Raw genomic sequence first — 104,316 nt, forward strand, 5'->3', positions numbered from 1 at the left:
AATAAAAGGGCGGCATGACAAAAAAAAGAAGGCATCCTTTTTAGACACCTTCTTGCCCGGTTTGTATGGTATAGATTTTATACTTTCCGGATAATTTCCATTCCTTTCAAAATAGCTTGTTCGTTCATCGGAATCAATTTATGATGCCGTTCGGGTAAAGACTTCTTCAACCCTTTCAGCACATTTTCAAGAGTTACCATCGGTTTTACTTTCAACAATCCGCCGAGCACGATCATATTGAATGCTTTCGAATTTTCCATTTCGATTGCAGTGTCCATGGCATCTATACGATATATATCGATATCTTTTCGAGTAGGAGCGTGGTGTATTCCGTAACCGTCGTATATTAGGATTCCGCCTGGCTTTACTTTGTTTTCAAATTTCTCTAAAGACGGCTGATTCAGAATAATAGCGACGTCGAAAGTATTCAATACGGGAGAACTGATACGTTCATCACTTAAAATAACAGTTACATTGGCTGTTCCGCCACGTTGTTCCGGTCCGTAAGAGGGCATCCAACTTACCTCTTTATCTTCCATAAGACCCGAATAAGCCAGAATTTTACCCATCGAAAGGACACCTTGCCCACCGAAACCGGCGATAATTATTTCTTCTTTCATTGTGATCGGTTTTTACAAATTATTCATTTTTCAAATCTCCTAACGGGTATTTGGCAAACATGTTTTGTTCCATCCATTTATTTGCTTGATCCGGAGTCATTTTCCATCCGGAGTTACAAGTCGAAACAAATTCGACCAATGAAGTCCCTTTGCGTGCCATAGAGTTCTCAAAAGCCTGACGTAATGCTTTCTTCGCTTTTTTTACGGCAGCAGCCGTGTGCACGCTTTGACGTGTAACATAACATGTCCCGTCTAATTGTGCTACGAGATTTGATATTTTTAGCGGATAACCATTTAATTCTACATTTCTTCCGTAAGGGCAAGTTGCCGTTACCATTCCTTCTAATGTCGTAGGCGCCATCTGTCCGCCGGTCATACCGTAGATTGCGTTATTAATGAATATGATAACGATGTTTTCCCCTCGGTTGCAAGCATGAATAGTTTCTGCCGTACCGATAGCGGCTAAGTCTCCGTCACCTTGATATGTAAATACCATTTTTGACGGATTCAGACGTTTTACGGCGGTCGCTATTGCCGGTGCACGTCCGTGTGCCGCTTCGAGCCAGTCGATGTCGATATAATTGTAGGCAAACACAGCACAACCTACCGGAGCGATACCGATGGCTTGTTCTTCCATTCCCATTTCATCGATAACTTCGGCGACAAGTTTGTGGACAACTCCGTGGCTGCATCCCGGACAATAGTGCATGGGATTATCGTTCATCAGCCTCGGTTTGTCATATACGAGGTTTTCGGGTTTTATGATTTCGTTTACATCCATAATCTTGAGTTTTTAATCGTCTGTAAGAATACTTTCGTACTCTTTTGTAAAAAGGTTTCGATTTTATCCTTTGTAAAAAGGAAATGCCGGATTACATCAATTTCTGTTTAAGAGCATTGAGCACTTCATCCGGAGTAGGAACGATTCCTCCTAAGCGGCCGAAATGTTCGACTTTAACTTTTCCGTTGACGGCCAAGCGTATATCTTCGACCATTTGCCCGGCATTTAATTCTACCGAAATCATACCTTTTACCTTATTTGCATATTCGGCAATGATTTTCGATGGGAAGGGCCATAATGTGATCGGACGCAATACCCCTACTTTTATGCCTTCTGCGAGGGCCATTTCTTGTGTTTTCAGACAAATACGGGCCATTGAACCGAATGCTATCATTAAATAATCGGCATTTTCGCAACCGATCTCTTCATAGCGCACTTCCGCTTCTTCTATTTTGCGGTATTTGGCTTGAAAACGAATATTGTTTTCTTCCATGATAGCCGGGTCGAGTTCCAAAGATGTGATAACGTTCCGTTTGTGTCCGGCTAGTTTACCTTGAGTTGCCCAAGGCATTTGTTTACGTATCTCTTCTTCGGTGCGACGTGGCCGGAAAGGCGGCAAAACCACTTTTTCCATCATTTGACCGATAATACCGTCTGCAAGAATTATAGCGGGATTATTATATTTAAAAGCCAGATCGAAGCCTAAAGCGACGAAGTCTGCCATCTCTTGTACTGAGGCCGGTGCTAAAGTAATAAGACGATAATCTCCGTGTCCTCCTCCTTTTACTGTTTGGAAATAGTCTGCCTGACTCGGTTGTATAGTTCCTAAGCCGGGACCTCCTCGCATGACGTTAACGATAAGGCAGGGAAGTTCGGCTCCTGCAATATATGAAATACCTTCTTGTTTCAGACTGACTCCCGGACTTGAGGATGATGTCATCACGGCTTTTCCGCATCCGGCACCACCATAAACCATGTTGATTGCAGCAACTTCACTTTCTGCTTGAAGTACCACCATGCCGGTAGTCTCCCAAGGTTTCAATTCCATTAATGTCTCCATAATCTCAGATTGCGGAGTGATAGGGTAACCGAAATATCCGTCTGCTCCATAGCGTATGGCAGCATGGGCTATTGCCTCGTTTCCCTTCATTAATTTTACATCTTCTGTCATATCTTGTTCTTATTTTAGAGTGAAGAGAGTGGGAGACTCTCGTTTATAGTTTTACTTTATATACGGTAATACATCCGTCGGGACAAACATAACCGCAACTGGCACATCCGATACAATCATCCGGATTTTTCATGTATGCATAATGATACCCTTTATCATTTACCTCTTTCGGCTGGAGAGCCAACACGTCAGCAGGACATGCCACAACGCAAAGATCGCACCCTTTGCAACGCTCGTTGTTCACTACAACAGCACCTTTTATCTTAGCCATACTTAAAAAGATTTGTTTTATTCACGCAAATGTAGCCTTTTATTTTGAAAATAGTTCCGAAAACAACGATTTTTCTATATAAACAAAATTCAATATTCGGTTAATCGCGTTAATTTGTAACAGCTTAGAACTTATTTAAATTTTACTCAGGTAGAATTTGAAAAAAATTTCCATGAATAGTCGATTTCCCTCTGGAGAGATTATACCGATATCGCTAACAACGTTATAGATCAAAAAAAATTAAAAATCACCTGATAATATTTTTTATCGGAAAATTTAGATGACAGGTTTTATATCGTAATTTAAGTTTTATAAAAAATGCCGGTATTCCTTATTTGAAAGTACCGGCATTTTATAATGGTTGTTATTAATGTTTCCCGTCTCGCTCTACTTCGTAAGTCTTTCCGGGTTCTGTCATTATATCATATTCATACACTTTGTATAATAATGGATATTGGGGATTGATTTTTGGCGAAATTAGGGGCGTTTTTATGTTTGCCGTTTGGTAAAGGGGGTTAGGGTTATTACCTTCGGCCGGCTTTATTCCATCTCCTTTTAAAGGAACGTAAGAGCGAATTCGCAGGTTTCCTCCGAGCTTTGATAATATACGGGCTTTATTGAGTTGTACTCCGTCCCAGTCCATACTGACTTCAAAACCTCCGCGTGCCATAAGGCCGTTTACACTTCCTCTGCGCCACACATCGGGTAAAGCCGGCAACAAATGTACAGCCCCGTCGTGACTTTGTAGTAACATTTCGGCTACACCGGCCGTATATCCGAAGTTCCCGTCTATTTGGAAAGGTGGATGTGCATCAAAGAGATTCGGGTATGTTCTTCCGTCATTATTACCCTTCTCTACCAGCATCAACATGTTTTGTATGATTTTGTAGGCGTGGTTACCGTCTAACAAACGTGCCCATAAATTAATTTTCCATCCGATAGACCAGCCTGTCGCTTTATCGCCTCTGTAAACTAAAGAGTTGCGGGCAGCTTGGAAAAGTTCGGGATGATTGTACGGTGAAATTTGATTGCTGGGATATAGACCGTATAGATGTGAAACGTGACGGTGGTCATTGTTGGGATCGTCTACATCTTGAAGCCATTCTTGCAATTGGTTATACTGGCCGATTTGCATAGGAGCAAGGCGATCTATCATATTTTGCAATTTATTGCAGTAATCCGTATCACCATTTAATATTTTAGTTGCTTGCAAAGCATTTGAGAGAGCATCGAATGCGATCTGATTGTCCATCGTGCAACCGGCAACGATAGAGTTACCGTTACCTCTTGGTCCGTGTTCCGGTGAACTTGACGGTACGGTTACCATCCATTTATATGTCGGGTGTTCTGTCAAAAAATCGAGGAAGAAATCGGCAACGCCTTTTAGTGCCGGGTAAACATCTTGCAGATATTCCTTATCTCCGGTGTAAAGATAATGTTGCCAGACGTGTTGAGAGAGCCAAGCTCCACCATTGGGCCATACATAATCTGCGCCATCGACAGGGCCGCAGCTGCGCCATAAGTCTGTATTGTGGTGTGTTACCCATCCGTTGCAACCGTACATCTCTTTTGCAGTCTCTTGTCCGCTTACCGAAAGCTCTTTAACCATTTGGATCAGAGGTTCATGTGTTTCACTGAGATTGGTTACTTCTGCAGGCCAGTAATTCATCTCCGTATTGATGTTTATCGTGTATTTACCGTCCCACGGAGCTTGTAATTTTTCGTTCCAGATTCCTTGAAGATTTGCCGGTTGACCTCCGGGCTGGGATGAAGATATGAGTAAATAACGTCCGAATTGGAACATTAATACGGCGAGGGAGATATCATTCCCGTTTTTAAAGTTTTTTACTCGTAAATGGGTCTCTTCTTGTGCTTCTTTAGAAGTCCCGAGATCTAATGTTACTCGATCGAATTGCTTTTTGTAGTAAGCAATGTGATCGGCCAAAGCTTTTTCATAAGGTTTCTTTAGTGCTGCTTTCATATAAGCGTCTGCACGTTTATGCTCATTTGCACTTACATCATTGTAATTGACAAAGTTTGTAGCGGCTGAAATATAGATAGTAGCGGTCGTTGCATCGGAAACTGAAATTTTATTGTCCGAAGTTTTTACTTTGCCGTCTGTCGTTTTTATGAATGTCTGGTTTTCAAGTCGGATAACACCGGGTACACCTTCATGATCAGCACCTTTTCCTGATAGAATTAATTTCCCTTTTTTGGTGGAAACGGTGTGTTTTAACGGTGATACATAGTCGGCTGTAAAATTCAAAGCTCCTTGTTTATCACTAGTGATTTGCATGATTACTACATTATCGGCAAATGACGTAAATAACTCTCGTGTATAGGTTACACCGTTTACTTTATAACGAGTGGTAGCAACAGCTCTTGTTAAATCTAAGTCTCGGTAGTAATCTGTGTAATTTTCATGTCCGTCAAAATGTAACTTTAAACTTCCTATGGTTTGGTAAGGCATTCCGTTGCGGGGAGTCCTGAATTTTTTTTCCATGATCGGTTTGGCCTCTTTTGATTTACCTTCGAAAATGAGACGTCGTACTTCTGGCAGAATGTCTTTTGCTTCCGGATTGTCATTGCGGTGTGGGCCGCCTCCCCATACAGTCTCTTCATTTAGTTGAATTTCTTCGTTATCTGGAATTCCGTAGACCATTGCTCCCAGTCGGGAATTTCCTAAGGGTAAAGCTTCGACCCATTGTGTCGCAGGCTGTTTGTACCATAGCTTTAGATTTTCAGCTTTTACCAGAAGAGCGCACATGATTAGAAAAGTGCTTGATAGAAAAATCTTTTTCATGATAGTGTGTGTTATGTAAATATTATGTGTTTTTATAAATTCGACGAGAATAGATTGTCCGGAGGCGAATTTAAGAATAAAAAATGGAATATAAGAACGCCATGCCTCAGAAAAACAAGGCATGGCGCTTTTGTAATAGTTGTTATTTTATGAGGTGTTAGAAACTTATTCTTGTACACCTTTCATCGAAACTTCAATAAATGCGGCTTTTGAAAATAACTTTTTCATTAATTTTTGGATACTTTCCGGAGTCTGTTTTTTTACAATATCTTCGAATCCCGACATATTATCAATACCGTACCGGTTATATGTATTGATTACTCCTAACCAGTATTTATTTTCATGCAAATTTTCCGTATGACTTTTCAGCATGTATTCTTTTACTTTATTGAAATCTTTTTCCGAAGGTCCTTCATTTATGGTCTTTTCCAATTCAGAAATAGCTCGTTTCTGGAGTTTTTTCTGCATTTCGGGATTTGTGTCGAACCCGAAAAGGAACATCCACGTGTCTGTTTCTTTAGAAAGGACAGATTGAGTCCCGACTCCGTATGTTCCGCCTTCTTCCTCTCGAATGGTCGCTGTGTAAACAATATCCATAATTTGGTCGAACATATTCAGTTTTATGTTGTTTTCCAAAGAGTATTTACATTTGCCTACATACGCTGCATATACTGTTGAAGTCAGAGTCTGCATAGGTTTTTCAAAATGGTTAGTATAATTTTCCATGCGGATTCCTACTTTATCCGTACCCGGTTTTTCTTTACTGTATGTAGATGGGAGAGAAGCAATATATTTTTCTACCAACGGTTTCAGTTCTTTTTCATCAATATTTCCGACAAAAGTAAATGTGAAATCAGAAGCGTCTCCAAACCGTTCTTTCCATATTTGCAATATCCTGTCATAGTCGGTCTGGTCTATTTCTTCAGGTTTCAGACTCATTTTTCTCGGGTTCTCTTTATATAAAGCGACATTGAGAGAATCTTTGAAAGCTGCACGAGGATTGGCGCTGGCATTTTTCAACATGTCCTTTATTTTGCTTTTCCATGCTTCTACAGCTTCTGGATCTTTATGCTGATCTGTAAATGAGAGATAAAGCAACTGCATTAATGTAACCAAATCTTTAGGAGTAGAACTTCCGTTAACGATTTCAGAGCGGTCGTCCAGTCCTATGCTCAGAGATACGTTTTTCCCGGCCAATACTTTTTTTAGATCTATGTTATTAAAGTTTCCTAATCCTCCCAAATCGATGATATTATTGAATATTTTAAGGTTGGGAATATCTTTGTCTTCGTATAACAGATTTCCGCCTTTGCTGATGCCGGTCATTAAAATTTCGTCATCTTTAAACGTCGTTGGTTTAATAACGACTTTAGCACCGTTTGATAGAGTCCATATCGTTGTACCGAATTTTTTGTCGGTAGTCGTTTTTATTATGCTTCCGGCTTTAGGTTCGTGGCTGATTAACGGTTCGTTCGAAACTTTATCGGTATAGGGTTGAAGTTCCTCATTTTTAATCTCTTTTAAAAGAGTCAGTATTTCTGCTTCCGATGGATATGAAACTCCGTCTTTTTCTGGTCCGGTAATAGTAACTACGATATTTTCTTCTCCGATAAGGTCTTGTATGTATTTGTTTACTTGTTCGATACCGGTAGAAGCAGCGACTTTATTTAAAAGCATATAGTCGGTTTCGATACCGCATATTGATCCTCCATCTGTAAAATGGCTGACATATTCTTCAACATAAGAATTATTCTTTTGCTTTTCCCGTTCTTTATACATACTTTCGATCATACTCAACAGATTAGCCTTTGCCCGTTCATATTCCGATTCGGTGAACCCAAATCGGTTTACACGTTCGGTTTCTTGGAGAAGAGCCTTAAGTGCTTTTTGAGTTTCTCCCTCTTTACTGACAGCCATAGTCGTAAATGCATCCATTGTTTTGGAAACAATAAAATTTGCGTCATAGCTGTATGCAGACATGAAAGGGGCATTCGGCTTTTCTGATATTTCTTTTAGACGATCGTTCAGCATCATTGAAGTGACCGATTTAAGGTAAATACCGGCAATACCTGCAATAGTAGCTTTCAGCTCTTTGGTCATAGGTTTGTGTTTGTAATATACGGTCACTTGACTACCTGTAGCTTCTTTATCTTTTGCAATGGCGATAATCGGTTCTTTATTGTCGGGGACAGTATAGTAGATTCGTTCGGCAGCATTTTCCGGTTTGGGAATGGTATTGAAAATTTCCTTTAGTTTTTTTTCTGTTTTATCTGCATCTATATCTCCTACAATAATAATTCCTTGTAAGTCGGGACGATACCATTTGTGATAATAATCTTTTAATGTTTGGTAAGGAAAGTTCATAACTATATCCATTGTTCCGATAGGCATACGGTTGGCATATTGGCTACCTGCGAATACCTGTGGAATAAGTTTTGCGAGAATACGCATGTTGGCGTTGGTTCGGGTTCTCCATTCTTCTCTAATTACCCCCCGTTCTTCATCGATTTCTTTGTCTTCCAAGGCAATGGCATTAGACCAGTCGTGTAAGATGAGCAGACATGAATCAACGATACCTTCACGGTTTACAGGAACATTTGATATGTTATAAACCGTCTCATCGAATGATGTATATGCATTTACATCTGTTCCGAATTTTACTCCATTCGATTCTAAATAATTCAGCATCGATTTGCCCGGAAAATTTTTACTTCCGTTAAAAGCCATGTGTTCCAGAAAATGAGCAAGACCTCTTTGGCTGTCGTTTTCTAATATCGAACCGACGTTTTGTGCGATATAAAATTCGGCTCTATTTTTAGGAAATGCGTTATGACGAATATAATAGGTCAGCCCGTTTTCCAGTTTTCCATATTTAACTTGCGGGTCGATAGGCAGAGGGGCCATTTGTTGGGCATATGTTATCAACCCGAATACAGACAATAAAATAATTGTTGTTACACTGCGTAATTTCATTACTTTCTTATTTTAATTAATAATTTTCATTTATTCAATTTCTGCAGAAGAAACATATCCGTTCATCATCGCATAAAAACTGAGTCCGGACACACTTTTTATTCCCAATTTGGCTGTGATGTTTTTTCTGTGACTCAAAACCGTATTGATACTGATATTGAGTCGGTCTGCAATCTCTTTGTTAAGAAATCCTTGTGCTATAAGTTGTAGTACTTCTATTTCTCTGGGAGACAGTTCTTCCTGACTTTCGTTCGAAAATTTTTGACATGTGCGTTCGATCAGGTTTTGTAATTGTTCGATCAAAGAGTTTTGTTCCGAGCGTATGCAAAGCTGGTATTCTATATTTGAAAAGTCCGTTTGCGGATAACTACAGTCTGTCAGCAGAATGGTTTTCCCTTTACGCGGAAGGAAAAAATCATAATGGAGCAGAAATGTATCCGGAAATGTGAAGTATAAATCATATTTCTCCGGAGATTCTGATAAGAAATATTCGGTATCGGTATATACCGTGATATTCCCGGCAGAAAAATAATCGGTTAGAATTTGTTTCAATCCGATATTGATCAATGTAACAGGAGAGATAATCGCAATATCTTTATTATGTAACATTAAGCCTGATTCGTTTTAATTGTCGTTTTTTCCTCGTTTCATAGCTTCATTCATCGGTAACAAAATTCTGTTGCGAATGCGGTTATGTTGTTTTATATCTTTTTCAAGCGTATAAATCGCGAAAATTACCCCATAGCAGAGGTTCGGATCTATCGTCCCGGACAAATGCATAACGAACAAACTGGTGAGATCATGAAGCTTTTCTTCTAAAGAGTTTTGCTCATCATACGATCCTTTTGTCGGAAGTTTTATTCCATCGGGACGTTGGTTGCCTATTTTTTCAGACAGTAGTTTTATTTCGGGAAACCATACAGCCCGGTCATGCTCGATACGGCTCAATAACTCATTTTTCACTTTTAGAAAAAATTGATGTATCAATTCGAGATTGTTTCCCGAAGTCCCACTGTGCTGAATGAGCGAATTGAAATGTCGCTCAATATTAGGTAACTGAAAGCACTCATAATAAATGTTGGTTTTTGTCAGATAGTCCACTATTTGAGTCGCACAAAACGTTTTTAGCCTGTTTTCCGGAAAAAACTCTTCATTGATGAATGTGTTTAGTATTGTGAGAAAGAAATCCGTATCGAGAGAATTTTCTTCACAAACCGAGCGGATACTCTTGTCTCCTATACCTAATGTGATCCCGAACCGGTTTAATACGGGTATCAATGTCGGTTCATGCAATATGATGTCGCAGAGCTTCATATCTGCATATACTAAAGGCATATTCTTTAATTATTAGAAAGTTTAAATATTCACACAGTTATATGATTCCCGATTCCGTGATTATGTAGTCCATCGGAATATCATGTTTCTCTACAGGCAAAAAGTCTGTAATCTGACAATCGTAACAGATTCCTATTTTGCATGTTTCAACTTGTGATAGTAACCTGTCGTAATATCCTTTGCCTCGTCCCAGCCGATTACGTTTTTTGTCGAAAGCGACTCCCGGAATAATGATCATATCTATAACCGAAAGATCGGTAATTCTGTCTCCTTGAGACTCGATGATTCCGTAACGTCCTGTTTTGAGTTTTTCCGGATGATAATTTCTGATTATCAGATTGTCCCCTTTTACGGCTGGAAGTAAGAGGCGTTTATCTTCTTTCCATAATCTCAAAAAAGAAGAAGTATCTACTTCATCCGGTAAAGAATGATATAAAAGAATCGTTTTTGCCTGTTTAAATTCCGGCAACTGTTCTATACGACATCTGATCTGTTCCGAGAATCGGGTTCGCTCTTCTGCCGTTATATTTTTTTTTAGGTCTTTTATGCTCATTCTGATGTCAGACTTCTTGCACATGACTTTATTTTTTATTTATCAGGTATTTCCGGAAAACCTTTATTTTCATCAAGAATATCTACTGCTTTCAGAAATGTTTTATCTTCCAGCATCAATATCGGATAAAATGCTTCATCTCCCAATAAATTCCGGGCTATATAAGCATGTAATTGGTTATTTATTATTTTTCGGGAAATATTAATATATACCGGACGGGGTTTTACTCCTTTTGATGCGGCATATATAACAAACTCATCAAGTAAAGGTTTCCGTTTCAAATATTGCAATAGACTTCCGTAATCTTTAAATTGAGATAGTTCTTTTCTGTGTTTATTCGTATATTCCAGAGCGAACTGATAAATAATACCGTTATTTACGACATTGTTCAGGTAGGACGTGATACCGATTGTATCTCGGGGTACGAATATGTCCGGCATAATACCGCCTCCACCATATACAATGCGTCCGTTTCGAGTTTCGTAGCTTAAGGAATCGTTTAGCTTGATGCTGTCTTTTGTATCGAATTCTCCATGCAAGAAACGGTTCATCAGATCTTGATTGTAATCTTCTATATCCCCCATCTTATACTCTTTTTGTATCGATCTTCCGGAAGGGGTATAATATCTGGCGATAGTCAGGCGTATGGCCGATCCATCGGAAAAAGGAATCTGCTGTTGTACCAGTCCTTTCCCGAATGAACGTCTTCCTACTATCGTACCGCGGTCATTATCTTGAATTGCTCCTGCAAAAATCTCGCTTGCAGATGCAGACCATTCATCCATAAGTACGACCATTTGATTATTTTGAAAAGCCCCTGTCCCGTCCGAGTAGGCTTCGTTTCCTTCACTGCGGGGAAAAGCCTTTCCTTCGGTATATACGATCAATTGGTCTTTGGGAAGAAACTCATTAACCATTTTAATTGCGGCATCCATGTATCCTCCTGTATTGCCCCGTAAATCGATAATATATCGGTCAGCACCTTCCTTTCGCAATTTAGCCAAAGCATTCATAAATTCATTGTAAGTATTACGCCCGAATTTACTGATCTTCAGATATCCTGTTTTGTCATTTATTTTGAATGATACATCTACGCTATTGACAGGAATGTCGCCTCGAGTGATGGTAAAATTAAGCAGTTTCTTTGCCGATGAACGTTTTATACCTAAATCAACTTTAGAGTCTTTTAGACCTCTCAACTTCTTCATTACTTTATCCATAGGTTCTACGCTTTTACCCACAAAAACCGTATCGTTGATCGTAACAATTCGGTCTCCCGGGAGAATCCCTGCTTTTTCTGATGGTCCGCCGGGTATAACACTGACTACCGTAATCGTATCGTTCAATATACTGAATTGTATGCCGATACCGCTGAAGCTTCCCTCCAGTTCTTCATTTACGCTGAGCAGATCTTTGGCTGGAATATATGCAGAATGGGGATCTAATTCTCCGATAATTTTAGGCATTGCGTTTTCTACCAGCTTGTTGATATTTACTGTATCGACATATTGACTTTGGATGATGCTCAATAGAGTTTCTATTTTATTCTGTTTTGCAAAAATACGAGAACCTATTGTACTGGCTTGATGGTAAAAACGTCCTATACAAATTCCCAAAACGATACTTATTGCAATGATAAAAGGAAGCCAGATTGCGGTTTTTTTCTTCATAATCGATATTACCTGTAAAACTTCTATATATTAATTTAAGAGTCTGCTTTTAATGTTGGTTTCACTATTTGACCTCAACAAAATCAACTTCTATTCCGGCTTTTTTTAAGAGGTCTATTCCATCATTCAGTCTATAATATTCTGAAAAAACGACTCGGCGTATTCCGGATTGAATGATCAGTTTGGCACATTCTATGCATGGTGAAGATGTGACATATAGGGTTGCTCCATCACTGCTATTATTCGATCGTGCGACTTTCGTGATTGCGTTTGCTTCGGCATGTAAAACGTATGGGTATGTACGGTCGTTTTCGTCTTCGCAAACATTTTCAAATCCTGCAGGAGTTCCGTTATATCCGTCCGATATTATCATTTTTTCTTTAACGATAAGCGCTCCGACTTTTCTGCGTTTACAATATGAATTTTCCGCCCAAATAAGAGCCATACGTATATAACGTTTGTCCAATGTTAATTGTTTATCTTCCGAGTTCATCTTTTCTATATTAAAATTCGGATATATTTCCATCAATTTTATGCAAATGTACGTCTTTTCAGCTATATATCATTTTTTTTCTCCTAAATAAACCCAAATTTTATATCTGTTCTTTTAGCCATTGAATTTCTTCTGCCCAGATCGATTCATCAGGAGTTTCAAGAATCAGCGGAATATTATCCATTCGAGGGTCTTGCATGATGCGGCGGAACAATTCTTTTCCGAGAATGCCTTTCCCTAAACTGTCATGTCTGTCTACATGAGATCCTAAACCTTTTTTAGAATCGTTAAGATGCATTCCTCGTAAATATTTGAATCCGATGATTTCATCAAATTTTCGGAAAGTCGCTTCATAACTTTCTTCGGTCGTGAGGTCATATCCTCCGGCTATGGTATGGCACGTATCTATGCATACGCCGACACGGCTTTTGTCTTCTACTTTATCTATAATATAGGCGAGATGCTCGAATGCATAACCGACATTAGATCCTTGTCCTGCTGTATTTTCTATTACGGCCGTTACATCGTGTGTCGCATCCAATGTCATATTGATAGAGTCAGCAATGCGGTCGAGACATGTTTCGAGCGATATTTCTTTCAAATGGCTTCCCGGATGGAAGTTCAATAGTCGCAGGCCTAACTGTTCGCAACGTTGCATTTCGTCAAGGAAAGCTTCTCTTGATTTTTCGATTCCTTCGTTCGTAGGGTGTCCGAGATTAATCAAATAACTGTCATGCGGTAATATTTGTGCTGCTGTATAATTATATTTTTCGCATCGTTCATGAAATAAATCGATGCTTTCTCTGGAAAGCGGTGAAGATTTCCATTGCCTTTGATTTTTTGTAAATAAGGCAAATGCCGTAGCTCCTATCTTAAATGCGTTTTCCGGTGCATTTTCTACACCTCCCGAAGCGCTTACGTGTGCTCCTATATATTTCATAAATATCGAATTTTAAGTTTGATAATAAATACAAATTTACACTTTTCTATTGGATATTGAAGCCTTCTATGCTATTTTCATTCAGAAATGGAAAAAGATTCTTTATCTTTGAAACGGTAAATAACATGAATGTATTTTTAGAACCTGTTTGAATTTCGTTCGGGTTGTTAAAAAGTGATTGAAAATCGCTTATTTGTATGTATCTGATATATGTTGAGTAAAAATAAAATAAAATTTATCCATTCTCTTGAGCAGAAAAAAGCTCGACGGGAAACAGCATGTTTCGTTGCCGAAGGAAATAAATTGGTAAATGATACGATAAGAAGTTTTGATTGCAGATTATTGGTTGCAACGGCTTCTTGGCTTGAGGAGCATCCGGGATTAAGGGCTGAAGAAATTATAGAAGTGTCTTCGGAAGAGATCAAAAAGGTGTCATTGCAGAAGACCCCGCAAGACGTAATTGCCGTTTATCGTATTCCTGATTATTCTATAAATTTCGAGAGTTTGGACGGATGTCTCTCTATTGCTTTAGATATGGTACAAGATCCGGGAAATATGGGGACAATTATCCGTTTGGCAGATTGGTATGGTATTGAGAATATTTTTTGTTCTTTGGGTTGTGCAGATATATATAATCCTAAGACCGTACAGGCGACAATGGGGGCCTTGGCGAGAGTGAAGGTTTGTTACGTAGATTTAAGGGATCTTTTTGAAACGGTAAAGATTCCGGTTTATGGAACGTTCTTGAATGGTGAAGATATATATAAGTCTGAGTTGACTTCACATGGAATTATTGTGATGGGAAATGAAGGGAAAGGCATATCTGAAAATTTAGAACGTTGTATTTCAAAACGTCTTTTTATTCCTAATTATCCGCAGGGAAGGGAAACGACGGAATCCCTTAATGTCGCGATTGCAACTGCCATTGTTTGTGCAGAATTCCGTCGTCGTATGCGATAAATTATAAGCCTTTTTTCTTCGCTTCATCCCAAATCGCATCCATTTCGGACAAAGTCATGTCTTTTAAGTTGCGTCCTTGTTGAATTGTGTGCTGTTCGAGATAGTTAAAACGACGTATGAATTTTTGATTCGTACGTTCCAACGCATTTTCCGGATTGATTTTATATAGACGTCCGGCGTTGATGATGCTGAATAATAGATCTCCGAATTCAGCCTCCATCTTGTCTGTTTCCATATTTTCGATTTCGGTCTGTAACTCTTGAAATTCTTCTTTTACTTTTTCCCACACTTGACTGCGTTCTTCCCAGTCGAACCCGACATTTCTTGCTTTGTCTTGAATGCGGTGAGCCTTGACCATTGCCGGAAGAGCCGAAGGTACTCCTTCAAGAACAGTCTTATTTCCGCCTTTCTCTTTTAGCTTTAACTGTTCCCAGTTTTGTTCTACTTGATTAGAGGTTGCAGCATCGGTGTCTCCGAATACATGAGGGTGTCTGTAAATCAGTTTATCACATAATGAATGACATACGTCAGCTATATCGAATTGATCTTTTTCTTCAGCTATTTTCGCATAAAATGCAATATGTAATAAAACATCTCCCAATTCTTTACGAATGCCGTCGATATCGTTTTTTATGATTGCATCGCATAATTCATAAGTTTCTTCTATTGTATTTGTTCGTAAGCTTTCATTAGTCTGCTTCTTGTCCCACGGACATTTTTCTCTTAATTCATCCAGAATGTCCAGAAAGCGGCCGAATGCCTCCATCTTTTCCTCTTTACTATGTTTCGTCATTTTAATTGTTGTTTAAAACGGTTCAGACCGTTATTTAAGAAATTTATATATTGTTTTATATCGATACTATAGCCGTATGCAGAACTTAAAGGGTCGCCTTTGGGAGTAAGAATTACCTGGTAAGGTTGGGATTCGCTTCCGAATTTTATTTGTTGCAAAGCTTGCCATTTTTCTCCGAAAGTCGTAATTTTCGTCGGTTTCCCGTCGATAGAAATGATTTCTGCTTTTGGGAGTTTGGTTTTGTCATCTACCATTAGTCGTATGACGACGAATTCTTGATCGAGCAAGTGTTTAATGCGTGGATAAGTCCACACCGAAGCTTCCATTTTCCGGCTTTCTGCACAGCCATATCCGGAAAATTCGAGTAATACGGGTTTCTCGGAATTTTTGGCGTATTCCATACCTTCATTATAGTTGTCGAAATGATTGCCGAAATCTTTTGTGTAAAGATTGAAGTCTTGTGCATAGAGAGGAGGAACTAAAGCCCCTATTTCTTTTAATGGAGCACCCAAAAGACCCGGTACCATGTACAGTGTAAAGCTAAAAGTCAATATGGCAAGAAAAAATCTTCCGACGCTTATCGACGGAGTCTCTTTGTCGTGAGTAAATTTTAGTTTCCCGATCAGATATATTCCTAAAAATGAGAAAATGATTATCCATAAAACAAGGAAAATTTCCCGATTTAGTAAATGTTTGCCGTATATAAGATCTGCTATGGATAAAAAAGTCAGGGAATAAGCCAAAATGAAAAAACCTGTGATTCGGTTAAGTAGCAGTAGCCGGTGAGCTTGCTTGGGTGTTGCAGGATTCCATGTTATAAAAATAAGGATGATTGCAACCGGAAGAACAAAAGCCGAGACAAATCCCGTGAGAGTTAGATAAGGTCCTAAAATCGAATGCAGTGATGCAGCCTGCGTAAGATATGATCCGATATAAGATCCTGTGCAGGAGAGTGATAGTAAAACTGTTAGAATCGATAATCCGATAAAATTACCGACAGCCTTTTTTTTGCTGATGATCGAGGAATGAAATGCTCCGAGTAAAAATGCTGCCAGTATGACGAACAGAATAAACAAGAATAAATTAGATATTAGGTTTGTTGTAAACTGATAAAAGATCTGTATCCCGAATGCTGATGTGAGCAGGATTCCACAGAGCGGAAATACAATTAATAATGTAACGCTGTATAATAATGTGCGAAAAATAGACTGTTTGCGTGATGACCTTTGCTGTTGAAAACTATATATGCTCATCAATATCATCGGCCACAAACAGGGCGTCAACAAAGATAAAAGTCCTCCTTTAAATCCGTTTACGTAAGCTTTGCGATAGCTGATTTCTGTACCGGCATGATTTTCTCCGAATGCCTCCATTTGTTGTTTTACAGGTTTCCAAGTATTTAGATAAGCTTTATTTGAGTGTCCATGTTGGGTAGAAATGGTAGATGAGATAGAAGGTTCTGCATTCGGAATGATTTTATTGATAGTTTCTTCTAATACAAAATTATGACGGGTAGGAGGCAGGCAAGTGACATTGTTACATGCCTGATATTCGATATGTCCTTCGATTAGGACTTTTTCACTTTCGGGTATTATTTCGATTCCTTGTATAAATCGGGCAGAATGATTGTACCATTTGAGATTCATTTCGAATAGAGAATTATATTCTTCTATCGGACGATCGATTTCCCGTATATTTCCTAATAAAACCGCCCCTTCGATTTTATCGAATACAAAGGCTGTAGAATGAGGACCGCCTTCGGGAAGCTGTGTTCCGAAGAGATGCCATTCTCCCAATATGTGGGCTGAAAATACAATTTCTTTGAAATTTTCTTTTTCTGTATTGTTGATTTGGGTATTCCATTTGACCGGTTCTGTTTTTTGTGACTGGGCATTAATACAGGCTATTAAACAGAAAGCTAACAGAACAATAATCTTTTTCATATTTGTGTATATTGAAACTAAAATACAAAGATACTTCATAAAAACATATAGTAATAGTCTATTTTTCGTTTTAATCGGTATAAAAGTGATAAAAATGAAAGAGATTTACAACTTGTTGTTCAAAACCGCTTTTGGTTAGGGATTTTTTTCTAATTTTGTTTCTTAAATTTATGAATATATGATGTCGAAAATAATACCTGAGTCGCAAATTGCTCAGGTAAACAAGTTGATAGACGAGGCTGATCATATCGTAATAGTGTGTCATGTTTCTCCAGATGGTGATGCTGTCGGTTCTACTTTGGGTTTATATCATTTTTTATCTGCAATAGATAAAGAAGCTACGGTGATTGTTCCGGATGCTTTGCCGGATAATTTATTATTTTTGCCGGGAGCTAAAGATATTTTGATATATAGTCGTTATACTGACTTTGCAAATGAACTGATACAAAAAGCCGACCTGATTTTTTGTCTCGATTTTAATGCTTTGAAGCGTATAGATATGATGGAGCTGGCGATTAAGAATGCCGGTGCGAAAAAAATCATGGTCGATCATCATCTTGATCCCGAACAGTTTTGCAATGTAACGATTTCTCATCCCGAAATATCATCTACATGCGAACTGGTATTTCGTCTGATTTGTCGTATGGGAATGTTTGATGACTTGAATGTTCAATGTGCAACAGCGATTTATACGGGAATGATGACCGACACGGGAAATTTTACTTATAATTCCAATAAGTCCGATATCTATTTCATTATAGAGGAATTAGTAAAAAAAGGCATAGATAAAGATAAAATATATGCGAAAGTCTGCAATACAAATTCAGTCGATAAACTTCGATTGAACGGATATGCTGTGAGTCAGAAAATGGAGATTTTCCCGGAATATCGTGCTGCGATGATTTCTTTGACACGAGAAGAACTGAATCGTTATCATTATCGGAAAGGAGATAGTGAAGGATTGGTGAATGTTCCTTTAAGTATAGAAAATATTGTATGTTCGGTATTTTTGAGAGAAGAGACAGGTTTTATTAAAGTTTCGTTGCGCTCCAAAGGAACTTTCCCTGTAAATAAAATCGCAGCCGAACACTTTAACGGCGGTGGTCATCTGAATGCTTCCGGTGGAGAGTTTTTCGGAACGATGGAGGAGGCGCAGGAGTGTTTTCGCAAACTATTACCTCTTTATGTCCGATATTTGAAAGATTAAATTTTTTTATTGTCTTATATAGATTGCTTATTCTACGAATTCGTTATTTTTGAACCGATTAATATATCAGGTATATATTGTAACAAGAGAATTCTTACTAAATAAAAATAGATTAAATGAAACAAAAGCTTATATTGATTATGCTTCTTTGCGGATTCCTGGTTATAGGAACTTCCTGTAAAGATGATAAAACTTACGCTGAGTTATTGCAAGAAGAGCAAGATTCTATCGATAAATATTTAAAAGGGTATAGAGTGGCCGATATTCCGGCAAATCTCGATGACTTAGAAACTACGAATGGAGACAGGGAAAGTGCTGATGCTCCGTATTACAGGCTTGAAGACGGTGTTTATATGCAGATTATCTCTAAGGGGAATGGTACTCCTATACAAAAAGGCGATAAAGTTTATTTCCGTTTTTTACGGCAAAATTTAAATACTCTTGCTTCTACGGGAAGTGCTGATGCTGTAGGTAATTTCTATTATGAAAATATCGACGATTATTATTTCAATTATAATACGGTTACGACATCCTCTTCTACAACCTATGGTCTTGGCATAGAGTACCCGTTGCAATATGTCGGAAATAAAGCTGTTGTAAAGGTTATCGTTCCTTCGAAAATGGGATTTACCGAATCTATTTCGTCTGTTATTCCATATTTATATCTTATTGAGTATTCATTGAGTGAACAATAATAACCCTAACTATAAAAATTTCAATTATGTCATTAATTAAATCGATTTCAGGTATTCGAGGTACTATCGGCGGTAAGGCCGGAGAAGGTCTGAATCCCCTCGATATCGTTAAATTTACGGCGGCCTATGCGACATTGATCCGCAAGACGACATCGGTAAATACAAATAAAATAGTAGTAGGTCGTGATGCCCGTATTTCGGGAGAAATGGTTAACTATTGCGTGGTCGGTACTTTGATGGGTATGGGCTTTGATGTTGTGAACATCGGTCTGGCAACAACCCCGACAACCGAATTGGCTGTAACGATGGAGAATGCTTGCGGCGGAATTATTTTAACGGCGAGCCATAATCCTAAACAGTGGAATGCATTGAAGTTGTTGAATGAGAAAGGTGAATTTCTGAATGCGGCAGAAGGCAATCAGGTTCTTGAAATCGCAGCGAGAGAGGATTTTTTGTTTGCCGATGTAGATCATTTAGGTAAAGTTACCGAAAATTTCATATATACACAGAAACATATAGAGAGTGTCCTTGCTTTGGATCTGGTGGATGTCGATGCCATTAAAGCTGCAGGTTTTACTGTCGCTGTAGATTGTGTCAACTCTGTCGGAGGAATTGCTATTCCGGCTTTGTTGGAAGCTTTAGGGGTAAAAAAAATCGAAAAGTTATATTGTGACCCGAACGGACAATTTCCACATAATCCCGAACCACTGCCTGCGCATCTTACCGAAATTTCTTCTTTGATGAAAAAAGGGGGAGCAGATGTCGGTTTTGTTGTCGATCCGGATGTCGATCGTCTGGCTATTATTTGTGAAAACGGGGATATGTTCGGCGAAGAATATACTTTGGTTGCGGTTGCCGACTACATTTTAAAGCATACACCTGGCAATACGGTATCGAATCTGAGTTCTTCCAGAGCTTTACGGGACGTGACTCGTTCCTATGGTCAACAATATAATGCAGCTGCTGTAGGAGAGGTGAATGTCGTAACCAAAATGAAAGAAACCGGTGCAGTAATCGGTGGAGAAGGGAACGGTGGAGTTATTTATCCGGCAAGTCACTACGGTCGGGATGCTTTGGTGGGTATCGCGTTATTTTTGACTCATCTGGCAAAAGAGAAGAAATCGGTTAGTGCTTTGCGTGCTACTTATCCGCCTTATAGCATTGCTAAGCAAAAAGTGCAGTTGACACCGGATATTGATGTGGATGCCCTGTTAAAGGCCGTGAAAGAGAAATATGCACAATATGAAGTAACGGATATCGATGGTGTGAAGATAGATTTCCCTGATAAATGGGTACATTTGCGTAAATCGAATACTGAACCTATTATCCGGGTTTATGCCGAAGCTAAAACTCCTGAACTGGCGGAGGAAACAGCCGCAGAAGTTATGGCGGTAATTGAAGAAATGGCGAAAAAATAAGTTTTGAAATTTAGATAAAGTATCGAGAATAGGCCGTCTCAGAATTCTATTTTGAGACGGCCTATTCTCGATACTTTATTAGTTAGTTTCCGTCTTGCTGGATATTGCCACTTTAATAACTCCGTCTTCCCGATTTTCAAAAATGTGGTAGGCCTTTTCTATTTCAGTCAAAGGAAATCGGTGGGTAATAAGTGGGGTTGTATCTATTTTCCCTTTTTCTATCAAAGTAAGAATCTCGGCACAGTCGCATCCGTCCACTCCTCCTGTCTTAAAAGTTAGATTTTTTCCGTACATATAAGGTAAGGGTAGTATTTGCGGTTTATCATAAAGGGCTACGACCGTGACGGTAGCATTGGGGCGGGCACATTCCCATGCCAGGCGAAAAGTATCTTCACCACCTGCTACCTCTAATACGACGTCTGCTCCCCCGTGATCACTGTTTTGGAGAACGAATTCCTTACAATTTTCAGGTTCTGTTATCAGTATATCAGGGTAATGTTCACGGACAAAATGAATCCTGTCAGGGGATTTTTCACAAACAATGATATGCTGCGGTTTTTTTAGCATTGTGCAGAGCAGCGTACAAATTCCCGTAGGACCTGCTCCAATGATGAGTACCGTATCTTCTTCAGAAATTTCTGAAATACGGGTTGCCCAAAAGCCTGTGGCAAGAATATCCCCGACGAATAATGCCTGTTCGTCACTGACTGCATCGGGAATACGATTCAATCCTTGATCGGCAAACGGTACTCTGATATATTCGGCCTGACCTCCGTCGATGCGACATCCCAAAGCCCAACCCCCATTGGGATCGGTACAGTTGTTGACATATCCGTGACGACAGAAGAAACATTCACCGCAGAAGGTTTCAACATTTACCGTGACTCTGTCACCGGGTTTGACTGATAATACGTCAGCGCCTATTTGTTCAACAACGCCTACCATTTCATGGCCGACAGTTATGCCGGGAATTGCACGTGGTACACTTCCGTGTTTGATATGTAGATCACTGGTGCAAATACTGCTAAGAGTCACACGGATGATTGCATCGCGGGAGTCTCTTATTTCTGGTCTTGGCTTTTCTAACAATCTGAATTTTCCGTGTTCAATATAGGTATATGCAAGCATGATGTTCTTTTTAAAGAGTTCTTTTTGTTACAAAAGTAACTATTTTATCCGCAAATCATTCTGCGTCTTCATCCAAAGTTTCGATTAAGAAACTTACCGGGCGAAATCCGTCATTACATGAGATCATGGCCGATTTTTTATTCTTCATCCATCCGTTATAAAAATTGCTCCCGCCATGAGCTAAAGTCATCACAAAAGGCGACATGCTTTGCCAAGCACTCTCGCACATGCCATCAGGTTTTTCCCAACCGTTAGCGATAAATATTTGTCCTTCTTTCATATCGCATGCATGTTCGATATAGTTTTCATATTTTGCCATTAAATCTCGATAGCAGGCCATTCGCATAACGGTAATCTTACATTTTTTCATGAAAGTATTTCTATATTTTGTGCCATAAAGTTAATGAAATCAAATGAGAGATTATATAATATAGTTTCTATTAATTATCTTTGTAACTCAGCAAATGTATAAATAACAAGAATATGTCATTGGGTAGAGTACTTCTTTCTATTATCTTTCCACCGCTTGCAGTATTGGATAAAGGCTGTGGATCTATTCTTATCGTATTTATTCTTACAATAGTAGGATGGGTTCCCGGAGTAATAGCTGCATTAGTTATTTTAAATAAATCGGAAGTATAATACAGGTGTATAAATGATTGTTCGTATTACCGAAAATAAAAAACGATTTCTTAATTTGTTGCTGCTTGCCGATGAGCAGGAATCTATGATAGACCGCTATTTGGAAAGAGGAGAGATGTTTGTCCTTTATAAAAAAGAGATTCCGGTAGCGGCATGTGTTATTACCGATGAAGGAGATAATGTTTGTGAAATAAAGAATATAGCTGTCTTACCTCAATATCAACGACAGGGATATGGCAGACGTTTGATAGATTTCTTATTTGAGCGTTATAAAAAATCTTATCGGGTTATGCTTGTTGGGACGGGAGATACTTTTTCAACCATATCTTTTTATGAACATTGCGGCTTTGTGCGTTCTCATTATCTTCCAGGATTTTTTACAGATCATTATGACCATCCGATATTTGAAGAAGGGAAGCAATTGGTAGATATGGTTTATTTAAAAAAAGAATTATGATTTTTTCTCGGAATATTATTTGTTGTTTATTCCGTATCCGAAGAGTGCAAAGTCCCCGAGACAGGGATCTTCAGGAAAAATTTGTTTCATAAAGTCTGTTATTTCCATAGCTGTTTTGATGTCCGGTGTCGATCTTTGGGTTATACCGCATTTTTTTGCGATTTGATGTACGTGTGTGTCGAGAGGAACTATCAGCTCTGATGGAGAAAAACTTTCCCAGATTCCGAAATCTACGGTTTTATCTTGCCGGATCATCCAACGCAAAAACATACAAATTCGTTTGCAAGCCGAGTTCCCTTCCGGTTTCGGAATCCCGTTTATATTGATAAAAAGATTTTGTATTCGTTGAACAAGAGTCTGTCCGGGGGTCGATTTTAATGCAGACTCTAAAGATCCGAATTTTTGGTAACAATAATGCATTCGTTCACAAATTTCATACAGATCGTGATATTTGAAAAAGCGATAGAAACTATTATAATTATTTTGATAGTTAGAATATTTATTGTTCAGGATAAAGTGTAGGGGTGAGCCTCCGAACATACGATCCAATTCTTCGGCCTTGGTTATGATACATTTTCGATTACCGTAAGAAATCCATGCTGTGAGAAAAGCGCTTATCTCTATATCTTTTGCTTCTGAATATCTGTGCGGAAATTGTACCGGATCGGAATGTATGAATTTGTCCCGGTTATATTCGGCTGCCCAGTCTCTTAATTGTTGTATGTCTATTTGGCCCATGAATTTTTAGATATTCGAGTTATTTCTTTTTATAAAAACGGTCTTTAATAAGTTTAATAAATAGCCCGGTAATCTTTGAATAGACTATCGGGCTATTTTATATATCGGAATGTTCTTTTACCGGTCGTTTCTTTTTTCGAGTGTAATGATTATTTTCCCTTCCGAATCACAAAGACCTGCATACTTTTTTCCATTCTTTTCCGGTAACAATTTAAATGCCTTTACATTTTCTAAAGCTTTTAGAAATGTAGGTTCTGTGTTTCCCGGACATGCCATACGGGTGGTCGCAATCTGTCCTAAAGATAGGAAATATTCATTGGCATTGTCTGTCGTTATTTGTCCGTTCATACGGTTACAGCCTGCGTTTCCTGTAATTTTCCGATCTTTTGTATTGAATGTAATAAAAGGCTTTTGATCATCGGTGAGAGGTTTTTCGTTTATCAAGGTGACGTCCCATGTCCCTTCAAGCTCAGAGAATGGTTGCCTTTTTAGAGTGATCACTTCTTTTTTATTTGCATTATACAGTTTGAGAAATTTTCCAGATTCGATTTTAAAAGAAGTCGTATTATTAAGAGCTTCCATAATTTGGCGTTCAGGATTTTCTCCCATACAAGCCCTCATTGTACTGATAACTTTATCTAAGCGGAAAGAACCATCGTCCCCGACTATCAATTCCCCGTTGATGATATTGCATCCATTATTCCCATGTATTCTTTTTTCTTTGAGATCGAATGCGAGGAATGTCGGTTCTTCGCTGACGATTTTTTTTCCATCGACAGAAATAATATTCCAGCTTCCTTGCAGAACTTCGGTCGAAGTTGTATAAGATTGTGTCGATTTACTTTCTTTTTTTGAACTGCATGAGATTGTTCCGCAAAGAACAACAGCAGTTGCTACATACATCCATTTTTTCATTTTTCGTTAAGTTTTATGTTATTGAATATAACTGCGCGTGAAAACAAACTATTGCACGGCATATTGATATCAAAACAATTTATTGTCTACAAAAGTACATAAATCTTTTAAAACTTTCTTGCAAGAAACATTAAATGTGTATAGTAAAAGAGTCGGCATCCTGTAATACAGGAAATTTTTGTCTAAATGCGATTAACTTTTCTGCCGATAAAGTTGTAGTAATATGTGTTTCCTTTTCTTCGGGTGTCGATAAAATAATTTTTCCTTTCGGATCTATAACGGTAGTGTGTCCGGAATAATATATTCCCGTAAGATCATGCCCTATGCGATTTACACCGCAAACGTATGCTTGATTTTCTATTGCTCGTGCTTGCAATAATATATCCCATACCGAGATGCGAGAGTGAGGCCAACATGCCGGTATGATTAATAGATCGTACCGGATATTATTGTTGCGTAACCATACCGGAAAACGCAGATCATAACATATCGATAAGCAAATATTCCACCCTTTGTAAGAAATTATTGTTTGTTGTTGACCTTCGGAAAAACTTAGGTTTTCTTTTCCTACACGGAATAAATGCCGTTTGTCATAAAATCTAATTTGGTTACCCGGTGCTATAAAGAATCCTCGATTATAAAACTTGTCATTTTGATTACAGATAAAACTTCCGGCAAGAGCAAATTCATAAGTATTTGCCCAATACTTTAATCTCGAAATTGTTTCTCCGTTTTCAGTTTCAGCAAGATTTCGACTGTTCATTGAAAATCCGGTAGTGAACATTTCCGGAAAAATAACAATATCGGTTGTCCCTTTTAGCTTTTGGAGTGTTATTTGTTGTTTGTTTAGGTTTACTTCTTTATTTTCCCAGATAATATCTGTTTGTATTGGCGTTATGCGGAGGTCATTCATGAGTTTGGAACTTTAGGGGAAGAAGTAGCAAAAAAGTTTTTATTCTATAGCAAACAAATCGGGGTATTTAGCATGATAATTTTTATAGAATTGTTTGATCTTGATCATATCTTTTTCAAAGTCTCCGGTAGGGATGAATGTTTTTTTCAACCCGATAGATTTTTCTTTATAATCAATATATGCCAGTACGATAGGTACATTTGCTTTTAGAGCGATAAAATAAAATCCTTTTTTCCAATCCGGATTTCTTTTTCTTGTTGCTTCTGGGGTAATGGCGATGTTGAAATGTTCGTGTTTGTTGAATTTGTCGACGATCTGATCGATCAGATCAGAATGTTTACTCCGATCTACGGGAATGCCCCCCATAGACCGGAATATAATATTCAAAGGGAAAAAGAACCAGTCTTTTTTTATTAAAAATCCAGCATGTCTTCCGATCGAAAGATATGCCAGTTTCCCGAGAAAAAAATCGGTATTGCTGGTATGCGGAGCTACGCAAATTACACATTTAGGATAATCGGGAACTGAAACTTCTACTTTCCAACCCAATAGGTGTAAAATGAAACGGCATACCTTTTTTCTCATCTTTTTTATTTGTTCAGTTCACCTAATTCTTTTAATATTTCACCGATTTTATTGTCAAAAGACTGTATCAGACTCTTGTAATATTTTTTTACCAGTTTGGGGTTTTCCTTACCATCAGGAGTATTTACACGACGCAAGAAGTCGTCTTGGCAGTTGATAATTCTTGATAGTAGTTCGTCTATTTTTTGAGGATCACTGTTTTTTATGTATAATTTGTTGAACAGACATTCAGCAATAAGTTCATTCGAGATGAAATTGATCTCTTTTTTTAGTTCTCTTTTATTTGCCATAGCTTTTTATTTTAGAGGTTATACCGACAAATATAGCTATTTTTTTATAAGGTCGTATAAAAAAAGAAAGCATTTTCTTTTTATGGGAGTTTGTCTGTGAATATATTTTGTACGTTGAATTTGAAAATGTTTTTATTCTAAAAAAGAGAGACTTATTTTCGTTAGAAGAGATAATTGTTGTACATTTGCATTTTATTTTTACACATTAAAAACGTGTTGAATATTGATTAATATGGAAAAGAACCCCCTGAACTTGGACTATCTTTTTGAAGTGAGTTGGGAAGTTTGTAATTTGGTGGGTGGTATTTATACTGTGCTTTCTACTAAAGCAAAAACTTTACAACAGATAAATAAGGATAGAAATGTGTTTATTGGTCCTGATTTGTGGAAAGAAAAAGAATCACCTTATTTTATTGAAGTTCCTTCTCTTTTCAAAGATTGGAAAAAGATAGCTGCAAAAGAAGGATTGCAGGTCAGAACCGGACGTTGGGATATTCCGGGCAGACCGATTGTTATCCTTATTGATTACAATAATATGTACCCTTGTCGTAATGAATTGTTTACCGATATGTGGAATTGGTTCGGTGTAGATTCGTTACCGGCTTATGGTGATTATGACGAGTCGTGTATTTTTGCGTATGCTTCGGCACTCGTGATAGAGAGTTTCTATAAATATATTCGAGGAGAAAATTTAAAAGTGATAGCTCATTTTGATGAGTGGATTACCGGTATGGGGTTGCTGTATATCAGGCATAAATTACCGGCTGTCGCTACTGTTTTTACGACTCATGCGACTTCAATAGGGCGTTCTATTGCCGGGAATAATAAGCCTCTTTATGATTATTTGCCGGGATATAATGGTGATCAGATGGCAAGAGAGTTGAATATGGTATCGAAACATTCGTTAGAAAAACATGCGGCACATCAGGCACATTGTTTTACAACAGTGAGTGATATAACGGCGCGAGAATGTGCTCAGTTGCTCGAGCGCTGTCCGGATATTGTAACGCCTAATGGATTTGAAGAGAATTTTGTACCTAAGGGAGCTTTATATGAGGAAAAACGCAATATTGCTCGTGAGCGGTTATTGAAGCTTGCCGGTTCATTAGTTGGATATGAACCGGATGAGTGTTCGTTTTTAATAGCCACTTCGGGACGTTACGAATATAAAAATAAGGGTATTGACCTTTTTATAGAAGCAGTACGGCGGCTGAAAGAAACCTATACGGGAGAAAAGGAAATAATTGCTTTCGTGATGGTTCCGGCATGGTCAGGAAATGCGCGAGAAGATTTGGCTTTGCGGATGAATGCAGTCGAAAATTTTAAAACAGCATTGCCCGATCCTTTTATAACACATGCACTTTACAATTATAACGAAGACCGTGTTATGTCGCAAATTCATAATGGTGGGTTCTCGAACAGACCGGAAGATAAAGTCAAAATTATTTTTATTCCCTCATATTTAAAAGGTGATGACGGTATATTGAATCTTTCGTATTACGATGTGCTGATCGGTCTGGATGCAACAGCGTTTCCTTCATATTATGAACCGTGGGGATATACTCCGTTGGAGAGTATCGCTTTCGGAGTTCCTACTGTTACGACCGATTTATCAGGATTCGGACTTTGGAGTTGTCCTTCGGGAGCTTGTCCTGTGAACGAAAAGGGTGTTGCCGTATTACATCGGACAGATTCTAATTATGATGAAGTGGCAAGTCAATTAGTGGAGACAATAAGAGATTTGTCCGGTAAAACAGTAACGGAAATCGAAAATATACGCAAGCTTGCAATGAAAACATCGAAGCAGGCATTGTGGAAATATTTTATTTCTTATTATGAACAAGCTTATAATTGGGCTTTGAAAAGTGTAAATAAAACTGACAATTAGAACATTATAATAAAGAGGCTGTTTTAATTAAGCAGAGACAGATAAAATATAAAGACTATTAACTAACAACCAAGTTATATGAAAGTACAAGTAAGTAATACAAACGCACCGTGTTGGCGTGACATTACGGTAAAATCAAGAGTTCCTGCACAATTGGATATCTTGCAGGAGATGGCTCGTAACATTAGTTGGGTGTGGCATAGTGAGGCGATCGAAATGTTCCGGTCTATTGATCCGGTATTGTGGAAATCGACAAACGGGAATCCTGTATTGATGCTTCAGCAGATTAATTATGAACGCTTGGAAGAAATTGCGGCAGATAAGGCGATAATGCGTCGTATTAATGACTTATACGATGAATTTAAAAAATATATGGATGTAGAAAAGAGAACCGATCTTCCTTCTGTAGCTTATTTCAGCATGGAATACGGTTTGGCTAACATCCTGAAAATATATTCGGGAGGATTGGGAATTCTTGCCGGAGATTATTTAAAAGAGGCCAGTGACTGTAACGTCGATATGGTCGCAGTGGGTTTTTTATATCGATATGGATATTTTACCCAGACACTTTCTATGGATGGACAGCAGTTGGCTAATTATGAACCTCAAAATTTCAACCAGCTTCCGGTAGAGCAAGTTACTGACGAAAACGGGCATCCGATAGTTTTAGAAGTGCCTTATCCGGGACGCATTATTTACGCCAATATCTGGAAAGTAAGCGTCGGGCGGGTTCCTTTATACCTCATGGATACCGATCTCGATTTGAATAGCGAGTTTGACAGACCTATTACATATCAGTTGTATGGGGGAGATTGGGAACATCGTATGAAACAAGAATATATGCTTGGTATAGGTGGTATTCTTATGTTGAAGCGTTTAGGTATCAAGAAGGATATTTATCATTGTAATGAAGGACATGCTGCGCTTATTAATGTGCAGAGGTTGGTAGAGTATGTTCAGAATGAAAAACTTTCATTCGAAGAAGCTCTTGAGGTCGTTCGTGCTTCGTCGCTTTATACGGTGCATACACCTGTTCCGGCCGGTCATGATAGTTTTGATGAAGGATTATTCGGAAAATATATGGGTGAGTTCCCTGCAAAACTGGGAATTTCATGGCAAGACTTGATGGATTTGGGAAGAGAAAATCCAGGGACGAACGAAAAATTCTCGATGAGTGTGTTTGCATGTAATACCTGTCAGGAAGTAAACGGTGTGAGCTGGTTACACGGAAAAGTTTCACAACACATGTTCCAGCCTATTTGGAAAGGATATGCAGCCGAAGAACTTCATGTGGGATATGTGACTAATGGTGTGCATTTTCCTACTTGGGCGGCGACCGAATGGAAAGAGTTCTATGTCGAGAAATTGGGACGGGATTTTTTAACGCATCAAGATGACCGTAAGATGTGGGAAAAAATATACGACGTACCCGATGAGGAGATTTGGAAGCTTCGCCAGACAATGAAAAATAAATTGGTGAATTTTGTGAAAGACGATTTCCGTGAAAACTGGTTGAAAAATCAGGGAGATCCCTCTCGAATTGTTTCTGTTCTTGAGCGTATCGACCCAAATGCACTACTTATCGGGTTTGCTCGTCGTTTTGCAACTTACAAACGGGCACACTTGCTTTTCACCGATCTTGAAAGATTATCCAAGATCGTGAATAATCCTCAATATCCGGTACAATTCCTGTTCTCTGGAAAAGCACATCCTGCGGATGGTGCTGGACAAGATCTCATAAAACGAATTGTCGAAATTTCACGTCGTCCTGAATTTTTAGGAAAGATTATTTTCTTGGAAAATTATGACATGAAAGTAGCCAAACGTCTGATATCCGGTGTAGATATTTGGCTAAATACTCCGACACGCCCTTTAGAGGCATCCGGAACATCTGGAGAAAAAGCCGAAATGAATGGAGTTCTCAATTTCTCCGTGCTTGACGGCTGGTGGTATGAAGGTTATAAAGAAGGTGCAGGCTGGGCATTAACAGATAAACGGACATTCCAAGATCAAGGTCATCAAGATCAATTGGATGCTGCAACGATTTATTCTATGCTTGAAAATCAAATCGTACCTCTTTATTTTGCTAAGAATAGCAAAGGGTATTCACCTGAATGGATTCAGTATATTAAGAATTCCATTGCACAGATTGCCCCAGAGTTTACGATGAACCGTATGCTTAAAGATTATATTGATCGTTTTTATAGCAAAGAGGCCAAACGTTCTAAACTTTTGGTTGCTGACAACTATAAAAAAGCCAAAGAAATAGCCGCTTGGAAGCAAGAAGTCGTAGCTAAATGGGATTCGATCGAAATTAAGTCGGTTAACTTGCCCGAAGCGATACTTTACAGTCCGCATGTAGGCGAAGAATATCCGATTGAGGTAGCTATTGATCCTAAAGGACTTGGAAACTGCATTGGTGTTGAATTAGTCGTTACTCCTGTTGAGGACGGTCAAATGAAACCTTATCAGGTGTATGAACTTAATGTAGTAAAAACGACAGATGATTCTACTGTCTTCCACATCGATTACCAGTTACGGGCAGCAGGAACATACAAATATTCGTTCCGCATGTATCCTAAAAATCCTGATCTTCCTCATCGCCAAGATTTTGCTTACGTGCGTTGGTTTTGATCGATAATAAATGTTATCATAAAAGTCCGGGATTTTAACGATTCCGGATTTTTTGTTTTTTGGTCTACCTGCAAATGTTTAAGAAATGATGGAATGTAAGGATATATTTTAAGAATTTGTATCTTTGTTCAGAAAGATTCTATATCGATGAAATTTCAAGATTTACAGCAAATAAATGCACGTTATGCTGATGAACTGAAAAAAGTTGCGTCAGAAGTGATAGATTCCGGTTGGTATCTGCAAGGAAAAAGAGTTGCCGCATTCGAAAATCAATTAAGTGATTATCTGGGGTGTCGTTATACCGTGTCTGTAGGAAATGGCTTGGACGCATTGAGATTGATATTTAAGGCTTATATCGTGAGGGGTTTGATGCAACCGGGAGACGAAATTATAGTACCGGCTAATACTTTTATCGCTACGATATTGGCAATAACCGATAATGGGTTGAAACCGGTGTTTGTAGATCCTGATATACAGACATTCAATCTCGATATAGAAAAAGTAGAGATGAAAATAACCGAACGTACTCGGGCGATTGTTGTAGTACATCTTTATGGCCGCTGTTGTTGGAATGAAGAGTTAAAATATTTGGCGGAAAAATACAGACTGAGAGTTATAGAAGATAATGCTCAAGCGATAGGAGCGGTCAGTCGGGTAGAAGGGTTTAACGGAACATACAAAACTGGAGCGTTGGGTGATGCTGCGGCGATTAGTTTTTATCCCGCAAAAAATTTAGGAGCGTTGGGTGATGCCGGAGCTATAACTACGAATGATACGGAATTGACCGATGTGATTCGTGCATTAGCCAATTATGGTTCTATTGAAAAATATATAAATGTTTACCAAGGGGTAAATAGCCGTATGGATGAATTACAGGCTGCATTTTTATCTGTAAAGTTAAAGTACCTCGATAAGGAAAACCGAGCTCGTCGCCAAGTTGCTATTTGGTATGATAAGTATTTGAACCATCAGGACATTATAAAGCCCAGTATAGAATCTCCTGAGGGACATGTGTGGCATCAATATGTGATTCGGACCGTACGGCGGGAAGAACTTCGCTCTTATCTTGAAAAACAAGGTATTCCGACAATGATTCATTATCCTATCCCTCCTCATAAACAGTTTTGTTATCATCAATATAATGATTTAAACCTCCCTGTCTCCGTATTGCTTAGCCGTGAAGTGTTAAGTCTTCCGGTTTCTCCGGTAATCACAGAGTCCGATGTTATTGAAATATCTTCTTGTATAGCGGATTTTTAGACCGATTCTAAGATTTTATGGATATAAGGTTTTGTTTGAAGTTTTGATTTCTGATGGCTATTTAAATTAATTAGGGTCGGAAAATTTCGTTAATTTCGATAGAAAAGGATTCTGGTCTCTCGTTTTCCCAACATATTTCCGGGATATTACATAATAAACAACGCCCACCCATATTAGGCATATTGTTTTTATACACGGGATTTTTTAAAATGGCGAGGGATAATCGGGTTTTAGGATTTTCTATCTGTTTTTTTATCGTAGCGATGAAGTCTTTTAAATGAATATGGAATGAGGGAGATGCGACAATCAAAATACCATCGATAAAGGTAGTATTTGACGTTTCATTGGAAAAAGGAGTTATTTCGATTATTTCATCTTTTTCATTTAGAAAAAGAATATGTTTATGATATATTTGCTCTCTATAACAAATGCAGTGTGCAAAAAATCCCCGTTTCATGGTTTTTATTTTGTTGCGGTAGAATCATTCTCTGCCGTTATTTCCGGTCGTGTTATTTCCGACTTTCTATAACGGATACGGGTGAGAGAAATGCTGTCGGCGTAAGTTTTTATCCAATCGGGACGTGATGGAACAATAATGTTTCCGTATATTTTATTGATAGCAGACGAATCGGATTCGACTCGGAATGTTGCCCACCCGTTATTGCGGATATTAGAACTGATGAAGCGAATCGAGTCATTTTTATGCTTTACAGCTAATGTTACATGAGGATATTGCTTATGTATCTGAGGTAACATGCTGAATTTCAATTTTAAAATAAAAATATCTTTTTCTTGGTAATTATCGTCTGCAGGAATATCGAAAGTCAATATACTTCGTCCGATATGAGGTTCGAAAACATAGAAGCGTTCTTTCGGCCATATATTCACAGAATCTCCGGGACGGGAGAGTGGTTGGGAGTTGTTCTCGGCAATCAATACTTTTACGGCTTCATCTTCTTCTTTGAGACGAGCTATGACATTATCGTATATTTTGATATATTTGGGTAAATGATGCCCATACCACATTAGAGAAGAGTCGAATAAAGCTTTATCTACTCCATGCTTTTTTAGCACAGCGTTGCGCAGTTCTTCTTTTTGTTCTATGGAACCGTATTTCTGATAATTTTTTTCTATAATCGCTTCTGATTTATGAATATCGACTAAGAGATCTTCCATTGCCTTAGGCTTGATAATGTGATCGGGAGTTCGGTCACAAGCCGGGAATAAGCAAAGAATTACACTGCATAAAGCTATATAAAACAATGATCTCATAAAAGACTATTTAGTTCTTCGACACAGATGCTAAGTATTTTCGATAAAAAAGCAGCAATACGATTACCCCTATAGTAATAGCCGAATCGGCTATATTAAAAACCGGTCGAAAAAATTCGAAAGAATCTCCTCCGATAAAAGGAATCCAATCAGGCCAATAGAACCGGAATAGAGGAAAATAGAGCATATCTACGACTTTCCCGTGAAATAACGACTGGTAACCGCCGCCTTCGGGGAATAAGGTTGCCACAAACGGAGGTGTCGGGTTGTCAAATATAACACCATAAAAAACACTATCTATTATATTACCGAATGCACCGGCAAGGATAAGAGCGATGCAAACGACATATCCTCTTTTAAAGGGACGGTGTACTATTTTATACAAGTAGTATCCGATAAAAATAACGGCTGCAATACGAAACAAACTAAGAAACAGTTTGCTGATGATTTCTATACCGAAAGCCATTCCGTTGTTTTCTATAAATAGAATATAAAACCATTTTGTGATTTCGATATCTTGACCCAGATACATGTGAGTTTTAACCCATATTTTAGTAAACTGGTCGATAAATAATACTAAAAATATTACCAGTATAGCTATTTTTCCGTTTGTCAGTTTCATCCTCTTTTTAAACTGTGTGATGTTATTTATCCGTATTACGGATGTCCGATAAAGACAATTCGACGCCTGTTCCGTATGTTTTGTATATACGTCAAGTGTCGAATTGTTATTTTATATCGGATTCAAAGTGATCCGATTTTATTTCTGGTCTTTTTTGGCATTGATACTAAGTGTAGCATGAGGTACGGCCCGTAATCTTTCTTTAGGAATCAATTCTCCGGTTTCCCGGCAGATCCCGTATGTCTTGTTCTCGATTCTTACCATGGCAGCCTGCAGATGTTGTATGAACTTCATCTGTCGTTGAGCTAACTGACCGGCTTCTTCTTTCGATAGTGTCGTCGCACCTTCTTCCAGTACTTTGAACGTAGGAGAAGTATCACTTGTATCATTACCGTCAGCGTTCATAACTGCCGACTTCAGCAGATCATAATCCCGGTAAGCCTTGTCGAGCTTTTCTTGTATGATCGCGCGGAATTCTTCCAATTCTGCATCCGAATATCGTGTTTTTGTACTCATAGGTTTACGGTTTTTAAGTGAATAACCTTTTTTTCTTATTTACTACATAACATAGTAGATGTTATATAGTTTACAATATGATGCGAAAATAAAGAAATTACCCCAATATACAAAATTACCGGGGTAATAATACCGAATTTATGCTTTTGTTACGGATACTTGTAATTTAAATGAATCGAAATCCAGCTCTGTACAATTCTCATCGGATACGGTATCGACTATTTCTATCGAGTCTGCAAGCACTTGTTTTGCTATGTAATCTTCATATTTGTTTATTGCAGAATCTGTTTCAGAATGACTGGTCAGTTTTACGGTTATTTTATCCGTAATATCGAAACCGCTCGCTTTTCTGATATTCTGTATCCGATTGACCAATTCTCGGGCTATTCCTTCAAGGCGAAGTTCCTCTGTGACTGTAATATCAAGAGCCACAGTCAATCGTCCTTCATTGGCAACTAACCATCCGGGAATATCCTCAGAAATAATATCCACGTCATTCAATTCTATCGTAGCCTGTTGAGATTCGATATCGAACGTAAATTGTCCTTCAGTTTCGAAACGTGCTATTTCTTCTTGTTCCATTGATGCGATAGCTGCGGCTAATTGCTTCATGATTTTTCCATAGCGCGGTCCGAGCTTCTTAAAATCGGGTTTGATCCGTTTTACGAGTATTCCGGCCGTATTGTCTACGAAATTCAGTTCCTTTACATTTACTTCATTTAATATCAAATCTTTAACCGCTTCGATTTCCTCTTTCTGTTTTTCGTCTAAAACAGGAACCATTAATGCTGTTAGAGGTTGACGTACTTTAATATTTACTTTTCTTCGCAAGGCAAGTACCATAGATGTAATATCCTGAGCTATTTGCATACGTTCTTCTAAGGTCTTGTCTATATATTCCGGATGTAAAGTCGGAAAATCGCATAAATGTACCGATTTGTCAGAACGTCCGGTTGCGGATGTCAGGTCTCTGAACAACCGGTCTGCAAAGAACGGTGCTATGGGAGACATAAGTGCAGCGACAGTTTCCAGACATGTGTATAAAGTCTGATAAGCAGACAGTTTATCTGCATCCATCGTTCCTCCCCAGAACCGTTTCCGGTTAAGACGCACATACCAGTTGCTTAGATTATCGTTAACAAAGTCGGAAATAGCACGCCCTGCACGGGTCGGTTCGAAATTATTATAATGTTCGTCAACCTCTTTTACAAGAGTATTCAACAAAGAAATGATCCAGCGATCTATTTCAGGACGTTCTGCTACGGGGATTTCCGGCTCGGAGAATGTAAATCCGTCCACATTCGCATATAAAGCAAAAAACGAATAGGTATTGTAAAGTGTCCCGAAAAATTTTCGGCGAACTTCTTCTATACCGTCTATATCGAATTTCAGATTATCCCATGGAGATGAGTTGGTGATCATGTACCAACGCAGTGGGTCTGAACCGTATTTCTCAATCGTAGAGAACGGATCGACGGCATTGCCTAACCGTTTGGACATTTTATTCCCGTTTTTGTCAAGCACAAGACCGTTTGAGATAACGGCTTTATAGGCGACGCTGCCGAAAACCATTGTGGCAATGGCATGGAGGGTAAAGAACCATCCGCGGGTTTGATCTACCCCTTCGGCAATGAAGTCTGCCGGGTATATTTCGTGACTGTCGAGCAACTCTTTATTTTCAAATGGATAATGTATTTGAGCATAAGGCATTGCACCCGAGTCGAACCACACATCGATTAAGTCGCTTTCTCGTTTCATCGGCTTCCCGCTTTCCGATACTAACACGATATCATCGACGTATGGCCTGTGTAAATCGATTTTGTCGTAATTTTCTTTTTTATATTCGCCCGGTACAAACCCCTTTTCTTTGTACGGATTCGATTTCATGAATCCTGCAGCGATGGATTTTTCTATTTCGTTATATAATTCTTCTACCGATCCGATACATTTTTCTTCTCCTTCTTCTGAACGCCAAATAGGGAGAGGTGTACCCCAGTAGCGCGAACGACTCAAGTTCCAGTCATTCAAGTTCTCCAGCCATTTTCCGAAACGTCCTGTTCCGGTAGATTCCGGTTTCCAGTTGATGGTCTTGTTCAGTTCTATCATCTGATCTTTACAAGCCGTTGATTTGATAAACCAACTGTCCAACGGATAATATAATACCGGTTTGTCGGTACGCCAGCAATGCGGATAATTATGTACATGTTTTTCTATCTTGAATGCCTGATTATTGGCTTTCATCATCATACAGATAGAAATATCGAGAGTTTCGTCTTTATCGGTAAGATTCGGGTCGTACGCATTTTTCACGAAACGTCCGGCATATTCTTGGTATAAATCTACATTTACACACTCTTTTACAAATGTGTCGTCCAGCTCATCGAGTAAATAGAATTTTCCGGTAAGATCTACCATCGGACGCAGTTCTCCCTTTTTATTGACCATTTGTAACGGAGGTATTCCTGCAGCCTTAGCGACTTGGGCGTCATCAGCACCGAAGGTCGGTGCAATATGTACGATACCTGTACCGTCTTCTGTTGTTACATAATCTCCCGAAATGACACGGAATGCTCCTTCTCCCGGATTGACCCACGGAATAAGTTGTTCATATTCCATTCCGACTAAGTCCGGACCTTTATATTCAGCAATCACTTTATAGGGAATCAATTTGTCTCCGGGTTTATAATCTTCTAAAGCTAAGTCTGCCGCTTTCGGATTGAAATGAGTATTCAATAAAGCCTTTGCCAAAACTACTGTGATAGGCTTTCCGCTATAAGGGTTATAAGACTGCACCGCAACATAATCGATTTTCGGCCCTACGCATAGCGCAGTATTTGACGGTAGTGTCCAAGGAGTCGTCGTCCATGCAAGGAAATAAGGAGTTCCCCATTCTGCCATTTCCGGTTTCGGATTTTTCATTTTGAACTGGGCGACTACAGTCGTGTCTTTTACATCTCTGTAACACCCCGGCTGATTTAGTTCATGAGAACTCAATCCTGTCCCTGCGGCCGGAGAGTAAGGCTGAATCGTATATCCTTTGTAGAGCAGTCCTTTATTATAAAGTTGCTTTAATAACCACCATAGAGTTTCGATATAACGGTTGTCGTATGTGATATAAGGATCGTTCATATCTACCCAATATCCCATTTTATGAGTAAGGTCTTCCCATTCACGGGTATATTTCATCACGTCTTTACGGCATGCGGCATTATAATCAGCTACCGAGATCGTCTTTCCGATATCTTCCTTGGTAATTCCGAGTGCTTTTTCTACGCCTAATTCTACGGGTAATCCGTGAGTATCCCAACCGGCTTTACGTTTAACATGAAACCCTTTCATCGTTTTGTAACGGCAAAAAATATCTTTGATCGATCGTGCCATTACGTGATGAATACCCGGCATTCCGTTTGCAGAAGGCGGTCCTTCATAAAATACGAAAGACGGGCAACCTTCACGAACTTCCAGACTCTTGTGGAATACATTTTCTTCATCCCATTTTTTCAGTACCTCTTTGTTTATCTCGGATAAATCGAAGTGAGAATATTCGGTAAACTTTTTACTCATATCTGATAAAATATTACTGCTTTCAAAAATCGCCCCGAAGGTACGAAAAATCAACGAAAAACAGCTTTGTTATAATGATAAAAAGTATGTAGATATTATTTTATTATTGTTTTATCGGTTTTTCTGCTAAAAGCAGGATATTTCCCTATATTTGTATGTTTATGTATAATTAACGGTTGAAGAATGTGTAATTGGGTAAATAAGTCGGGTGTTGTCACGATTGTCCTGTTTGTTTTCTGCGTAGTGTTCTTTTCGTGTGAAGAAATCAGTTTCGGAAAAGATCAGGATACTGCTGAGATGTTATGTAATAGAGTCTGGGTAGATTTTTATGACGAAGACGATTATACGGAATGCCGTAGGGAACTCTCCTTTTATTTAGACGGAGGAGGGATAATACGATACGATTATTATAATATATATACAGGGGATCTATTGGATACGTTTTCTGAATATTTCTATTGGGATTGGAATATTTACGGACATTCTATTGATATGGAATTTTCTGATGGTTACAGTTATTTCGATGATATTATAGTTAGCGGAAATTATCTTTCCGGCATTTTGGATGGTTATAAGGTAACATTTACCGATGGCTATTTGCTTGATTAAATAAAGCACAACATTGGAAAAGTATTTATATAAAAATCGAACAGACTTTTCGGTTTTGTGAAAATACTTTTGTTTATATTTTGATTGTTTGGAGTATTTTATATAAATTGCCGCAGGGTGTCGGTATATTGGAGAGAAGATGATCTGTGAATCTTTTCTTGTATGATGAGGTGGCAATATTTATTGATCGTAAAGAGGACAAGCCGATGACCGGATTAAACCAAATCCGTTTTTAATCAGGAAACTTTTAATATATAAATGAAAAGAAATGAGAGAGAGAAAAAAAATTATCCGGAGCGTATTCCTATGCGCTTTCGTATCGGCTTTTGTCGCTTGTAGCAATAAAGCCGATTACAAAGATTCGTCATTACCTGTCGAAACTCGAGTACAGGATTTATTGGGGCGTATGACAGTAGAAGAAAAAGCTGCTCAACTGGATATGTTGTCGGCAAAAGAAATTGTCATAGACGAAAATACTTTATCCGATGAACAGTTGAAGCATTTTGTAGATAGCATGTGTATCGGGGCTGTCCATGATTTATATCCTGCTCATGCTGCAGTAGCTAATCTTATACAAAAACATGCGGTGGAAAACTCGCGTTTGGGTATTCCTTTGCTTTTTATAGAGGAAGGATTGCACGGCTATCAAGGTGTAAAAGGTACAGCTTTCCCTATTCCTATCGGTAATTCTTCGAGCTGGGATACAACCATGCTCTATTCTATCGGAAGGGTTATTGCCACAGAAGCCCGTGCTCATGGCGTGCATTTCATATTGGGCCCGAATTTGGATCTTGCTCATGAAATAAGATGGGGGCGTGTTGAGGAAACTTTCGGTGAAGATCCGTATTTGACTTCTCGATTAGGGGTTAATCTTGTAAAAGGTATGCAAGGCAATGACTTGAGAGATAATAATACCGTGGCATCAGAGCCTAAACATTTCGGTATTCATGGTATTCCGGAATCGGGGACGAATGCCTCATCGGTTAATATCGGCGAACGAGAAGCCCGTTCATTCCATTTATATACTTTCGAAAAAGCGGTGAAAGAGGGACACGCTCAAGGAGTAATGGCCGCTTATCATGATATTGACGGGATTCCTTGCGTTGCGAATGAATGGCTGTTGTCTAAGATCTTACGTGAAGAGTGGGGTTTTGACGGTATTGTAGTATCGGATTTAGGAGCTATAAGAAGACAGGTAAACGATCATCATACGGCTGTGGATACTGAAGAAGCTGTCGTTAAATCTCTTAAGGCCGGGTTGAATATGCAGTTTTACGATTTCCCTTACGATGATTTTCAGAAAGCTGTTGTCGAGGCCGTTAAAAACGGAACGCTGGATGAAGCAGTTCTCGATAGTAGGGTTGCCGATGTATTAAGGCTGAAATTCCGTTTGGGATTATTTGAGAATCCTTATACTGAGGACTCTCTGGCTGTTCAAGCCGAAAATAATGCAGAACATAAGGCTTTAGCTTTGAAAGCTGCACAAGAGTCTTTGATCTTGTTGAAAAATGAAAACAATACGTTGCCGTTTAAACAAAATGTAAAACGTATTACTCTGGTGGGAGAACTGGCAAATCAGTCATTGTTGGGCGGTTATTCTCCGGCTCAGGCAAGAGGTATTACGGTATATGAGGCATTAAAGGATAAATTCGGTAAAAATGTCCGTATCGATTTTATAGAAAGTCAGATAGAAGATTCTTTCAAATCTATTCCCAATTCGGTGCTGTATACAGAAACCGGTGGGGAAAATGGTGTTTATGTGGAATTTTTTAACGGAATAGACCTGAAAGGAACTCCGGCGTATAAGAGTGTAGATCCTGAGATTTCACATTATTGGCATAATTTAAGCCCTGTTCCGGGTGTGAACAGAGATATGTTTTCGGCTCGTTGGAAAGGGGTCATAAAAGCTCCTGTAACCGGAGAGTATGAGTTCAAGATGTCTGCAGATAATTGGAGTAAACTGTATTTAGGCGGAAAGCTGGTCATCGATCAGTGGGATAATGGTAAAAACAATGGTACATACCGTATTCGTTTACAAGCCGGACAGATACTCCCGATACAGGTGGAATATGCGGAAATCGATGATAATGCATGGACTTCTATCGAATGGAGGCTTGTCGGTCGTACTATGTCTGCCGATGCTTTATATAATCGGGTTATTGCTTCGGCACGCACGTCGGATATTACTATTGTTGTTGTAGGAGAATCGATGAATCTCGTCGGAGAGGGGAAAGACCGGCAGAATTTGAATATGAATGAGCGAGATGTCAAGCTGTTGCAAGCTGTGCATGCATCCGGATGTCCGGCAGCTACGGTATTGATGCATGGCCGCCCGTTCGTAATGACTCCGGCAGATGAATATTCCGATGCCATATTAGATGCTTGGTATCCGGGAGAATTTGGAGGAAAAGCCATTGTGGAGGCTCTTTTCGGAGATATCAATCCTTCGGGTAAACTGACAGTCAGTGTCCCTCGTTCCCAAGGGCAATTGCCGGTTACTTATCTAAAAAAACGTTCTTTTAAACATTGGTACGTAGATGGAAATACGACTCCATTATACGCATTTGGTCATGGACTTAGTTATACGACATTTAAGTATGGAGATATGCAATTGTCTGCTAAGGAAATAAATAAGAATGAGAATCTTACGGTTTCTTTTACTGTTGAGAATACAGGTAAAATGCGAGGTACGGAAATATGCCAGTTGTATTTGACCGATAAGGTTAGTAGCGTATCGCTTCCCGGAAAAGCCTTAAAAGGATTTTCTCGTGTAGAGTTAGCTCCGGGAGAAAAGAAAACCGTAGAGATTGTTTTAACTCCCGAACATTTTTCATTGATCAATGCCGATATGCAGCGAGTTGTAGAACCCGGATTGTTCGAAATATCTGTAGGCCCTTCTTCTGCAACGATCGAACTGAAAGGGGAAGTGACTGTTAAATGACGGTTGGTGAAAACCGGAAATTTTAAAAGCCTGTCTGTTAAAAAAAAGTCAGACAGGCTTTTATATGATTAGTTCACAGTGAATTATAGTATCTGTTTATTGTACGTTTTTCAGTTTCGGTAATTTGAGAAAGAAATAGATTCCGGAAATGATGGCCATGCCGATTCCGATACTTACGGATAAATTATATGAAAGATTGATTCCGATAGGATCATACAGTATATAGGTGATTGTAACTGTTGTCATAAAAAGGGCCGGAATAAGAGTAACCCAATATAATTTCTTTTTTTGTGCGAGATATACGGTAATAGCCCATAGCGTGAATACGGCAAGAGTTTGGTTACACCATGCAAAATATCTCCAGATCATTTCAAAACCGTCTTTATCGGCAAGACTGTAGATAAGAATTCCGATTGCGAGTATAAATAAAGGAATGCAAATTACTAACCGTTTGGTAATCGACTTTTGTTCTATCTTCATAAAATCCGCAATAATAAGGCGAGCAGAGCGGAATGCGGTATCTCCTGACGTTATGGGGGCTGCGATTACTCCGAGTATGGCTAAGAATCCACCGATAACCCCTAACCAGCCTTCAGAAATTTTTTGCACGATGATAGCAGCACTTCCGTTTACATTATCTGCATTTTCGGTTATCCCGAATGCCGATTGGCCTTCAGGGCTGAAAAAGTAAGTAGCTGCTGCTGCCCATATCAGAGCGACAATACCTTCGGTAACCATAGAACCATAAAATATCGAACGTCCTTGATTTTCATTGGTCATGCATCGAGCCATTAATGGAGATTGAGTTGCGTGAAATCCTGAAATTGCCCCGCAGGCAATGCTAATGAACATCATTGGAAAGATTGGGGAATTTACCGCATTCGGATGTTTGTTTTGTAGTCCGTCGGTGATTTCGGGTATGGCAGGAAACTGAATGAGTAATACGGCAAGTATTCCAATCGCCATAAAGAGCAATGCGGCAGCAAAAAAGGGATATACCCGTCCGATTATTTTATCGATAGGGAATAGTGTAGCGATGATGTAATAGATAAATACTACATAAATCCAGAATGTAGAATCAAGAGATTCGGGAGTCAACATTGCGAGTAATTCTGCCGGACCTGCAACAAAAACGGCACCGACCAGTATCATTAAAATTACTGTAAAGCCCCGCATGATCTGTTTGGTGGTGACGCCTAAATAACGTCCGATAGTTTCCGGAAGGCTCTCTCCGTTATGCCGTAAAGAGATCATCCCGGAAAGATAGTCATGTACTGCTCCGGCGAATATAGTACCGAATACGATCCATAAAAAAGAAGAAGTCCCGAATTTTGCTCCCATAATAGCTCCGAAAATAGGACCGAGTCCGGCGATGTTCAGAAATTGGATCATAAATATTTTCCAACGGGGAAGAGGTACAAAATCTACTCCGTCGGGGTTCTTGATTGCCGGAGTCTTACGGTCGGGTTCGATTCCGAAAACCCTTTCAATGAATTTTCCGTAAATAAAATAACCTCCGATAAGCACTAATAAAGCAATACAGAATGTGATCATGATATGTGGTTTTTGTAAAAGTTTTACATATATTGTGCTGCTGCTTCGGCGCAACGTTCACCATCGATAGCCGCCGAAACAATACCTCCTGCATATCCGGCGCCTTCACCGCAAGGGTATAATCCTTTAATGCGAACATGTTGCATGTTTTCTTTATATCGAGGAATTCTTACCGGAGAGGATGTCCTTGTTTCTACTCCGATCATTAGTGCTTCTCTTGTGAGAAAGCCCTTCGATATTTTGCCGAAATAAGAAAATCCTTCTCTAAGGCGCGAAGTAATGAATTCCGGCATCCAAAAGTGGAGAGGAGAGGAGATGACTCCCGGTGTGTATGACGATTTAGGCAGATCGAACGATACTTTTTTATTGACGAAATCTGTCATTCGTTGGGCTGGGGCTGTTTGTTTGCAATTTCCATTCACATAGCACTGATATTCGAGTTCTTCCTGAAATTTTATTCCAGACAATACTCCATACCGTGAATATTGGTCAATATCTTCCGGTCTTATTTCTACGACCATCCCCGAATTAGCCCATACTGATCCTCGATTTGAGGGAGACATTCCGTTTACAACGATTTGATTAGGTCCGCTGGCTGCCGGAACGACAAAACCTCCCGGACACATGCAGAATGAATAAACACCACGCCCGTTTACTTGAGCGACAAAACTATATTCGGCTGCCGGAAGATATTCTCCTCTACCTTTAGGATTGTGGTACTGCAATTGATTTATCAGATGCTGCGGATGTTCCAGACGCACACCTACGGCGAAGCCTTTGCTCTCCAATTCTATCCCTGATTCGTATAAATGATAATATACATCTCTGGCAGAATGTCCGGTTGCCAGAATAACGGGTGCGTGAAACTCTTTTCCGTTTTGGGTTTCTACCCCTATGATTTCATCGTTTTTTATTAAAAGTCTGTCCATTCGGGTTTCAAAATGTATCTCGCCGCCCGATTTTTCTATTTGCTTCCGGATGTTTTCGATAACGACCGGTAATTTATCTGTACCTATATGAGGGTGGGCGTCTGCTAAAATAGATGTGTCTGCACCATGTTGACAGAAGATATTTAAAATGCGATCTACCGATCCTCTTTTTTTGCTTCGAGTATATAGTTTTCCATCCGAAAAAGCTCCGGCTCCTCCTTCTCCGAAACTGTAATTCGATTCGCTGTTTACGATCTGTTCCCGGCTTATACGGGCAATATCTTTACGTCGTTCATGAACATTTTTTCCTCGTTCTATGATAATGGGGCGGCGTCCGAGTTCGATCAGGCGTAAAGCCGCGAACAAACCTGCAGGACCTGCTCCTACGATAATGACAGGAGACTTGTCTGATACATCGCCATAGTAAGTATGTATATATTCATCGTCAGTAGGTATTTCATTGATATATACTTTTAATTGCATGTTGATCATAACCTGTCTTTGACGGGCGTCTATCGAGCGTTTCAATACTCGGATCGCTTTGATCGAAGATAAGTCAATGGCGTATTCTTGTGATACGGCTTGAGTTATATTATATTCCGATGAAGCCTGTTTTGGTAGTACTCTTATTTTTAATTCTTTGATCATATTGCTTTTTTTTTACCCGAATAGTTGTCGGAAAGCTTCTTCGACTTTACGGACGGGAACAATTTCTATATTCAGTTTTTTATCGTCAAACCCTTTTAGATTGTTGTACGGAATCAAAATGCGTTTGAATCCTAATTTTTCTGCTTCCGATATTCTCTGTTCGATTCGGTTGACGGGCCGTATTTCTCCGGACAGTCCGACTTCTCCGGCCATACAGGTGTGGTTCTCGATGGCCATGTCCATATTGGACGAAAGAATAGCGCTGATAATAGATAAGTCCATAGCCGGATCGTTAACTTTCAATCCTCCGGCGATATTTAGGAACACATCTTTTTGTGCAAGTTTAAATCCGACACGTTTCTCGAGAACAGCCAAAAGCATATTCATTCTTCTTAAATCGAATCCTGTTGCCGACCGTTGTGGTGTACCGTATGCGGCAGTGCTTACTAAAGATTGCGTTTCGATCAGAAATGGACGTATTCCTTCTATGGCCGCAGCTATGGCGACCCCGCTTAATCCCTCATGATTCTGAGATAGTAATAGCTCGGAGGGGTTACTGACTTCACGAAGTCCGTTTTGTCTCATTTCATATATTCCCAATTCGGCAGTGCTTCCGAATCGGTTTTTTATAGACCTGAGAATTCGGTACATATAGTGTTGATCTCCCTCGAATTGCAGTACGGTATCAACGATGTGCTCCAAAACCTTAGGTCCGGCGATACTACCTTCTTTATTAATATGTCCGATCAATAGGACGGGAGTTCCGGTTTCTTTTGCAAATTTGAGAATTGATGCAGAGCATTCCCGCACTTGAGATACGCTTCCCGGAGAAGATTCGATCGTCTCGGTTGATATGGTTTGAATAGAATCTATGATAACTAAATCGGGTTGTACGTTTTTAATATGCACGAATATTTCTTCTAAAGAAGTTTCACAAACGATATAGCAATCAGGATTTTCACTTTTTTGTATTCGGTCTGCTCGTAATTTCAGTTGGCGGGCACTTTCTTCTCCGGAGACATACAATGTTTTTTTTCCATGTAAACCTAAAACCGTCTGTAAAATCAGAGTCGATTTCCCTATTCCGGGTTCGCCGCCGATCAAAACTAATGAGCCGGGAACCAGACCTCCTCCGAGAACTCTGTTCAATTCACTGTTTCGCACATCTATACGAGGCTCTTCTGCAATATTTATTTCATTCAGTTTAAGAGGTTTCGATTTGCTGTTTTCGGTCGAGTGATATGAACTTTTAGTTGCTGAAGGTTTAGTATTGATGATTTCCTCTACATAACTGTTCCATTCTCCGCAAATAGGGCATTTCCCTATCCATTTCGGAGAATCAGCTCCGCAATTGGTGCATATATATACCGATTTTGTTTTTGCCATATATATAGTTACATATTAATAGTTACAAATATATCGTTTTTTTCTGTATGAACAGTTAAAAATATAATGAAGATATGGCAATATATTATGATCTTATAATGATTGATTCTTATTTGATAAAATACGCCGGACAAAAAAGTTATCGTCCGGCGTATTGAAATTTGATTGTTACTTTTGTGGAAGGTTCTTCTGTGGATGTAGGCGTTTATTCAGATTCTTTTTTCTCATCTCTTTTTTCTGTTCCTGTTTCCATTGATCATAAGCAGCTTTTTGAGAAGGGGTAAGGATCGAAATAAACTCGGCTTCTTGTGCTTTTCGTTGTTCCATACGTTTTTGGCGTTCGATTTTCTCTTTTTCCTTTTGTGCTATTTGTTCTTTTATCTGTTGCAGATTCCAAGTATAAATCTTTGCCGTTTGTTCATCGTTTAATTGTAACCGGATTTTCATTATATCCGTACGTTTCTGTGCTATTTGTTCCGGTGTAAAATTTTTCTTTACTCTTGTTTGCTCAACAGGTTTCTGGGCAAAAGCTATTGCAGACATACACATTGCTATTAAAAGCATTCCGATTTTTGTTTTCATACTTCTTTTCTTTTTAATAATTACTTAAATAAATGGTAGAAACATTTTCTTATTGGATGCAGATACAATATAAAAGTTAAATCTCATAATTGTTTTTTGTTCATTATTAGATTATTATCTGCAATATATTTAGGTTTGTCTGTAATAACCAAACAGGAATATTTACGTTTTATCTCGGCTGATGAGACTAAGTTGTTATTTTATGAACAGTTTATATTATTCTTTTATGTTTGAAATATATATTTTTAACCAAAAATAATGTTACCTTAGATTTGCATCCGAGGATTACAGATAAAATAGAAAGGATAAATTTGTGAAGCAAAGAAAGGGTGCAGGAAGTGAACCTGATAATGTTAAGGAGATATAAGCTCCATTTTCATAAGCGGACTTCCTGCTTGTTTGAACCTAGGCCCAGATAGTAGGTTAACATCCATTGTTAAGGTAGTTAGGTTAAGTTCAATCCTTTTCTTTACAAAAACATTAAAGACAAAAGTATGGAAAATTTTTATTTTATCGGTGTGGACGTATCGAAAAAGAAGTTGGACTTCTGTGTGATGTTTGAAGGAAAGGTTGTGCATGAAGAAGAAACAGCCAACCATCAAAATGCAATCATGGCATTGCTGCATCAATTTGAAGAAGACTATGGCATAGCGGGTGGTCAAATGCTTGTTTGCGCGGAACATACCGGACAATACACCTTCCCTTTGGCGTGTGCCTGCAAAGCCGTAGAATGCAAACTTTGGCTTGAGAACCCTGCTGAAATCAAATACTCATCCGGTGTTCAGCGAGGAAAGAATGACAAGGTAGATGCCAAACGTATTGCCATCTATGCCAAACGCTTTCAGGACAGGGTGCAGTATTATGAACGTCCTACGGAAGATATTGAAAGATTAAAGCAGCTTGAATCTGAACGTACATTGTATGTGACGGATTTGGCCAAATATAAAGGACAGATGAAAGACCAGAAGGACTATATGCCGAGAAAACCGTATGAACGCAAAATGAAGCGTTTGCAGACGTTGATGGATGACTTGGAGAAAGCTATACAAGCCATTACATACGAAATGGATGAAGTGATAGCTTCCTGTCCTGTACTGTGCAGGCAGAGGGAGCTGCTGATGTCCATAGACGGTGTGGGGCGTGTAGTAGCGACCAACATGATAATCACTACAGAGGCCTTTACTCGTTTTGATGATCCGAGGAAATTCAACTGTTATGCCGGGGTAGCTCCATTCTCTTATTCTTCCGGAAGTTCCCAGCACTCGAAAGCGAGAGTGTCACATAGGGCGGACAAAGTGATGAAAAGACTTCTTCACTTGGCTGCCGTGGCAGTAACACATCGGATTGACGGTGAACTGAAGAAATATTACGAAAGGAAAGTTGCCGAAGGCAAGAACAAGATGTCCGTAATCAATGCGCTGCGAGCTAAAATTGTGGCAAGGATGTTTGCGGTCATCAAAAGAAATGAGAAATATAAACCTATTTTATCGTAAATAATTTGCAAAAATCATAGTAGTATGAAAAATTCTGTTCAGGTACTGCTTTTTTTAATACTTTTCTTTTCATGTAAAAAGTCCGATATTGAACGCTCTTTAACTTTGGCAGGGGATAATGCTGTTGAATTAAGAAAAGTTTTAGATCATTATAGTAAAAATATCGATGATAGTCTTAAATATAAAGCTGCAGTTTTTTTAATAGAAAATATGCCTGGCCATTATTCTTTTGGAGGGAAATCAGTTGATAATTTTTATAGAGCTGTTGATTCTGTGTTATTGGTGGAGAAAAATAAAGAAGTTCTGAAGCAAAAAATAGATAGTATAGCTAAAATGAATAATCTCCCGAAGAGTGCAGAAAGATTTGAAGATATTAAATGTGTAACGGCAGAGTTTCTTATTAATAATATAGAACGGGCTTTTGAAGTTTGGCCTTCGGGAGGGTATGCCCATCACTTGAATTTCGATCAGTTTTGTGAATATATATTACCGTACAGGGTACGGAATGAACCAATAGAATTTTGGCGAGACTCTTTAGCGGCTATGTATAATGATATTCGTTTACATGGTTATAATGAAGGATGGCGATATTCTGCTTTTCATGCATGTTGTGAACTAAATAACCGTTTAAGGGAAGAAACTGGAGTGTATCTTTTACCTGTTTCAACTTTTCCGATAGAAAAATATTCTGTTTTAAGAAATATGTCTATTGGAACGTGTAGTGATTATTGTGCCCGGGCTATTTTTGCAATGAGAGCAAAAGGAATTCCGGTAGTGGAGGATTTTACACCGCAATGGCCATATAGAGCATTGGGACATACGTGGAATGTCGTATTTTCTAGTAATGGGAAAGAGTATTCTTTTGGTGGTGTGGATACGAATCCGGATGTTATTCATAAGCCGGATTCAAAGCTGTCTAAAGTGTACAGAAGAACCTATGCTTTGAATAAAAATTCTTTAGCAGCTCTTTGTCATAATGAGCCTATCCCTAGTAATTTGAATAATTTATTTATGAGAGATGTAACAGATAATTATACAAAAACTTTTGATGTGAAAGTTGAGACGCTTGTTTCTCCTTTACAAAAGAGGAAATTTGTCTATTTGTGTGTATTTGATAATAGGCGATGGGTTCCTGTTGCGCATGCTGGAAATAAAAGGGGGGGCATAACATTTGAGAATATGGGATATGATGTTATGTATTTACCCGGATATTTTATCAATGAAGGAATACGACCCGCAAATTATCCGTTTTTGTTAGATTTTAAGGGTAGGATACATTATTATAAACCAGATACATTGGATACTTATAATTTACGTTTCAAGCGTAAATATCCTTCTACTTTCAGAGTTATAGGTGTTACCAGACATATGATAGGTGGAGAAATACAGGCTGCAGATAATCCGGAGTTTGATAATCCGCAAATAATTCATCGTATAGAAAAAAATCCGAATGGCTTTTATGTTACAATTTCTCTCGATACTTTATCTCAATGTTATAAGTATTGGAGGCATGTGTCTCCTGTTGCAGGATATGGGAATATCGCAGAATTACAGTTTTTCGGTTCGAATGGAGAATTGTTAAATAATAAGGGGAAGATAATAGGAACAGATAAAACTTGGGGTAATGATCCGAAACGATCTCGGGAGTCTGCATTTGATGGGGATCCTTTGACGTTTTTTGATTCTTCATTACCTGATTCGGCATGGGTAGGTCTAGAATTTCCAGAACCTGTTTCAGTAAAAAAGATTGTTTATTTACCTCGTAATGACGGAAATAATGTAACAATAGGTGATGAGTATGAATTATTTTATTGTTCGCTTTATGGGTGGAGAAGCCTTGGTCGGAAAATAGCAAAAGATTATTTTGTTGAATTTGCAAATGTCCCGAAAAATGCTGTTTTGTGGTTGCATAACCATACACGGGGTAATGAAGAGAGAATATTTACTTTTGATGGGCGACATACATTTTGGTGGTGATTATTGACTATGATAATTTAGTATATTATTATGAGAATATCTTTTGCTTGTATCATATTATTGTTTTTGATAGCATGTCATTCCGCATCTAATAAAAAAGAGATATCACAGATTGTTGAATGGATAGGAAAAGAACTCGTTATTCCTACTGACATTCCTGCTTTTTATAGTACGACAGATTCTTTGGACCATGAAAATTTGGACATGTTATATAAGGTATTGTTATATTGTGGTTCTGAGAGTGAAGAGGATATTAAATTGGAATTAATAAAGTGGCAGTCGTTGATAAAAGAAGAGGAGAATTCATTATCGGGCAAAATTCAATTTGAATTTTATATTTGTTCTGAAAAAGAAGAAAATTTTTCTTCTTTTTTTGTAGATGGTAAGTTTAATTATCCAGTGTATTTTGATAAAGAGGATAATATCGGTCGATTGAATCATTTCCCGAGAAATAATCAATATCATTGTTTTTTACTTGATAGAAGTAATAAAGTCTTGGCGATTGGAAATCCGATATATGACCAGAGTATTCGGAATCAGTATAATCAAATTTTTACTGGTAAGATAAGAACTGCAATAGAAACAACAGTATGTGTGAAGTCAAATATAATTGAGCTTACAGCTATGAAAGTTAATGAGCAATCTGAAATAATATTTGTTTTACAAAATACGGGTACTTATCCACTTATTATAAAAGATATTGTTGTAAATTGTGGTTGTACTGTTCCAATTTGGCAAGAGCATCCGCTTAAGTCTGGATCTGAAATGGAAATAAAAGTACTTGTAAAACCGACGCATACCGGTGCATTTTTTAAGACTGTACGAGTGTATTGCAATATAAAAGATGATTATATACAATTGAGAATAAAAGGATGTGTCTATTAATGTCTCGTAATTAAATTTTGTTAGTTTGCCCTATACCCGTAAATAACGGCATAAATAAAAAGATGCCGATAAATGACATAATTAAACCTCCTATACTTCCTGCTGCTAATGGAAACCAAAAACCTTCTTTTTCTGCTCCTATTATAAAAGGTAAAAAGCCTAATATAGTGGAAACAATGGTAAGAAATATTGGACTTATTTTAGCATTCCATGCTTTAATATAGGCTTTTATTGGTGGAATTTTTTTTGTTTTTAATATGTTATTGTATTCATTTAAGATGTATATACTGGCATTTACCGTAAGCCCGCATAAAATAATGAATGCTGCGAATCCTCCCTGATCGAAATTAAGTCTGAACCAATAAAAAGTAAGGAAGATGCCAATAAAGGATATTGGTATTATAAAAATGATTGTAAAGGGTTGTTTAAGGGAGTTGAATAATATGCTGGTGGTAAAGTAGATAATGATAATAATAAGTATCATTGACCAATATTGTTTATTATTTTTTTGTCCCCAACTGATTTGGTTTTGCATTCCATTTTCAATACTATATCCTAAAGGTAATATTTTTTCAAAGTTATTTATTGTTTTGAGTAAGATATTATTTCCTTGTTTGGACGGACCTATATAATCGTATTGTAGACAAAGTCGATATTGTTGATTTTCTTTGGCTATATTTTGTGGACTTTGTCCTTTCTCAATATTGGCAAGTTCAGACAGTTTATAATTATTTTTATTGATTTGTCCCGGAAAATATCTTAATTTCCAAATATCATATTCATTAGCTTGTTTTGAGAATAGTTTTATTTCTTCTGATGATGAGCCAGATTTCCAGCGTTCTATATATATATCTTTCCCAAACATAGGATTGATATTATTGTAAAGTTGCATGGGGGTTATATTCTGTTCGATGAGTTTGTATTTTTTTAAATTGAATGAGTATTCTTGGTAATCATTTTTAAAGTAACTGAATCTAGAGTTGATCGTAAATTTTTTTATTCGTTTGTTTTGCAGCAAAGAATCTTTGAATTGTTCGGCCAAAGCATGTAGATGATCATAATTGTATCCGAGCATTTTGACCCTATATGGCCCGGCATTATCTTTTATAGAGTTGTTAAATCCGTTTCCTAAACCTTCTATATTCCATGAACCTCCTCCCTGTTCAAGAGCTTTACTTATTAATTTTGATTTTAATAAGTGTGGAAATCCGCTGTTTTGGTGTTTGGGAACAAATTTTATATTAATACTAGCTTGTAATGTGGAGACATTCGTTTCAAATTGTTTGATCTCTTTATATTGTTGTAGATAATTTTCTATTTGTCCGATGATATAGTTCGTTTGGGTAAGAGTACTTCCGTTTGGCATTGATAATCCAATGAATAGTGTCGTTTCTTCTTTATTTGACCAATAAGATCCGTTATATACTTTTTGAATAAAAAGACGTAATGTACCGCCGAAAGCTATATCGACTATCGGTTTTATATTTTCTTTATAAAAGTTTGATCCTAAAGTTTTATTATAACATTTAGCTGCAAAATTAGGATGTTTATCTTTGGGAGTATCGATTTGCGATGGTAACATAAAAATAGGAAGTCCGAATAATAAAATTAATAAAATGATGATAGTCGTCCGGAAACGAGATGTTATGATGATGAATTTCTCGTATCCTTTATTGAAAGAGATATTAAACTGTTTGCGTTTTTTTAATCTTTTTGCATATTGTTTTTTTTGTTTAATGGAGGGAGTATCGATATGCAATTTTTCAATTAGTGCAGGAACTAAAAATAGGGCTATTAGTAGTGAAATTATTAAGTTTATGATTAAGACGTTAGCAAAATCTTGTAAATTAAGACGAATCTTTTCATCCATAAAGAAAATTGTTATTAATGAGGCTATTGTCGTGAGAGTTGCTGCTAGAATAGACATAAAAGCCTTTTTATTTTTTCGTCGGATAATTTGGTCCGACATTACTATCGTATTATCTATTACTAATGTTAAAGATATGGTAATTCCTATTAAAGAATATAATTGTATTTCCAATTGGAAAAGATAATATAATATGGCAGCTATAAAAATGTTACATAAAAGGGAGAATAAAATTAGGATTAAATATTTTATATTTCGATAAATCAAAAAAACAAAACCTAAAAGAATAAGTATTGTGAGACCTGATCTGAAGTAAATCTTATTTAATTCTTTTTGTATGTATTCAGTAGCATCATAAGCTAAATGTATCTCATAATTAGGGGGTATAATATTATCTATATTGTTTATAACATCTTTTACTTTATTACAAACAGCTAGTTGGTTGGCATCTTCTTTAGCTTTTACAGAAAGATATATAGAGTTTAAACCATTGATACGATAGTAACTGTAAGGCTCGCTTTCGATGTATTTTGCTGAAACGATTTGATCGAGCCTTATTATTTTTTTGTCTTGAGTTTTGACATCGATTTGGGAAATATCAAATGTTTTATTCGGTGTATTAGGAACAATAGCAAGACGTATCCACTGTTTTTCTTTATCTGAATTTTCAATAGTACCGATTCCTAAAAATTCGTTTTTGAGATGTAGTTGTATGGCTTCTTTAATGTCGTCGACACTTATGCCAAGATTTTGCAATTGAAAATAATCATATTCGAGTTTCCAAATCATAGGGGTAGCTCCATTGATTTCTACTTTATCTATTCCTTTGATTTGTAGTAAACGGGATTTTATATGGTTTTCTGCAAACTTTTGGATCAGAATGGGGGTAGTCGGTGCATTGATTGTATAGCTGATAAAAGGCCTTTCGAAATCGTCTTCTGGACGACTCATTGTGATGCTCGGGTAACTGACTCCCGGAGGTAGAGAGGGATATAGTTGCCTTATAATTGTTGAAATTTCAAAACGTACCATATCTAAATCGGTATGTTTATTGATACGTACAGAGACGTTACCCCAACCATTACCAGAATTAGAGGATATATTTTCTATGCCTTTTATTCGGCTAAGCATAGATTCTATTTTTGAGGTGACCTCCATTTCTATGATACGGGATGATTGTCCCCACATATTGAAGTTGACGGTTACTTGAGGTAAGGTTTTCGAAGGTGATAACCTAACGGGAAGCATGGGAATAAGAAATAATCCTACAATCAGCAGACATGTAAAGATTAGTATTACCGAAAAGGCAGATATGTTTCTTTTCTGAGAAGATTTTAATAGAATATCTACATTTGCTGTTTTATATTTATGTGTTTCTTTTTCTTCCATATAACTTGTTCCCTTAATCTATAAACCGGTAATCTTTTCAAAAATGATTGATAATGTTTCTTGTTTCCTGAAATCATATAAGGTTTGTTGACGTATCGTATAATAGCTTATCCAGTATTGTTTTAGGGCATTTATGTAATTGTTACGAGCAGATGTTTGACGGTTCAGAGATAAAGTTAGACTGTTAATATCGGCTTTGCCGATCATAAAGCGTTGTTTGGTCGTTTCGTACACGGTGTTGGCGAGGGAAAGAGCTTCTTCTGCGCTAATTATAAGGTCTTGTTGCACGTTAAAATCATTTACGGTCATTAATATGTTTTCTTCTAATTCTTGTTCTTGCTGTTCTATTGTAAGTTTAGTAATATTTAGGTTATTTCGTGCCATATTAGCTTTCCCTTTTCGTACACCCCAGTCAAGTAAAGGAATACGTATACCGATAGAAATAATGTCCTGTTCCAACGGTTTTCGGTAAGCACCAGCGAAATTAGAGGCGACTTGATTATATCCGATACTGGCATTAAAACTGGCGTCTAAGTTTGAGGTTCGTTTGGTTTTTTCTACTTCTTGTTGGGCTTCCAGTAGTTTTTGTCGATTACTTAGAAAGTCCGGATTATTTTTTCTGGCATATTGTAATGCGAGCTCTGGAGATAAGACAATGTTTTTAGGGCGGTCAGGTAATACTATTCTAATTTGAGAATGTTGGTCTAATTTTAAAAATGAAATAAGGCTGAACATTGCACGCTTAAGTTCTATTTCAGCGTTTTTCAAAGTATTTTTGGCATTAATGGCATCAAGTTTGAGAGTTAATAAATCGGATTGGGAAATGGATGTAATTTTTTGTCGCTCACGTCCGATATGATATAATGTATCCGTTGATTCGACATTATCTTTTGCCATATCATAATTTATTTGTGCTATAGCCAGATTAAAAAAATACTGAGTAGAGGTAACCGAAATTTGTTCTAAATCTGATATCAATGTTTTTTTTGCTTTTTCGTATTTTAAAGGTTCGATTTTCTTTTGCCATTTAAATTCGTTGAATCCCAATACTGGTTGAGAATATCCGATACGGATAGGAATTGTAGAAAATTGATTATAAGTTGTTTCACCGAATAATCGTCGATATCCTAGTTCTGAATCTACATAAAAAGTACCTCCGGTAATATCAAGGTTTTGTTCCAAAGATAATCTGGCGGAACTATATAATGATTGTTGTCTACGATATACATCTAGATCATTTTCGGAATCATATCGGCTTGTGAAGTCTCTGTTGTATTGCATAGGCGTCATGTCTAGCATCAGAGATGGTAAACGAGCTGCTTTAAAGGATCGGTAAGCCCAATAACTTGACATATATACATTTTTAGCTTTGAAAGCTTGTATTGAACTATCTTGAGCTATCGCAATGACACGTTCCAGAGTTAGTTCCATAATTTGAGCTTTTGTATTTATCCATATACCACAAAGGCAGGATACAATGCATATTTGTTTTATTTTCATGACTGTTTGGTGATATTGTATTTTATCTTGTTCCGGAAATGGAGATTTTATTTTCGGTTTTATGATAGATTCTCCAATATACGACAGGAATAACTAATAAACTGATGATGGTACCTATAACCATACCTCCTATTGTAGCAATTGCTAAAGGCTTTTCCAGCTCTGAACCCATATCATGGCTGAATAGCAATGGTGCCATGCATACAATAGAAGTTAGACTGGTCATTAGTATTGCTTTTAATCTTCTGTGTCCGGCTTCATGAATAGCTTCCATGAGAGGCATTCCTTCTTTTCGCAATTGGTTCATGACATCTAGTTTCAATATAGAGTCGTTTATAATAATACCGGATGTAACGACTAATCCGATAGCGGACATTAGATTTAAGGAATGACCTGAAATATAAAGCAGGCCAATAGCTGCAGCTATATCTATGGGTACTTCTAATAATACAATTAATGGCTGAAGGAAACTTTCGAATTGTGCTGCTAGTATAAAATACATTAGAAGAACAGATATTAAAAGAATTAACATGATTTCTCCAATCATTTTCTGATTTGAGAAAAAACTTCCGGAAAAATCGATTTCCCACATATCATTTGGGTTACTTTTTTGTGCTGCTGATATAATTTCTTCGGCTTTATCAGTATGATAAAAATTCATAGGAATAAATTCTCCGGATTTTCCACCCACAATAGTTTTCAAGTCTTGTGCTGGAGTAATGGTGACGAAATTGCTTAATGATAATTTATTACGAGTACCATCTATATTTTTTGATATTTCTATTAATTCATTATCTAATATTTCTTGAATTGTTTTTTCTTTTCCGCCTAAAATGATAGGTAAGTATTGTTGATGGGAGCGAAGTGTAGCGAATTGATTTTCTTTAAATGCAGTTTTCAGAGTTTGGTATATATCGTTATAAGAAACTTGGTATAATAATAATTTTTCATGGTCGATGCATAAATTTAATTGTTGAATAAAAGGTACATTTTCGGCCTTTTCTCCTGTGAGTTTATATAGATTTAGATTGAGTTCCTGTATGGTCTCCGGATTGAGAGATGTAAACTTATTTTTTGTATAGTATTCGACTACAAGATCAGGTTCTCCGGTTGAAAATATTTTTTCAAATACTGTGCCTACAGGTTCGTAAGATACAATTGCTTCAGGATATTGTTGTGTAATAAAATCAGAAATTTTTTTTCTGATTTTAGGTAACTCTTTATAATTTTTTGCTTTTAGATAGATTTCCGATTCAGTGGATGTAAGTTCTCTGTCACGATTTAGTAAAAACTGTTGTTGCCCTATGAAACTTGAGCGTGTAAGGGTAAGGGTATCTAAAAATTGAAGTATTTCCCGAGTACGGGTTTCGTTCTCTTTTATATGTATATTTTCATTCCATTCTATATATACAATCATTTCTTGTTGTTTGATATCTGGCATTTTTTCTTTTGGTATGGTTATAAATAGCCAATAACCTATGGGAAATATTATAATCATTGTGATTGCAGTAAGGATTTTATGTCGAAATACCCAATTGACTCCGGCATGGTACCATTGTTCTATGACCATATTCTTTTCTGATCTCATATCGGACAGGTTATTTTTTGAAATTCTTCTCCATTTTTCTAATTTCCCGAAATTTATGTTATATACTAGTTTATATAAAACCGGAAGAAACATAATGCCTGTAATAAAAGATACAAGAAGACCTACGGTTACAGAAAAAGCTTGATCGAAAAAAATAGCTCCTGCAATGCCACTTAAAAAAATCAGAGGGATAAATACAGAAATTGTAGTCAATATAGAACTGAGCATAGGTGTAATAATTTCTTCGGTGCCTTTTATACAGGCGTCTGTAATAGAATAACCTCGTTGTATAAACTGTCCGATATTATCTGTTACAATGATAGAATTGTCGATCATCATTCCCAATGCGAGAATGAGCCCTGTTAAAGAAACAATATTCAGGGATATGTGACAAAGGTAAAAAAATAGAAGACTGATTACCAGTGATATAAACATGCTGAATCCGATGATAAGAGGAGATTTGATATCTTTCATAAATATCATTGATATTAGGCAGATAAATATGAATGCAAGGATAAGGTTTTGTTTTAAGTTTGAAATCGTGTAGTCTAACAACTCGGTTTGGTTTTCCGAAATATTGAATGAAATTTGGGGATATTCTTTTTCTAAATTATCAATGACATCGTTTAATGTTTTTTGCATATTTGCCATATTTTCTTCAGACTGTTTAATGATAGATAAAGTAACGGTACGTTTATCTCCAAAAAGGGCTATACCTTTTTCTTTCTCAGAGGCAAAATTTATAGTTGCTAGATCTTTCATTTGGTATATACGATCATTTTTGCGAATATATATATTGCGAATATCATCGATGGTTCTTAAAATAGAAGAAAAGCGAATATTATATTCGTAATGACCATCTCGAATAATCATATTTCCGGCATCGAGATTGTTCGTATTCAGTGCATTTTCGATATCATTTAAAGAAATTCCGTTTATTTCTAACTTATTATTGTCTGGAATAATAACGATTTGCCGATTCATAACGCCCGTCATATCGACCATTGCAACTTGAGGAAGTTGTTCGATGCGTCTTTTTATGACAGTTTCTGCAAAATCGCTTAATTCCATAAATTTTTGACTATACTCATCATCATCTCTGTTTTCATCGTTTATTGTTAGGTTGAGGTTTAAAACAGGTATATCTGACGCACTGGCTTTAATAACCTTGGGCCTTTCGGTCTCTTTAGGCATATAATTCATTGCAGCGTCTATTTTTTCGTTTACTTCGATAAATACAAGATCTGTGTTGGCTCCATATTCAAAATTAAGTCGGATAATGGCATTTCCATCTCTCGTTTCACTGTGTAAATCTTTCAACATTCTTACTTGCATCAGTTGCTCCCGAATCGGGGTAACTAATGTATTTTCTAATTCACGGGCAGAAAAGTTTTTTCCTGATATTTGGACAGTGATTTCGGGTATGGAAATATCTGGTAATAGTGAGACGGGAATATTTAGGTAGGTAATTATACCTAAAATGAAAAAAGCCGTAAACGCCATAAAAACGGCAATGGGTCTTTCGATAAGGAATCGTATCATAATTATGAGCGTTTGTTGTTGATTAATTATTTTTGTTTGATCCTAATTTCCTTTTTGCTGAAACAACAGGTGTTCCATGTGCTAAGTTGATATTTCCTTTATATATGACGCTATCTCCAACAGACAAACCCTCAGAGATTATATAATTTTCTGAATTTTCCATTCCTGTTTTTACATAATTCCATTGAGCTCTGTTATTTTTTAATGTAAATACAATTTGTTTATTGTTGCGGAGTACGACGGCTTCTTTAGGTATCTGTAAATAATTTCCCATTTCTTTTTGTACCTTGACTTTTATGTTCATTCCGTCATAAAGTTTACCCTGTTTATTGCTTATTAAAGCTTTTACTCGTACCATTCCGTTTTTGTCGATAATTGGATTTATCTCTGAGATCCTGCCTTCGACAGAATAATTTTCAATTGAGAAAGGTGAAATGACTACTTTATCCCCATTTTTTATTATCGGAAGTTCTGATTCTAAAATCATAAATATAGCTTCCGGTTTTTGATTATCTATGATGGTACAGAATGGTTCTGCCCCGGAAGGTATGTTATAAGGTTTGGTGAATAGGTTTGCTACAACCCCGGAGAAAGGAGCGTACAGTGTCGAAGCTTTTAGATTATATTCAGCTTCTTTGTAATTATTCATACTTTGGTCATAATTACTCTTAATCTTCGCTATTTTCATGATTTTAAGGGGAATCTGAGAACTGTCTGCTAAACTGAATCCTTGTCCGATAAGTATATCCTGTAGTTCTAATTTTGCTTTTTCGAGATTATCTTTGGCATGAGCTAAAGCATTCTTAAGTTTGAACTGTTCTAATACGGCCAGTTTTTGTCCTTTTGTTACATAATCGCCGTTTTTTACAAATATTTCAGAAACGATTTCCGATGTCTGGAATCTTAAATCAGCTTTACGCATGGCAGAGAGTGTTCCGTTCGAAATCAGTTCATAATAAAAAGGTTTATTTTCTGATATTTTAGTCTCTACTATGGTAGGAATGTCGATAGTAGTTCTTGTGAATTCGGACTCACTTTTTTTTCTGTTTTCATTTGAGGTATTATTGCATGCTGCAAAAATTAAAGAGCAACTTATTAAAATAAAATGTCTTTTTAAGAAGGTAATCTTTATTATATTCATATGAATGTATATACTTTTTATTGTAATTTAAATTAGTAAGTATTGATTTTATTAGATTATTTATATATTTCTTTGAATTTTGTTAGATCATGATTATTTTCTTTATTCATTTCTAATATTTTCTTTATTTCAGTTCTCATCTCTTTTATAGCAGTAGAGGGCACTTTAGGTTCTTTCTGCAACAGGATAGAAGCGTATTTTTTACTTTTCTTTTCGTCTCCGATTTCCTTATATAATTTGACAAGTAAATAGTAGGGATATAGACGGTTAGGTACTGTATGAATAGATTGCAGATAATATTTTTCAGCTTTGTGATAATTTTTCATAGCTTGATAATTTTTTCCGGCAATATTATAAAATGCTGGATCTCCGCTGATTTTTATAGCCTCTTTTATTATTTCGTTACTTTGAAAATATTGTTTTGATTTTGAAAGACATTGTGCATATTCGAATAAAAATCTTTTATTGTCTTTTAACCATGGATAGAGTCGTTGATATTCAGGTATTATATCTTCATATATTCCCGCATTAAAATAGATCTTTTGTTTTTCCCATGCTTTATATGCTGTATAACTTCCGTAGCTATCTTTTACTAAATATAGAGTAGATGAGAGCATTATTATTAGAAGAATAATGGATATTGAATTTTTTTGTTTTGTTCTTTTCCATTTTGGAAAATAATTTGAGGTATTGCACCATGCAAGTAAGAATGTGTAAACGATTAGAATGGGCAGCACTGAAAAAGGATAGGAAAATAGAGCAAATGTCAATAACGCCGTGATTGCTGCTATTGCTGGGTATTTTTTTGTTTGATATGCTTTATAAAGAGAATATCCATTCAATAAAATAAAAAAGAGTAAGGATATATATCCTGATTCGATTAATATTTGTATATATTCGTTAAATGCATAATCGGGAGCACCTGCAATTTTTATTTCGGTATCATTGTGCCCTTTTTCGGAAAAGTACTCTGATTGCATTTTTCCATATGTTCCTGCAAAATTTCCGAGCCCTACACCCCATGGGTATTTTACAGAATTTGTAATCGCAATTTTCCATATTAAAATCCGTCCATTTGCTGAGTCTTGTTTCAAAAGATATGTGTTGAAACATATTATTGCTGTTATTATTACTATTATCGGTAATATAAATTTGTGGTATTTCAGGTATTTATGATAATATTCGTTTATTTTCTTTTTCTGTACACAACAATTTGTTATGGAAACGATACAGCCTACAATAGTTGATATCCACGCTGCGCGACTCATGGAGGCAGGAAGTACTGTTAATGAAAGGAGTATGGAAAGAAATGATAATGTTGAGACGAAAATGAGTATGGTATATTTTCTATTGTTTTTTATGAATGATATTAAGGATTTTAAATTGTTGATTTCTGAAAAAGTTGTTTTGGAGTATAGGATATATATTCCGAAAATGGTAAATGAAAGCGCTAAAGGGAAAATGATGGATAAGTATCCTGCATAAGGTCCTGGATTAAAAAATGATCCTGTCAGTCGGAAGAGGGCATGGTTTGAAAGACTCCAACCATAAAGTTGTTTTAATCCTATTATTGTTTCTTCAAGAGTTATAATTATGAGAAAAGTAATAAAAAGATAATGTATGTGTCGATATCTATTTATTATAAACCGAAATGAAAAATAAAGAATACAACATAGAAAAAACAATCGGAGTTGTGTATTTATGGAACATTTGTTAATAAAAAAAGAGGAGAACGCTACCGATCCTATAAATAAAATTATCAATCCGTCACCCCAATTTATTCGAATATTTTTTCTGGATATTATATGTAACAGTACAACAGTTAGGCAAGTCCATATGCTGCAATAATAAAACCAAAAATATTTTCCAGTGACAACCCCTTTAGGAAGTTCGGGCATAATAATAAAAACTGTAGATAGTATTAAGAGAAAAGGCAGGCTGAATATAATCTGGCTTCTAGTTATTCCTATGTGTTTTATTATACCCATTTATTAAGTTTTATTTTTTTACTATGAACTGGCGGTTTTTATAATAATTTGTCGGTTTTTATGTTTATCATTTTATTTCCTCGATGCTTATTCTATTTTTTTTAAGAAGCGATCCATTCTGATTTTTTTTGTTTTAGGGTTTATGGATTTCCATATTCTTACAGCTTTCCCGATAATGTAATCTTCTGGTAAAAGTCCCCAGTAACGGGAATCTCTTGAGTTGAAAACGTTATCTCCTGCCATGAAATAATAATTTTGTTTAAATGTATATTTTGATATACAATTTTTTCCTAGAAATAAAAGTGTGTCGGATACTATTTTTGCAGGTATATTATTTTCATATTCAATCAGCCGTTGATATGATCGAATATTGGAGGGGGTAATCAAAACCGTATCCCCTGATCTCGGTATATAGAGAGGCCCCATATTTTTAATGTTCCATCGTTCATGTCCTTCAAATGGAAAAGCCCTGAATATGTTTTCAGGGAAAAGTGTGTCGGGTAATTGTGATATGCGTGTTTGGTTTTCATAATGGCCTAAAATGTTTTTATAGCCAGATACTTTATAAAATCCGTTAACAATAGAAAGTGTGTCACCGGGAATTCCTACACAGCGTTTCATATAAAATACGTTTAAGTCCATTCCCAAGTGATCCCATTCTTTGTAAGGGTAATTAAAGACTAATATATCATTGTGTTTTATTTTTCTCCACCCTTTCAAGCGAATGGTTTCTATTTTTCCGTTTTCTATAAAATGAAAATTTTTAAAAAGTCTCGGACCGAATACAAGCTTGTTTATTATTACATAATCTCCCGGTAGGATAGATGGCTCCATAGAATCACTGGGGATTTTGAATGATGCAAGTACGAAAATACGAAGACAAATCGTGACAAGAAGAGTTATTCCTACGATGAATATCCCCATTAATATATCATGTATAGTTTTTCGTATTTTCATTTTGATATGATGAAAATTATATTTTATTGATATATTCTGCAATAATATCGAAATATTCTTTATTTCTTTTTGGAAATGTCGGTGTATATATGTATAAATGTGTTGGCAGAAGAGTGGAGTCAACCGTATAGAAATGGGATTGTATGATCTCATTTCTGTTTTTAAAATACATATAATTATCGGAAGACAGAAAAATGTATTGGTATCTGTTTTGAAAACGGTTCCGAATTATTAGGCTGTCCCTGTTGTTATTGATCGATGCAATTATAATTATGTTATCAGCGTTGATTTTATTTTCTGCTGTTGATAATTCGGCAACGGCATTGTCGATACAACTTTCACAATATTCAGGAGCTATTCGGAAAATAAGTTTTTTATTGTTTGATAATAGATTTAATAGTTTTGCTTTGGTTTTATCGTCCATTTTGATAGAATGCCCGTTGAAGTTTTGTTGTTGAATTTCCGTAGTAAGTATTTTTTTTATAAGTTGATTTTCTTTTTCGATATCGGATATTGAATCTGTATTGTTGTTATATAAATTAAATGTAATTATAAACGATAATATAGCTAAAATAGTGATACCGATCCAAAATATAATGTTTTTCATTTTATAGAATTTATTTAGTTATGCAAATAACTTCTTATAATATAGAAGTTTAAATATTTTTTATAATGATAGCTTTGTTATAAAAGATTTGATTTTCATTACTTTTTTAGATGTTGAATTTCTAGTACAGGATTTGCATTTTCCGGGTCAGGTACTTTTCTCAGAATTTCCTTTATTTCTTCACTTACCATTTTTGATTCCAATATTTCAGGTATTTGGTATCCGTAAATTACATTTAATAATTTGTTGGGGTCATTAAAATGTACCTCTAGAGATGGGATACCTGTGGTTAAGTCATTATTGAATTTGAATTTTCCGAATTCTAATTTTTGAGTTTTTTTTGAATATAAAGCCTGATATGCTTTTTCTTCATTGAAATCATACCATGTCGTTAAAATATAATTCTCTTTTTCTGTGATTTCCATTATTGGAGTCATAGGGAGTGTAGATTCAAAATCAATATTGGGATAATCTATCGGACTTTTTCTGTTTGTAATATATGATATGAAACATTTTAAAGAATCTTTTTTGAAATGAAATATTTTATTGTAATCTCCTGCGTCGATAGTAACTGTGCCATCAGATAACTTATTGAAATAGGATTCTGTTGCTTTTAATAATATAGGATATTTTTCCGAATTGAAATATACTTTATCAGGATTACCTAGTGAGTCTAATTTGAAAATTCCTTGATATTCAATATTTTTTGTATAATCGGGTGTATAACATAAAAAATTACCATCTGGAAGATTTATAATATCTCGGATTATAACATTTTGTCCGAACTTGTTAATTTCTTTAATGTATTTACCATTTAAGGTATAATATAATAATTTTTTTGAATCGGCATCATAGATTATTAGCTGTTTTTTTAATTCATCTATTAGAAATTTACTTAATGAAATATATTCTCCAGGTCCTTGACCTTTTTTACTAACATTATATAGATGTTTTCCTTTTTCATTAAATACATTGATAGAATTTGTTTTTATATCATGAACAAAAAGAAGAGTGTCGATTGAATGTACTCGCGCTATTCTACTAATTAAACAACTATCATTGGTTTCTAATGGAACGAAAGTTACTTGATCTATAAAATCTTTTACATGAATTAAATTTGAATCATCGAAATCAATGTCTAGTAAAATTGAATTATTTAATTCCGTTTGGGTTGAATTTTGTTGGCAACTTGTAATGAAGATAAAAAATAGAAATATAAGTGTTATTTTTGTTTGCATAGTCGAGATTTTTATGTGATGTATAATAATGGGACATATTTATGCCCCATTATTTTTATAGGCTGTAACATTCATAATCCTGTACCTCAGCATTACAGGCATTATTATCTGATGAGTTTATACAACATCTAATATATCTATATATTATAACTCCGAAAATGTCTCTGTCTGGAATTTTTACGTCTCCTATTACTTTCCCTTTTACCCATCCTGCCCATTCATCTTGAGCCATAGCTACGGTCTCTAAATTGTTCAATGAAGTGTCAATGGTTTGCTCATTAATACTTATTTTGGTATTGAATCCTAAAAAGCCAGCGAAAATAACCAAAATGATTCCGCTAATAATTTTCTTTTTCATGATAATTAATTATTTATTTAAAAAACAAAGTGTTTGTCTTAATATTTTTTTTACATTTAATATTTCTTGTACAATATCACCTCCTCTCTTATAAATAAAATTGAAAAATATATATATTATTCCCTCTTAAATCAGTAAATAATATATTAATATGTTTATAAATTATAACATGAAATTTGTTTATTCAAAAGTATATCTTTTTAATTTTGTTTCATATCAATAATCGACCAAAATATATAAATAATGTGTCATATTATTATTAAAATAATATAGATACCCTGATGTTTTTAATATATCCGAATGTATTTAGTCGTTTTATATATCAAGAATAAAGCTGTAATTGAATTTATTTTCAGACTGCATTAATTGATAAAAAAATGGAGAAGGGAAGTATTTATAATCTGTTTCAAGACAGAAAATGCAGTAGTTTACTATGAGATGGATATAATAATCCTCTTACTTTATTGGCCCGATATTAGGGCTGTAAAGTAAGAGGAGTTATCGAGAAAGTCTTAACCGATATAATGATTTAGGTTAAGACTTTTAGAATTTATTTTAGAATAGCCTTTTTATTAATTCTGAAAAGGTTATTCTTCCAGCAGAATTTCAAGTATCTGACAAGCAGATTTGGCAACAGAAGATCCCGGACCGAAAATTGCTGCGACTCCGGCTTTATATAAGAAGTCATAATCTTGTGCCGGAATTACACCGCCTGCAATGACGATGATATCTTCTCGTCCGAGCTTCTTCAACTCTTCCATAACTTGTGGAATTAATGTTTTATGCCCTGCTGCCAAGGATGAAACACCTAATACATGAACGTCATTTTCAACTGCTTGGCGGGCAGCTTCTGCCGGAGTTTGGAATAGCGGTCCCATATCCACGTCGAAGCCGCAATCGGCATATCCCGTTGCCACAACTTTTGCACCTCGGTCGTGTCCGTCCTGTCCCATTTTAGCAATCATGATACGAGGCTGGCGACCTTCTTTCTTGGCGAATTTTTCTGACAATTCTGTTGCCCGTACAAAATCCGCATCTTTTTTTGTTTCTGATGAATACACTCCTGATATAGTTCTGATAATTGCCTTATAACGGCCTACGACAGCTTCGCAGGCATCGGATATTTCTCCCAAAGTTGCACGTACTTTTGCAGCTTTTACAGCAAGGTCGAGCAAATTGCCTTTTTTGGTTTTCACGCATTCTGTAATAGCTTCCAGTGCAGCTTTTACAGCCGCTTCGTCACGATTCGCTTTCAATTCGTTTAATCGGGCAATTTGCTGTTTACGTACAGCCGTATTATCTACTTCGAGAATATCGATCGGATCTTCTTTTTCCAAACGATATTTGTTTACACCGATGATTGTTTGTTTACCTGAGTCGATACGAGCCTGAGTACGTGCGGCAGCCTCTTCTATTCTCAGTTTCGGAAGGCCGGTTTCGATAGCTTTAGCCATGCCGCCGAGTTTTTCAATTTCCTGAATATGTTCCCATGCCTTATGTGCCAATTCATTGGTCAGGGATTCTACATAATAAGAGCCTGCCCAAGGATCGACTTCTTTCGTTACATAAGTTTCTTCTTGAATATATATCTGAGTATTGCGAGCGATACGGGCAGAGAAATCTGTCGGTAATGCGATTGCTTCATCAAGGGCGTTTGTGTGTAGAGATTGAGTATGTCCTTGTGCTGCTCCCATCGCTTCGATACAAGTACGTCCGACATTATTGAACGGATCTTGTTCGGTCAATGACCATCCCGATGTTTGCGAATGGGTACGCAATGCAAGAGATTTCGGATTCTTAGGATTAAATTGTTTTACGATTTTTGCCCACAGCATACGAGCTGCCCGCATTTTTGCGATTTCCATAAAATAGTTCATCCCGATAGCCCAGAAGAAAGATAAACGAGGTGCAAAAGAGTCTATATCCATTCCTGCATTAACTCCGGCACGAAGGTACTCCAAGCCATCGGCGAGTGTATAAGCCAGTTCGATATCGGCAGTTGCTCCGGCTTCTTGCATGTGGTATCCCGAAATAGAGATAGAATTGAATTTAGGCATATATTGGGAGGTAAATTCAAAAATATCCGCAATGATACGCATAGAGAATTCCGGTGGGTAAATATATGTGTTGCGAACCATAAATTCTTTCAGAATATCATTTTGGATGGTCCCTGCCATTTCTTCCAATTTTGCCCCCTGTTCCAGCCCGGCGTTGATATAGAAAGCCATAATAGGGAGTACAGCCCCGTTCATAGTCATAGAAACGGACATTTTGTTTAAAGGAATACCGTCAAACAAAACTTTCATGTCTTCCAGACTGCAAATAGAAACTCCGGCTTTACCTACATCACCAACTACCCGTTCGTGATCGGCGTCATATCCTCGGTGTGTTGCCAAATCGAATGCTACGGAGAGTCCTTTCTGTCCGGCTGCGAGATTACGGCGATAAAATGCGTTCGATTCTTCAGCAGTGGAAAAACCGGCATATTGGCGGATAGTCCATGGACGCATAGCATACATACCGCTGTACGGTCCTCTCAAGAATGGAGGAATACCGGCTACATAATTCAGGTGTTCCATGCCTTCCAGATCGGCTTGTGTATAAATCGGTTTTACCGGAATCAATTCAGGCGTAATCCATTTGTCTTCAGGATTACAAGAGATGCTTCCTTTCCCGTTTTGGGCAAAAGCATCGGTTGTGATATTTATATTTTTGAAATTAGGTCTCATAATTTTACGATTTTCTTGATACGTTTTATAACGGTTAATGAATCGATAGTTTGGCATTGAAAGCCTTCAATGTATCCAGAACGTTGCTGCGTACGTTGATAAATTGGTCGATACCCTGAGCTTTCAGTTCTTCCATACATTCGGGAGCTCCTGCTACGACTAAAATGGCTTTGTCGCCTAATGCGGCTTTCGCTTCGGGAGCGAGAGTTGCATATTCATCGTCGCTTGAGCAAAGCACTACGATATCGGCTTTTGCTTCAATAGCAGCGTCTACACCTTCTTGTATGGTGTTGAAACCTAAATTGTCCACGATTTTATATCCGGCACATCCGAAAAAATTTCCGGAGAATTGGGAACGGGCGAGGCGCATGGCAAGATTACCGATTGTCAACATAAATACGACCGGTTGTTTATCTGATTTTTCAGTTGCTAAACGCAGTGTTTCGAAATCGCTGGCTCCCCGTTCGAAATGTAATGTTTCGTATTCGGGCTGACATTTATGCGATTCTCCTCCGCAACATCCGCAAGACGCTTTATCTTTGATTTTATCTGCCGCTTTTTCGTTGATATTCGGGTATTGATTAGTTCCCACCAAAATTTCTTTTCTTCGTGCGATTGCCATGTGACGGGCTTCGGCCGAAGCATTTACGGTTTGTTGAATGAATCCTTCTTTCAGTGCTGCATAGAATCCGCCTTTATCTTCAACTTCGAGGAATAATTTCCATGCTTGTTCTGCAATAGAAATAGTAAGATTCTCTATATAATATGAACCTGCTGCCGGATCTGTGATTTTATTGAAATGAGATTCTTCCCGGAGCAGAAGTTGTTGATTACGGGCGATGCGTTCCGAAAATTCATCCGGTTGTTTATAGGTAATGTCAAACGGGGTGACGGTCATAGAGTTTACTCCGGCAAGAGCGGCGGACATAGCCTCCGTTTGTGATCTTAATAAATTGACATGCGCATCGTAAATCGTCATGTTAAACTCGGATGTTTTTGCATGAGTTTCCATTTTTGCAGCACATTCGCAAGACGGTTTATAGGCCGATACGATTTGTGCCCATAACATGCGGGCTGCCCTGAATTTGGCTATCTCCATAAAATAGTTGGATGATATGCCGAAATTGAATTTAATGCGTTTGGCTACTTCATCTGCACTCAAACCGAGATCTGTGATACTGGCTAACCATTCGTTTCCCCAAGCCAGAGCAAATCCGAGTTCTTGGGAAATATAAGAGCCTGCATTGTTAAGCATTACGGCATCGACTGCAAGTACTCTGAATTTAGGTAAAGCAGCAGCGGCTTTTATGATTTCTGCACCTTTCTGTGCATATTCTTTAAAATCTCTTCCTCGTTTCAAAATACGTTTGAACGGATCAAAATTGATAGAACCCTTTATGTTTTCGGTATTGATGTTTTGCGATTTGAAATAATCCGATAGGGTCTCGATCAGTTTTAAACTGTTTTTAATGCACGAAGTGAAATTCAATTCGACATTTTCTACATCGATACCCGACAATAATATCGCTATATTTTCGGGAGTGATATTTTCGGCTTCGAGAGCGAAACCTAACGAAGTAATACCTTTGGTAAGCAGGTCTTTTGCTTTTGCGTTGGCATCTTTTACGTTTTCGACATGTATGTCTTGACGTACCAGCCATTCATTATCGCATTTAGTACCGCGAACATAAGGATATTCTCCGGGTAAAGAATTTGTGGTTTTTATATCCGCAATATCTTCTGCGCGGTACATCGGTTTTACGTTGAACCCTTCATTGGTTCTCCATACGAGTTTTTTGTTGAAGTCGGCACCTTTAAGGTCTGCCGTGACTTTTTCCATCCATTCTTCTGTAGAAACAGGAGGAAATTGGTCGAACAACTTTTCTTTACAATCTGCCATAGTGTTTATCTTGCAGTTTTGATTTAAGTTAAACATTCCTTTTCCTTAACACAATACGAACGTTTTTTATCTGCGGTAAAAAACGTTCGGCTTTGCTTTTCAGCAAAGAGCTTTTACAAAAATACAACATTCCTTTTCAATAAAGAAAATTTTCTGTAATAAAATGGATAAACTACATGTGCTAAAAATATAAAATATCGTGGTTGATAAGATCTGTTTCGTGAAATTTATCCCTTATATTTTATCCATTTTATAATTTCTGTATAACTCGTTTTTTTTCCGTACATGAGAATTCCTATTCGGTAAATTCTACCGGATATCCATATACTACATAATGCTGAAATACCTAATATTAGGAAAGACACTATTATTTCCCATAGAGGTATGCCGAAAGGGATTCTCACCATCATGACGATGGGGGAGGTAAAAGGTATCATAGAGCACCAGAAGGCTAAAGGTCCTTCAGGATTTTGGGCACTATATATTCCTGCATAAAGAGCAAATAATATAATTATTGTAATTGGTGTCATAAATTGTTGAGTGTCTGCTTCGTTATCAACTGCCGAACCTATGGCTGCGAACAAAGAAGCATATAGCATATATCCTCCGCTAAAGAAAAGAGTAAACCATATCAGAAGTTCCGCAAAAGGATAACTTTGCATTTGGTTCAAAGATTCTATATTATCGGTCGCTGCGCCAATAGACAGTTGGGAGGTGGTCGAAAATAGAATTATGACAGATAGAATAAGCCAAATTGCGAATTGAGTGAGGCCGGCCAATCCGATCGCTGTGATTTTTCCCATCATCAGTTCGAAAGGTTTTACAGAAGAGATCATAACTTCAACGATGCGATTGCTTTTTTCTTGGGTTACGCTTTGCATGACTTGTACACCGTAAAGAAGCAAAAACATGTATATGATGAACGTGCTGGCTATTCCGATGACAGATGATATTTCAGCGGAAGAACGACTCTTTGTCCCGTCTTCTCCGAATCGGATTTCCGGTATGTCGAGTTTAACTTGTAAATCGGCAATTATTTTCTGAATATTCTGAATTTGACAAGATGCCAATTTTTCGTTTTCGAGATAACGTTCGGCTTGCAGCGTAATATATTCTTTAAAGTTTTGACTGATCTGCTTTTCTGAATAGATAGCTATGGCTTGGGGATTTTGCAGCAGGTTTTCCGAAATGATTATGTAGGCATATACTTTTTCAGTATTGTCCGCTGGGCCACCGGTCATTCGATAATAGAATCGATATTGGGAAGTATCGGTAAACAAATTTTTATATGATCCGGTGTAATCCAATACGATTATATCATGAGTTTCGGTATCGTTTATTTTTGACATCCAATGGGGAAATGACATTAATGCGACAAATAAAAAAGGCATTAATAAAGTCATTGCAATAAATGACCGTTTTCTTACCCGGTTTAGATATTCTTGACGTATAATCAGATGCATTTTGTTCATACCGTTTAGATTTTAGAGCGTTTTTTCTCTTTCGACCGTTTCGATAAATATTTCGTTCATAGAGGGCAGTATCTCTTCAAATGCAGTTAACGAAAACTTTTCGGCAAGTTGAACTATCAAATCATTTATCGGAATATCATTTGTTTTTTTGAGTAATATTTCAGTTCCGTTAAAAGCCTCTTTCTCAGAAATTACTATATAATGGTTGTCAGAACTGGGAAACTTTCCGGAAGAAATCTTTATTCTGAAAAGATCTTTTTTATATTGTTCCCGGATTTTGAGTACTTCTCCTTGCAATACGACTTGAGAGCGATTTATGAGTGTTATTTCATCACATAACTCTTCGACCGAACTCATGTTGTGGGTAGAAAAGATAATTGTTGCTCCCCCTTTTTTCAGTTCGAGGATTTCACGTTTCAGTAACTCCGTATTTATCGGGTCAAATCCGCTGAAAGGTTCGTCGAATATCAATAAACGGGGTTCATGAATTACCGTTGTTATAAACTGTATCTTTTGCTGCATCCCTTTCGAAAGTTCTTCAATTCGGTATTTTTCCCAACGGTCTATTTCAAATCGAGTGATCCATTTTTTCATTCGTCTTTTAGCTTCATTGCGGGAGACACCTTTTAACTGAGCTAAATAGACAATATGTTCACCGACTTTCATTTTTTTATATAATCCTCGTTCTTCAGGCAGGTAACCTATGTGTTTTACATCTTCGGCGTTTAGAAGATGGTTGTCGAATAATACACTTCCGCTATCAGGGACTGTAATATGGTTGATGATTCGGATGAAAGTGGTTTTCCCTGCACCATTAGGGCCGAGAATTCCATATATACTGTTTTCCGGTATTTGCACGGAAACACCGTTCAGAGCCCTGTGCCCCTCGTATTCTTTGATGATGTCGAGAGCGTCTATAAGATACATTGTCTATTTTATTTAGGACTGACGATCCGCTCGCCTAATTGTTTTGCCAAAGCTGCTTTCAATGCATACAATCCATTCAGTTCAGACATGAGTTGAGTTGTTCGTTCCGGATTTTGTTCTTTGGCCGTTTTTTTAATTTCTTCTCGTATATGTTTTATATTCAAGGATGTAATAGCATCCTTTAGTTCGAATAATGCACGAGGAATCAGGTCTGCTAACTTTTCTTCTTCGCTTTCTATGGTCTGGAATTTTGTGTGTATTTTACTCAATTGATACTTTTCACTTACCAGATCAACGGCCAGACGACTGATTTCTTCATCGGGGTGAGCTAAAAAATAACGAGTCAAATGTTCTCCTTCTTGATCGAATATATGATTAATTTCGGCTATTACTTTTTTATATAACGGATGTTGGAATTCGATTTCATCATTTCGTAAATCGGTGAGTATATAGGGGATTACTTTCCACGTTTCCGTTTCTCCAGTCTCTTCATTTATTTCGGAAAATAAGTCGTGAAATCCGTATCGTATCATGTATCTCACCAAAGTCTTTTCAAATGGATCGAGAGGAGATGGAACTCTTTTCTCTTGTAAAACTCCTTGAGGAACACCCTGCGTTTCCGTTAATGTTTCTGTATCGTCATTCTGTGTACCTTCTTCTTGGGAATTTTGCTTGTCGGCAGAGGTCTCCGATAGCGTTTTTTTGTTAGGAGGAGTTCCGTTTTGCAGTTGGCTCAGTTTTATTTTATTGATTTCACGGAGCAATACCTCTTCGCTGATCTCCATGAGGCGACTGCATTCTTTGGTATATACCGAGCGTACGATAGTATCGGGGATAATAGCAATGCTTTGTACGATGTCCGATATTAATTCTGCCCGTTTAATGGGGTCGTTTCCTGCACTGTCTAATAATAAGTTGGTCTTAAAACGTATAAAATCGACTTCATGATTTTTTATATATTCCGTAAAAGATGAGGCACTTTGCTTTTTGGCAAAGGAATCAGGATCATCTCCATCGGGAAGAAGTACGACTTTAATGTTCATCCCCTCTTTCAAGATGAGGTCTATTCCTCTTAAAGAGGCTTTTATCCCAGCAGCATCACCATCATAGATAACCGTAATATTATTTGTGAAACGGTGAATCAGTCTGATCTGGCCCGGAGTAAGAGATGTTCCTGAAGAAGCCACTACATTTTCTACTCCGGCCTGATGCATCGATAAAACATCGGTATAACCTTCTACTAAAAAACAGTTGTCATTTTTTACGATAGACTGTTTTGCTTGATAGATGCCGTAAAGCACATTGCTTTTATGGTAAACTTCCGATTCCGGAGAGTTGACATATTTGGCTAATTTATCGCTTTTCCTTAACACTCGTCCTCCGAAAGCAAGGACCTTTCCGGATAGACTAAATACCGGAAAAATTACTCTGCCTCGGAAACGATCGCTTATGTAACCGTTTTGACCCTCCAGACAAAGCCCGGTTTTCAATAAATACTCTTCTTTATACCCTCTTTTTTTTGCTTCAATAGCAAGTGCATCTCGTTGTTCGAGGGAGTAACCCAATGCGAATTTGTGAATAATGTCGTCTCTAAATCCTCGTTCATGAAAATAGGCGAGTCCGACCGAACGACCTTCGGAATGTTGAAATAATATATTACTGAAATATTCTTGAGCAAAAGAATTAACGATGAGCATGCTTTCCCGGTCGCTTTTTATCTGTTTCTCTTCATCGCTGAGTTCTCGTTCTTCTATTTCAATGTTATATTTTTTTGCCAGATATTTCAGGGCTTCATAGTAGGAAAGTTGTTCATGTTCCATGATGAAATGCACGGCACTACCTCCCTTTCCGCAACTGAAACATTTGCAGATGCCTTTAGAAGGAGACACACTGAAAGATGGAGTTTTCTCATCATGAAACGGACATAACCCGACATAATTGACGCCGCGTTTACGCAATGTGACGAAGTCGGAAACAACTTCCAGAATATTTGCGCTGTCTATTATTTTATCGACGGTTGCTTGGTCTATCATGTAATCGAGATTTTAGTGTGGCGAAGATAACTATTTATTGTAAGGGTTGCAAAACAAAATTTGTAAAAACCGAGAGACTCGAGACCTCTTTTATGATTCTAATTTAACGGAAAATTTTAGAACAATCGTTTTCATCGGATTGTTATAATTTAAGGTCTGCCTAAAGATATGATTTCTGTATTGTAAAATTTAGACAGACTTTTAATAGATTCTAATGTTTTATTTAAACAAATAAGTATGAAATTACGAACTATTTTTTGCATGATCGCGTTATTGACATTGTTTTCTTTTGCATATATCGTTTCGATAAAGGCTTGTACCAGAGCTGTCTATTTAGGCGAGGGAGGAATGGTTGTTACCGGAAGAACGATGGATTGGAAAGAAGATCCTCAGTCGAATATTTATCTTTTTCCGAGAGGATTGCAAAAGCGGGCGGCTCTTCCCGGAAATAAAAATACCGTAACTTGGACATCGAAGTATGGGAGTGTATCTACTGCGGGATATGATATAGGAATATGTGACGGGATGAATGAAAAAGGTTTGGTTGCCAATCTGCTTTTTTTGACAGAATCATCTTATTATAGGCCGGATGATAATCGTCCGGTAATGGGAATCAGCATTTGGACACAATATGTATTGGATAATTTTGCTACGGTCGAAGAGGCTGTTGCCGGACTAAAAGATGATACTTTCAGAATCGATGCTCCCGATTTGCCGAACGGTGCAAAATCTACGTTGCATTTATCCGTATCTGACGCTACAGGAAATAGTGCGATCTTTGAATATATACAGGGACGACTGATTGTTCATGAAGGGAAAGATTGTCAAGTGATGACTAATTCTCCTACTTATGATAAACAGATGACACTGAATGATTATTGGAAACAGATAGGTGGGATGGTAATGTTGCCGGGAACGAATCGAGCTTCCGACCGATTTGTCAGAGCTTCATTCTATATTAATGTTATTCCTAAAACTTCAGATTTTAAATTAGCTGTTCCCGGAGTATTTAGTGTTATGCGTAATGTATCCGTGCCTTTAGGAATATCTGTTCCCGATCAGCCGAATATTGCATCTACCCGTTGGCGCACGGTCTCAGATCAAAAAAATAAAGTTTATTATTTCGAGTCGACACTTAATCCCGATGTATTTTGGGTCGATTTTAAAGATCTTGATTTTAATGTGGGTGCACCGATAAAAAAACTTTGGCTTACTAATGGAGAAATTTATGCAGGAAATGCTGCAGGACAATTTAAGAACTCATTGCCGCTTCCATTTTTATTTGGAATTTAGACTCTGTTTCAATTTTGTTTGGGTTCTGGCCTGATAATTTCTTTTAATTTTTTGTTTTTACGAGGAAGAGTCCTATTCGACGAATGAAAACACAAAGAAGATTTGACCCAATTACTTTACTTGAGATGATATGAAATTTTTTTGAGTTTTGAAAATTAAAACCGAGTCATGACTTCAAGAACAATTTTATCTTGTTCCGATTCTTTAGGTATTCCGGACGCTGAATAAAAATATTTTTCATAATTTAGTCGAATATCTGCAACGAACGGTTTGCCGATGCTGAATGTAAGTCCACCCGTTACTCGTTGTCTTTTATAATCGTTTATTTTTAGTTTACCGGTTTCTTCGTCGGCATATCCGTCGCTGTGGTCGGTCATAAAATCATAGCGGGCGAGGAAAGACATACTTTTAAAAATTCGGGGCAAGGGTAATTCATAACTCATGAAACTATTCATGGCATGAACATCCTTAAAAGCATTTTGCTCATATTGTTTATATAAATATTCACCCTCAATCAAGAATCTTTTATATCGGTATGAAAGACCGCCATCATACATATGAATACGGATCGACTCCGGTTTGATGGTTTGTGTACTGAATTCGATATTTAGTCCTTTTATAAAAAGGAGTTGAGCTTTGACAGAATAGTTCATTTCTTTGCGCCATTTTTTCTGGTTAGTTAACCCTGTTCCATTAAAAATTCCGGCTTCAATGATGAACGGGAAAACTTCTTTTAATTGATAGCATACCGTTGCACCTACGTCTCTGACGTTTCCTACCTGTTTGGCAATAAAAGACCGGTTGGCAAAATATTGTTGATGGGGAGAGCGATGTGCATCAATTGTGAAAGGCACTCGCATTTGTCCGATTGTGAAGTTGAGGCTTTTAATAGGAAATAGTCGGGTATAAGCATCCAGCATTTTGATACTACCTTCATCCGATAAATCTATTTCTGCTTTGTAAGCGACAGATGGGTGAACATTTCCGGTCAAGCTGAACCGGGCATTTCTTACTTCGAAACGACTTGCATTGATTTCCGGTTGATATTCATATTTTGCACGAATCGTTCCATGAATTTCGGGAATATAATCTGTTTTTTCCATTTTCTTTTTTTCGAGCTTTACGCCGTCTTCGTTCGCTTCGTTTTGTCCCGTTCCTCTAAAGGGTATTAAAAGTACGAAAAATAGTATTATAGCTTGTTTCATTATTATTTAAATAAACAGATGTATATATTGAAAATTTTTACAAAGGAAACTTTACAATGTGACAAATATATTACAAATATATGATAATGTTATAAAGAATAACAGTTATTTCAAATTTGTATCAAGGATATTTGATTGTTTCATAATTGTTATTTTGTTGGAATTGGAAGAAAATATTTGGCTTTTTATTTGGGGTTGGAGTACAAATGCTTCGTGATTTTTTATAAAATTTGAATGAGCTTTTTGAGCTAAAATATAATTAATGTTAATTTGGCTGATTTTTGTGTCGGAAAATTATGTTATATAACATATTGTATATACATTTGTACTGTGTTTTTCATGGTATTTAGATTTAAGGTTAACGAAGATTGGTTGTCGGGATGACAACCATTTCTTTTATATCCATATTTGTATAAAAAAGAATCGGGGAAAGAATAAAATAGGCTCGACAATCGTTCGTTGTAAAATCATTTTTGTTTTCTGTAGAAAATTTGTAGCACTGATTAATAATCAGAATAGCCGGAGTTTTTACCCGAGATGTCTCTTTTTTGACGAAAAGAGTGGAATAATTGTTGAAAAGCTCCGATAAGAAGATTTGTCTATTGTAAAAACTTAGAGTTACCTGTATTTTTACTTCAAAAATATTTCTATAAAATTTACGACAAGCTCTAAGAATTATATTCGATAAATCTTAATTATATATGAAAAAAAATGTTTTTCTCATTTGTTCATTGATACTATCAGGTATAGTATCGGCACAAACAATTTTGAAACCAGAGATTCCGGAAACTCGGTTTTCAGTGACCGATTATGGAGCATCGGCATCAGCTCTTGATAATACTGTTGCAATTCAGAAGACAATAGATGAGTGTAGTGCTGCCGGAGGGGGATCGGTAATTATTCCGGCAGGAACGTTTATGTGTGGCCCTATTGTAATGAAAAGCAATATAAATCTTGTTTTGGATGACGGATGTATTTTAAAAGCTCTTCCTTATGGGAAAGGAAACGGCATTGTTGAAGGGAGTTATCCGAATAATGGTAAGCCGGATCGTTATGCCCATCTTATTTCGGGTAAACGAGTTCAGAATATTAAGGTGAGTGGGAAAGGTGTGATCGAAGGAGACGGAAGTGCATGGTGGACGGCTTTTAGGGCAAACAGATCTATAAAAAGAGGTTGCCTGATTCGTTTCGATAATTGTAGAAATATAGAAATATGCGGTATCCGGTTGCAGAATGCACCGAATGTACACATAACGTTAGGACGAGGAAGTTCGGATATAACGGTGAGGGACATTACGATTGAAGCTCCGGATGAAGCTCCGAACAGTGATGGAATTGATGTTTGGGCTCCGAACGTTTTGATTTATAATTGTAATATCGCTTGTGGAGATGATAATATTGCAATGGATTCAGGAACAAAGAATATAACAATTCGGAAATGTAATTTTGGAAATGGACACGGATGCTCTATCGGAAGCTATACTGCCGGTATCGAAAATGTTCTGATAGATAGTTGTTCTTTTAAAAATACCGAATCAGCTATTCGGATGAAAAGCAATCGCTCGAGAGGGGGAGGAGAGAAAAATATTATATACTCGAATATTACTATTGATAATGTAAGAAAACCTATATTTATTACGAGTTATTATCCGAAGACTCCGAAAGATGTTACAGAAGATTCGGCTGAAGAGGTCACTGCCACAACACCTTCATGGAATAATATTTTTTTACGTAATATAGAAATTTATGATTGTGAATATGCCGGTATTATATGGGGAGTGCCGGAACTTCCTATTCGAAACGTTGTATTCGATAATGTAAAAATTAGGGCAACAAAAGGTATGGAAATAAATTATGTTTCAAACATTTCTTTTATTAACGGGTCTTCAATATCTGTAAAAAAGGGAGATGCTGTCAAAGTTTATGAATCTGCTCCGGAAGGAATAGATTTTAGTTCGGGTAAACCTGTGAGTAAGTAATTTTGTTTGAAAATATCGATAAAAAAGGATGTAATACCGGTATTACATCCTTTTTATCTCAATCTATTACAAACTCTCTTCTAATATGATTAAGGTAATAAATGTGATACCAATAATAGTCATTATAATAGTACCTGCTACCTTTTTTAATTTGTCGAATTGAGGATTTCGGTATCCCCATTCATCATATTTCGAGAATCTGGAGATTAATTTTTTCATTGTTATCAATTTTACTATAGCGGTTAAAGATAGTTTGATAACAATTTCTTTTCAGAAAAGGTTGACAGGCTGAAGCCTATTTTATATAGAATTAAAAAAGGTCCGATTTATTTACCTATGTAACTATGGCCGTATTGCTCTGAAGATTTTTTATTGATAAAATTGATAAATAACTGATTTATCTCAGAGTTATCGCCTTGATTTTGAACAAAACAGAACTCTCTTTCGATTGTGAAATCTTGAAAATCGATGATTCTGAATTCTCCGTTCATCAGTTCTTTACTGACCGAATAAATAGAGAGTAATCCGACACAATCCGAATGTCTTAAAAATGATTTTATTCCTTCTGTCGACCCCATATGCATAAGTACGTTGAGTGAAGAATATTTTATACCGTATTTTTGTAAATTTTCTTCTATAAATTGTGTTGTGCCAGATGTATGCTCTCTAAGTATTAGTGGTAGTTCTTTGATTTTAGAAAGAGGAAACGGGCTGTCTCCCCAACGGGCTGTGTTTCTTACGATCGCAACTATTTCGTCTTTCAGAAATGGAGAATATTTTAAATAAGGCTTTCTCGAAGGTCCTTCAATCAGTCCGATGTCAATCTTTTGTGCATGTAGCATATTTTCTATTTCAAGAGTATTATGCATCTGTAGATCAAGAGATATATCTGGATATTCTTGACAAAATTGAGCTAAAAATGCCGGAAGGATATATTGTGCGATCGTTAGGCTTGCTCCGATATGTATTTGTCCCACCTCTTTATTATTTAGTTGATGCATTTTATAATTTAGCTTACTGTATTCAGATAGAATGGTATCACAATGTTTTAGTAAAATAATTCCGGCTGCCGTTAGTGCGATTTTGTTTCCGACACGATCAAACAACCGTGTGTTATAGATTGACTCTAACTCGCGGATATGTTTGGTTACAGCAGGTTGTGAAATTTGTAGTTCTTGGGCAGCTTTGGTAAAACTGAGATTCCATGCGACACGTTGGAATACTTTCAATCGGAAGTCATACATATCGGACATAATATTGAGTATTACATTAAATAAGGTGTTAAGTATTTAGTGAGCAGGTAACCTCCTCCTAATAACCATAAAAACAATATTGCAGCTAATATAAAAGGCTTTAATCCGGCTTTTTTGAATTTTTCTATACTGGTTTCTGCCCCGAGAGCAGTCATTGCCATAGTTAACAAAAAGGTATCTAATCTATTAATGAAATCGATAAATGGTTCGGGTAGTAAATTAAACGAATTGAAGCCTATAACGGCTAAAAATCCGAAAGCGAACCAAGGGACAGCAACTTTGGATGATCGGTTTGGATCGTGGGCATCTATCCCGACACGTCTCCTGATTTTTGCAATTGCTCTTGACATCGAATAACTTATAATCAATAAAACCGGAACGAGCATGATGACACGTATCATCTTGACGATAATGGCAGAGTCAGATATCTCTTTTCCCATCGAATTTCCAGCTCCGGCTACATGAGCGACTTCATGTAAAGTTGAACTCGTATAAATTCCCATTTGTTCAGGTGTAAGATCTATAATTCCATGATTATACAATGCCGGATACAGAAACATTGATATAGTCCCGAAGATGACGACCGTAGAAACAGCAACAGCAGTTTTATATGGTTTACTTTTTAGGGTAGCTTCTGCTCCTAATACCGCAGCTGCCCCACATATTCCACTACCGACAGATGTTAAAAGAGCTATACCTCGATCTATTTTTAGAAGTTTTCCGATGTAAATACCTCCGTAAATAGTTACGGTAACGATAATTGCGTCAATGATAATTGCCGGAAGTCCGACTTCGATGATATTTTGAAATGTGAGTCTGAAACCGTATAGAATGATACCCAATCTGAGAAGTCGCTTAGAGCAGAATAAAATACCGGGAACCCATGTTGTGGGTAGCTGATTGCGTAAACTGTTGGCATAAAGCATACCTAAGATAATACCTACTAATTAGCGGGCTGAGTGAAAGTTTTTGGATAAACGGCATATCTCCTATATAGAATGCAGCGCACGAAAAGAGTGCGATCAATAAAATTCCATGCAACATACTGCCTTTTTTTTCACTTAATTTCATTTTTTTTCTTCGATTTTTGATTGGTTAGACATGTGCAAATGAATGAAATTTTATTGAAATAACAGATATACATCTGTTTATCTTGAATAACTTTTTGTTATATCTTTAGACGGACTCTTAAATGTTAAATATTATCAGAACCTTTTATAGAATGCTAAGATAAAGATTTTGAAGAATAATGAAAACTATACTGATAACTTTTATTTATTATTGGGAAATTCTTCATTCTTTATTTTCAGGAAAAATATTATATCAATATTTTTTACAGTTTTTCTGATTTATTTTTTTTTTTTTTTTGAATTTCAGCGGATTGAAAAATATAAAAAAGACCTGAATCAAGCGAAACCAGGTCTTTTTTTATAGCAGTTATAGTAAGTCGTCGATATAAAAAACTCAGACTTGCGTAAACTAAGGACTCACAAGTGAATGAAGTTTTTTTAAGATCTTGGACGAGCTTCTTTTACGATCATAGTACGGCCTTCGAATTCAGAACCGTTCAATTCTTCGATAGCTTGTTTCGCTTGGGCGTCGTTGTTCATTTCAATAAAAGCAAAACCTTTTGATTTACCGGTTTCGCGGTCTTTGATAATTTTTACGGATTCGACAGCACCGTATTCTTCAATCACTTGTTGCAAGTCTGCTTCCTTAACACGATAGTTAAGGTTTCCAATGTAAATGTTCATAAAAATAAAAAAATAAATTAGTGAAAAAACTTGAACAGTTGCGGGTCTGGAAAATAAAGCTTGTAGTCATGCAATAAGTTACATGAGCGATTCACTAAATAGTGCAAACCAACTCTTATTCGATTACAAAGGAAAATATAAATTTCGGATATGCAAGCGATTCGTCTTTAATTTTTTGAAATACTTCATTTTATCTGTGAATTATGCTTTTACTGAAAACTTTTTGTTACAAAATTGTAAAAGAAGTTTGATTATCGGAAGAATACAGTTACTTTTGCGCTGCCAAAATGTACACGATATTATTTGATAACAGTGTAAAGTATCGCACGTTTTAGCGGTATGGCAAGATTAAAAAGTAAATTTTAATAATAATAATTCGTTAGGAATGAACGTTTCACAACAAAACATTGACAAAGTATCTGCTGTAATCAAAATTGAGATTACAAAAGCTGATTATCAAGAAAAAGTTGACAAAGCTTTACGCGCTTATCGTCAGAAAGCAAATATTCCGGGATTTCGTAGAGGTATGGTTCCGATGGGGATGATACAGAAAATGTTTGGAAAATCGGTATTGGCTGAAGAATTCAATAAACTCGTTTCTGAATCGTTATTTAACTATATTCGTGAGAATAAACTCAATGTTTTGGGTGAACCTATGCCGGTTGCAGATCAGCCGGAAATTAATTTTGACGGGCAAGAAGATTTTACAGTTTCGTTTGATGTGGCTTTAGCTCCTGAAATTTCTGTGAATCTGTCTAAAGAGGATTGTGTAAACTATTATAATGTAACGGTTGACGATACGATGGTCGAAAAACAGTGTGAGGCATTAGCAAACCGTTTCGGTACACAAGAACCTGTGGAAGTTGCAGGAGAAAAGGATATGATTCGCGGGAAATTTATAGAGTTGGATGAAGCCGGAAATGTCAAAGACGGAGGAATCGTTGTAGAATCGGGAATTATTTCGCCTAATTACTTCAAAAATGAAGATGAGAAATCAAAATTTGCCGGTGTAAAAGTAGGTCAAAAAGTCATCTTCAACCCAGCAAAATCATGTGATAATAATGAGGTGGAATTAGCTTCGATGCTTCATATCAAAAAAGAAGAAGCTGCGAATATGAAATCTGATTTTGAAGTAGAAGTTACTAGTATTCTCGGATTTAAACCGGCTGAAATGGGGCAGGAGCTTTTTGATAATGCATTTGGTAAAGATGTCGTAAAGACAGAAGAGGAATATAAAGCGAAGGTGCGTGAGATGATCGAAAATCAAATGAAGCCGGAGAGTGATTATAAATTCGGTCTTGATGCACGTAAAGTTTTAGAGAATAAGGTTGGAGATATACAGTTGCCGGATGCTTTGTTAAAGCGTTGGTTGGTGACTACCGGAGAGAAACGTACTGCCGAATCGGTAGAAGAAGAATATCCTAAAATGGTTCCGGATTTGAAGTGGCAGTTGATTAAAGAACAAATTGTTAAAGATTTCAATATAAAAGTTGAGGATGCCGACATTTTAGATATGGCACGTAAAGTTACTCGCGCGCAATTTGCTCAGTACGGAATGATGAATGTACCTGAAGATTTGCTCGACAAATATGCGACCGATATGCTGAAAGATAAAAAGATGGTTAGTAACATTGCAGAGCGTGCAACAGAAGAGAAAATCATTGCGACTATTAAAGGTGCTGTAACCTTGAATGAAATCGCTGTTTCTGCTGATGAATTCTATAAAATGTTCGAAACAAAATAAGTTGAACAAAATAAGATGAGAACCCGCCCGCCATCAGACGTGGCGGGTTTCTTTTATGTTGGTATGACTGTGTTTTAAACAATATTAAAGATTATGGCCTTTTTTAATGTTATTCCGGATAAAATAAATTTGCGGAATACATGATTTTATTTATACCTTTGTTTGAAAACTATAAATTAATCAAGAAGGAAAACGTATGACAAACGATTTTAAAAATTATGCCACAAAACATTTGGGGATGAACGGGCTCGCGTTAGATAAATATATAGATATAACCAGTAGTTATATTTCTCCGACAATTATAGAAGAACGCCAGCTGAATGTTGCTCAAATGGACGTATTTTCTCGTTTGATGATGGACAGGATCATCTTTTTAGGCACTCAAGTCGATGATTATACTGCTAATGTGATTCAAGCTCAATTGCTTTATCTTGATTCTGCAGATCCGGGTAAAGATATTTCTATATATTTAAATACACCGGGAGGGAGTGTGTATGCGGGTTTGGGAATATATGATACGATGCAATATATTGCAAGCGATGTTTCTACTATTTGCACAGGTATGGCTGCATCTATGGGGGCGGTGTTACTTGTGGCCGGAACAAGAGGAAAACGTTTTGCATTGCAACACTCGAGAGTGATGATTCACCAACCTATGGGCGGTGCACAGGGACAGGCTTCGGATATAGAAATTACTGCTCGGGAGATACAGAAGCTTAAGAAAGAACTTTATACGATTATTGCTGATCATTCGGGAAATACTTATGAAAGAGTAGAAAAAGATTCTGACCGGGATTATTGGATGACTGCAGCAGAAGCGAAAGAATATGGAATGATCGATGATGTGCTTACTAAAGCGAAATAATGTGAAGAAAAAGAACAAGAAAATAGGAAATGACAAAACAAATAAACAAATGTAGTTTTTGTGGCCGCTCCGAAAGAGAAGTTGAGATGTTGCTTACGGGAGCTACAGGTTTTATCTGCAATGATTGTGTCGAGCGAGCGCATGAGATGATAGAAGAAATTCTCAAAAAGAATAAGACTGTTAATTCAGGATTAGGCTTTACTAAAGAAGATCTGCCCCGCCCTCAGGAGATCAAGAAGTTTTTAGATCAATATGTGATCGGACAGGATGCGGCAAAACGCTATTTGTCTGTTGCGGTATTCAATCATTATAAACGATTGTTGCAGAATGCCGATTCGAAAAAAGATGATGTTGAGATTGAGAAATCGAATATCATTATGGTAGGGCATACCGGTACGGGAAAAACTCTTTTGGCAAAAACGATAGCTCGCATGTTGAATGTTCCGTTTACGATTGTCGATGCCACAGTTTTAACAGAAGCCGGTTATGTAGGAGAGGATATCGAAAGTATATTGACCCGTTTATTACAAGTCGCCGATTATAACGTTGAAGCAGCAGAACGAGGGATTGTATTTATTGACGAAATCGATAAAATTGCCCGTAAAGGAGATAACCCTTCTATTACGAGAGATGTTAGTGGGGAAGGTGTGCAGCAGGGGTTGCTTAAACTTCTCGAAGGATCGGTCGTTAATGTTCCGCCTCAAGGTGGACGGAAACATCCCGACCAAAAAATGATTGCCGTAAATACTAAAAATATCTTGTATATTTGCGGTGGAGCGTTTGATGGTATAGAGAAAAAAATCGCACTTCGGCTCAATACGCAAGTAGTGGGATACGGAGCTGATAAGAAACGTCAGGAGATAGATCGCAATAATATGTTGCAGTATATATCTCCTCAGGATCTAAAGGCGTTCGGTCTTATTCCGGAAATTATAGGTCGGTTACCGTTACTTACTTATTTAGACCCGTTGGATAAAAATGCTTTACGTAGAATACTTACCGAACCGAAGAATTCTATTATTAAACAATATGTCCGTTTATTTGAAATGGATGATGTGACATTGACATTTGATGACGATGTCCTTGATTATATTGTGGAAAAAGCGATCGAATTTAAATTGGGTGCTAGAGGATTGCGCTCTATTGCGGAAACGATTATGATGGATGCAATGTTTGATATGCCTTCGTCCGATGAAAAAACGTTGCATATTACCCGAAAGTATGCAGAGGAAAAGCTGAAAAAGGCGAATATGCATGCTTTGCATTAAAAAAGATTCAAATAAATTGGTTATTTTGCAGACTTGTTTATAAATTTGTTTACGAGGTTTCTCCTAATGAGAAAATTATGATCGTCTTCTGACTGTTAATCATTACATTATATGGCAACAAGAACAAATTTGATAGAAGAGTTGAAGAAGAATTTCGGATTTGATACCTTTAAAGGAAATCAAGAGGCGATAATTCGGAATTTGCTTGATGGTAAAGACACATTTGTGCTGATGCCTACGGGCGGAGGTAAGTCTTTATGTTATCAGTTGCCCTCGTTATTGCTCGATGGCACAGCTATTGTCATATCACCCCTTATCGCCTTGATGAAAAATCAGGTGGATGCAATGCGTAATTTCAGTGAGGAAGATGGTGTGGCGCATTTTATAAACTCGTCTTTGAATAAAGCTGCAATAGATCAGGTAAAAGATGACATTATGGCGGGACGTACCAAGTTATTGTATGTAGCTCCCGAATCTCTTACCAAAGAAGAAAATATAGAATTTCTTAAACAAGTAAAAATATCATTTTATGCTGTGGATGAGGCGCATTGTATTTCGGAATGGGGACATGACTTCAGACCTGAGTACCGGCGCATACGTCCTATAATTAATGAAATAGGTTCTCATCCGTTGATTGCTCTTACAGCAACAGCAACGCCTAAGGTACAACACGATATTCAAAAAAATCTTGGGATGATTGATGCGGAGGTCTTTAAATCTTCCTTTAATCGTCCTAATCTTTATTATGAAGTGCGTCCCAAAACGCAAAACATTGATCGAGACATTATCAAATATATCAAATCCCAATCAGGTAAGTCGGGAATTATTTATTGTCTGAGCCGGAAAAAAGTCGAGGAACTTGCCGAAACATTGAAAGTTAACGGTATAAATGCACTTCCGTACCATGCCGGTATGGACTCTACTACTCGGACTCAGAACCAAGACGCTTTTTTGCTTGAGAAGGTGGATGTAATAGTAGCTACTATCGCATTCGGTATGGGAATTGATAAACCCGATGTTCGTTTCGTTATCCATTATGATATTCCGAAAAGCCTTGAGGGATATTATCAGGAAACCGGACGTGCCGGACGAGATGGCGGCGAAGGTCAGTGTATAACGTTTTATATGAACAAAGATCTGCAGAAATTGGAGAAATTTATGCAGGGAAAACCTATTGCTGAACAGGAAATCGGGAAGCAGTTATTGCTCGAAACAGCAGCTTATGCTGAATCATCGGTGTGCCGAAGAAAATTGTTGTTGCATTATTTCGGGGAAGAATACGGAGAAGAAAACTGTGGAAATTGTGACAATTGTTTAAACCCTAAGAAACAAGTGGAAGCTCAAGATTTACTTTGTGCAGTTCTGGAAACTGTAATAGCTCTGAAAGAAAAATTTAAAGCCGATCATGTGATCGATGTATTATTGGGAAAAGAAACGACCGAAGTCCTTTCGTATCATCAAGAAGATCTTGAGGTGTTCGGATGCGGTCAAGGTGAAGAGGAAAAAACGTGGAGTGCAGTAATACGACAGGCATTGATAGCCGGATATTTGGATAAGGATATTGAAAATTACGGGCTGCTGAAAGTTACGAAAGCCGGACATGCATTTCTCAAAAAGCCGGTATCATTCAAGATCGTGGAGGATAACGATTTTGATGATGTTGAGGAAGAAGTTCCGATGAAGGGAGGAGCTACCTGTGCCGTAGATCCTACTTTATATGCTATCTTAAAAGATTTGCGTAAGAAAATAGCCAAGAAATTGGAGTTGCCTCCTTATGTTATATTTCAGGATCCTTCGCTCGAAGCTATGGCGACGACTTATCCCGTAACTATTGAAGAATTGCAGAATATACCGGGAGTCGGGGCTGGAAAAGCCAAACGTTACGGTGAAGAATTTATTAAAGTTATAAAGACGCATTGTGACGAAAACGAAATAGAACGTCCTGAAGATTTGCGTGTGAGAACGGTTGCCAATAAATCGAAAATGAAGGTTTCTATTATTCAAGGTATCGACCGTAAGATCGCACTTGATGAATTGGCAGAGTCGAAAGGTCTTGAATTTACCGATCTTCTTGACGAAGTAGAAGCAATAGTGTATTCTGGAACAAAAATCAATATCGACTATTTCTTGCAAGAAGTAATGGATGATGACCATATTTATGACATATTTGAATATTTCAAAGAAGCGGACAGCGATGATCTCGAAGCGGCAATAGAAGAATTGGGTCGTGATTATACAGAAGAAGAGATACGTCTGGTACGAATTAAATTCCTTTCCGAAATGGGAAACTAAACAAAATTAGAAAAAAGTCATAATGGCCGGAGAGTCTGCAATCAGAGTCTTCCGGCCATTGTCGTTTGAAAGTACTTATTTTTAAAAACCATTAAAAAATAAAATCTTTACGTATAAATATCCATTGAAAATATTTATCTTTGTACGCAATAAATTTTAAGCCTACCTCATTATGTCATTTATTGCAGATAAAGTTGTTATGGATGGGTTGACATTCGATGATGTTTTGTTGATCCCCGCTTATTCGGAAGTTCTTCCTCGTACAGTTCAGTTGACAACCAAGTTCTCACGGAACATTCAGTTGAATATCCCTTTAGTTTCCGCCGCTATGGACACGGTTACCGAAGCTCAAATGGCTATTGCCATAGCTCGTGAGGGCGGTATAGGAGTTATACATAAGAATATGTCTATAGAGGCACAAGCTAAGCAGGTGCATAGTGTTAAGCGTGCTGAAAACGGAATGATCTATGATCCGGTAACAATCAAGAGAGGATCGACCGTAAAAGATGCATTAGCCTTGATGAAAGAGTATCATATCGGAGGTATTCCTGTTGTTGACGATAATCGCCATTTAGTAGGTATTGTCACTAATCGGGATTTACGTTTTGAGCGGAATCTTTCTCGTGCCATAGATGAAGTAATGACTTGTGAAAATCTGGTAACGACAAATCAATCTACCGATTTGCAGCAAGCTGCCGATATTTTGCAGAATCATAAAATAGAAAAGTTGCCTGTTGTCGATAAAGACGGCAAACTAGTCGGGTTGGTAACATATAAAGATATAACCAAGGCAAAAGACAAGCCTTTTGCCTGCAAGGATAAATTAGGACGGTTACGTGTTGCTGCCGGAATCGGAGTGACTGGAGACTCTCTCGACCGAGCCGCTGCTTTGGTGGATGCAGGAGTCGATGCCATCGTAATTGATACGGCACATGGGCATTCCAAATATGTAATCGATGTTTTAAAACAGGTTAAGGCAAAATTTCCTCAAATAGATGTTGTTGTCGGAAATATTGCTACGGGAGAAGCCGCTAAATATTTAGTTGATGCCGGGGCGGATGGTGTAAAAGTCGGTATAGGACCGGGGTCTATATGTACGACTCGTGTGATAGCAGGGGTCGGTGTGCCTCAACTCTCTGCTGTTTATGATGTCGCGAAAGCTTTGGAAGGAACGGGAATTCCTTTGATTGCAGATGGCGGAATCCGTTATTCAGGCGATATCGTTAAAGCTTTGGCTGCTGGAGGATATTCTGTTATGTTGGGTGGATTGTTGGCAGGAGTAGAAGAATCTCCTGGTGAAACGATTATTTATAACGGACGTAAATTCAAGTCGTATAGAGGTATGGGATCGTTGGAAGCTATGGAAAAAGGTTCTAAAGATCGTTATTTCCAAGCTGCGGAGACGGATGTTAAGAAACTTGTCCCCGAAGGTATTGCCGCCAGAGTTCCCTATAAAGGATCATTGTATGAGGTAATTTATCAAATGGTGGGAGGTTTGCGTGCCGGTATGGGATATTGCGGTGCTGCCGATATAACAGCCTTGCATCAGGCTAAATTTACTCGAATCACAAATGCCGGAGTTGCCGAAAGCCATCCGCATGATGTGACTATTACGAGCGAATCTCCGAATTATAGTCGAGGTGAATAAAAAATAAGAGTTACAATAGATTTAAAACTCTGTTGTAAACTGTTTATATAATACACTAATTTGGCGAGATCAATATAATTTTTATATATTTGAGTCGTTAAATTAGTGTATTTCTATTATTAAGTGTAAAATTAAAAGAGGACTCGTCACAAAAGGGTTGCTTAAGTAAAAAAATGAAACGATGAAAAACAAATGGTTATTATTATCCTTGTGTGCCGGTTATTCATTTGCTTTGTGTGCACAGAATCCGGAAAATGATCCTGTATTGATGAAGGTGAATGGAAAAAGCATTAAGAAATCGGAATTCGAATATATTTATAAAAAAAATAATCAACAACAGACAGATCCAAAATCATTGGATGAATATCTGGAATTGTTTAAAAACTACAAGTTGAAGGTTGCTGAGGCAGAAGCATGCGGATTGGATACTACACGTGCTTTCCGAACAGAACTTGCCGGGTATCGTGCACAATTGGTACAGCCGTATTTAGTGGATAGAGAAATGGACGATCGATTGGCAAAAGAAGCGTATGATCGATTAAAGGAAAATGTTGAAGTAAGTCATATTTTGTTTAGGGTAAATCCTGGAATGACAGATACCGAAAAAGATAAAGTTTATCAAAAAGCTAAATCTGTTTTGGAACGTATCCGCAAAGGAGAGGATTTTGGAAAGTTGGCAAAAGAGTATTCTGAAGATCCTTCGGTAAAACGAAATGGCGGATATTTAGGGTATATAGGAGGATTTATGACAGTATATCCTTTTGAAACGGCAGCCTATACAACTCCGGTCGGAAGCGTTTCTGAGCCGGTTTTGTCCCAGTTCGGTTATCATTTGATAAAAGTTTCCGATCGTCGTCCCGATCCAGGAGAACGGCTTACGGCACATATTATGTTGATGTTGCCTTCGAATGCTTCAGATGAAGTGAAAAAAGAAAAAGAAAAGCAAATACGAGAAATATATCAGCAGATAATTCAAGGAGCAGATTTTGCCGAATTGGCTAAAGAAAAATCTGAAGATAAAAATTCCGCTCAACGGGGAGGAGAGCTTCCTTGGATATCTACCGGACGCATTGTAAAGGAGTATGAAGATGCTGCTTATGCTTTGAAGAATAAAGGAGATGTGTCCGAACCTGTTTTGAGCCCTTATGGATGGCATATTATTAAATTGTTGGATACAAGGGGATTGAAGCCGTTTGAAGAATTGAAACCCGATATTATGAGACGAATAGGACGTGATGAGAGATCCAATAAAGGACAAAAATCTCTGATCGAAAAACTGAAAGTCGAATATGCGTTTAATATGAATGCGGGAGAGAAAGAGAAATTGGAAAAGTTTGCAGTAGAGACGAGTCCTATGGATACGTTGTTTTTGAATAATATCAGTAAAGACCAATCTGTGTTGTTCAGTTTGGACGGGAGAGACTGGACTGTGGCCGATTTAGGGAATTTTATGAAAAATTCGAAGTCTGCACAAGGCGCATTTCATGGTGGTAATGTAGCCTATTTAAATAAACAAATAGATGCATTTGTCGATAATGAAATATTACATTACGAGGATACTAAGCTGGAGACGAAATATCCCGAATTCAGAAATTTGATGAATGAGTATCGTGATGGAATACTCTTGTTCGACATAAGTAATCGTGAAGTATGGGAAAAAGCGTCTAATGATGTTGTCGGGTTACAGAAATATTTTAAAGCTCATAAAAAACAATATACCTGGGATCAACCTCGTTATAAAGGGTATTTGATACAATGTGATGATAAGGCTTTGGTCAAAACGATCAAGAAAAGAATTAAATCGTTGCCTGCTGATTCTGTTGTTTTTTATATCAATAAAGAGTTTAATACCGACAGTATTAAACATGTGAAGATCGAGAAAGGACTTTTCCAAAAAGGAGATAATAAAAAAGTCGATAATTTGGCATTTAAGGAAGGCGAATTGTCTGTAGATGAAAAATTTCCGGTCGTTTTTGTTGTTGGAAAAATGCTGAAGAAAGGTCCTGAGTCATATACTGATATGAAAGGTCAGGTGACGGCTGATTATCAGAACTATCTTGAAAAGATTTGGGTACAAAATTTAAATAAAAAGTATCCGGTTGAAATAAATAAAGATGTTCTAAAAACAGTTAATGTGCAATAGAGTAAGCAGATTTCGTTGTAATTTTACCAATTAATATTGGTTTTCTATTAATAAAAGGAACTATGTGGCATAAAATCGCTTTATCCTTATGGAGTGTGGCTGTCATGCTTCTGTTCTTTTCTTGTAAAGAGAACTTTTCAGAAAAAAACAGGAAGGAAGCTGTATTAGTTCGGATAGGCGATAAGGCTTTGACTCGTGGTGATTTAGAACGTGAAATACCTGATCGGCTGAAATCTAAAGACAGTGCTTTGTTTGCAGATAACTATATAAAGCAATGGGTAGATGATCAATTGCTTTATGATGTTGCTTCTCGTAATATTCCGGATAAAGAAAATATCGATCGTATGGTGGAGCGCTATCGGCAGGAACTTGTAATATTTGAATATCAGAAGCATTTGCTAAATGAAAAGTTAGATAAAGAGATTTCCGAAGAGGATATGAACATTTATTATGAAAAAAATCATGATAAATTTAAATTGCATTCAGCGATAATCAAAGGGTTATTTTTGAAAGTTCCGGAAAATTCACCGCAGATTGTCCGTTTGAAAAAATGGTATAAATCAAATACGCCCGAAGCGGTGGAAAATATAGAAAAGTACGGATTGCATAATGCTGTGATTTATGAATATTTTTATGATAAGTGGGTATCTTTTGATGAAGTAATGGATAATATCCCTTATTCTGTGGAACGAGAGGCAGATTTCCTGCGTACGCATAAGAATATCGAATTGAATCATAAGGGATATTGGTATTTTTTGAATATTAGCGATTATCAGCTCAAGGGTGAACAAATGCCCTTTGATTTTGCAAAAGCTCAGATAAGGGAAATTCTCATGAATCAAAAGAAAATGAATTTCCTTAAGGAAGTCAAAGATGAATTATATCAGGATGCCCTTAAGGAGAAAGAGATTGAATATTTCAATTGACGAAATAATAAATTAATTAAAGAGAAAACGATGCGAAAATTTAGTAGTGTATTGTTGTTGACTTTGTTTTTCAGTTTGACCGGAGTTTCACTTCATGCTCAGAATAATATTATAGACGAAGTCGTTTGGGTTGTCGGAGATGAGGCTATTCTTAAATCTCAAGTTGAGGAGCAATATCGGAGCATGCAGTATGACGGACAGAAAATAGATGGAGATCCGTATTGTGTGATACCTGAGCAGATTGCAATACAAAAGCTTTTTATGCATCAGGCGAAGTTAGATAGTATAACTGTTTCCGATGCTCAAGTTTTCCAAGAAGTGGAACGAAAACTGAACTATTTTATCGCCAATATCGGATCAAAGGAAAAAGTAGAAGAATATTTCAATAAACCGATGAGCGAATTGCGTGAAGAGATGGCCGAGATGGTGCGTGAACAAGGAATTGTTCAGGAAATGCAGCGTCAGTTGGTCAAGGATATAAAGATAACACCTTCGGAAGTTCGTCGTTTTTTCTCGGGATTGCCTTCGGATAGTATTCCTTATATTCCTACCCAAGTAGAGGTGCAGATAATAACTATAAATCCGAAAATTCCACAACAGGAAATCGATAATATCAAGGCTCGTTTACGGGAGTATAGCGAACGGGTTACCAAAGGTGAGACGGAATTTTCTACTTTAGCCATCCTCTATTCTGAAGATCCAGGGTCGGCGCGTATGGGGGGAGAGCTCGGTTTCATGGGAAGAGCACAACTTGTACCGGAGTACGCAGATGTTGCATTTAACCTGAATGACCCGAAAAAAGTTTCTAAGATTGTAGAAACAGAATTTGGTTATCATATTATCCAATTGATAGAGAAAAGGGGAGATCGCATTAATACACGGCATATATTGTTGAAGCCGAAAGTTTCTGAAAAAGAGTTGAATAATTCTATCGTGCGTTTGGATAGTTTGAGAAATGACATTACTTCCGGAAAGTTTAAGTTTGAAGAAGCTGCTCAGTTTTTGTCACAAGACAAAAATACACGCAATAATCAAGGGTTAATGGTAAATTCTGAAAATGGGACTACAAAATTTCAGATGAGCGAATTACCTCAGGAAATTGCAAAAGTCGTAAACACGATGAATGCCGGAGATATATCTCAGCCGTTTATTATGATGGATCAGAAAAAGGGAAAAGAGGTTGCCGTTTTAGTAAAATTGAGGTCTCGGGTAGAAGGACATAAAGCCAATATGTCTGATGATTATCAGGCTTTGAAAGCAATTGTCGAACAAAATAGGAGAGAAGATCTGATCGAAAATTGGATTCGGAAAAAACAGAAAGAAACGTATATTCGTATTAAAGACGGCTGGCGGAATTGCGACTTTAAGTATGATGGCTGGATTAAGAAATAAAAATTAGAATAATAAGCCGATTGATGTTTGATAGTAAAAGATATTCAGGAGTAAGCAGGCATAAAATACTGATAGGTGTTTTATGCCTGTTAACTCTTTGTGTTTGGGCGAGACATACACTGGACAATCCGCCTATTGTTGTTAAAAAAACACCGATAAAAACAGCCGTAGATGATCCTCAGAAAGTCTATTTGGAATATGCCAATGAACTACAATTCGATAAGGATATTCATCCCGATTTTCAGATACTGAGAGGAGATGTCCGTTTTCGTCGGGGAGGTATGTACATGTTTTGTGATAGTGCTTATTTCTATGAAAAGACGAATTCTTTGGATGCTTTTGGAAATGTACGTATGGAACAAGGTGATACCTTGTTTGTATATAGCGATGTGATGTTTTATGACGGTATTGTGCAAGTTGCCCGTTTACGCTATAATGTTCGTATGGAGAATCGGGATGTCGTATTGTTTACCGATAGCCTTAACTACGATATGCAGCCTAATATCGGTTATTATTTCGATGGCGGTAAGATTGTCGATACCGAGAATGAACTCAGCTCTATTTATGGACAATATAGTCCGGATACCAAGCAGGCGGTTTTTAATTTTGATGTGCAACTGGTTAATGAGGAATATACGCTCTATTCCGATACGCTGGAGTACAATACGAATACGAAAATTGCCGATATTATCGGACCTTCCGTAATGGTTTCGGATAGCAACGTTATATATTCTAAATTGGGATGGTATGATACGCACAATAATACATCGATGCTTTTCGACCGTTCTATTATCGTAAGCAAAAGCCAGCAGCTTACAGGCGATACGATTTTTTATAATCGGGCAGAAGGATTCGGAGAGGTATTCGGGAATATGATTCTTAATGATACGACTCGTCGGGTAACGATGGAGGGAAATTACGGCTTTTATGATGAAATAAAAGAAGCTTCTATGGCGACAGACTCGGCAAGGGTTATTGATTATTCCCAGCCCGATACATTTTATTTACATGCCGATACGTTACGTTCCTCCGTGTTATTGGACTCGACGCGTTTGATACGTGCATATTACGGGACACGTTTTTTCAGAAATGATATACAAGGCGTTTGCGATTCTATGGTATACAAGACCAAAGATTCTGCCGTGTATATGTTTAAGAACCCGATTCTTTGGAATCTTGATTATCAAATATTCGGGGATACGATAAAGGTATATATGAATGACAGTACCGTAAGGTGGGCACATGTTCCGGCTTTTGCTTTTGCTACACAACAGAAAGATACGGCTTTTTTTGATCAGCTTTCAGGGAAAGATTTGAAAGCCTTTTTTAAAGAAGGAAGATTAGACAAGGTGGATGTTAGCGGAAATGTACGGACTATTTTTTATCCACAAGAAAGAGATTCTACATTTACGGGGTTGAATTATGCGGAAAGTAGTTTCCTTACAATGTATCTGAAGGATCAGAAGATGGATAAGTTGATTATGTATAACAAAGTGGATGGATCACTGACTCCGATACCTAAAATAACCCCGGCTCAACTTTATTTGCCAGATTTTCATTGGTATGAAGAGATCCGTCCGAGAGACCCTGCTGATATATTCAGGAAGATAATTCGTAAGAAGAGTGAAATCCCGAAAAAGAAACGTCGTTTCAGTAACGAAATATAACAGATAACAAGAAAAAGAGGTTGATATGAGTGATGTAATACAGTTATTGCCGGATTCTGTTGCCAACCAGATTGCTGCGGGAGAGGTGATACAGCGTCCTGCTTCTGTTGTAAAAGAGTTGGTTGAGAATGCCATCGATGCCGGTGCTACTTTGATACAGATTATAGTCAAAGATGCTGGTCGTACTCTTATTCAGGTGATAGATAACGGTAAAGGTATGTCCGAAACAGATGCCCGGCTTTCGTTCGAACGTCATGCAACCTCAAAGATTCGCCAAGCCGGAGATTTGTTTTCTTTGCATACAATGGGATTTCGGGGAGAAGCGTTGGCATCTATTGCTGCGATAGCTCAAGTTGAATTACGCACTCGTCGTATCGAAGATGAAGTGGGAACAGCGATTGCATTGGCCGCTTCGGTTGTAGAGTCTCAGGAGTGCGTCTCATGTCCTGTGGGATCGAATTTTGCTGTAAAGAATATTTTTTATAATGTACCTGCCCGGCGAAAGTTCTTGAAATCGAATCAAGTAGAGCTAAGCAATATTCTTTCCGAATTTGAACGTATCGCATTAATTAATCCCGAGATAGCATTCGAATTGGTTCATAATGACAATGAACTTTTTAATCTTCCGGCGTCTAATTTCCGTCAGCGTATCATTTCACTTTTCGGAAAGGGCATGAACCAGCAGCTTTTAACGGTAGAGGTCGAGACATCGTTGGTAAAAATATCGGGCTATATCGGTAAACCTGAAGCTTCTCGGAAACGGAATGCATTACAATATTTTTTTGTAAACGGGAGGTATATGAGACATCCCTATTTTCATAAAGCCGTGATGCAAAGCTATGAGCAGTTGATACCGGTAGGAGAGATGCCTAATTATTTTATCAATCTGACTGTTGATCCGGCTTCCATAGATGTAAATATTCATCCGACGAAGACGGAAATTAAATTTGAGAATGAGCAGCCGATTTGGCAGATATTATCAGCTGCCGTGAAAGAAGCTCTCGGGAAGTTCAGTGCTGTACCTTCTATCGATTTTGATATGGAGGGTGCACCTGAGATTCCGGTTTTTCATAAGGGGGATGAGGTAAGGCCTCCGCAAACGACTTTTACTCCCGGTTATAATCCGTTTAAGAGTTCTTCTCCAGCAGGGACTAAGCGTCCTGATTATGATTGGAGTAAACTCTATTCAGGATTTGAATCGGCAAAAGATATGCCTCGAAACTCGACGGAAGAAGAGCCTCGAATATTTTCTTCAAAAGTCAATCGGCCTGTTGTTCCGGATCTGTCTTCTGCAGAGACTGTTCCCTCTGAGACCATTGCATCGAAAATAAATGATTCTGTTGCTACAACAGTCGGAGGACAGTATCTTCAAGTGAAGGGACGTTATATTATTACTTCTGTTAAATCCGGAGTCGTGATGATCGACCAGTACCGTGCCCATATTCGTATATTGTATGATCGTTATATGTCGCATCTTCAATCCGGACAGGGTGTTTCTCAACGGGTATTGTTTCCGGAAATGATTCATTTGTCAGCTTCTCAGGGGGCTATTCTTTCTGGAATTAAAGAAGATTTGAATTCTTTAGGTTTCGACTTGTCTGATATGGGGGGAGGCACTTTTTCGATAAACGGAGTTCCTGGAGGAATAGAAGGGGTGGATGTCGTCGGATTATTAAATAAGATGATCGAGACCGCATCCGAAAAGGGAGGAGATGTAAAATCGGATATTCATGAAGCCATGGCCTTAACTTTAGCCGAATCTGCGGCAATTCCTTACGGACAGGTTTTGTCTTCTCTCGAAATGGAGCAGTTGGCCGATGATTTGTTCGCTTCTGCCATGCCGGGGTACACACCTGATGGGAGAGTAACATTGACGGTTTTTTCTGTCGATGAACTTCAGAAGCGTTTTAAGTAATTATCTATCGTATAGCTTGCAGGTTTCAAGTAATATTTTTAGAATTTCTTCCCGAAGAGATTTTGGAGCAAGGACTTCGACTGCCGGTGCGTATGATAATATTTCTTGTACCAAATCGAACGTTACTTTTAAGTTGTATTGAAATATAGAGTAGTTAATTCCTCGGGTTATTTCTTTTTGTGAGATGTGTAGAGGCAATTCCCTGAAATATTTTACTTGATTACCTTTTACCTTTAACATTACGGTTTCCGTAATGCCTTCTCCGTGAATAATACCGAAACAGTCTTTGAAATATTCTTCCGGTAAAAAATTTTGAGGAAGTTCAAATGTTTTATCGGTCATCTGCATTACTTGTATCCGGTCGAGAGCGTAAATACGGATCATTTTGTGAAACATAGAATATCCGATAATATACCATCTCTGTTTAAACAATTTTACAAAATAAGGCTCTATATCAAAAGTTTCCGGTTCATTCTTAGTAAAAGACTGATAAGTAACAGAAATTCTTTTTCCGTCCCGCATAGCTTCTATGATCGGAGTCAGATATTTTTGTCCTGAGGGGACATTTTCTAATAAAATGCGGTTCTGTAATTTATATTTCTCATTAATGAGATTATTAACGGTAAAAGTATTCAGCAACCAGTTTCGTAATGTTCCTTTTGAAAGTTGGTCGGCATCTTCTATGTAATATTCATGGGTACTTTTATTACACTCGATATTGATGTCGAACAAATCTTGTATAGCTTCTCGGTGATTATGAAATGTCCGGAGGGGAATCGGCTTTCCTTCCGAAAAGTCGGTTTGCAACCATTTGTCGTTAATCTCTTTAAAAGATAATTTCCCGTTTCTATATATTGTATCTACCAGCCAGATATAGCGGTTAAAAAGATTCTTGGCCATTGGTCGTCAGCTTATTTGTTTTTCTGTTTTTCATTATCATCGGCATGTTCTCAATAGCCCAGTTGACCAGACCTTCTATATGAGGAATTAAGCTGTAACCTCTTTCTGTCAGCTTGTATTCTACTCGGGGAGGAATTTCTGCATATATTTTTCTGGAAATTAATCCGTCTGTCTCGAGAGATCGAAGAGTTACCGTAAGCATACGTTGCGAAATATCCCCGATACTTTTTTGAATATCCGAGAAGCGCATGGTTTTATTTGCGTTCAAAGTTATCAATATTAAAGTGGCCCATTTGCTACTCAAGTGACTTAATATGTCTCGTATCGGGCAAACTCCGGTCGGATGAAAATTTTGCATTTTTTTATATTTTCTATTCGTTTGTTTTTCAATAATGGTTACATCAATGTAACTATCTAATTTATAAGTGCGTTCTTGTTTTCCTAATAGACATTGTTTATTTTTACAAAACAAAAATAATAAACTTACTAATAATAACTATTGTATTATTTATAAATGTTGAGATTATGAAGAAAAAAGTTGCAGTATTAGCGGTCGATCCGGTTAATGGGGCTGGATTGTTTCAGTATCTTGAATCTTTTTATGAAAAAGGAATTTCTTATAAAGTGTTTGCCGTATCCGATAATAAAAATATACGTACAAACTCCGGAATTACTTTACTGACCGATGATTTAATTGCTAATTTGAAAAGTCATGCTGATGAATTTGATGCATTGTTGTTTTCGTGTGGCGATGCCGTTCCTGTCTTTCAACAGAATGCAAACCGAGATTATAATATTGATTTATTATCTGTTGTTCGGGAATTTTCAGATAAGAATAAGTTAATGATAGGGCATTGTGCAGCAAGTTTGATATTTGAAATAGCCGGAATTACGGAAGGAAAGAGATTAGCTGTTCATCCATTAGCCAAACCGGCAATTCAGAAAGGTATAGCTACCAATGATGCCGTAACGATTGATGGAAATTTTTATACTGCGCAGGATGAACATGCAATACCGCAGCTTATACCGTGTCTTCTTGAAGTTTTACAATAGATTTTTTATGGCAAAGGGGAGTAGATAATAAATCTTTCTCCCCTTTGTCATTTATAATTATATTATCTGTTTGCTAAAAATAAAAAAGGACTGCCGCCGCCCGATTGCGATGATAGTCCGCCTTTAGTTGATTAATAATTTTTAGATTGCAGTTTCCTGCTTTTGAGTTAATACTCGGAGCTTTGCATTTAATTCTTGACATTTAGCTCCATTTTTGACCGCTTGATAGCGTTGAATTTGATATCGCAACATAGCGATTTCTTCATTTACAGATTTCATTGTTTTCATCTTTTTTTGTCTTTCCGGATTGAAAGACGATTTCTATTTCTAATTTCTACATTGCAAATGTACGAATAATATTCGATAAATATGTTTTATAACATAAAAAAGATGAGTTTATAACATTCTTTAGTGTAATTATTTGTTTATTATAGTCTATTCGTTAAGAGTGAAGCCCCAAGAGCCGAAGAATATTTTTAGTACAAAATTTCGAACGATTCTGCAACTTTACGATTAGAACTTGAAAAACAACCTCTTTTAAATATGTTTAAACATGAGAAGTTATAGCTCTAATCAGGAAATAAATTCGGCTCATCGGAGTGTAAAGTTAGATGAAATTTCCGATAGAATTCAGATGCTATAAGGTGTAAAGGTCTATTGCTATTTTTGATCTTTAGGTAGGAGCTTTATTATCCGACAAGGATTTCCTACAGTTATATAATTTGCAAGAATAGAGTGGGTAACTATACCGCCTGCCCCGATGACACTGTTTTTATATACTTTTTTATAAGTTATAATAGCGATTTCCCATTTAACTCTAAATCCAATAATAGACGTTTTGCTGCAAGTCCTCCTCCATACCCTGTGAGAGAATGATCGCTACCGATAACTCTATGACAAGGTGCGAAAATTGAAATGGCATTTGCTCCATTTGCATTTGCTACGGCACGTACTGCTTTCGGAACACCCAATAATTTAGCCAGTTCACCGTAAGAAATTGTCTTTCCGTAGGGTATTTCCATTAGTTTATACCATACATTTTTCTGAAATTCCGTACCGATAAAAAGCAAAGGTATATCGAATGTTGTCCGTTCCCGATTGAAATATTCGTCTAATTGTCTGACTGCCTTTTCGATAGTGTCGGAAGTTTTTTCTTCATAGCAGGCTTGTAAATTTTGGAGTATTCTTTTATCTACTGCAATCCGGTGCTTTTCTATTGTCCAGTCACAAAGACAAAGTTTATCTCCAAAAGAGCCGAGTATCAGATCTCCACAAGGGGAATGATATCGTTGTGTCCGAATAATATTAAATTTTTTTTTGTTTTCCATATTGTGGTAAGAAAAATTTGGTTATTGTGATGTTAAAAAAAAGGTTTATAATATGTGTTTTGTTTCTGTATCTGTGCTTTACTAAAATGATAGTAGTTTTTTGACGAATGAAAATAAATAGGAATAAAATTTAAGAAATGTCTAATTTCTTTATTGTATCGGAAAAGTTAAATGAGTTTTTATACAGTGCATAAAATTTCTTTTTTCGGAAAGAAAATTTTTATGCACTGTTTTATTTATCAGAGAGAAAAGCATGAAAGAATGATTTTATTCCCCTGAATAATCAAAATATTCAAACTCTGCATAGCCTTTCGATGAAGGGTTGCTTGAAACGGCATACAGACCAAGCATGATTCCGGTAAACCCCCCCGCAGTTTCAGAACTCAGATAACGAGTATTCATTCGTCCCAATTCATGGAAAGTCTTACCATTCGTCGCATATTCGAATGAATAGAAGTCCCTGTTTCCTTTCACCCGAATTTGTACGTCTCCTTTAGGAAGAACGATTTCTTTTTCTATATGAGAAAGTTCTCCTAAGCGATAACGAAGAATGAGAGCTTGTTTTTTGTCAGAAAGCTGTTTTACAAAAAGATCGTAATGAGAAGTTTCTGACATGTAAACAGTCAGGCCGGCTTCATCCCCGGAAGATGCTTTTTGCAGTTGCACCGATGTTGTTGCTGTGAAGTCTATGTGTTCTTGTCTTCGGCATACCAGAGTCGGGCTGTCTTTAAAATCATTCAAAGTGATAGGAGTGGGCTTTAAACGCAGTTTATTTGAGTCGAATGTATAATTTTCAGGATGAGGATTCCGTACATGTACCCATTCTAACCCGAGTTTCCCGTTCTTAAAGTTCGTGCGTACAGGCTTGGTTGCAAAAGGCTGTTGAGGCAATGTCGGGACGTCCATTCCTAAAGATACACTTCCGTCTCCGTTAATTACCGGCCATGCATTTTTATCCCAGCGGACAGGAGCGAGGAATGTTTCTCGACCGAGCAAATGGTGCATATCACTCTGTGGGCGAAAAGCCAAGAACACGGTCCACCAACTTTCGTCAGGTGCTTGTATTATATCTGCATGTCCGACTCCTTGAATAGGACTGCTTTGCATGTTTCTGTTGATATGAGTTAAAATAGGATTTGCCGGGTTCTGTTCGTAAGGTCCGTCAATGTAACGACTTCGTGCAATAGTTATTTTATGTCCGTATTCTGTTCCCCCCTCAGAAATTAGCAAATAGTACCAATTATCTTTTTTATAAATATGAGGTCCTTCAGGAAATCGACCTCCTGTACCTATCCATATGCGTTTACTTTCGGTCAATTGCTCCCCGGTTTTCGGATTTATTTGACACAAGGTAATATAGTTGTCAGGATTACTTACCAGATAGCATTTCCCGTCTTCGAAATAGAGTGAAGGATCGATCCCCCCTTGTTTGATTGGTATCGGGTCAGACCATTCTCCGGCAGGATCGGTTGTGTGTACGAGAAAATTGCCTTTATCGGTAACATTCGTAGTAATCATATAGAAAACACCTTCATGATAGCGAATCGTAGGTGCGAAAATACCACCCCAGACACTAGCTCCGTTCAAGTTTACTTGTTCCGGTCGTGTCAGACAATGACCTATTTGTTCCCAATTTATCAGGTCTTTACTATGAAATACCGGCACTCCGGGAAAATACTGAAAACTGCTGGTTACCAAATAAAAATCTTCACCTACACGGCATATACTCGGGTCGGGATGAAAACCCGGTATCACAGGATTTTTATAACCTTGTTGTGTTTGTGCCGGACAAGACAGACAGGCGATCAGTCCGGCGATTAATAAGAATTTTTTCATTATTATATTGTATTTATATTTATATAACTGTTTATGTGTTTATTAGCACTGACAGGCTTTTACAAAGTTAAATATAAATAAAAAACTGCGAAAATAAATTCGCAGTTTTTTATTTATATCTGTTTTTTGTAGAAAAAAGAGTTTGCCTTGCTCACCATTCGATGAATTTACCTCGCTGACGACGTTTTTCAAGTTCCTTTTCTAAATAAATCTGACGATCACGAGCGATATAACGGCGGGCAAAGATATTAGGAATAGCTACACCTAATGAAATACAAAGAATTATGAGAGCCGATGTCGTTCCATTGTAAAAAGCATTAGTCACTTCTCCGACGATACCGTTCATATTTATGAAAGCCAGTAAAGAACGATACATCAATACGCCTGGAATCATCGGGATAACAGACGGAATTGTCAACACATGATTAGGCACATGAAACCAGTGAACTGCTTTTACAGCAATAAGACTGACGACGAAACTGCCCATAAATGAGCCGATTATCGGACCTAATCCTAATTCGAAATTTACAAAATTACGTGTACATACGGCGATGATACCACCTATTGCTACGACCCATAGTAAACGACGCTGAATATTGAATATCATGGAGAACCCGACTGCCGCGATTGCGGCTGCAATCGCATATACGTAGTACGAATCATGAGGAACCATACTTAGTTCACTGAATTTATGATCTATCGTAATATCGTCCATCATTAATACACGCATTACAAAAGCTATTCCGAAAGTCATTGCCCCGACCATCATCGCAGTATTGGCCGCACGAGTAATTCCGGTAAGCAGATGATTATCTATCATATCATCCACAAAATTAATTAGCGGTACACCCGGTACGATGAACAAGGCGCATGCCAATAACGGATGGTAAGGCGTTTCAGATAATCCTGTATAAGATGATGCGTATGCCAGGCAGGTAGATATGAATGCAGCAATGGCGATACTCATATAAACGTTAATTCCAAAATCGATACAACGGGCACGAACTCTAAAGCCTATAAATGCGCATATCGATGCAAATAAGAAAGCTGTCCAGTCGCAACCGAATAGTTTGCAAAACCCCCCGCAAGCGAACCCTGCGCCCATGGCAACTATATAATGAGTATAGTTTCGGGGTTGCTCGGCTATTTTAGTGAGTTCTTCCTCATATTTATCCAATGAATAATCTTCTTCGATAGCTCGCCATGACAGTTTGCTGATTTGTGAGATCGTAGTCATATTGATACCATGTTTCTCACATTTTTGAAATTTTGAAAAAGAATGGCGTTCATCGCTTACATTCACCATTATCATGGTCCATCTGATATCGATATGCAGCTTATTTTCAGGGATTCCCATAAATGCGGCAACACGTTTCATATTTCGTTCGATTCGGTTTGTGTCGGCTGCACTTTCCATCAGCAGTTTACCGGTGCGTAGTAAAAGGTCGAGTTTTTTTCGTAATAATAGGATTTCTTGTTCTGTCAAAATATTATTTTCCATCTCTTGTTAATTCAATAATTACAACGGCATATTCCCATGCTTTTTAGGAGGATTAGAAACGTTC

Annotated in this window: 81 protein-coding genes and 2 pseudogenes; 27 read left to right on the forward strand and 56 right to left on the reverse strand. The window is 37.3% G+C overall.

Features of this window, described 5'->3' with window-relative positions:
• Positions 1–77: 77 nt before the first annotated feature.
• From AC0UMU_RS02235 to nfo, 12 genes are all read right to left on the reverse strand, one after another.
• A complete protein-coding gene (locus tag AC0UMU_RS02235) occupies positions 78–620 on the reverse strand; it encodes a 2-oxoacid:ferredoxin oxidoreductase subunit gamma family protein (protein WP_278714508.1) in 543 nt (180 codons plus the stop codon).
• A 19-nt stretch (positions 621–639) separates the two neighbouring features.
• The gene (locus tag AC0UMU_RS02240; protein WP_009319351.1) at positions 640–1,401 is read right to left on the reverse strand and encodes a thiamine pyrophosphate-dependent enzyme; all 762 of its coding nucleotides are present in this window, start codon (positions 1,399–1,401) and stop codon (positions 640–642) included.
• Between the two features lie 91 nt (positions 1,402–1,492).
• Positions 1,493–2,572, reverse strand: a complete 1,080-nt coding sequence (locus AC0UMU_RS02245) for a 3-methyl-2-oxobutanoate dehydrogenase subunit VorB (protein WP_009319352.1) — start codon at positions 2,570–2,572, stop codon at positions 1,493–1,495.
• 43 nt (positions 2,573–2,615) lie between these two features.
• A complete protein-coding gene (locus tag AC0UMU_RS02250; RefSeq protein WP_278714506.1) occupies positions 2,616–2,843 on the reverse strand; it encodes a 4Fe-4S dicluster domain-containing protein in 228 nt (75 codons plus the stop codon).
• Positions 2,844–3,210: 367 nt separating this feature from the next.
• A complete protein-coding gene (locus tag AC0UMU_RS02255) occupies positions 3,211–5,646 on the reverse strand; it encodes a glycoside hydrolase family 95 protein (protein ID WP_278714505.1) in 2,436 nt (811 codons plus the stop codon).
• A gap of 165 nt (positions 5,647–5,811) precedes the next feature.
• On the reverse strand, positions 5,812–8,619 hold the full coding sequence (locus AC0UMU_RS02260) for a M16 family metallopeptidase (protein ID WP_270214121.1): 2,808 nt from the start codon (positions 8,617–8,619) through the stop codon (positions 5,812–5,814).
• A 30-nt stretch (positions 8,620–8,649) separates the two neighbouring features.
• A complete protein-coding gene (locus tag AC0UMU_RS02265) occupies positions 8,650–9,228 on the reverse strand; it encodes a response regulator transcription factor (RefSeq protein WP_009319356.1) in 579 nt (192 codons plus the stop codon).
• A 15-nt stretch (positions 9,229–9,243) separates the two neighbouring features.
• Entirely contained in the window at positions 9,244–9,954 is a 711-nt protein-coding gene (locus AC0UMU_RS02270; RefSeq protein WP_022390008.1) for a hypothetical protein, read from the reverse strand.
• 37 nt (positions 9,955–9,991) lie between these two features.
• Complete coding sequence (locus tag AC0UMU_RS02275; protein ID WP_022390009.1) at positions 9,992–10,531, reverse strand: 5-formyltetrahydrofolate cyclo-ligase; 540 nt, start codon at positions 10,529–10,531, stop codon at positions 9,992–9,994.
• Between the two features lie 11 nt (positions 10,532–10,542).
• Positions 10,543–12,177, reverse strand: coding sequence for a S41 family peptidase (locus AC0UMU_RS02280; RefSeq protein WP_022600990.1), 1,635 nt, complete (start codon positions 12,175–12,177; stop codon positions 10,543–10,545).
• A gap of 64 nt (positions 12,178–12,241) precedes the next feature.
• Positions 12,242–12,670 carry a deoxycytidylate deaminase gene (locus AC0UMU_RS02285; protein WP_031258503.1) on the reverse strand — a complete coding sequence of 143 codons (429 nt, stop codon included), beginning with the start codon at positions 12,668–12,670 and terminating at the stop codon, positions 12,242–12,244.
• 100 nt (positions 12,671–12,770) lie between these two features.
• On the reverse strand, positions 12,771–13,610 hold the full coding sequence (gene nfo, locus AC0UMU_RS02290; RefSeq protein WP_009319361.1) for a deoxyribonuclease IV: 840 nt from the start codon (positions 13,608–13,610) through the stop codon (positions 12,771–12,773).
• 210 nt (positions 13,611–13,820) lie between these two features.
• On the opposite strand from nfo, the gene AC0UMU_RS02295 reads away from it, so the two are divergent.
• Positions 13,821–14,570: an RNA methyltransferase gene (locus tag AC0UMU_RS02295; protein ID WP_288640657.1), complete on the forward strand. Its 750-nt coding sequence runs from the start codon at positions 13,821–13,823 to the stop codon at positions 14,568–14,570.
• A gap of 1 nt (position 14,571) precedes the next feature.
• On the opposite strand, the gene mazG is transcribed toward AC0UMU_RS02295, so the two are convergent.
• Together mazG and AC0UMU_RS02305 are read right to left on the reverse strand one after the other, a co-directional pair.
• Complete coding sequence (gene mazG / locus AC0UMU_RS02300; protein ID WP_022390013.1) at positions 14,572–15,363, reverse strand: nucleoside triphosphate pyrophosphohydrolase; 792 nt, start codon at positions 15,361–15,363, stop codon at positions 14,572–14,574.
• Complete coding sequence (locus tag AC0UMU_RS02305) at positions 15,360–17,306, reverse strand: thioredoxin family protein (protein WP_022390014.1); 1,947 nt, start codon at positions 17,304–17,306, stop codon at positions 15,360–15,362. The genes mazG and AC0UMU_RS02305 overlap by 4 nt, the downstream gene beginning before the upstream one ends.
• Positions 17,307–17,484: 178 nt before the next feature.
• On the opposite strand from AC0UMU_RS02305, the gene AC0UMU_RS02310 reads away from it, so the two are divergent.
• From AC0UMU_RS02310 to glmM, 3 genes are all read left to right on the forward strand, one after another.
• Positions 17,485–18,513, forward strand: a complete 1,029-nt coding sequence (locus AC0UMU_RS02310) for a DHH family phosphoesterase (RefSeq protein ID WP_009319365.1) — start codon at positions 17,485–17,487, stop codon at positions 18,511–18,513.
• A gap of 116 nt (positions 18,514–18,629) precedes the next feature.
• Complete coding sequence (locus tag AC0UMU_RS02315) at positions 18,630–19,208, forward strand: BamK family beta-barrel-assembly machinery protein (RefSeq protein WP_022390015.1); 579 nt, start codon at positions 18,630–18,632, stop codon at positions 19,206–19,208.
• A gap of 26 nt (positions 19,209–19,234) precedes the next feature.
• The gene (gene glmM, locus AC0UMU_RS02320; protein WP_022390016.1) at positions 19,235–20,626 is read left to right on the forward strand and encodes a phosphoglucosamine mutase; all 1,392 of its coding nucleotides are present in this window, start codon (positions 19,235–19,237) and stop codon (positions 20,624–20,626) included.
• Between the two features lie 78 nt (positions 20,627–20,704).
• Here the strand turns inward: glmM and AC0UMU_RS02325 are convergent, their stop codons facing one another.
• Together AC0UMU_RS02325 and AC0UMU_RS02330 are read right to left on the reverse strand one after the other, a co-directional pair.
• Complete coding sequence (locus AC0UMU_RS02325; RefSeq protein WP_022390017.1) at positions 20,705–21,754, reverse strand: alcohol dehydrogenase; 1,050 nt, start codon at positions 21,752–21,754, stop codon at positions 20,705–20,707.
• Between the two features lie 55 nt (positions 21,755–21,809).
• Positions 21,810–22,124, reverse strand: coding sequence for a TIGR04076 family protein (locus AC0UMU_RS02330; RefSeq protein ID WP_022390018.1), 315 nt, complete (start codon positions 22,122–22,124; stop codon positions 21,810–21,812).
• Positions 22,125–22,237: 113 nt separating this feature from the next.
• On the opposite strand from AC0UMU_RS02330, the gene AC0UMU_RS02335 reads away from it, so the two are divergent.
• Both AC0UMU_RS02335 and AC0UMU_RS02340 read left to right on the forward strand, forming a co-directional pair.
• A complete protein-coding gene (locus AC0UMU_RS02335; protein WP_022390019.1) occupies positions 22,238–22,396 on the forward strand; it encodes a YqaE/Pmp3 family membrane protein in 159 nt (52 codons plus the stop codon).
• 13 nt (positions 22,397–22,409) lie between these two features.
• Positions 22,410–22,853 (forward strand): GNAT family N-acetyltransferase, encoded by a 444-nt coding sequence (locus AC0UMU_RS02340; protein ID WP_022390020.1) that lies wholly within the window; start codon positions 22,410–22,412, stop codon positions 22,851–22,853.
• Positions 22,854–22,868: 15 nt separating this feature from the next.
• Here AC0UMU_RS02340 and AC0UMU_RS02345 read toward each other — a convergent pair whose 3' ends face one another.
• The 5 genes from AC0UMU_RS02345 to AC0UMU_RS02365 form a co-directional block, all read right to left on the reverse strand.
• Complete coding sequence (locus AC0UMU_RS02345) at positions 22,869–23,591, reverse strand: TIGR02757 family protein (protein ID WP_022390021.1); 723 nt, start codon at positions 23,589–23,591, stop codon at positions 22,869–22,871.
• 117 nt (positions 23,592–23,708) lie between these two features.
• Positions 23,709–24,506: an META domain-containing protein gene (locus tag AC0UMU_RS02350; RefSeq protein ID WP_022390022.1), complete on the reverse strand. Its 798-nt coding sequence runs from the start codon at positions 24,504–24,506 to the stop codon at positions 23,709–23,711.
• Between the two features lie 130 nt (positions 24,507–24,636).
• Positions 24,637–25,419, reverse strand: coding sequence for a nitrilase family protein (locus AC0UMU_RS02355; protein ID WP_022390023.1), 783 nt, complete (start codon positions 25,417–25,419; stop codon positions 24,637–24,639).
• A 39-nt stretch (positions 25,420–25,458) separates the two neighbouring features.
• Entirely contained in the window at positions 25,459–26,004 is a 546-nt protein-coding gene (locus tag AC0UMU_RS02360; RefSeq protein WP_022390024.1) for a lysophospholipid acyltransferase family protein, read from the reverse strand.
• Between the two features lie 5 nt (positions 26,005–26,009).
• Positions 26,010–26,294, reverse strand: coding sequence for a hypothetical protein (locus AC0UMU_RS02365; RefSeq protein ID WP_022390025.1), 285 nt, complete (start codon positions 26,292–26,294; stop codon positions 26,010–26,012).
• A gap of 232 nt (positions 26,295–26,526) precedes the next feature.
• Between AC0UMU_RS02365 and AC0UMU_RS02370 the strand changes: the two genes are divergently transcribed.
• The 3 genes from AC0UMU_RS02370 to AC0UMU_RS02380 all read left to right on the forward strand — a co-directional run bounded on the left by AC0UMU_RS02370 (position 26,527) and on the right by AC0UMU_RS02380 (position 32,076).
• Positions 26,527–28,182 (forward strand): glycosyltransferase, encoded by a 1,656-nt coding sequence (locus tag AC0UMU_RS02370; protein ID WP_022601005.1) that lies wholly within the window; start codon positions 26,527–26,529, stop codon positions 28,180–28,182.
• Positions 28,183–28,260: 78 nt separating this feature from the next.
• On the forward strand, positions 28,261–30,816 hold the full coding sequence (gene glgP / locus AC0UMU_RS02375; RefSeq protein WP_022390027.1) for an alpha-glucan family phosphorylase: 2,556 nt from the start codon (positions 28,261–28,263) through the stop codon (positions 30,814–30,816).
• Between the two features lie 147 nt (positions 30,817–30,963).
• Entirely contained in the window at positions 30,964–32,076 is a 1,113-nt protein-coding gene (locus tag AC0UMU_RS02380; RefSeq protein ID WP_009319380.1) for a DegT/DnrJ/EryC1/StrS family aminotransferase, read from the forward strand.
• A gap of 70 nt (positions 32,077–32,146) precedes the next feature.
• On the opposite strand, the gene AC0UMU_RS02385 is transcribed toward AC0UMU_RS02380, so the two are convergent.
• The 5 genes from AC0UMU_RS02385 to ileS form a co-directional block, all read right to left on the reverse strand.
• A complete protein-coding gene (locus AC0UMU_RS02385; protein WP_009319381.1) occupies positions 32,147–32,533 on the reverse strand; it encodes a hypothetical protein in 387 nt (128 codons plus the stop codon).
• 5 nt (positions 32,534–32,538) lie between these two features.
• Positions 32,539–33,348: a DUF4296 domain-containing protein gene (locus AC0UMU_RS02390; RefSeq protein WP_009319382.1), complete on the reverse strand. Its 810-nt coding sequence runs from the start codon at positions 33,346–33,348 to the stop codon at positions 32,539–32,541.
• Between the two features lie 10 nt (positions 33,349–33,358).
• Positions 33,359–33,970: a lipoprotein signal peptidase gene (locus AC0UMU_RS02395; RefSeq protein WP_009319383.1), complete on the reverse strand. Its 612-nt coding sequence runs from the start codon at positions 33,968–33,970 to the stop codon at positions 33,359–33,361.
• Between the two features lie 138 nt (positions 33,971–34,108).
• Positions 34,109–34,486: a TraR/DksA family transcriptional regulator gene (locus tag AC0UMU_RS02400; RefSeq protein ID WP_009319384.1), complete on the reverse strand. Its 378-nt coding sequence runs from the start codon at positions 34,484–34,486 to the stop codon at positions 34,109–34,111.
• 138 nt (positions 34,487–34,624) lie between these two features.
• Complete coding sequence (ileS, locus tag AC0UMU_RS02405) at positions 34,625–38,050, reverse strand: isoleucine--tRNA ligase (RefSeq protein ID WP_288640669.1); 3,426 nt, start codon at positions 38,048–38,050, stop codon at positions 34,625–34,627.
• Positions 38,051–38,233: 183 nt separating this feature from the next.
• Between ileS and AC0UMU_RS02410 the strand changes: the two genes are divergently transcribed.
• Together AC0UMU_RS02410 and AC0UMU_RS02415 are read left to right on the forward strand one after the other, a co-directional pair.
• Positions 38,234–38,659: a hypothetical protein gene (locus AC0UMU_RS02410; protein WP_022390029.1), complete on the forward strand. Its 426-nt coding sequence runs from the start codon at positions 38,234–38,236 to the stop codon at positions 38,657–38,659.
• A gap of 268 nt (positions 38,660–38,927) precedes the next feature.
• Positions 38,928–41,600, forward strand: coding sequence for a glycoside hydrolase family 3 N-terminal domain-containing protein (locus tag AC0UMU_RS02415; RefSeq protein WP_278714482.1), 2,673 nt, complete (start codon positions 38,928–38,930; stop codon positions 41,598–41,600).
• Positions 41,601–41,696: 96 nt separating this feature from the next.
• Here AC0UMU_RS02415 and AC0UMU_RS02420 read toward each other — a convergent pair whose 3' ends face one another.
• From AC0UMU_RS02420 to AC0UMU_RS02435, 4 genes are all read right to left on the reverse strand, one after another.
• Positions 41,697–43,154 carry a carbon starvation CstA family protein gene (locus tag AC0UMU_RS02420; RefSeq protein ID WP_270214125.1) on the reverse strand — a complete coding sequence of 486 codons (1,458 nt, stop codon included), beginning with the start codon at positions 43,152–43,154 and terminating at the stop codon, positions 41,697–41,699.
• A 23-nt stretch (positions 43,155–43,177) separates the two neighbouring features.
• On the reverse strand, positions 43,178–44,731 hold the full coding sequence (locus AC0UMU_RS02425; RefSeq protein ID WP_122303888.1) for an NAD(P)/FAD-dependent oxidoreductase: 1,554 nt from the start codon (positions 44,729–44,731) through the stop codon (positions 43,178–43,180).
• Between the two features lie 12 nt (positions 44,732–44,743).
• Positions 44,744–46,117, reverse strand: a complete 1,374-nt coding sequence (gene radA / locus AC0UMU_RS02430) for a DNA repair protein RadA (RefSeq protein ID WP_022390032.1) — start codon at positions 46,115–46,117, stop codon at positions 44,744–44,746.
• Positions 46,118–46,285: 168 nt separating this feature from the next.
• Complete coding sequence (locus tag AC0UMU_RS02435; protein WP_122303889.1) at positions 46,286–46,699, reverse strand: DUF4890 domain-containing protein; 414 nt, start codon at positions 46,697–46,699, stop codon at positions 46,286–46,288.
• Positions 46,700–47,193: 494 nt separating this feature from the next.
• Here AC0UMU_RS02435 and AC0UMU_RS02440 point away from each other — a divergent pair, with 494 nt between their 5' ends.
• The 3 genes from AC0UMU_RS02440 to AC0UMU_RS02450 are packed head-to-tail and all read left to right on the forward strand — an operon-like array spanning position 47,194 to position 51,054.
• Positions 47,194–48,192 carry an IS110 family RNA-guided transposase gene (locus tag AC0UMU_RS02440; protein ID WP_473979857.1) on the forward strand — a complete coding sequence of 333 codons (999 nt, stop codon included), beginning with the start codon at positions 47,194–47,196 and terminating at the stop codon, positions 48,190–48,192.
• Between the two features lie 24 nt (positions 48,193–48,216).
• On the forward strand, positions 48,217–50,169 hold the full coding sequence (locus AC0UMU_RS02445; protein ID WP_122303890.1) for a hypothetical protein: 1,953 nt from the start codon (positions 48,217–48,219) through the stop codon (positions 50,167–50,169).
• Positions 50,170–50,199: 30 nt separating this feature from the next.
• On the forward strand, positions 50,200–51,054 hold the full coding sequence (locus tag AC0UMU_RS02450; protein WP_122303891.1) for a DUF1573 domain-containing protein: 855 nt from the start codon (positions 50,200–50,202) through the stop codon (positions 51,052–51,054).
• Positions 51,055–51,064: 10 nt separating this feature from the next.
• Here AC0UMU_RS02450 and AC0UMU_RS02455 read toward each other — a convergent pair whose 3' ends face one another.
• The 14 genes from AC0UMU_RS02455 to dnaG all read right to left on the reverse strand — a co-directional run bounded on the left by AC0UMU_RS02455 (position 51,065) and on the right by dnaG (position 74,290).
• A complete protein-coding gene (locus tag AC0UMU_RS02455) occupies positions 51,065–54,310 on the reverse strand; it encodes an efflux RND transporter permease subunit (RefSeq protein ID WP_122303784.1) in 3,246 nt (1,081 codons plus the stop codon).
• An 18-nt stretch (positions 54,311–54,328) separates the two neighbouring features.
• Positions 54,329–55,810, reverse strand: a complete 1,482-nt coding sequence (locus AC0UMU_RS02460; protein WP_122303785.1) for a TolC family protein — start codon at positions 55,808–55,810, stop codon at positions 54,329–54,331.
• 22 nt (positions 55,811–55,832) lie between these two features.
• A complete protein-coding gene (locus AC0UMU_RS02465) occupies positions 55,833–58,940 on the reverse strand; it encodes an efflux RND transporter permease subunit (RefSeq protein WP_122303786.1) in 3,108 nt (1,035 codons plus the stop codon).
• Between the two features lie 22 nt (positions 58,941–58,962).
• Positions 58,963–60,081 (reverse strand): efflux RND transporter periplasmic adaptor subunit, encoded by a 1,119-nt coding sequence (locus AC0UMU_RS02470; protein WP_195595961.1) that lies wholly within the window; start codon positions 60,079–60,081, stop codon positions 58,963–58,965.
• Between the two features lie 56 nt (positions 60,082–60,137).
• Positions 60,138–62,069, reverse strand: a complete 1,932-nt coding sequence (locus AC0UMU_RS02475) for an O-antigen ligase family protein (RefSeq protein WP_122303788.1) — start codon at positions 62,067–62,069, stop codon at positions 60,138–60,140.
• Between the two features lie 87 nt (positions 62,070–62,156).
• Complete coding sequence (gene lepB, locus AC0UMU_RS02480) at positions 62,157–63,026, reverse strand: signal peptidase I (RefSeq protein ID WP_195595962.1); 870 nt, start codon at positions 63,024–63,026, stop codon at positions 62,157–62,159.
• A 16-nt stretch (positions 63,027–63,042) separates the two neighbouring features.
• The gene (locus AC0UMU_RS02485) at positions 63,043–63,633 is read right to left on the reverse strand and encodes a hypothetical protein (RefSeq protein WP_195595963.1); all 591 of its coding nucleotides are present in this window, start codon (positions 63,631–63,633) and stop codon (positions 63,043–63,045) included.
• Positions 63,634–63,731: 98 nt separating this feature from the next.
• Positions 63,732–64,871, reverse strand: a complete 1,140-nt coding sequence (locus AC0UMU_RS02490; protein ID WP_122303790.1) for a DUF4934 domain-containing protein — start codon at positions 64,869–64,871, stop codon at positions 63,732–63,734.
• 55 nt (positions 64,872–64,926) lie between these two features.
• Complete coding sequence (locus AC0UMU_RS02495) at positions 64,927–65,229, reverse strand: hypothetical protein (protein ID WP_122303791.1); 303 nt, start codon at positions 65,227–65,229, stop codon at positions 64,927–64,929.
• Between the two features lie 587 nt (positions 65,230–65,816).
• Complete coding sequence (gene scpA / locus AC0UMU_RS02500; RefSeq protein WP_009319392.1) at positions 65,817–67,958, reverse strand: methylmalonyl-CoA mutase; 2,142 nt, start codon at positions 67,956–67,958, stop codon at positions 65,817–65,819.
• A gap of 34 nt (positions 67,959–67,992) precedes the next feature.
• The gene (gene mutA, locus AC0UMU_RS02505) at positions 67,993–69,858 is read right to left on the reverse strand and encodes a methylmalonyl-CoA mutase small subunit (RefSeq protein ID WP_009319393.1); all 1,866 of its coding nucleotides are present in this window, start codon (positions 69,856–69,858) and stop codon (positions 67,993–67,995) included.
• 227 nt (positions 69,859–70,085) lie between these two features.
• Entirely contained in the window at positions 70,086–71,330 is a 1,245-nt protein-coding gene (locus AC0UMU_RS02510) for an ABC transporter permease (protein WP_195595965.1), read from the reverse strand.
• A 12-nt stretch (positions 71,331–71,342) separates the two neighbouring features.
• Positions 71,343–72,257, reverse strand: coding sequence for an ABC transporter ATP-binding protein (locus AC0UMU_RS02515; protein ID WP_195595966.1), 915 nt, complete (start codon positions 72,255–72,257; stop codon positions 71,343–71,345).
• Between the two features lie 8 nt (positions 72,258–72,265).
• Complete coding sequence (gene dnaG, locus AC0UMU_RS02520; RefSeq protein ID WP_122303793.1) at positions 72,266–74,290, reverse strand: DNA primase; 2,025 nt, start codon at positions 74,288–74,290, stop codon at positions 72,266–72,268.
• 261 nt (positions 74,291–74,551) lie between these two features.
• On the opposite strand from dnaG, the gene AC0UMU_RS02525 reads away from it, so the two are divergent.
• Positions 74,552–75,583, forward strand: a complete 1,032-nt coding sequence (locus AC0UMU_RS02525; protein ID WP_022601598.1) for a linear amide C-N hydrolase — start codon at positions 74,552–74,554, stop codon at positions 75,581–75,583.
• 155 nt (positions 75,584–75,738) lie between these two features.
• Here AC0UMU_RS02525 and AC0UMU_RS02530 read toward each other — a convergent pair whose 3' ends face one another.
• On the reverse strand, positions 75,739–76,788 hold the full coding sequence (locus tag AC0UMU_RS02530) for a porin (protein WP_278714466.1): 1,050 nt from the start codon (positions 76,786–76,788) through the stop codon (positions 75,739–75,741).
• Positions 76,789–77,489: 701 nt separating this feature from the next.
• On the opposite strand from AC0UMU_RS02530, the gene AC0UMU_RS02535 reads away from it, so the two are divergent.
• Positions 77,490–78,767, forward strand: a complete 1,278-nt coding sequence (locus tag AC0UMU_RS02535) for a glycoside hydrolase family 28 protein (protein WP_473979858.1) — start codon at positions 77,490–77,492, stop codon at positions 78,765–78,767.
• Between the two features lie 66 nt (positions 78,768–78,833).
• Here AC0UMU_RS02535 and AC0UMU_RS02540 read toward each other — a convergent pair whose 3' ends face one another.
• The 4 genes and pseudogenes from AC0UMU_RS02540 to AC0UMU_RS02555 all read right to left on the reverse strand — a co-directional run bounded on the left by AC0UMU_RS02540 (position 78,834) and on the right by AC0UMU_RS02555 (position 81,774).
• On the reverse strand, positions 78,834–78,986 hold the full coding sequence (locus AC0UMU_RS02540) for a hypothetical protein (protein WP_009319402.1): 153 nt from the start codon (positions 78,984–78,986) through the stop codon (positions 78,834–78,836).
• Positions 78,987–79,093: 107 nt separating this feature from the next.
• The gene (locus AC0UMU_RS02545) at positions 79,094–80,011 is read right to left on the reverse strand and encodes a LysR family transcriptional regulator (RefSeq protein WP_278714363.1); all 918 of its coding nucleotides are present in this window, start codon (positions 80,009–80,011) and stop codon (positions 79,094–79,096) included.
• Between the two features lie 20 nt (positions 80,012–80,031).
• A pseudogene (locus AC0UMU_RS02550) lies at positions 80,032–81,091 on the reverse strand (YeiH family protein).
• A 437-nt stretch (positions 81,092–81,528) separates the two neighbouring features.
• On the reverse strand, positions 81,529–81,774 hold the full coding sequence (locus AC0UMU_RS02555) for an RNA-binding regulator (RefSeq protein ID WP_009319405.1): 246 nt from the start codon (positions 81,772–81,774) through the stop codon (positions 81,529–81,531).
• Positions 81,775–82,159: 385 nt separating this feature from the next.
• Between AC0UMU_RS02555 and tig the strand changes: the two genes are divergently transcribed.
• The 10 genes from tig (at position 82,160) to mutL (ending at position 97,634) form a co-directional block, all read left to right on the forward strand.
• Complete coding sequence (gene tig / locus AC0UMU_RS02560) at positions 82,160–83,518, forward strand: trigger factor (RefSeq protein ID WP_278714349.1); 1,359 nt, start codon at positions 82,160–82,162, stop codon at positions 83,516–83,518.
• A 196-nt stretch (positions 83,519–83,714) separates the two neighbouring features.
• Positions 83,715–84,383: an ATP-dependent Clp endopeptidase proteolytic subunit ClpP gene (gene clpP, locus AC0UMU_RS02565; protein WP_009319407.1), complete on the forward strand. Its 669-nt coding sequence runs from the start codon at positions 83,715–83,717 to the stop codon at positions 84,381–84,383.
• Between the two features lie 29 nt (positions 84,384–84,412).
• On the forward strand, positions 84,413–85,651 hold the full coding sequence (clpX, locus tag AC0UMU_RS02570; protein WP_009319408.1) for an ATP-dependent Clp protease ATP-binding subunit ClpX: 1,239 nt from the start codon (positions 84,413–84,415) through the stop codon (positions 85,649–85,651).
• A 111-nt stretch (positions 85,652–85,762) separates the two neighbouring features.
• The gene (gene recQ / locus AC0UMU_RS02575; protein ID WP_022601589.1) at positions 85,763–87,943 is read left to right on the forward strand and encodes a DNA helicase RecQ; all 2,181 of its coding nucleotides are present in this window, start codon (positions 85,763–85,765) and stop codon (positions 87,941–87,943) included.
• Positions 87,944–88,115: 172 nt separating this feature from the next.
• Complete coding sequence (gene guaB, locus AC0UMU_RS02580; protein WP_022601587.1) at positions 88,116–89,591, forward strand: IMP dehydrogenase; 1,476 nt, start codon at positions 88,116–88,118, stop codon at positions 89,589–89,591.
• A gap of 181 nt (positions 89,592–89,772) precedes the next feature.
• The gene (locus AC0UMU_RS02585) at positions 89,773–91,734 is read left to right on the forward strand and encodes a peptidylprolyl isomerase (protein WP_288640684.1); all 1,962 of its coding nucleotides are present in this window, start codon (positions 89,773–89,775) and stop codon (positions 91,732–91,734) included.
• A 62-nt stretch (positions 91,735–91,796) separates the two neighbouring features.
• Positions 91,797–92,660, forward strand: coding sequence for a peptidyl-prolyl cis-trans isomerase (locus AC0UMU_RS02590; RefSeq protein WP_288640687.1), 864 nt, complete (start codon positions 91,797–91,799; stop codon positions 92,658–92,660).
• A 30-nt stretch (positions 92,661–92,690) separates the two neighbouring features.
• Complete coding sequence (locus AC0UMU_RS02595; protein WP_009319415.1) at positions 92,691–94,052, forward strand: peptidylprolyl isomerase; 1,362 nt, start codon at positions 92,691–92,693, stop codon at positions 94,050–94,052.
• Positions 94,053–94,075: 23 nt separating this feature from the next.
• Complete coding sequence (locus AC0UMU_RS02600; protein ID WP_288640690.1) at positions 94,076–95,719, forward strand: OstA-like protein; 1,644 nt, start codon at positions 94,076–94,078, stop codon at positions 95,717–95,719.
• Between the two features lie 25 nt (positions 95,720–95,744).
• The gene (gene mutL / locus AC0UMU_RS02605; protein ID WP_270738264.1) at positions 95,745–97,634 is read left to right on the forward strand and encodes a DNA mismatch repair endonuclease MutL; all 1,890 of its coding nucleotides are present in this window, start codon (positions 95,745–95,747) and stop codon (positions 97,632–97,634) included.
• Here the strand turns inward: mutL and AC0UMU_RS02610 are convergent, their stop codons facing one another.
• Together AC0UMU_RS02610 and AC0UMU_RS02615 are read right to left on the reverse strand one after the other, a co-directional pair.
• Positions 97,635–98,534: a helix-turn-helix transcriptional regulator gene (locus AC0UMU_RS02610; RefSeq protein ID WP_009319418.1), complete on the reverse strand. Its 900-nt coding sequence runs from the start codon at positions 98,532–98,534 to the stop codon at positions 97,635–97,637.
• A complete protein-coding gene (locus AC0UMU_RS02615; protein ID WP_031258689.1) occupies positions 98,515–98,892 on the reverse strand; it encodes a winged helix-turn-helix transcriptional regulator in 378 nt (125 codons plus the stop codon). The genes AC0UMU_RS02610 and AC0UMU_RS02615 overlap by 20 nt, the downstream gene beginning before the upstream one ends.
• A gap of 167 nt (positions 98,893–99,059) precedes the next feature.
• On the opposite strand from AC0UMU_RS02615, the gene AC0UMU_RS02620 reads away from it, so the two are divergent.
• The gene (locus AC0UMU_RS02620) at positions 99,060–99,587 is read left to right on the forward strand and encodes a DJ-1/PfpI family protein (RefSeq protein ID WP_009319420.1); all 528 of its coding nucleotides are present in this window, start codon (positions 99,060–99,062) and stop codon (positions 99,585–99,587) included.
• Between the two features lie 141 nt (positions 99,588–99,728).
• Here AC0UMU_RS02620 and AC0UMU_RS02625 read toward each other — a convergent pair whose 3' ends face one another.
• The 5 genes and pseudogenes from AC0UMU_RS02625 to AC0UMU_RS02645 all read right to left on the reverse strand — a co-directional run bounded on the left by AC0UMU_RS02625 (position 99,729) and on the right by AC0UMU_RS02645 (position 104,252).
• Positions 99,729–99,875, reverse strand: coding sequence for a hypothetical protein (locus tag AC0UMU_RS02625; RefSeq protein WP_022601575.1), 147 nt, complete (start codon positions 99,873–99,875; stop codon positions 99,729–99,731).
• Positions 99,876–100,247: 372 nt separating this feature from the next.
• A pseudogene (locus AC0UMU_RS02630) lies at positions 100,248–100,361 on the reverse strand (sugar O-acetyltransferase); the annotation flags it as partial.
• A gap of 17 nt (positions 100,362–100,378) precedes the next feature.
• Positions 100,379–100,915, reverse strand: coding sequence for a methylated-DNA--[protein]-cysteine S-methyltransferase (locus AC0UMU_RS02635; RefSeq protein WP_022601574.1), 537 nt, complete (start codon positions 100,913–100,915; stop codon positions 100,379–100,381).
• A 267-nt stretch (positions 100,916–101,182) separates the two neighbouring features.
• Complete coding sequence (locus AC0UMU_RS02640; protein ID WP_270739127.1) at positions 101,183–102,751, reverse strand: glycoside hydrolase family 43 protein; 1,569 nt, start codon at positions 102,749–102,751, stop codon at positions 101,183–101,185.
• 151 nt (positions 102,752–102,902) lie between these two features.
• Positions 102,903–104,252 carry a threonine/serine exporter family protein gene (locus AC0UMU_RS02645; protein ID WP_022390802.1) on the reverse strand — a complete coding sequence of 450 codons (1,350 nt, stop codon included), beginning with the start codon at positions 104,250–104,252 and terminating at the stop codon, positions 102,903–102,905.
• Between the last annotated feature and the right edge of the window lie 64 nt (positions 104,253–104,316).

The organism is Coprobacter fastidiosus (assembly GCF_982245605.1).

Bases quoted from the DNA above. Each gene is read 5' to 3' on its own strand.
- AC0UMU_RS02235 (WP_278714508.1), bottom strand. From the start codon at position 620: ATGAAAGAAGAAATAATTATCGCCGGTTTCGGTGGGCAAGGTGTCCTT.
- AC0UMU_RS02240 (WP_009319351.1), bottom strand. From the start codon at position 1,401: ATGGATGTAAACGAAATCATAAAACCCGAAAACCTCGTATATGACAAA.
- AC0UMU_RS02245 (WP_009319352.1), bottom strand. From the start codon at position 2,572: ATGACAGAAGATGTAAAATTAATGAAGGGAAACGAGGCAATAGCCCAT.
- AC0UMU_RS02250 (WP_278714506.1), bottom strand. From the start codon at position 2,843: ATGGCTAAGATAAAAGGTGCTGTTGTAGTGAACAACGAGCGTTGCAAA.
- AC0UMU_RS02255 (WP_278714505.1), bottom strand. From the start codon at position 5,646: ATGAAAAAGATTTTTCTATCAAGCACTTTTCTAATCATGTGCGCTCTT.
- AC0UMU_RS02260 (WP_270214121.1), bottom strand. From the start codon at position 8,619: ATGAAATTACGCAGTGTAACAACAATTATTTTATTGTCTGTATTCGGG.
- AC0UMU_RS02265 (WP_009319356.1), bottom strand. From the start codon at position 9,228: ATGTTACATAATAAAGATATTGCGATTATCTCTCCTGTTACATTGATC.
- AC0UMU_RS02270 (WP_022390008.1), bottom strand. From the start codon at position 9,954: ATGCCTTTAGTATATGCAGATATGAAGCTCTGCGACATCATATTGCAT.
- AC0UMU_RS02275 (WP_022390009.1), bottom strand. From the start codon at position 10,531: ATGTGCAAGAAGTCTGACATCAGAATGAGCATAAAAGACCTAAAAAAA.
- AC0UMU_RS02280 (WP_022600990.1), bottom strand. From the start codon at position 12,177: ATGAAGAAAAAAACCGCAATCTGGCTTCCTTTTATCATTGCAATAAGT.
- AC0UMU_RS02285 (WP_031258503.1), bottom strand. From the start codon at position 12,670: ATGAACTCGGAAGATAAACAATTAACATTGGACAAACGTTATATACGT.
- nfo (WP_009319361.1), bottom strand. From the start codon at position 13,610: ATGAAATATATAGGAGCACACGTAAGCGCTTCGGGAGGTGTAGAAAAT.
- AC0UMU_RS02295 (WP_288640657.1), top strand. From the start codon at position 13,821: ATGTTGAGTAAAAATAAAATAAAATTTATCCATTCTCTTGAGCAGAAA.
- mazG (WP_022390013.1), bottom strand. From the start codon at position 15,363: ATGACGAAACATAGTAAAGAGGAAAAGATGGAGGCATTCGGCCGCTTT.
- AC0UMU_RS02305 (WP_022390014.1), bottom strand. From the start codon at position 17,306: ATGAAAAAGATTATTGTTCTGTTAGCTTTCTGTTTAATAGCCTGTATT.
- AC0UMU_RS02310 (WP_009319365.1), top strand. From the start codon at position 17,485: ATGATGTCGAAAATAATACCTGAGTCGCAAATTGCTCAGGTAAACAAG.
- AC0UMU_RS02315 (WP_022390015.1), top strand. From the start codon at position 18,630: ATGAAACAAAAGCTTATATTGATTATGCTTCTTTGCGGATTCCTGGTT.
- glmM (WP_022390016.1), top strand. From the start codon at position 19,235: ATGTCATTAATTAAATCGATTTCAGGTATTCGAGGTACTATCGGCGGT.
- AC0UMU_RS02325 (WP_022390017.1), bottom strand. From the start codon at position 21,754: ATGCTTGCATATACCTATATTGAACACGGAAAATTCAGATTGTTAGAA.
- AC0UMU_RS02330 (WP_022390018.1), bottom strand. From the start codon at position 22,124: ATGAAAAAATGTAAGATTACCGTTATGCGAATGGCCTGCTATCGAGAT.
- AC0UMU_RS02335 (WP_022390019.1), top strand. From the start codon at position 22,238: ATGTCATTGGGTAGAGTACTTCTTTCTATTATCTTTCCACCGCTTGCA.
- AC0UMU_RS02340 (WP_022390020.1), top strand. From the start codon at position 22,410: ATGATTGTTCGTATTACCGAAAATAAAAAACGATTTCTTAATTTGTTG.
- AC0UMU_RS02345 (WP_022390021.1), bottom strand. From the start codon at position 23,591: ATGGGCCAAATAGACATACAACAATTAAGAGACTGGGCAGCCGAATAT.
- AC0UMU_RS02350 (WP_022390022.1), bottom strand. From the start codon at position 24,506: ATGAAAAAATGGATGTATGTAGCAACTGCTGTTGTTCTTTGCGGAACA.
- AC0UMU_RS02355 (WP_022390023.1), bottom strand. From the start codon at position 25,419: ATGAATGACCTCCGCATAACGCCAATACAAACAGATATTATCTGGGAA.
- AC0UMU_RS02360 (WP_022390024.1), bottom strand. From the start codon at position 26,004: ATGAGAAAAAAGGTATGCCGTTTCATTTTACACCTATTGGGTTGGAAA.
- AC0UMU_RS02365 (WP_022390025.1), bottom strand. From the start codon at position 26,294: ATGGCAAATAAAAGAGAACTAAAAAAAGAGATCAATTTCATCTCGAAT.
- AC0UMU_RS02370 (WP_022601005.1), top strand. From the start codon at position 26,527: ATGGAAAAGAACCCCCTGAACTTGGACTATCTTTTTGAAGTGAGTTGG.
- glgP (WP_022390027.1), top strand. From the start codon at position 28,261: ATGAAAGTACAAGTAAGTAATACAAACGCACCGTGTTGGCGTGACATT.
- AC0UMU_RS02380 (WP_009319380.1), top strand. From the start codon at position 30,964: ATGAAATTTCAAGATTTACAGCAAATAAATGCACGTTATGCTGATGAA.
- AC0UMU_RS02385 (WP_009319381.1), bottom strand. From the start codon at position 32,533: ATGAAACGGGGATTTTTTGCACACTGCATTTGTTATAGAGAGCAAATA.
- AC0UMU_RS02390 (WP_009319382.1), bottom strand. From the start codon at position 33,348: ATGAGATCATTGTTTTATATAGCTTTATGCAGTGTAATTCTTTGCTTA.
- AC0UMU_RS02395 (WP_009319383.1), bottom strand. From the start codon at position 33,970: ATGAAACTGACAAACGGAAAAATAGCTATACTGGTAATATTTTTAGTA.
- AC0UMU_RS02400 (WP_009319384.1), bottom strand. From the start codon at position 34,486: ATGAGTACAAAAACACGATATTCGGATGCAGAATTGGAAGAATTCCGC.
- ileS (WP_288640669.1), bottom strand. From the start codon at position 38,050: ATGAGTAAAAAGTTTACCGAATATTCTCACTTCGATTTATCCGAGATA.
- AC0UMU_RS02410 (WP_022390029.1), top strand. From the start codon at position 38,234: ATGTGTAATTGGGTAAATAAGTCGGGTGTTGTCACGATTGTCCTGTTT.
- AC0UMU_RS02415 (WP_278714482.1), top strand. From the start codon at position 38,928: ATGAGAGAGAGAAAAAAAATTATCCGGAGCGTATTCCTATGCGCTTTC.
- AC0UMU_RS02420 (WP_270214125.1), bottom strand. From the start codon at position 43,154: ATGATCACATTCTGTATTGCTTTATTAGTGCTTATCGGAGGTTATTTT.
- AC0UMU_RS02425 (WP_122303888.1), bottom strand. From the start codon at position 44,731: ATGATCAAAGAATTAAAAATAAGAGTACTACCAAAACAGGCTTCATCG.
- radA (WP_022390032.1), bottom strand. From the start codon at position 46,117: ATGGCAAAAACAAAATCGGTATATATATGCACCAATTGCGGAGCTGAT.
- AC0UMU_RS02435 (WP_122303889.1), bottom strand. From the start codon at position 46,699: ATGAAAACAAAAATCGGAATGCTTTTAATAGCAATGTGTATGTCTGCA.
- AC0UMU_RS02440 (WP_473979857.1), top strand. From the start codon at position 47,194: ATGGAAAATTTTTATTTTATCGGTGTGGACGTATCGAAAAAGAAGTTG.
- AC0UMU_RS02445 (WP_122303890.1), top strand. From the start codon at position 48,217: ATGAAAAATTCTGTTCAGGTACTGCTTTTTTTAATACTTTTCTTTTCA.
- AC0UMU_RS02450 (WP_122303891.1), top strand. From the start codon at position 50,200: ATGAGAATATCTTTTGCTTGTATCATATTATTGTTTTTGATAGCATGT.
- AC0UMU_RS02455 (WP_122303784.1), bottom strand. From the start codon at position 54,310: ATGGAAGAAAAAGAAACACATAAATATAAAACAGCAAATGTAGATATT.
- AC0UMU_RS02460 (WP_122303785.1), bottom strand. From the start codon at position 55,810: ATGAAAATAAAACAAATATGCATTGTATCCTGCCTTTGTGGTATATGG.
- AC0UMU_RS02465 (WP_122303786.1), bottom strand. From the start codon at position 58,940: ATGATACGATTCCTTATCGAAAGACCCATTGCCGTTTTTATGGCGTTT.
- AC0UMU_RS02470 (WP_195595961.1), bottom strand. From the start codon at position 60,081: ATGAATATAATAAAGATTACCTTCTTAAAAAGACATTTTATTTTAATA.
- AC0UMU_RS02475 (WP_122303788.1), bottom strand. From the start codon at position 62,069: ATGGGTATAATAAAACACATAGGAATAACTAGAAGCCAGATTATATTC.
- lepB (WP_195595962.1), bottom strand. From the start codon at position 63,026: ATGAAAATACGAAAAACTATACATGATATATTAATGGGGATATTCATC.
- AC0UMU_RS02485 (WP_195595963.1), bottom strand. From the start codon at position 63,633: ATGAAAAACATTATATTTTGGATCGGTATCACTATTTTAGCTATATTA.
- AC0UMU_RS02490 (WP_122303790.1), bottom strand. From the start codon at position 64,871: ATGCAAACAAAAATAACACTTATATTTCTATTTTTTATCTTCATTACA.
- AC0UMU_RS02495 (WP_122303791.1), bottom strand. From the start codon at position 65,229: ATGAAAAAGAAAATTATTAGCGGAATCATTTTGGTTATTTTCGCTGGC.
- scpA (WP_009319392.1), bottom strand. From the start codon at position 67,958: ATGAGACCTAATTTCAAAAATATAAATATCACAACCGATGCTTTTGCC.
- mutA (WP_009319393.1), bottom strand. From the start codon at position 69,858: ATGGCAGATTGTAAAGAAAAGTTGTTCGACCAATTTCCTCCTGTTTCT.
- AC0UMU_RS02510 (WP_195595965.1), bottom strand. From the start codon at position 71,330: ATGAACAAAATGCATCTGATTATACGTCAAGAATATCTAAACCGGGTA.
- AC0UMU_RS02515 (WP_195595966.1), bottom strand. From the start codon at position 72,257: ATGTATCTTATAGACGCTCTCGACATCATCAAAGAATACGAGGGGCAC.
- dnaG (WP_122303793.1), bottom strand. From the start codon at position 74,290: ATGATAGACCAAGCAACCGTCGATAAAATAATAGACAGCGCAAATATT.
- AC0UMU_RS02525 (WP_022601598.1), top strand. From the start codon at position 74,552: ATGATCGCGTTATTGACATTGTTTTCTTTTGCATATATCGTTTCGATA.
- AC0UMU_RS02530 (WP_278714466.1), bottom strand. From the start codon at position 76,788: ATGAAACAAGCTATAATACTATTTTTCGTACTTTTAATACCCTTTAGA.
- AC0UMU_RS02535 (WP_473979858.1), top strand. From the start codon at position 77,490: ATGAAAAAAAATGTTTTTCTCATTTGTTCATTGATACTATCAGGTATA.
- AC0UMU_RS02540 (WP_009319402.1), bottom strand. From the start codon at position 78,986: ATGAAAAAATTAATCTCCAGATTCTCGAAATATGATGAATGGGGATAC.
- AC0UMU_RS02545 (WP_278714363.1), bottom strand. From the start codon at position 80,011: ATGTATGACTTCCGATTGAAAGTATTCCAACGTGTCGCATGGAATCTC.
- AC0UMU_RS02555 (WP_009319405.1), bottom strand. From the start codon at position 81,774: ATGAACATTTACATTGGAAACCTTAACTATCGTGTTAAGGAAGCAGAC.
- tig (WP_278714349.1), top strand. From the start codon at position 82,160: ATGAACGTTTCACAACAAAACATTGACAAAGTATCTGCTGTAATCAAA.
- clpP (WP_009319407.1), top strand. From the start codon at position 83,715: ATGACAAACGATTTTAAAAATTATGCCACAAAACATTTGGGGATGAAC.
- clpX (WP_009319408.1), top strand. From the start codon at position 84,413: ATGACAAAACAAATAAACAAATGTAGTTTTTGTGGCCGCTCCGAAAGA.
- recQ (WP_022601589.1), top strand. From the start codon at position 85,763: ATGGCAACAAGAACAAATTTGATAGAAGAGTTGAAGAAGAATTTCGGA.
- guaB (WP_022601587.1), top strand. From the start codon at position 88,116: ATGTCATTTATTGCAGATAAAGTTGTTATGGATGGGTTGACATTCGAT.
- AC0UMU_RS02585 (WP_288640684.1), top strand. From the start codon at position 89,773: ATGAAAAACAAATGGTTATTATTATCCTTGTGTGCCGGTTATTCATTT.
- AC0UMU_RS02590 (WP_288640687.1), top strand. From the start codon at position 91,797: ATGTGGCATAAAATCGCTTTATCCTTATGGAGTGTGGCTGTCATGCTT.
- AC0UMU_RS02595 (WP_009319415.1), top strand. From the start codon at position 92,691: ATGCGAAAATTTAGTAGTGTATTGTTGTTGACTTTGTTTTTCAGTTTG.
- AC0UMU_RS02600 (WP_288640690.1), top strand. From the start codon at position 94,076: ATGTTTGATAGTAAAAGATATTCAGGAGTAAGCAGGCATAAAATACTG.
- mutL (WP_270738264.1), top strand. From the start codon at position 95,745: ATGAGTGATGTAATACAGTTATTGCCGGATTCTGTTGCCAACCAGATT.
- AC0UMU_RS02610 (WP_009319418.1), bottom strand. From the start codon at position 98,534: ATGGCCAAGAATCTTTTTAACCGCTATATCTGGCTGGTAGATACAATA.
- AC0UMU_RS02615 (WP_031258689.1), bottom strand. From the start codon at position 98,892: ATGCAAAATTTTCATCCGACCGGAGTTTGCCCGATACGAGACATATTA.
- AC0UMU_RS02620 (WP_009319420.1), top strand. From the start codon at position 99,060: ATGAAGAAAAAAGTTGCAGTATTAGCGGTCGATCCGGTTAATGGGGCT.
- AC0UMU_RS02625 (WP_022601575.1), bottom strand. From the start codon at position 99,875: ATGAAAACAATGAAATCTGTAAATGAAGAAATCGCTATGTTGCGATAT.
- AC0UMU_RS02635 (WP_022601574.1), bottom strand. From the start codon at position 100,915: ATGGAAAACAAAAAAAAATTTAATATTATTCGGACACAACGATATCAT.
- AC0UMU_RS02640 (WP_270739127.1), bottom strand. From the start codon at position 102,751: ATGAAAAAATTCTTATTAATCGCCGGACTGATCGCCTGTCTGTCTTGT.
- AC0UMU_RS02645 (WP_022390802.1), bottom strand. From the start codon at position 104,252: ATGGAAAATAATATTTTGACAGAACAAGAAATCCTATTATTACGAAAA.